The 115,343-nt window shown below is 33.5% G+C and carries 102 protein-coding genes, 1 other RNA gene and 1 pseudogene (2 of these 104 cut by a window edge); 51 read left to right on the top strand and 53 right to left on the bottom strand.

The annotated features are described in order from the left end of the window. From Y10_RS13065 to Y10_RS13045, 5 genes are all read right to left on the bottom strand, one after another. Position 1 carries a 1-nt sliver of an acyl-CoA dehydrogenase family protein gene (locus Y10_RS13065; protein WP_281765853.1) on the bottom strand. Its footprint begins 1,808 nt before the window's first position, so only 1 of the gene's 1,809 nt is visible here; the start codon is cut by the window's left edge — 1 of its three bases falls inside, at position 1; its stop codon lies beyond the left edge, outside the window. Between the two features lie 33 nt (positions 2-34). After that, positions 35-1,216, bottom strand: a complete 1,182-nt coding sequence (locus Y10_RS13060) for an acetyl-CoA C-acyltransferase (RefSeq protein WP_281765852.1) — start codon at positions 1,214-1,216, stop codon at positions 35-37. 48 nt (positions 1,217-1,264) lie between these two features. After that, positions 1,265-3,670, bottom strand: a complete 2,406-nt coding sequence (locus Y10_RS13055; RefSeq protein ID WP_281765851.1) for a 3-hydroxyacyl-CoA dehydrogenase/enoyl-CoA hydratase family protein — start codon at positions 3,668-3,670, stop codon at positions 1,265-1,267. Between the two features lie 12 nt (positions 3,671-3,682). Further along, complete coding sequence (locus tag Y10_RS13050) at positions 3,683-4,153, bottom strand: MarR family winged helix-turn-helix transcriptional regulator (RefSeq protein WP_281765850.1); 471 nt, start codon at positions 4,151-4,153, stop codon at positions 3,683-3,685. A gap of 154 nt (positions 4,154-4,307) precedes the next feature. Beyond that, a complete protein-coding gene (locus tag Y10_RS13045; protein ID WP_281765849.1) occupies positions 4,308-6,083 on the bottom strand; it encodes an AMP-dependent synthetase/ligase in 1,776 nt (591 codons plus the stop codon). Positions 6,084-6,408: 325 nt separating this feature from the next. On the opposite strand from Y10_RS13045, the gene Y10_RS13040 reads away from it, so the two are divergent. Together Y10_RS13040 and Y10_RS13035 are read left to right on the top strand one after the other, a co-directional pair. After that, entirely contained in the window at positions 6,409-8,007 is a 1,599-nt protein-coding gene (locus Y10_RS13040; protein WP_281765848.1) for an aspartate:alanine exchanger family transporter, read from the top strand. A gap of 76 nt (positions 8,008-8,083) precedes the next feature. Further along, positions 8,084-8,821: a M15 family metallopeptidase gene (locus Y10_RS13035; protein ID WP_281766185.1), complete on the top strand. Its 738-nt coding sequence runs from the start codon at positions 8,084-8,086 to the stop codon at positions 8,819-8,821. Between the two features lie 37 nt (positions 8,822-8,858). On the opposite strand, the gene Y10_RS13030 is transcribed toward Y10_RS13035, so the two are convergent. The 8 genes from Y10_RS13030 to Y10_RS12995 form a co-directional block, all read right to left on the bottom strand. Then, a complete protein-coding gene (locus Y10_RS13030; RefSeq protein ID WP_281765847.1) occupies positions 8,859-11,777 on the bottom strand; it encodes a glycoside hydrolase family 3 N-terminal domain-containing protein in 2,919 nt (972 codons plus the stop codon). 148 nt (positions 11,778-11,925) lie between these two features. Then, positions 11,926-12,411: an ABC transporter ATPase gene (locus Y10_RS13025; protein ID WP_281765846.1), complete on the bottom strand. Its 486-nt coding sequence runs from the start codon at positions 12,409-12,411 to the stop codon at positions 11,926-11,928. A 6-nt stretch (positions 12,412-12,417) separates the two neighbouring features. Beyond that, positions 12,418-13,044: a hypothetical protein gene (locus Y10_RS13020; protein ID WP_281765845.1), complete on the bottom strand. Its 627-nt coding sequence runs from the start codon at positions 13,042-13,044 to the stop codon at positions 12,418-12,420. A gap of 4 nt (positions 13,045-13,048) precedes the next feature. Further along, on the bottom strand, positions 13,049-13,843 hold the full coding sequence (locus Y10_RS13015; protein WP_281765844.1) for a (Fe-S)-binding protein: 795 nt from the start codon (positions 13,841-13,843) through the stop codon (positions 13,049-13,051). Between the two features lie 48 nt (positions 13,844-13,891). Beyond that, complete coding sequence (locus Y10_RS13010; protein WP_281765843.1) at positions 13,892-14,341, bottom strand: LNS2 domain-containing protein; 450 nt, start codon at positions 14,339-14,341, stop codon at positions 13,892-13,894. A 35-nt stretch (positions 14,342-14,376) separates the two neighbouring features. After that, positions 14,377-15,720 (bottom strand): (Fe-S)-binding protein, encoded by a 1,344-nt coding sequence (locus tag Y10_RS13005; protein WP_281765842.1) that lies wholly within the window; start codon positions 15,718-15,720, stop codon positions 14,377-14,379. Between the two features lie 5 nt (positions 15,721-15,725). Beyond that, positions 15,726-16,673 carry an MlaD family protein gene (locus tag Y10_RS13000; RefSeq protein WP_281765841.1) on the bottom strand — a complete coding sequence of 316 codons (948 nt, stop codon included), beginning with the start codon at positions 16,671-16,673 and terminating at the stop codon, positions 15,726-15,728. Positions 16,674-16,726: 53 nt separating this feature from the next. Further along, on the bottom strand, positions 16,727-17,845 hold the full coding sequence (locus tag Y10_RS12995) for an N-acetylmuramoyl-L-alanine amidase family protein (RefSeq protein WP_281765840.1): 1,119 nt from the start codon (positions 17,843-17,845) through the stop codon (positions 16,727-16,729). 301 nt (positions 17,846-18,146) lie between these two features. On the opposite strand from Y10_RS12995, the gene Y10_RS12990 reads away from it, so the two are divergent. After that, entirely contained in the window at positions 18,147-20,849 is a 2,703-nt protein-coding gene (locus Y10_RS12990) for a putative LPS assembly protein LptD (RefSeq protein ID WP_281765839.1), read from the top strand. 10 nt (positions 20,850-20,859) lie between these two features. Beyond that, complete coding sequence (locus Y10_RS12985) at positions 20,860-21,246, top strand: RidA family protein (protein ID WP_281765838.1); 387 nt, start codon at positions 20,860-20,862, stop codon at positions 21,244-21,246. A gap of 129 nt (positions 21,247-21,375) precedes the next feature. On the opposite strand, the gene Y10_RS12980 is transcribed toward Y10_RS12985, so the two are convergent. From Y10_RS12980 to pfkA, 3 genes are all read right to left on the bottom strand, one after another. Then, on the bottom strand, positions 21,376-22,233 hold the full coding sequence (locus Y10_RS12980) for an N-acetylglucosamine kinase (protein WP_281765837.1): 858 nt from the start codon (positions 22,231-22,233) through the stop codon (positions 21,376-21,378). An 85-nt stretch (positions 22,234-22,318) separates the two neighbouring features. After that, a complete protein-coding gene (gene gap / locus Y10_RS12975) occupies positions 22,319-23,320 on the bottom strand; it encodes a type I glyceraldehyde-3-phosphate dehydrogenase (RefSeq protein WP_281765836.1) in 1,002 nt (333 codons plus the stop codon). Positions 23,321-23,358: 38 nt separating this feature from the next. Beyond that, the gene (gene pfkA / locus Y10_RS12970; RefSeq protein ID WP_281765835.1) at positions 23,359-24,345 is read right to left on the bottom strand and encodes a 6-phosphofructokinase; all 987 of its coding nucleotides are present in this window, start codon (positions 24,343-24,345) and stop codon (positions 23,359-23,361) included. A gap of 116 nt (positions 24,346-24,461) precedes the next feature. Between pfkA and Y10_RS12965 the strand changes: the two genes are divergently transcribed. After that, on the top strand, positions 24,462-26,198 hold the full coding sequence (locus tag Y10_RS12965; RefSeq protein WP_281765834.1) for a sodium:solute symporter family protein: 1,737 nt from the start codon (positions 24,462-24,464) through the stop codon (positions 26,196-26,198). 54 nt (positions 26,199-26,252) lie between these two features. Here the strand turns inward: Y10_RS12965 and Y10_RS12960 are convergent, their stop codons facing one another. After that, entirely contained in the window at positions 26,253-30,821 is a 4,569-nt protein-coding gene (locus tag Y10_RS12960; protein ID WP_281765833.1) for a translocation/assembly module TamB domain-containing protein, read from the bottom strand. 25 nt (positions 30,822-30,846) lie between these two features. On the opposite strand from Y10_RS12960, the gene tsaD reads away from it, so the two are divergent. The 7 genes from tsaD to Y10_RS12925 are packed head-to-tail and all read left to right on the top strand — an operon-like array spanning position 30,847 to position 36,965. Further along, positions 30,847-31,869 (top strand): tRNA (adenosine(37)-N6)-threonylcarbamoyltransferase complex transferase subunit TsaD, encoded by a 1,023-nt coding sequence (gene tsaD / locus Y10_RS12955; RefSeq protein WP_281765832.1) that lies wholly within the window; start codon positions 30,847-30,849, stop codon positions 31,867-31,869. 29 nt (positions 31,870-31,898) lie between these two features. Then, the gene (locus tag Y10_RS12950) at positions 31,899-32,606 is read left to right on the top strand and encodes a 16S rRNA (uracil(1498)-N(3))-methyltransferase (protein WP_281765831.1); all 708 of its coding nucleotides are present in this window, start codon (positions 31,899-31,901) and stop codon (positions 32,604-32,606) included. Further along, entirely contained in the window at positions 32,606-33,250 is a 645-nt protein-coding gene (locus tag Y10_RS12945) for a DUF4159 domain-containing protein (RefSeq protein ID WP_281765830.1), read from the top strand. Before Y10_RS12950 ends, Y10_RS12945 begins: the two co-directional genes overlap by 1 nt. Further along, positions 33,250-33,753, top strand: coding sequence for a TrmH family RNA methyltransferase (locus Y10_RS12940; RefSeq protein WP_281765829.1), 504 nt, complete (start codon positions 33,250-33,252; stop codon positions 33,751-33,753). Before Y10_RS12945 ends, Y10_RS12940 begins: the two co-directional genes overlap by 1 nt. 24 nt (positions 33,754-33,777) lie before the next feature. Beyond that, complete coding sequence (locus tag Y10_RS12935; RefSeq protein WP_281765828.1) at positions 33,778-34,866, top strand: AI-2E family transporter; 1,089 nt, start codon at positions 33,778-33,780, stop codon at positions 34,864-34,866. A 4-nt stretch (positions 34,867-34,870) separates the two neighbouring features. Then, positions 34,871-36,055: a THUMP-like domain-containing protein gene (locus Y10_RS12930; protein ID WP_281765827.1), complete on the top strand. Its 1,185-nt coding sequence runs from the start codon at positions 34,871-34,873 to the stop codon at positions 36,053-36,055. A 4-nt stretch (positions 36,056-36,059) separates the two neighbouring features. Further along, on the top strand, positions 36,060-36,965 hold the full coding sequence (locus tag Y10_RS12925; protein ID WP_281765826.1) for an alpha/beta hydrolase: 906 nt from the start codon (positions 36,060-36,062) through the stop codon (positions 36,963-36,965). 70 nt (positions 36,966-37,035) lie between these two features. Here Y10_RS12925 and Y10_RS12920 read toward each other — a convergent pair whose 3' ends face one another. The 4 genes from Y10_RS12920 to Y10_RS12905 all read right to left on the bottom strand — a co-directional run bounded on the left by Y10_RS12920 (position 37,036) and on the right by Y10_RS12905 (position 41,771). Beyond that, the gene (locus tag Y10_RS12920) at positions 37,036-37,821 is read right to left on the bottom strand and encodes a hypothetical protein (RefSeq protein ID WP_281765825.1); all 786 of its coding nucleotides are present in this window, start codon (positions 37,819-37,821) and stop codon (positions 37,036-37,038) included. An 18-nt stretch (positions 37,822-37,839) separates the two neighbouring features. After that, on the bottom strand, positions 37,840-38,574 hold the full coding sequence (locus Y10_RS12915) for an MIP/aquaporin family protein (protein ID WP_281765824.1): 735 nt from the start codon (positions 38,572-38,574) through the stop codon (positions 37,840-37,842). Between the two features lie 19 nt (positions 38,575-38,593). Further along, positions 38,594-40,093 carry a glycerol kinase GlpK gene (gene glpK, locus Y10_RS12910; RefSeq protein WP_281765823.1) on the bottom strand — a complete coding sequence of 500 codons (1,500 nt, stop codon included), beginning with the start codon at positions 40,091-40,093 and terminating at the stop codon, positions 38,594-38,596. A gap of 88 nt (positions 40,094-40,181) precedes the next feature. Continuing rightward, entirely contained in the window at positions 40,182-41,771 is a 1,590-nt protein-coding gene (locus Y10_RS12905; RefSeq protein WP_408733625.1) for a glycerol-3-phosphate dehydrogenase/oxidase, read from the bottom strand. A 240-nt stretch (positions 41,772-42,011) separates the two neighbouring features. Here Y10_RS12905 and Y10_RS12900 point away from each other — a divergent pair, with 240 nt between their 5' ends. From Y10_RS12900 to Y10_RS12870, 7 genes are all read left to right on the top strand, one after another. After that, on the top strand, positions 42,012-42,785 hold the full coding sequence (locus tag Y10_RS12900; protein WP_281765821.1) for a DeoR/GlpR family DNA-binding transcription regulator: 774 nt from the start codon (positions 42,012-42,014) through the stop codon (positions 42,783-42,785). Positions 42,786-42,966: 181 nt separating this feature from the next. Beyond that, positions 42,967-43,455 carry a GNAT family N-acetyltransferase gene (locus tag Y10_RS12895; protein WP_281765820.1) on the top strand — a complete coding sequence of 163 codons (489 nt, stop codon included), beginning with the start codon at positions 42,967-42,969 and terminating at the stop codon, positions 43,453-43,455. Between the two features lie 119 nt (positions 43,456-43,574). After that, positions 43,575-44,201, top strand: coding sequence for a carbonic anhydrase (locus Y10_RS12890; protein WP_281765819.1), 627 nt, complete (start codon positions 43,575-43,577; stop codon positions 44,199-44,201). Positions 44,202-44,286: 85 nt separating this feature from the next. Further along, a complete protein-coding gene (bshA, locus tag Y10_RS12885) occupies positions 44,287-45,414 on the top strand; it encodes an N-acetyl-alpha-D-glucosaminyl L-malate synthase BshA (RefSeq protein ID WP_281765818.1) in 1,128 nt (375 codons plus the stop codon). Then, positions 45,377-45,829, top strand: coding sequence for a protease complex subunit PrcB family protein (locus tag Y10_RS12880; RefSeq protein ID WP_281765817.1), 453 nt, complete (start codon positions 45,377-45,379; stop codon positions 45,827-45,829). The genes bshA and Y10_RS12880 overlap by 38 nt, the downstream gene beginning before the upstream one ends. A gap of 12 nt (positions 45,830-45,841) precedes the next feature. Next, positions 45,842-46,324 (top strand): hypothetical protein, encoded by a 483-nt coding sequence (locus Y10_RS12875; protein ID WP_281765816.1) that lies wholly within the window; start codon positions 45,842-45,844, stop codon positions 46,322-46,324. Continuing rightward, positions 46,321-46,959, top strand: coding sequence for a SanA/YdcF family protein (locus tag Y10_RS12870; RefSeq protein WP_281765815.1), 639 nt, complete (start codon positions 46,321-46,323; stop codon positions 46,957-46,959). Before Y10_RS12875 ends, Y10_RS12870 begins: the two co-directional genes overlap by 4 nt. Positions 46,960-47,010: 51 nt before the next feature. On the opposite strand, the gene Y10_RS12865 is transcribed toward Y10_RS12870, so the two are convergent. Further along, positions 47,011-48,765 (bottom strand): alkaline phosphatase D family protein, encoded by a 1,755-nt coding sequence (locus tag Y10_RS12865; protein ID WP_281765814.1) that lies wholly within the window; start codon positions 48,763-48,765, stop codon positions 47,011-47,013. Positions 48,766-49,002: 237 nt separating this feature from the next. Here Y10_RS12865 and Y10_RS12860 point away from each other — a divergent pair, with 237 nt between their 5' ends. The 5 genes from Y10_RS12860 (at position 49,003) to Y10_RS12840 (ending at position 52,508) form a co-directional block, all read left to right on the top strand. Further along, positions 49,003-49,800, top strand: a complete 798-nt coding sequence (locus tag Y10_RS12860; protein ID WP_281765813.1) for an HAD-IIA family hydrolase — start codon at positions 49,003-49,005, stop codon at positions 49,798-49,800. 66 nt (positions 49,801-49,866) lie between these two features. After that, positions 49,867-50,541: a carboxypeptidase-like regulatory domain-containing protein gene (locus Y10_RS12855; protein ID WP_281765812.1), complete on the top strand. Its 675-nt coding sequence runs from the start codon at positions 49,867-49,869 to the stop codon at positions 50,539-50,541. Further along, a complete protein-coding gene (locus tag Y10_RS12850; RefSeq protein ID WP_281765811.1) occupies positions 50,525-51,181 on the top strand; it encodes a hypothetical protein in 657 nt (218 codons plus the stop codon). The genes Y10_RS12855 and Y10_RS12850 overlap by 17 nt, the downstream gene beginning before the upstream one ends. A gap of 12 nt (positions 51,182-51,193) precedes the next feature. Next, positions 51,194-51,865 carry a hypothetical protein gene (locus Y10_RS12845; protein ID WP_281765810.1) on the top strand — a complete coding sequence of 224 codons (672 nt, stop codon included), beginning with the start codon at positions 51,194-51,196 and terminating at the stop codon, positions 51,863-51,865. Next, the gene (locus Y10_RS12840; protein WP_281765809.1) at positions 51,849-52,508 is read left to right on the top strand and encodes a hypothetical protein; all 660 of its coding nucleotides are present in this window, start codon (positions 51,849-51,851) and stop codon (positions 52,506-52,508) included. The genes Y10_RS12845 and Y10_RS12840 overlap by 17 nt, the downstream gene beginning before the upstream one ends. Here the strand turns inward: Y10_RS12840 and Y10_RS12835 are convergent. Beyond that, the gene (locus tag Y10_RS12835; RefSeq protein WP_281765808.1) at positions 52,494-53,360 is read right to left on the bottom strand and encodes an aldo/keto reductase; all 867 of its coding nucleotides are present in this window, start codon (positions 53,358-53,360) and stop codon (positions 52,494-52,496) included. The two genes, Y10_RS12840 and Y10_RS12835, sit on opposite strands and share 15 nt — an antisense overlap. Continuing rightward, positions 53,350-53,676 (bottom strand): hypothetical protein, encoded by a 327-nt coding sequence (locus Y10_RS12830; protein WP_281765807.1) that lies wholly within the window; start codon positions 53,674-53,676, stop codon positions 53,350-53,352. Before Y10_RS12830 ends, Y10_RS12835 begins: the two co-directional genes overlap by 11 nt. Before the next feature lie 221 nt (positions 53,677-53,897). Between Y10_RS12830 and Y10_RS12825 the strand changes: the two genes are divergently transcribed. Continuing rightward, entirely contained in the window at positions 53,898-54,995 is a 1,098-nt protein-coding gene (locus tag Y10_RS12825) for a tetratricopeptide repeat protein (protein WP_281765806.1), read from the top strand. A gap of 69 nt (positions 54,996-55,064) precedes the next feature. Here Y10_RS12825 and Y10_RS12820 read toward each other — a convergent pair whose 3' ends face one another. The 4 genes from Y10_RS12820 to Y10_RS12805 all read right to left on the bottom strand — a co-directional run bounded on the left by Y10_RS12820 (position 55,065) and on the right by Y10_RS12805 (position 57,680). Further along, positions 55,065-55,508: a hypothetical protein gene (locus Y10_RS12820; protein WP_281765805.1), complete on the bottom strand. Its 444-nt coding sequence runs from the start codon at positions 55,506-55,508 to the stop codon at positions 55,065-55,067. Further along, the gene (locus Y10_RS12815) at positions 55,508-56,065 is read right to left on the bottom strand and encodes a hypothetical protein (RefSeq protein ID WP_281765804.1); all 558 of its coding nucleotides are present in this window, start codon (positions 56,063-56,065) and stop codon (positions 55,508-55,510) included. Before Y10_RS12815 ends, Y10_RS12820 begins: the two co-directional genes overlap by 1 nt. Positions 56,066-56,137: 72 nt before the next feature. Further along, positions 56,138-57,100, bottom strand: a complete 963-nt coding sequence (locus Y10_RS12810; RefSeq protein ID WP_281765803.1) for a bestrophin family protein — start codon at positions 57,098-57,100, stop codon at positions 56,138-56,140. A gap of 202 nt (positions 57,101-57,302) precedes the next feature. Next, a complete protein-coding gene (locus Y10_RS12805; protein ID WP_281765802.1) occupies positions 57,303-57,680 on the bottom strand; it encodes a ribosomal maturation YjgA family protein in 378 nt (125 codons plus the stop codon). 134 nt (positions 57,681-57,814) lie between these two features. Between Y10_RS12805 and Y10_RS12800 the strand changes: the two genes are divergently transcribed. After that, on the top strand, positions 57,815-58,444 hold the full coding sequence (locus tag Y10_RS12800; protein WP_281765801.1) for a nitroreductase family protein: 630 nt from the start codon (positions 57,815-57,817) through the stop codon (positions 58,442-58,444). Positions 58,445-58,534: 90 nt separating this feature from the next. Here the strand turns inward: Y10_RS12800 and Y10_RS12795 are convergent, their stop codons facing one another. Then, a complete protein-coding gene (locus tag Y10_RS12795; protein WP_281766184.1) occupies positions 58,535-60,307 on the bottom strand; it encodes a hypothetical protein in 1,773 nt (590 codons plus the stop codon). A gap of 179 nt (positions 60,308-60,486) precedes the next feature. Here Y10_RS12795 and Y10_RS12790 point away from each other — a divergent pair, with 179 nt between their 5' ends. Beyond that, on the top strand, positions 60,487-62,361 hold the full coding sequence (locus Y10_RS12790; protein WP_281765800.1) for a M1 family metallopeptidase: 1,875 nt from the start codon (positions 60,487-60,489) through the stop codon (positions 62,359-62,361). Positions 62,362-62,418: 57 nt separating this feature from the next. Here Y10_RS12790 and Y10_RS12785 read toward each other — a convergent pair whose 3' ends face one another. After that, the gene (locus tag Y10_RS12785) at positions 62,419-63,003 is read right to left on the bottom strand and encodes an acyl carrier protein phosphodiesterase (protein ID WP_281765799.1); all 585 of its coding nucleotides are present in this window, start codon (positions 63,001-63,003) and stop codon (positions 62,419-62,421) included. 76 nt (positions 63,004-63,079) lie between these two features. Here Y10_RS12785 and glmM point away from each other — a divergent pair, with 76 nt between their 5' ends. Further along, positions 63,080-64,471 (top strand): phosphoglucosamine mutase, encoded by a 1,392-nt coding sequence (glmM, locus tag Y10_RS12780; RefSeq protein ID WP_281765798.1) that lies wholly within the window; start codon positions 63,080-63,082, stop codon positions 64,469-64,471. Positions 64,472-64,546: 75 nt separating this feature from the next. On the opposite strand, the gene Y10_RS12775 is transcribed toward glmM, so the two are convergent. Beyond that, entirely contained in the window at positions 64,547-65,233 is a 687-nt protein-coding gene (locus tag Y10_RS12775; RefSeq protein WP_281765797.1) for an SIMPL domain-containing protein, read from the bottom strand. Positions 65,234-65,277: 44 nt separating this feature from the next. Then, entirely contained in the window at positions 65,278-65,925 is a 648-nt protein-coding gene (locus tag Y10_RS12770) for a rhomboid family intramembrane serine protease (RefSeq protein WP_281765796.1), read from the bottom strand. Between the two features lie 60 nt (positions 65,926-65,985). Here Y10_RS12770 and Y10_RS12765 point away from each other — a divergent pair, with 60 nt between their 5' ends. Continuing rightward, entirely contained in the window at positions 65,986-66,912 is a 927-nt protein-coding gene (locus Y10_RS12765) for a lysophospholipid acyltransferase family protein (RefSeq protein WP_281765795.1), read from the top strand. 69 nt (positions 66,913-66,981) lie between these two features. Here Y10_RS12765 and Y10_RS12760 read toward each other — a convergent pair whose 3' ends face one another. Further along, positions 66,982-68,472, bottom strand: coding sequence for an aminotransferase class V-fold PLP-dependent enzyme (locus Y10_RS12760; protein ID WP_281765794.1), 1,491 nt, complete (start codon positions 68,470-68,472; stop codon positions 66,982-66,984). Between the two features lie 158 nt (positions 68,473-68,630). Here Y10_RS12760 and Y10_RS12755 point away from each other — a divergent pair, with 158 nt between their 5' ends. Then, positions 68,631-69,065 carry a VOC family protein gene (locus Y10_RS12755; protein ID WP_281765793.1) on the top strand — a complete coding sequence of 145 codons (435 nt, stop codon included), beginning with the start codon at positions 68,631-68,633 and terminating at the stop codon, positions 69,063-69,065. Between the two features lie 67 nt (positions 69,066-69,132). Here the strand turns inward: Y10_RS12755 and deoC are convergent, their stop codons facing one another. Beyond that, complete coding sequence (gene deoC / locus Y10_RS12750; RefSeq protein WP_281765792.1) at positions 69,133-69,795, bottom strand: deoxyribose-phosphate aldolase; 663 nt, start codon at positions 69,793-69,795, stop codon at positions 69,133-69,135. A gap of 115 nt (positions 69,796-69,910) precedes the next feature. Here deoC and Y10_RS12745 point away from each other — a divergent pair, with 115 nt between their 5' ends. Beyond that, on the top strand, positions 69,911-70,876 hold the full coding sequence (locus tag Y10_RS12745; protein ID WP_281765791.1) for a bile acid:sodium symporter family protein: 966 nt from the start codon (positions 69,911-69,913) through the stop codon (positions 70,874-70,876). Between the two features lie 56 nt (positions 70,877-70,932). Here Y10_RS12745 and Y10_RS12740 read toward each other — a convergent pair whose 3' ends face one another. Continuing rightward, the gene (locus Y10_RS12740; RefSeq protein WP_281765790.1) at positions 70,933-72,462 is read right to left on the bottom strand and encodes a SulP family inorganic anion transporter; all 1,530 of its coding nucleotides are present in this window, start codon (positions 72,460-72,462) and stop codon (positions 70,933-70,935) included. A 178-nt stretch (positions 72,463-72,640) separates the two neighbouring features. Here Y10_RS12740 and Y10_RS12735 point away from each other — a divergent pair, with 178 nt between their 5' ends. Continuing rightward, positions 72,641-73,090, top strand: a complete 450-nt coding sequence (locus tag Y10_RS12735) for a hypothetical protein (RefSeq protein WP_281765789.1) — start codon at positions 72,641-72,643, stop codon at positions 73,088-73,090. Between the two features lie 82 nt (positions 73,091-73,172). On the opposite strand, the gene Y10_RS12730 is transcribed toward Y10_RS12735, so the two are convergent. Then, positions 73,173-75,728 (bottom strand): ATP-dependent Clp protease ATP-binding subunit, encoded by a 2,556-nt coding sequence (locus Y10_RS12730; RefSeq protein WP_281765788.1) that lies wholly within the window; start codon positions 75,726-75,728, stop codon positions 73,173-73,175. Positions 75,729-75,986: 258 nt separating this feature from the next. Here Y10_RS12730 and gyrA point away from each other — a divergent pair, with 258 nt between their 5' ends. Together gyrA and Y10_RS12720 are read left to right on the top strand one after the other, a co-directional pair. Further along, positions 75,987-78,500: a DNA gyrase subunit A gene (gyrA, locus tag Y10_RS12725; protein WP_281765787.1), complete on the top strand. Its 2,514-nt coding sequence runs from the start codon at positions 75,987-75,989 to the stop codon at positions 78,498-78,500. A gap of 29 nt (positions 78,501-78,529) precedes the next feature. Next, positions 78,530-79,798 carry a tetratricopeptide repeat protein gene (locus tag Y10_RS12720; RefSeq protein WP_281765786.1) on the top strand — a complete coding sequence of 423 codons (1,269 nt, stop codon included), beginning with the start codon at positions 78,530-78,532 and terminating at the stop codon, positions 79,796-79,798. A 300-nt stretch (positions 79,799-80,098) separates the two neighbouring features. On the opposite strand, the gene rmuC is transcribed toward Y10_RS12720, so the two are convergent. From rmuC to Y10_RS12705, 3 genes are all read right to left on the bottom strand, one after another. Then, positions 80,099-81,460 carry a DNA recombination protein RmuC gene (rmuC, locus tag Y10_RS12715; RefSeq protein WP_281765785.1) on the bottom strand — a complete coding sequence of 454 codons (1,362 nt, stop codon included), beginning with the start codon at positions 81,458-81,460 and terminating at the stop codon, positions 80,099-80,101. A gap of 127 nt (positions 81,461-81,587) precedes the next feature. After that, entirely contained in the window at positions 81,588-81,938 is a 351-nt protein-coding gene (locus Y10_RS12710) for a hypothetical protein (protein WP_281765784.1), read from the bottom strand. 93 nt (positions 81,939-82,031) lie between these two features. Further along, entirely contained in the window at positions 82,032-82,424 is a 393-nt protein-coding gene (locus Y10_RS12705; RefSeq protein ID WP_281765783.1) for a hypothetical protein, read from the bottom strand. 122 nt (positions 82,425-82,546) lie between these two features. Between Y10_RS12705 and Y10_RS12700 the strand changes: the two genes are divergently transcribed. Then, positions 82,547-84,100, top strand: coding sequence for a pectinesterase family protein (locus Y10_RS12700; protein ID WP_281765782.1), 1,554 nt, complete (start codon positions 82,547-82,549; stop codon positions 84,098-84,100). 1 nt (position 84,101) lies between these two features. On the opposite strand, the gene Y10_RS12695 is transcribed toward Y10_RS12700, so the two are convergent. Continuing rightward, entirely contained in the window at positions 84,102-84,761 is a 660-nt protein-coding gene (locus Y10_RS12695) for a spermidine synthase (RefSeq protein WP_281765781.1), read from the bottom strand. Between the two features lie 86 nt (positions 84,762-84,847). Between Y10_RS12695 and pyrR the strand changes: the two genes are divergently transcribed. From pyrR to Y10_RS12655, 8 genes are all read left to right on the top strand, one after another. After that, positions 84,848-85,387, top strand: coding sequence for a bifunctional pyr operon transcriptional regulator/uracil phosphoribosyltransferase PyrR (pyrR, locus tag Y10_RS12690; RefSeq protein WP_281765780.1), 540 nt, complete (start codon positions 84,848-84,850; stop codon positions 85,385-85,387). A gap of 25 nt (positions 85,388-85,412) precedes the next feature. Next, complete coding sequence (locus tag Y10_RS12685) at positions 85,413-86,339, top strand: aspartate carbamoyltransferase catalytic subunit (RefSeq protein ID WP_281765779.1); 927 nt, start codon at positions 85,413-85,415, stop codon at positions 86,337-86,339. Between the two features lie 3 nt (positions 86,340-86,342). Further along, on the top strand, positions 86,343-86,681 hold the full coding sequence (locus Y10_RS12680) for a ribonuclease Z (protein ID WP_281765778.1): 339 nt from the start codon (positions 86,343-86,345) through the stop codon (positions 86,679-86,681). Between the two features lie 3 nt (positions 86,682-86,684). Then, on the top strand, positions 86,685-87,590 hold the full coding sequence (locus Y10_RS12675) for a ribonuclease Z (RefSeq protein ID WP_281765777.1): 906 nt from the start codon (positions 86,685-86,687) through the stop codon (positions 87,588-87,590). A 125-nt stretch (positions 87,591-87,715) separates the two neighbouring features. Continuing rightward, positions 87,716-88,363: a pyridoxamine 5'-phosphate oxidase gene (gene pdxH, locus Y10_RS12670; RefSeq protein WP_281765776.1), complete on the top strand. Its 648-nt coding sequence runs from the start codon at positions 87,716-87,718 to the stop codon at positions 88,361-88,363. Between the two features lie 9 nt (positions 88,364-88,372). Then, positions 88,373-88,858, top strand: coding sequence for a SixA phosphatase family protein (locus tag Y10_RS12665; RefSeq protein WP_281765775.1), 486 nt, complete (start codon positions 88,373-88,375; stop codon positions 88,856-88,858). 3 nt (positions 88,859-88,861) lie between these two features. Then, a complete protein-coding gene (gene ppk1, locus Y10_RS12660; RefSeq protein WP_281765774.1) occupies positions 88,862-90,973 on the top strand; it encodes a polyphosphate kinase 1 in 2,112 nt (703 codons plus the stop codon). 12 nt (positions 90,974-90,985) lie between these two features. Beyond that, complete coding sequence (locus Y10_RS12655; protein WP_281765773.1) at positions 90,986-91,897, top strand: Ppx/GppA phosphatase family protein; 912 nt, start codon at positions 90,986-90,988, stop codon at positions 91,895-91,897. Positions 91,898-91,930: 33 nt separating this feature from the next. On the opposite strand, the gene miaE is transcribed toward Y10_RS12655, so the two are convergent. The 3 genes and pseudogenes from miaE to dnaX all read right to left on the bottom strand — a co-directional run bounded on the left by miaE (position 91,931) and on the right by dnaX (position 94,922). After that, positions 91,931-92,512 (bottom strand): tRNA-(ms[2]io[6]A)-hydroxylase, encoded by a 582-nt coding sequence (gene miaE, locus Y10_RS12650; protein ID WP_281765772.1) that lies wholly within the window; start codon positions 92,510-92,512, stop codon positions 91,931-91,933. A gap of 154 nt (positions 92,513-92,666) precedes the next feature. Continuing rightward, positions 92,667-93,200 carry a DUF1697 domain-containing protein gene (locus tag Y10_RS12645; protein WP_281765771.1) on the bottom strand — a complete coding sequence of 178 codons (534 nt, stop codon included), beginning with the start codon at positions 93,198-93,200 and terminating at the stop codon, positions 92,667-92,669. Then, positions 93,200-94,922, bottom strand: a pseudogene (dnaX, locus tag Y10_RS12640) (DNA polymerase III subunit gamma/tau). Before dnaX ends, Y10_RS12645 begins: the two are co-directional and overlap by 1 nt. A 294-nt stretch (positions 94,923-95,216) precedes the next feature. Here dnaX and Y10_RS12635 point away from each other — a divergent pair. Both Y10_RS12635 and rnpB read left to right on the top strand, forming a co-directional pair. After that, complete coding sequence (locus Y10_RS12635) at positions 95,217-96,278, top strand: TlpA disulfide reductase family protein (protein WP_281765770.1); 1,062 nt, start codon at positions 95,217-95,219, stop codon at positions 96,276-96,278. Between the two features lie 41 nt (positions 96,279-96,319). Next, positions 96,320-96,612: RNase P RNA component class A (gene rnpB / locus Y10_RS12630), an RNA gene on the top strand. On the opposite strand, the gene Y10_RS12625 is transcribed toward rnpB, so the two are convergent. From Y10_RS12625 to Y10_RS12615, 3 genes are read right to left on the bottom strand one after another with little or no spacing between them, the layout of a single operon-like run. Further along, positions 96,608-97,177, bottom strand: a complete 570-nt coding sequence (locus tag Y10_RS12625; protein WP_281765769.1) for an RsmD family RNA methyltransferase — start codon at positions 97,175-97,177, stop codon at positions 96,608-96,610. The two genes, rnpB and Y10_RS12625, sit on opposite strands and share 5 nt — an antisense overlap. Beyond that, positions 97,174-98,019 (bottom strand): DUF3822 family protein, encoded by an 846-nt coding sequence (locus Y10_RS12620; RefSeq protein ID WP_281765768.1) that lies wholly within the window; start codon positions 98,017-98,019, stop codon positions 97,174-97,176. The genes Y10_RS12625 and Y10_RS12620 overlap by 4 nt, the downstream gene beginning before the upstream one ends. After that, entirely contained in the window at positions 97,994-98,647 is a 654-nt protein-coding gene (locus tag Y10_RS12615) for a hypothetical protein (protein WP_281765767.1), read from the bottom strand. Before Y10_RS12615 ends, Y10_RS12620 begins: the two co-directional genes overlap by 26 nt. 170 nt (positions 98,648-98,817) lie before the next feature. Between Y10_RS12615 and Y10_RS12610 the strand changes: the two genes are divergently transcribed. From Y10_RS12610 to Y10_RS12595, 4 genes are read left to right on the top strand one after another with little or no spacing between them, the layout of a single operon-like run. Further along, positions 98,818-100,242, top strand: a complete 1,425-nt coding sequence (locus tag Y10_RS12610; RefSeq protein WP_281765766.1) for an ATP-dependent DNA helicase — start codon at positions 98,818-98,820, stop codon at positions 100,240-100,242. A gap of 50 nt (positions 100,243-100,292) precedes the next feature. Beyond that, positions 100,293-101,030: a 3-deoxy-manno-octulosonate cytidylyltransferase gene (kdsB, locus tag Y10_RS12605; RefSeq protein ID WP_281765765.1), complete on the top strand. Its 738-nt coding sequence runs from the start codon at positions 100,293-100,295 to the stop codon at positions 101,028-101,030. Continuing rightward, entirely contained in the window at positions 101,023-101,721 is a 699-nt protein-coding gene (locus tag Y10_RS12600) for an HAD family hydrolase (protein ID WP_281765764.1), read from the top strand. The genes kdsB and Y10_RS12600 overlap by 8 nt, the downstream gene beginning before the upstream one ends. A gap of 12 nt (positions 101,722-101,733) precedes the next feature. Then, a complete protein-coding gene (locus tag Y10_RS12595; RefSeq protein WP_281765763.1) occupies positions 101,734-102,504 on the top strand; it encodes a class I SAM-dependent methyltransferase in 771 nt (256 codons plus the stop codon). Here the strand turns inward: Y10_RS12595 and Y10_RS12590 are convergent, their stop codons facing one another. The 7 genes from Y10_RS12590 to gcvT all read right to left on the bottom strand — a co-directional run bounded on the left by Y10_RS12590 (position 102,505) and on the right by gcvT (position 112,121). Then, positions 102,505-103,995, bottom strand: a complete 1,491-nt coding sequence (locus Y10_RS12590) for a carboxypeptidase-like regulatory domain-containing protein (RefSeq protein ID WP_281765762.1) — start codon at positions 103,993-103,995, stop codon at positions 102,505-102,507. A gap of 373 nt (positions 103,996-104,368) precedes the next feature. Further along, the gene (locus Y10_RS12585) at positions 104,369-105,778 is read right to left on the bottom strand and encodes a tetratricopeptide repeat protein (protein ID WP_281765761.1); all 1,410 of its coding nucleotides are present in this window, start codon (positions 105,776-105,778) and stop codon (positions 104,369-104,371) included. Between the two features lie 203 nt (positions 105,779-105,981). Continuing rightward, the gene (locus Y10_RS12580; RefSeq protein ID WP_281765760.1) at positions 105,982-106,695 is read right to left on the bottom strand and encodes a YebC/PmpR family DNA-binding transcriptional regulator; all 714 of its coding nucleotides are present in this window, start codon (positions 106,693-106,695) and stop codon (positions 105,982-105,984) included. A 53-nt stretch (positions 106,696-106,748) separates the two neighbouring features. Further along, positions 106,749-107,789 (bottom strand): LIC11966 family surface protein, encoded by a 1,041-nt coding sequence (locus Y10_RS12575; RefSeq protein ID WP_281765759.1) that lies wholly within the window; start codon positions 107,787-107,789, stop codon positions 106,749-106,751. 7 nt (positions 107,790-107,796) lie between these two features. Then, complete coding sequence (locus Y10_RS12570) at positions 107,797-109,833, bottom strand: carboxy terminal-processing peptidase (protein ID WP_281765758.1); 2,037 nt, start codon at positions 109,831-109,833, stop codon at positions 107,797-107,799. A 55-nt stretch (positions 109,834-109,888) separates the two neighbouring features. Continuing rightward, positions 109,889-110,704, bottom strand: a complete 816-nt coding sequence (locus Y10_RS12565) for a sugar nucleotide-binding protein (protein ID WP_281765757.1) — start codon at positions 110,702-110,704, stop codon at positions 109,889-109,891. Between the two features lie 331 nt (positions 110,705-111,035). Further along, entirely contained in the window at positions 111,036-112,121 is a 1,086-nt protein-coding gene (gcvT, locus tag Y10_RS12560) for a glycine cleavage system aminomethyltransferase GcvT (protein ID WP_281765756.1), read from the bottom strand. Between the two features lie 573 nt (positions 112,122-112,694). On the opposite strand from gcvT, the gene Y10_RS12555 reads away from it, so the two are divergent. Together Y10_RS12555 and Y10_RS12550 are read left to right on the top strand one after the other, a co-directional pair. Continuing rightward, positions 112,695-114,173 (top strand): LysM peptidoglycan-binding domain-containing protein, encoded by a 1,479-nt coding sequence (locus Y10_RS12555; protein WP_408733621.1) that lies wholly within the window; start codon positions 112,695-112,697, stop codon positions 114,171-114,173. A 59-nt stretch (positions 114,174-114,232) separates the two neighbouring features. Beyond that, positions 114,233-115,343 carry the 5' end (the start) of a gliding motility-associated C-terminal domain-containing protein gene (locus tag Y10_RS12550; protein WP_281765754.1) on the top strand. It continues 5,057 nt past the right edge of the window, so 1,111 of the gene's 6,168 nt are visible here — the first part of the coding sequence; its start codon is at positions 114,233-114,235; the stop codon falls past the right edge of the window.

Raw genomic sequence — 115,343 nt, 5'->3', positions numbered from 1 at the left:
TTACTTACTTTTTATTTTGTTCTAATTGATTATTCTATAGTAATTCATAAATACCTGCAGCACCTTGCCCGGTACCCACACACATGGTAACCATACCATATTTGTTTCCTCGTTTCTTCATTTCATCAAATAACTGAACTGAAAGTTTTGCTCCTGTACAACCTAACGGATGCCCAAGTGCTATAGCTCCACCATTTACATTTACAATATCAGGGTTAAGCCCTAGCTCTCTAATTACCGCTAATGATTGTGATGCAAATGCCTCATTTAATTCAATAAGGTCAATGTCATTTTGCGACATACCTGCTTGTTTTAATGCTTTAGGAATAGCCTTTACAGGTCCAATTCCCATAATTCTAGGTTCTACCCCGGCAGCGGCATAAGATACTAAACGGGCAATAGGTTCAACGTTTAATTCTTTTACCATTTCTTCACTCATAATCATTACAAAGGCGGCACCATCACTCATTTGTGAAGAGTTCCCTGCGGTTACACTACCATCGGCAGCAAATACTGGACGTAGTTTATTTAAAACAGCAATGGAAGTATCTGCTCTAGGGCCTTCATCGGTAGCTACTGTATACGTTTTGGTAGCCTTTTTTCCATTGGCATCTATGTAAACGTGTTCTACATCAATAGGTACTATTTGATCTTTAAATTTACCTTCTTTTAAAGCGTTTAATGCTTTTTGATGGGAGTTGAATGCAAACTCATCTTGGTCTGCTCTAGATACGTTAAATTGTTTAGCAACAGCTTCAGCTGTAAGTCCCATACCCCAATAGTAGTCTTCATTACCTTCTTTAGCAATTTGGTAATCGGGAGTAGGTTTGTATCCACCCATAGGTATGTAACTCATACTTTCTACACCACCAGCAATAATACAATCGGCCATACCGGTTTGTATTTTGGCAGTAGCTATACCAATGGTTTCTAATCCAGAGGCACAATACCTATTTACGGTAACCCCTGGTACATCTTCAATTTTTAATCCCATTAAAGAGATTAAACGTCCCATATTTAATCCTTGTTCAGCCTCTGGCATGGCATTTCCAACAATCACATCATCAATGCGGGTTTTGTCAAAATCCGGAAGTTCTTTCATCATGTACTGTATGGTTTCTGCAGCTAATTCATCTGGTCGTTTAAAACGAAACAAACCTTTAGGTGCTTTACCAACAGCGGTTCTATATGCTTTTACAATATATGCGGTTTTCATTTTTGTCTTTTAATTTTTTGATATTTATTAAATATGCTGATAAAGCGTTTAGTTTCTTAAAGGTTTTCCTGTTTTTAGCATGTGTTGAATACGCTCTAAAGTTTTGCGCTCTGTACACAATGATAAAAAGGCCTCTCTTTCAAGATCTAATAAATATTGTTCAGATACCATAGTAGGTTCAGATAAATCGCCACCAGCCATAACATAGGCTAATTTATTTGCAATTTTTTGGTCGTGCTCAGAAATGTAGTGTCCTGCTTTCATAGAGTCGGTACCTACTAAAAACATACCTAACGCTTGTTTACCTAATACCTTTACATCTTTTCGGTGTATTGGTTTAGTGTATCCTGCATCGGCTAATAGTTTTGCATGTTTTTTAGCTTCTGCTAATTGTCGGTCCTTATTAACTACCACCACATCTTTACCATGTTGCATAATACCTAAATCAAAAGCTTCATAAGCTGAGGTAGATACTTTTGCCATACCTATGGTTAAGAAGTACTCTTGTAACACGTTTAGCTCAACATCATTCTTTTTAAAAATATCAGATGCTCTAAGGGCCATTTCCTTAGAACCACCACCACCAGGAATTACACCAACACCAAACTCTACCAATCCTATGTAGGTTTCTGCAGCAGCCACTATTTTATCGGCGTGTAGTGATAGCTCACAACCACCACCCAACGTCATACCATGTGGTGCTGAAATTACCGGAATAGAAGAGTAACGCATACGCATCATTGTGTTTTGAAACATTTTGATAGCCATGTTCAACTCGTCATACTCTTGTTCAATAGCCATCATAAATATCATGGCAAGGTTGGCACCTACAGAAAAGTTGGCTCCTTGGTTACCTACTACAAGACCTTCAAATTGTGTTTCGGCTAAATCTACAGCCTTGTTTAGCCCTGCAATAACATCACCACCAAGGGTATTCATTTTAGATTGGAATTCACAGTTTAAAATTCCATCTCCTAAATCTTCAATAACCACTCCGCTGTTTTTCCAAACCTCTTTAGATTTTCTAATATTATCTAGGATAATAAAGGCATCTTGTCCTTGTTTCTTAACATGAGATTTTTCAGGTATGTCATAATAATATGTAGCACCGTCTTTTACTGTATAGAAATTGGTTATACCTTTTGCTACCATTTCTTCAACCCATGAAGCTATTGGTAAACCTTCAGCTTTCATCAGTGTTATTCCTTTTTCTACTCCAATGGCATTCCAAATTTCAAATGGACCATTCTCCCAACCAAAGCCGGCTTTCATAGCATCGTCAATTCGATATAACTCATCAGATATTTCAGGAATTCTGTTTTGTACATAGGCAAAAAGTGCGGCAAAGTTTTTACGGTAAAATTCTCCTGCTTTATCTTTACCAGATACCAACACTTTAAAACGATCTATAGGTTTATCAATCGTTTTAGTTAATTCTAATGTAGCAAATCCTGTTTTCTTTTTAGAGCGGTATTCCATGGTATCTAAATCCAATACCAATATTTCACTTTTTCCAGATTCGTCTTTTACTTTTTTGTAAAAGCCTTGTCCGGTTTTACTTCCTAGCCATTTATTTTCCATCATGGTGGCTATAAAATCGGGTAGTTTAAATAAATCGTGCGCCTCATCTTCAGGGCAGTTTTCATATAAACCATTTGCTACGTGTACTAGTGTATCTAACCCAACCACATCAACTGTACGAAATGTGGCCGATTTTGGTCTGCCAATTACTGGGCCAGTTAATTTATCTACTTCTTCTACAGTTAAGCCTAATTCTTTTACTTGGTGAAATAAACTTTGGATTCCAAAAATACCTATTCTGTTACCTATAAAGGCTGGTGTGTCTTTAGCTAAAACAGAGGTTTTGCCTAAAAACTGTTCTCCATAATTCATCAAGAAATCAACTACCTCTTGCTTACAATCCGGACCTGGAACTACCTCAAAAAGTTTAAGATAACGTGGCGGATTAAAAAAGTGTGTTACAGCAAAGTGTTGTCTAAAATCTTCAGATCTACCTTTATTCATAAAATGAATAGGAATACCCGAAGTATTAGAAGTAATTAAAGTACCTGGTTTACGGTATTGCTCAATTTTTTCAAATACACTTTGTTTAATATCTAAACGTTCAACAACAACTTCTATAATCCAGTCTACTTCTGCAATTTTTGCAATGTCATCCTCTAAATTACCAGTAGTAATTCTAGCAGCAAATTTTTGATTGTAAATAGGAGAAGGCTTAGATTTTAAGGCTGCCATAAGGTTTTCAGAAGCAATTCTGTTTCTAACAGCAGGGTGCTCCAGCGTTAGCCCTTTAGCTTTTTCTTTATCTGTAAGTTCTCTTGGTAAGATGTCCATAAGTAACACCTCTGCACCAATATTTGCAAAGTGGCATGCGATACCGCTTCCCATTACTCCGGAACCGATTACTGCAACTTTGTTGATTCTTCTTTTCATTATGAATTAATTTTATTTTGGATCTATTGTTTTTACGGATTCTGTTTCTGTATATATTTTCTTTTCAGAAATGAGATTGTTGATGGTTTGAATTACTTCAAAAAAATGATCTAGTTTTTCTTCTGAAATATGATTTTTCACTGCATCGTTAAACTTCATTACTACACTTTTAGAAAAGTCTCTATTTTCTTTTCCAAAATCGGTTAAGCAAATAAGTACACTTCTTCCATCATCCGGATTCCTTTTTCGTTCTATTAGCCCTTTTTCTTCCATACTTTTTAAAATACGTGAAAGGCTGGTTGCTTCCATACCCATTTTAGGGCCTAGTGCAGTAGAAGGCGTTCCTTTTTCCTTGTCTATACTTAATAAGGTAAAACCTGTAGCCATTGTAGAGTCTACTTTACCTGCTTCTTCATTATACATTCTTGCTACTGCTTGCCAAGTAGCTCTTAATGCATAATCTATGAGATCGTCCTTTTTCATCTATTTATGAATATACCCAAATATACATATTTTTATTATGCATGCATAATAAAATTGAAAAATTTTTTGTGAATTATATATTTAAAAAGGTATTTGGTAGCGATGTAAATAAAAAAACTCCTCTAAAATTGAGGAGTTTGTGGTATTGTTAAATTTAATGTCCGTATATTTTGTTATACAGTTCTTTGTATTTTTCTTTAATTATTCGCCTTTTCAATTTTAAAGTAGGGGTTAGGTGCCCTTCATCTATACTCCATACATCGGGTGTTAGTTCAAAGGCTTTTACTCTTTCCCATTTGCCAAAGCGTTCGTTAAAACAAATAATCTCTTCGTGAATTCTTTGTATTACATGCTCGTTTTTTGCAATTTCTTCATAGGTATTACCTATTTCGTAATGGTGTCTTTTTGCCCATTCTTTTACAAATTCAAAATTTGGTTGAACAAAGGCAGCTGGCATTTTCTCTCCTTCACCAATTACCATAATTTGCTCTATAAAACGAGATTGTTTCATCTCATTTTCTATAATTTGAGGAGCTACATATTTACCGCCAGAAGTTTTAAACATTTCCTTTTTTCTGTCGGTAATTTTTAGAAATCCTTTATGATCTATTTCTCCAATATCTCCAGTGTGAAAATACCCTTCTGTCATAACCTTACTAGTAAGTTCAGGGTCTTTAAAATAGCCCATCATAATATTAGGTCCTTTGCAAAGTATTTCACCATCTTCGGCTATTTTAACTTTTACGCCTGCTAGCATTTTACCTACAGTACCAATTTTCCATCCGTTGTTTCGTTGGTCATTTACGGCAATTACAGGAGATGTTTCGGTTAATCCATAACCTTCCATAACTGGTAAACCCGCAGCGCCAAAAACGCGTGCTAGCCTAGGTTGTAATGCAGCACTACCCGAAACCATTATTTTAATTTTTCCGCCCAGTGCTTCCTGCCATTTGCTAAAAATTAGTTTTCTGGCTAACTTAAGTTGTAAGTTGTAAAAAGCTCCGTTGGCATTGTTATATGGTTCAAATTTTTCTCCAAGTTCCAGTGCCCAAAAGAAAAGTGCTTTTTTAACACCTTTTAATTCACTTCCTTTTTCAAAAATTTTGTCATATACCTTTTCAAGAAGTCGTGGTACTACCGTCATTACTTCTGGTTGTACTTCTTTAATGTTCTCACTCATTTTATCAATGGACTCTGCAAAGTAAATAGAGATACCATAGTACTGATATAAGTACACAACCATACGTTCAAAAATATGGCAAATAGGTAAGAAACTTAATGCTTTAGAATTTCCTGCATTTAAAGGAACCCTATCATAACTAGCTAATACATTAGAAACAATATTATCATGACTTAGCATTACTCCCTTAGGTTTACCTGTGGTACCAGATGTATATATAATGGTAGCTAAGTCTGAACTCTTAACAGCTTTTTTTCTGCTCTCTACTTCTGGTTGATTACCATCATCAGTTCCTTCGTCTAATAAAACAGACCAATTGATTTCATTATCAATTTCATCTAGGGTAAAAACAGCCTCTAATTTTGTATTAGCAATAATGCTCTTTAATTTTTGAAGAACTTCTATGTCTGATACAAAACAATATTTAGCTTCAGAATGATTTAAAATGTATTCATATTCTTGTTCTGATATTGTAGGGTAGATAGGTACGTTTTGTGCACCTGTTTGTAATACACCTATATCAATAATATGCCATTCACTTCTGTTAGAAGAAGATATCACAGCTATTTTGTCGTTTTTCTGCACGCCACGCTTTACAAGTGCTCTACTTATTTTGTTAGCTTGGTCTATATATTCTTCCGTGCTTGTAGGAACCCAATCTCCATTTCGTTTTACCGTCAGGGCATCCTTTATGTTATAATGTGCTTTTTGATAATATGGGATATCAAAAATTCTGGATATCGTATTCATTTTACAGTTTAAAATAAAATTATTGCAAAGTATATAAATATATGGCTTTTACAAATTAAATTTATTAAAAATAACGTAAATAATAATTAAATTAATAAAAACAGGCTTTGAGTTACAGTTGATTAGTAACCAGAACAATAGTGCCTAAATGGTAGATTTTTATGTTTTACTTAATTTTTAAATTTTAAAAATGTGCGTAGTTTTCTAGAATAATTTACGTACTTTTTGTTGATAAATGTCAGTTTCATGTTTGGTACTTACCTGTACATTTGTTACTGATTAAAACTAACTAACTATTTTTTAAATATAATTAAAGAGTAATTATATGGACATTATCAACACTAGCTATTTGGCTCTCTTCTTAATTATTTGCCTCGGTTTTATAGTAGGAAATATTAAGGTTAAAGGTATCTCGTTAGACATTTCAGCAATTATTTTTGTGGCGCTATTTTTTGGGAATTATGGAGTATCATTACCCAATATTCTAGAAAAAATAGGATTAATTTTATTCATTTATACCATTGGTCTGCAAGCAGGTCCCGGTTTTTTTGAATCGTTCAGAAATCAAGGGAAAAATTTGGTAATCATGGCTTTTGTAGTAGTTATATCTGCTGCATTGCTTACCCTAGGGGCTATTTTGTTTTTAGGGGTAGATAAACCTATTGCTATTGGTTTATTGGCAGGTGCTTTAACTAGTACTCCTGGTTTAGCAGCAGCTATAGATGTTACCCATTCTAGTTTGGCTTCTATTGGTTACGGTATTGCTTACCCGTTTGGGGTTATTGGCGTTATTCTTTTTGTAAGGTTGTATCCTAAATTATTTAGAGTGGATATTAAAAAAGCAGAAAAAGAGTATAACGATAAAACCCAAGTAGGTTTTGAACCACTACACACCCGTAATTATATTGTAGAAAATGAGGGTGCTATAGATAGAACTATTGGTGAATTGCGCGTACGTTCTATGACTAAAGGAGTTATCTCTAGAGTTAAACATGGCGACAAAACATTTACGCCTAATACCAATACCAAACTGCATAAAGGAGATTACATTATGGCAGTAGGTACTGATGAGGCTTTAAGAAGAATTGAATTGCTTATTGGACCTAAAGAAGAAGTGGATATTACTTTAGGTGAAAATTATGTAGTGCAGTCTTTATTGGTTACCAAGACAGAGCTCGTTAATAAACCTTTAGGAGAACTTCACTTACGTTCTAAATACAACGCTACGGTTACCAGAATTAGACGTAGTGGTATTGAATTGGCGCCTAGCCCAAATGTAAAATTGCAAATGGGAGATAAGATTATGGTGCTTTGTGATAAAGAACAAATAGGGCAAGTAGGTGAATTATTAGGAGATAATAACTCTAAACTTTCAGATACTAACTTTTTCCCTATTGCTACAGGTATTGTATTAGGTATTGTATTAGGTAAAGTGTCACTTTCTTTCGGAACCTCTTTTGAATTTAGTTTAGGCCTTACCGGTGGTATTCTAATTGTTTCTATGATGTTAGGTAGATTGGGTAAAACAGGACCTATATTATGGACTATGAGTGGTAGTGCTAACCAGTTATTAAGACAGTTAGGTTTGATGTTGTTTTTAGCTTCTGTAGGTACTAAAGCAGGGGCAACTATTGTAGAAACCTTTGAACAATACGGAATTGAATTATTTCTTATAGGTGGAGTTATCACCTTAGTACCTATGATATTAGGGGCTTTGGTAGCTAAAATATTTTTAAAAGTAAATGTGCTTTCTATGTTAGGTACCTTGACGGGTGCTATGACTAGTACGCCTGGTTTAGCGGCTACGGATTCTATGACCGATAGCAATGCACCTTCTATTGCTTATGCCACAGTGTACCCTATAGCTATGGTTGTACTTATTATTTGTGCACAGCTATTAGGTTTGCTGGGAGTTATATATTAAATGCCATTCGTTTTTTTTTAATTACGTCCCTTAAGATTATTTACTTAATTTTAGGGACGTAATTCTTTTATATATGATGAAATATGCTTTTTTACTGTTGGCTGTAGGTTTGGTTGTTGCTTGTAAACAGGAAAATAAAATACAAGTATCTAAGAAAGAAAGTGTTGTTTTAAATGATAGTGCTATGGTAGAAAAAGTAGCTGTTATTGAAGAAGAACAAGATTCTGTACAACCTTTAAAACCATTAACTGAATTAGAATCTTTGGCAGATACTTCTTTTGTTAGGCTTGCAGATTATAGTAATGACTTTGCTTTTGATATGCGCTATGCAACCGATAATAATTTTCTGAAAACAGCTGTGTATGATTGCGCAGAGTGTTATACAAGAGCCAAAACAGCAAAGCAGTTATTAAAGGCTAATACAGACTTTTTAAGTCAAGGATATAGAATTAAGTTCTTTGATTGTTACCGTCCGTTAGATGTACAAAAAAAGATGTGGAAACTTGTTCCTAATCCAATGTATGTGGCAGATCCAGCTAAAGGGTCTATTCATAATAGAGGTGGTGCTGTAGATATTACTTTGGTAGATATGGAAGGTAATGAGCTGCCTATGGGAACCGGATTTGATTTTTTTGGACAAAAGGCACACCATACTTACAAAGACTTACCAGCGGAAGTTTTAGAACATAGAAACCTTTTAAAAACTACCATGGAAAAATATGGTTTTAATGCCATAGAAAGTGAATGGTGGCATTACAATCTAGGAGCTATGACAGGTAGTAAAGTAGCTAATTTTGTATGGGATTGTGAATAACTGTTTTTGTAGAAAGCCCGCAAGCATTTAATCTCTATTATTGCGGGTCTTGAATAGCTTCGTATATAATTTCTTGAATATCTGTTCTTATATCATTTTTGATAAGCTTGGTATTATTTTGTGTAGGGTATGTTCTGTTGCTTAAGAAAACATAAATAATCTCATTTTCTGGGTCTGCCCATGTATAGGTTCCTGTAAAACCACTATGTCCAAAGCTGCTTAAAGGTACGCAACCACATGTGTTACTTGCATGGCCATCTGGTTCTGGTTTATCAAAACCTGCACCTCGTCTGATATCTTTAGAACAATAATAACAAGTATTAAATAGTGCTATGGTTTCTGGAGTAAAATATCTATGACCTCCATAAAAACCATCTTGCAAATACGTTTGCATTATTTTAGCAATATCATTTGCGTTACTAAAAATACCTGCGTGACCACCAACACCACCTAGCATAGCGGCTCCCATGTCATGTACAAAGCCCTCTACTTTTGTATATCTAAAATAGTTGTCTTCTTCTGTGGGTACAATGGCTACCTTAGGAAATTCTTTTAAAGGATTGTATACTGTATGGTTGGCTCCTAATGATTTATAAAAGTGGTCTTGCACCAAGGTATCAAGACTGTGTTTGTAATGATCTTCTAAGTATTTTTTTAAAATAAAGTAGCCCAAGTCACTGTATTTGTACCCTTTTTGTGGTAATAAATCGCTTTTAAATACTTGTTGATACAGAGAGTCTTTGTAATCTGTTCTCATATATAAACTGTCACTTACTTGAATACTAAAACCAACTTCAGGTTTTGTTCGGTAATATAAAGTGTCTGGTTTATTGTTTTTATCAAGGGTACTTTTATAAAAAGGTATCCAAGGTTGTAAGCGGGCTGTATGTGTTAATAAAGCTTTTAAGGTAATATTAGCTTTATTGGTGTTCTTTAGTTCTGGTAGCATTTCTACCAATTTAGTGTCTAAAGACAACGTGCCTTCTTCTACTAATTTCATAATTTCTGGTACAGAAGCTAATATTTTAGTGAGCGATGCAACATCAAACACATCGGTATCTATTACGGGTATCTTTTTATCAAATGTGTGGTAACCAAAACTTTTATTATAAATAACGGTACCTTTTCTAGCTACTAGAATTTGCATGCCAGGTGCCATTTGTTGTTTTAGCACTTTATTGGCAATGACATCAATTTCTTTAAGTTTTTCAGAACTCATACCTACACTTTCCGGAAGACCGTATTTAAGTCTAGAAAGCGGATTTGTAGTTAAGCAGGTGTTTACCGGGAAATCTTCATTAGCAGTAACAGGTAGTTTACCTACAGCACCAATAGCTCCAAAAATAAGCTCGGCAGATTTTTCTTGTGCAATATCACTGTTTTGGTAACTAACTACTACAGCATTCATGTTGGTAGTAGAAGTAAGATCTAGCAGTGCGTATGGTTTTACAAAAATATCCAGTATTACATCTTTTTCTCTAGAAAGTTCATATAGCCAAACAAGTTCTTGTTCGGTAAACTGATAATCTTTCCAAGGAGAAGCATTAGATCTGTGAAGTCCAATAATAACCGTGTTGTAAGGTTTTAATTTTTCCTTCATTTTATCAAGGCGTTCTGTAGATATTGTATCTATTGGAGCATATAGCTGTAAGCTTTTTACAAAGGTTTCTCCTGAGTCATCGCCTAAACCAACATAAGCTATTTTTCTTTTATCTAAATTTCTTAATGGTAGTAAGTCTTTTTCATTTTTTACAATGGTAAGCGCTTCTTCCATTACTTTTTGATAAAGTAGGGTGTCATTAATAGTATTCAGGTCTTCAATAAGGTGGTTAGTTTCAACCGGATGATAATCATTTAACCCCACTTTATATTTAGCCATTAAAATTTTCTTTACAGAATGGGCTAAACGTTCTTCTGTAATAATATTATTGTCATAGGCCTCTTTCAGTTTAATACATGCCTTTGGGATGTCTTTAGATATAAGTAAAACATCGTTACCAGCAAGAAAAGCAGCAAGATCAATATCTCCTGGTTCAGAAAAATTAGAAGCTCCTTTCATGCTTAATGCATCTGTAAAAACCAAACCTTTAAAGCCTAATTTTTTTTGTAGTAAATCGGTAACTATTACCTCAGAAATAGAGGAGGGGTAGTTGCTTCTAGATTCAAGTGCAGGTACATTAAGGTGCGCTACCATAACACTAGCAAGTCCTTCACTAAACAGCTTTCTGTATGGGTATAATTCTACCGAATCTATTCTAGCTTCATCAAAACTTATGGTAGGTAAGGTTTTATGAGAATCTTGGTCGGTATCTCCATGCCCAGGAAAGTGCTTGGCATTCGCTAATACTCCTGCGCTTTGCATACCGGTCATAAAAGCTACTGCTTTATCGGTAACATTGTATTTGTCTTCTCCAAAAGACCTGTTACCAATAATAGGGTTTTTAGGGTTGGTGTTAATATCAGATACAGGAGCAAAGTTAATATGTACACCTAATCTTTTAGCATGTAAGCCAACTCGGTACCCAACTTCTTCTACTAGCTTGTTGTTTTCTAAAGCACCTAAAGTCATATTCCAAGGAAAAGCATAGGTGGAGTCTAAGCGCATCGCCAGTCCCCATTCGGCATCCATACTTACCATTAAGGGTACTTTAGAAGCTGCTTGTAAATTGTTGTTTATTTCTGCTTGTCTTAAAGGGCCACCTTTGGAAAAAATTAAACCTCCAATTTTATTTTCTTTTACCAGCTTCATAATGCGGTTTTCTTCTGCTTTTCCTTTGGAAGAAAAAACATCTACCACAAATAATTGACCTATTCTTTCTTCTACAGACAAACTGGTGTATACACTATCTACCCAGCGTTGTTGTGCTACGGCGTCTGGCGCTAACAGCGGATTGGTGTTTTGCCCATTTAGAAAAGAAACAATAAGTAAGCTTATAATAAAAAATGTTTTCTGCATTTGGAGTCTAGTTGTATGATTTTAGTATGAAAATACCTTGCCAAAGTGGCACTATATACCGTGTAATATACATAGTAGTAACTAAAATAAAAAGCCAAAATTGTAGTGATTATCTACAATTTTGGCTTTGAATGTATTTTTAACACTTTTAGTTCATAAAACGGGCGTGCCAGCTATCTTCAGCAGGAACTTCCCAAGAGTTTTCAAACTCAAATTTATTTGTAACTAAATTATTGAACACGATAGTTTTAGGAGATACGGACTTATTCTTAGCCATTTTTTTGAAATCTGCTAAAGGTTTGTAAGCAATAAATTCTCCTTGTTTGTAGCTTACATTCATTTTGTCCATAAGGTCTATATTATAAGCTTTTTCTAAAGATTGGATAAAAGCTACAGAGTCGTCTATAGAACAACCTGTTGCAGCCTGCGTATCTTGGTTGATAGCTATAATTAAAAAGCGCTTATATTTTAATAAAAACGAAGCCTCAAGAGGGGTTCCGTGTGCTGCCCAGTTTGATAAAAAAGTGCTTGTTTTTTCTTCTATCTCAGTTATCTCATCTTCTGTTAGACTTCGGTTGCATTGGTAAATCCAAACTCTAGAATGCTCCGGTAAATTTTCAAATGGTACTAACATATTTTCTTATTCAGATACGTTTGTTAAAACTTTAAAATTTCTGTATTCTTTTGTTGATGGGTCAAATAGCTCAACAAAAGTATACTCTATATAATAAGACTTTTTATCTACTTTTTTCTGGTCTAAAAGGTCTAAAATAATAGAATCTCCTTCAAAGTAATCTAACCAGTAAATTTTAAATCTTTTACCGTTTTCATCTTTAACTTCAATATAAACAAATTGGTCTGTATTAATGTTAAGAATAGTGCCTTTAAGGGCATAGGTTTCATAGGTTTCTTCCTCTTCAAATGCTTCATCTCCTGTGATGGCTATTAAAGCTTCTGGGCAAAAACCTGCCATTTCAATACCTACATCAACTGCAAAGTTCTCCATGGCAGCAGTATCTTTTAGTATATTACCATATTCACTTTCAATAGCTTCTTTATGGTCTTTGTAGTAAGAAAGTATACAGATACCTAATTCTACTTCAATGTTTTTGTCTGTGATGTTTTCAAAGTCGATGTCTTTACTAGTAAAACAGTCACAAGCATGCTGAGCTGCTCCCTTTAGTAATTCGTCTTTGGTTGTTTGGCTAAAACCAATTGATGTAATTAATAAAAATGTGAAAAGGGTGGTTAGGTGTTTTAAAATCATAAAGTTATAAATCTTGTGCGTTGGTTATTAATTCTGCAATGTCTAAAACTTTTACACTGCTTTCTTTTTCTTTAGCTTTAACACCATCGGTAATCATAGTATTGCAAAACGGGCATCCTGCTGCAATAATATCTGGTTTTGTTTCTAAAGCTTCTTCAGTTCTTTCAATGTTAATTTCTTTGTCTCCTTTTTCTGCCTCCTTAAACATTTGAGCACCACCAGCACCACAACACAAACCGTTTTGTTTGCATCGTTTCATTTCAATTAATTCGGCTTCTAGTTTTTTTATAAGCTCACGCGGAGCTTCATAAACGCCGTTAGCTCTACCTAAGTAGCAAGGATCGTGAAAAGTAATTTTTTTACCTTTAAAAGAACCTCCTTCAATTTTTAATTTTCCTTCTTCTAATAAGGTTTTTAAAAATTGTGTGTGGTGCATTACTTTATAGTTACCACCAAGAGAAGGGTATTCATTTTTTAACGTGTTAAAACAGTGCGGGCAGGTAGTTACAATTTTCTTGACCTCATAAGCATTTAATACTTCAATATTAGTCATTGCCTGCATTTGAAATAGAAACTCATTTCCGGCACGCTTGGCAGGGTCTCCGGTACAACTTTCTTCGGTACCTAAAACAGCAAAATCTACATTTGCTTTGTTTAGAAGTTTTACAAATGCTTTCGTTATTTTTTTAGCTCTATCATCAAAGCTACCTGCGCACCCTACCCAAAACAATACATCTGGAGTTTTTCCAGAAGCCATCATTTCAGCCATGGTAGGTACGTATAATGTTTCGTTACCCATAACTGTATTATTTATATAAAAACACAATAGGCTGTGTAAGCCTATGTGTTAATCATCATATTCTCCATCGTCAAATACTTCGATGGTAACCTCTTTTTCTATAAGGTCTGTAAACTTACCTCTATAACGGGTAGCTCTTACCAAATGGTTATCAACCCAATGGTAGTTACCACCTCTTGGTTTGTTCATTAATAAACCATGATATTTAAATTCGTGTTTATCTAACCATGCTTCAGTTACTTCTCTGTGTTCTTCTGTTCTAGAAGTAAAGAAAGTAATAATGTGTCCTTCTTCATACCACTTGTTAAGTGTGGCTAAAGCATCAGGGAAAGGTTCACAAGTAACCATTCTTTCCGGCTCTTCATTTGGCACATCCTCAGTCACAGTACCATCAATATCAATAAGGTAGTTTTTAATACCTTCTGGTAGTACTGGGCTAATGTGCTCTCCGTTAGCTAACTTCTCATGTAATAGCTTTGTTACGTCTTCCTTTTTCATGATTTAATAAAAATTGTGTAATAGTGGTTTAAGTTTTATGCTTCGTCTTTCCAATTAAGTCTGTCCATCTGGTTATATGGCCAAGGTGCTCCGTTATTTTCAATATTGGTCATCATATTATTTAACTCAACCGGTGCAGCCGACTCTTCCATAACCAAATATCTTCTCATTTCTGTAATTATTGATAACGGGTCAATATTTACAGGGCATGCTTCAACACACGCATTACAAGAAGTACAAGCCCATAACTCTTCTTTAGTTATATAATCGTTTAATAATTGTTTACCGTCTTCTTTAAAAGTACCTTTATTGGCATCTATATTTTTACCTACTTCTTCCAAACGGTCTCTGGTGTCCATCATAATTTTTCTGGGCGACAGTTTTTTACCGGTTTGGTTAGCAGGGCACTCACTTGTGCATCTACCACATTCGGTACAGGTATATGCATTTAATAATTGTACCCAATTAAGGTCTGTAACGTCACTAGCTCCAAATTTTTCTGGCATTTCATCACTTTCAGTCTCCTCGGGTGCTGCAAATGGGTCGGCATTAGGGTCCATCATTAACTTAACCTCATTTGTAACCGATTCTACATTGGTAAATTGACCTTTCGGATTTAAGTTGGCAAAATACGTATTTGGAAATGCTAATAAAATATGAAGGTGTTTTGAGTAATATAAATAATTTAAAAACACCAAAATACCTGCAATGTGTAACCACCAACAAGTTCTTTCTATAATTACTAAGGTGCTGTACCCTAAATTAGAGAACAAAGCACTAATAGGGCCACTAACAGGATATGCACCCGCAGTTATGTAATGATGGTTTTCTGCAAAATTACCATGTTGAATAGCAAAGTCTGCTGCATTCATGGTTAAGAAAAGGGTCATTAAAACCATTTCAAAGTATAAAATGATGTTACCATCACTTTTAGGCCACCCTTTCATTTCAGGTTTCCAGAAGCGTTGAAGCCTTATAATGTTTCTTCTAATCCAAAAGATAACAACGGCAACAATTACAAGAAGTGCTAAAATTTCAAAGCTTCCTATAAGAAAATTGTAAAGCCCACCCAGAAAACTAAAAGCTCTATGGGTATTAAATAGTCCGTCAACTATAATTTCTAGAACTTCAATATTTATAATAATAAAGCCTGCGTAAACTAAAATATGTAAAAAACCGGCAATAGGTTTTTTTACCATTTTCTGTTGCCCTAAAGCAATAAGCGCCATGTTTTTCCATCGCGCACTGCTGTTGTCTGATCGGTCAACAGATTTTCCTAATTTAATATTACGTATAAGCTTTTTTACATTAACGCTAAAAAAACCTATCCCTGCAAATAAAATAATTGCAAATACTATGTTGTCTAGCAAATGGTCCATAGGTATTATTGATTTTCATCAGAGGGGGGCTGATATTCTTTATTTTTTTTACCAAATACAGAGAAGTGAACGTATCGTTTTGGATTTAATTTCATGTCTTGTAGCAATTCTTCCAATTGCTTGCTAGCACCTTTTAGATTGTCATACAGTTGCTCATCCTTTAGTAATTTACCAAGGTTTCCTTCGCCACCTTCTAAATTAGCCATTAAGCTATCTAAACGGGTCATAGCATTATTAAATTTAATTAAAGAAGCTTCTATATCTCCTTTTTCTATTTGCGAAGTAATGCTAGCAACATTGCCTGTAATAGACTGTACGCTGTCTAAAGATACGGTTAATTTTTCTTTGTTATTTTCTAAAATATCATTGAAGTTGTTAGAGGCATCTTTAAAATTGCCAACAACATCATTTAAGCCACTAATGCTACTTTTTAAGTTGTGTTTGGTCTGGTCGTCTAATACACTATTTAAGTTATTAATAAGTGTATCTGCACTGGTTAAGGCCTTTTCTAACTTTACACGTAGAGGGTCTAATTGATTGGTAATAGATTCTACCATACCCGTTTGTACACGACTTTTAATAGTGGTGCCTGCTTGTGCATAACCGGCATTGTCTTGGGCTGGTATAATTTGTAAACCAGCATTGCCTAATAAACTTTTATATAATTCTGCAGTACTGTTTTTAGAAAATTGATAATCGCTATCAACATTAAAAGTTACTACAATTTTAGAGTCAGATTGTCTTAATTCTACTTCTGAAACTGTACCTATTTTTTTCCCGTTAACGGTAACCGGAGTAGAAGGTTGTAAACCCCCGGAATGATCAAACTCAGCATAATAAGTTCGCGCATTGCTGAATATTGAATTAGACATTAAGAAATTCATCCCTAAGATAAAAAGGATAATACCACTTAATACAATAACAGCCGTTTTTGCTTCTTTAGAAATTTTCAATGCTATTTTTTTTATTTAAACAAATGTAGAAATTATTTTTCAAGATACCGTGTTTAATTTGAGGCTGATTTTATAGCCTCTGTAACACTAATTTTAGTACCATTTCGGAAAGCTACAATATAAGCATCATTGTAACTACTCTTTTTAGCTTCTTTTAACAGAACTTTGGCTCTGTCATAACTATTGGTGGCTCCGTAGAAGTATCTGTATATGGTACCTGCCTTTTCTTGAGAAATGGTTTTTAGCCCGTTGAAGTTTTCTGGCTTAAGAGGGAGATCTCTAGAGCTAGATGCAATTTGTACCTTAAATATAATAGCGTTGTTAGAGGTATTTAATGTTTCTTCTGGGGTAGCTACTACAGGTGTTACGGGTACATGAGGGCTTATAAGTACATTTCCTGTATTTTCATCTATAATAGTTTTATAGCCATAAATAGCTTCTACAATAGCGTGTGATATTTTAGATTGCCCTGAGGTAGACTTTAAGAAATTACGTTCTTCGGTATTGGTAATAAAACCAGTTTCTATTAATACACTTGGCATAATAGTTTGGTGCAATACAACAAAAGCGGCCTGTTTTACGCCACGGTTTTTGCGCTTTAAAGTATTGGTGAATTTATCTTGAATCATTTTTGCTATTTCAATACTCTGACTCAAATTTTCTTCTTGTCCTATGGTAATATTAATAGTAGCTTCAGGGGCATTAATATCAAACCCTGCATAATTGGTTTCGTAGTTATCCTCTAAGAAGATTACTTCGTTTTCCGCTTTTGCTACTTCAAAATTCTTTTTGTTACCATGTAATCCCAATACATAAGTTTCTGTACCAGAGGCGCTGCTGGTATGTGCATTGCAGTGTACAGATACAAATAAATTGGCGTTTGCTTTGTTGGCAATTCTACCACGCTCTACCAATTCTACAAAAACATCGGTCTTTCTAGTGTAAACTACTTTTATTTTTGGGTCTTTTTCTAACTCTTTTCCTATTGCCAAAACAATTTTTAAGGCAATATCTTTTTCGTTATAACCATGCGAAACTTTTCCAGGATCTTTTCCTCCATGCCCTGCATCTAAAACCACTACAAACTTATCGTCGTTTGGCGGGTTTCCGAAGGTTAATAACGAACTAAATAATAAACAAACTAATGTAATTACTTTAAAAAAATGATTCATTTGAATACTGTTTTTTCCTTTATAGAACATACAATATGCCAAAATGTTGCGCTGCATAAAGTTTTTGGTAAAATTTTTGATAAAAATAGTACTAATTCACAAAAAAATATGTTTAAAGTATGGTAAATTATTGTTTAAGTTGTGTTCTTGACCAAAAAAATATGCGTATGTTTGGCTCGTCAAAAAAGAACTATAAGCTATCGAGTGTTGGTTTGAAGTTACAGGCTTTAAAATCTTGTTGAGATTCTGAAAATTAGCTGTAATTGTAGCAAGTATTGTTTAAAGTTAAGTGTTATAAAAGTTGAAATATCCGGAAAAGTCAATTTATTTTATTTTTCTATTTCTGTTCTTAGGTTTTTTTGCAACGGCCCAAGAAACGGGAGACAAGAATAATGTAAATGTAGCACCCAGTGAAAAGTTTAAGTCACCAGATCCTTTGGTGGTTGAAACGCAACCTTTGACAGAGATAGAGGGAATAGAAGTTGTTGTAGATTCTTCAGAAACAGATACCCTGCCTAAAAAGAAACCTTTGCTAACTAGTAAGGTAATAGACAACGCAAAAGGGTACCGCAAATACAATGTAAAAGAAAATAAAATATACCTATACGATGATGCCTATCTTAAGTATGGAGATATGGAGCTTAATGCCGGGCAGATTATTGTAGATTTAAATAAAAATGAAGCATACGCGAAAGGTATAGTAGATAGTACAGGGACCTATACGCAATTGCCTGTATTTAATCAGGGTGGGCAAAGTGTTAACCCAGACTCTTTGTTGGTGAATATTGATACCCAAAAGGGATTGGTGTACGGTTCTAGAACAGTTCAGGGAGAAATGAATGTACGAACTGAAATTGTTAAAAAAGAAAACGATACTTTATATTATATCTACAATACCAAATTAACAACATCTTCTCACCCAGATGATGACCCAGAGTATTATATTAAAATAGATAAAGGGGTATTGGTACCAGGGGTTAAAGTGATTGCTGGGGTAAGCCAGATGTTTTTCTATGATGTGCCTACACCAATTGTTGCTCCGTTTGCATTTTTTCCTATGACTAGCGAGCGTAAGTCTGGTTTAATATTTCCAACTTTTGGAGAGGGGAGTAGAGGATACTTTATTCAAAACGGAGGGTATTACTTTGCTATTAGTGATTATGTAGATTTGGCATTACAAGGAGATTACTATACCAACGGTAGTTATGGTTTTAGTGCGCAATCTGCCTATTCACTTAGGTATAAGTTTAGTGGAAATTTTAATATTAATTATGAAAATCTAATTAGTGGACAAAAAGGATTTTCTAATTATGGTAGAACTAGTATCTATAATATAAGGTGGAGTCATTCACAAGATGCTAAGGCGAGTGCTAATTCTAGGTTTTCGGCTTCGGTAAACTTAGGTAGTAGTAGGTACTATCAACAATCTTTAGATCAAAGTACTACTTCTAACTTCTTAAATAATACCATGTCGTCATCGATATCTTATTCTAAAACATTTCCAGAGTATCCATCGGTAAACCTTTCATTAACGGCAACCCATTCACAAAATACTAATACGGAGGTTATTAATATGACCTTGCCTACTTTACAAGCTAGTGTAGAACGTATTTATCCGTTTGCACCTGCTAATGGTGCTAAAAAAGGAATTTTTCAAAATATTAATTTTCAATATAGTGTAAACGCTAAAAATGAGATACAAACGGTAGATTCTTTGTTTTTCAAAAAGGAAATGTTTGAAGATGCGGAGCTTGGTTTTAGGCATAGTATACCTGTTACCACCAACTTTAAGTTGTTTAAATATTTAAGCGCTAGTTTGAACTTTAACTATACCGATGTTTGGCAATTTCAAACGGTAAGGTATAACGATTACGATAATGCTTTGAATGAAGCTACTATTGATACTGTAAGTGGGTTTGATAGATTTGGAACCTATAATTTTGGTGCTAGTCTTGGTACTACATTGTACGGTACGTTTAATTTTGGCGAAGATAAAAAAATACAAGCTATTAGACATGTAGTTAGACCGTCTGTTAGTTATGCGTATACCCCTAGTTTTGATAATTATTACGATTATTATATTGCAGATGCTGAAGGTACTGTTGCAGATTATACTCGTTTTAATGGCGGTATGTATGGTAGCCCGGGTAGAAACCTTTCTAATACGGTAAGTTTTAGTTTGAACAATACACTGGAGGCTAAGGTTAGAGATAAGGATTCTACAGCTACTGAACCTAAAAAAATAAAGCTGTTGAATAACTTAAATTTTAGTACTGGATATAACATAGCGGCAGACTCCTTAGCGTGGAGCCCTTTGACTATGACAGGAAGTACTAACTTTTTTGACAATAAAATGACGGTTAATTTTGGTGCTACTTTTGATCCGTATGCTATTGATGCTTCTGGAACTAGAATTGAACAATTTAATATTGATAATGGAGGTAGTTTGTTTAGGTTAACAAAAGCTAATTTAACTACTAACTATTCTTTTTCTAGTAAAAGTTTTAAAAAGAAGAATAAGGATGATGATGAAGAGGAAAACCCAGAAAACCAGGTAACTGGTGGTAGGACGGATGATTTGTTTGGTCAAAACCAAGATTTCTCCAATGCCGATGCTATGGGCAGAAATAAGAAAGAAACCAAGGAAATAGAAAATGAGAATTATAGCAATGGTGTGCCCTGGGATTTAAAATTTGCGTACTCTCTTACCTATAGTAACCCTGCAAGACAACAGGAGTTGACTACCAATTCTTTAATGTTTTCTGGTAATATAGAACTTTCGCCCAGGTGGAAAGTAGGAGTGTCTTCTGGTTACGATTTTAAAGAACATGGCTTTACTTATACACAGTTTAGGTTTCAAAGAGATTTAGAAAGTTGGCAATTAAACTTTAATTGGGTACCTTTCAGTGCAAGAAGTTCTTGGTATTTCTTTATTGGTATCAACTCATCTGTATTGAGTGATCTTAAATGGGAGAAGAGAAGACCTTACGATCAAAATTTATAATAGTATACTTATGAATAAGAAAATAATAACCACTACCAATGCGCCTGCGCCTATTGGGCCTTATAATCAGGCGGTGTTAACAGGTAATATGCTTTATACTTCAGGACAAATTGCTATTGATCCTAAAACAGGTGAGTTAATAGAAGGTTCTATTGAGGAAGAAACAAAGCAAGTAATGGAAAACATTAAAGGAATTTTAGATGAAGTTGGTATTACGTTTGAAAATGTAATTAAAACCTCTATTTTCTTAAGTGATATGAATCAGTTTGCAAAAGTGAATGCAATTTATGGTACTTATTTTAACGAGGTTACTGCGCCTGCAAGAGAAACTGTAGAAGTAGCTAATTTACCAAAGTTTGTAAATGTAGAGATTAGTGTTATTGCTATTGTAGAATAGTGGTAAGCTAATTGTTTTAGAAATATTTTAAATATCAATTTACTTGTTTAAGTAGGTTGGTTGTTTAAAAGAAATAAAAAAGGGTTACAATTTTATTGTAACCCTTTTTTATGGTATATGTAGTACGTTCTATTCAAACATTAAGTTTTTGTGGTATTCCACAAGCCCATCAATAGGTTTTCTTAAAACGTTACCCATGCTTAAGTTGTTTTCTTTAAGGATAGCATTTAATTCATCTTTCAGATAAAAAGCAATACTACCAATAAAGTGAATTGGCACACGCTCAGCTTGTTCAAACTGTCTAATTGAGTTATCGATGAATAATTGCATTCCTTTTTTAATAAGTTTCTGCATGTATTCTTCTTTTTTGTTCTCAATTACAAATCTTGCAAAAGTTGCTAAGTATGTATTAGGGTTTGGCTGTCTGTATAAGTGGTTCTTAATAACATCGGCCTCCATATCATAATTCTGAGCAAATTTGCTAGCAAGGTGCTTTGGTATTTTATGATAATAATAATCACGTAATAATTGACGTCCGAAGTAGTTACCACTACAGTCGTCCATTAAAATATAACCTAAGGAATCAACTTTTTGGAAAAGTTCATGACCATCCCAGTAACTACAATTAGAACCGGTACCTAAAATTGCAACAATAGCTTGCTCATCAATAGTTACTGTAGCGTATACGGCTGCATAAGTATCTTCTTTCACAATAATTTTTCCGTTCGGAAAATATGCCTGAAAAATATCTCTTAAGAAATTTCTCATACGAAGAGTACCACAACCTGCTCCGTAGAAAAAAAGTTGAGTTACTTCTTTTCTGTGTTTAAACAGCTCAAAGTTGTTGGCTAGTCGCTCATCAATAATTTCTCTAGGTAAAACCTCTGGGCTTAAACCAAGGGTTTGTGTAAAGAATAATTGATTACCGTTATCGTCTAATGCTATCCAGTCTGCTTTGGTGGCGCCGCTATCTACAATTAATATCATTTTAAACTATTTAGGTTAAAACATTGCTCTCTGTTAAAAGAGCAATGTTGAATATAATTTGTTTGTTTGTGTTTGTTTCTTAAGCTTATAGAGAAGCTACGTGTAAAGCTAAATCTACAAGTTTGTTAGAGTATCCTGTTTCGTTATCGTACCAAGATACTACTTTGAAGAATGAAGAGCTTAATCCAATACCAGCTCCTGCATCAAATACACTAGTTTGTTTTTCTCCAACGAAATCTTGAGAAACAACAGCTTCAGTAGTATATCCAAGAACACCTTTCATTGGTCCTTCAGAAGCAGCTTTCATAGCTTCACAAATTTCTTCGTAAGAAGTTTCTTTTTCTAAACGAACTGTTAAGTCAACAACAGAAACGTCAGTAGTAGGTACTCTAAATGCCATACCAGTAAGTTTTCCGTTTAATTCAGGAATAACTTTACCTACCGCTTTAGCAGCTCCTGTAGAAGATGGGATAATGTTAGCAAGTGCACTTCTACCACCTCTCCAGTCTTTTCTAGAAGGACCATCAACAGTCATTTGAGTAGCTGTTGTAGCGTGTACAGTTGTCATTAAACCTTCAACAATTCCGAAAGAATCATTTAATACTTTAGCAATAGGAGCTAAACAGTTAGTAGTACAAGAAGCGTTAGAAACAATAGTATCTGCAGCTGTAGCTTCTGTGTGGTTAACACCCATTACATACATTGGAGCATCAGCAGAAGGAGCAGAAATAACTACTTTCTTAGCACCAGCGTTAATGTGGAATTGAGCTTTTTCTAAAGTAGTGAAGATACCAGTACATTCAGCAACAACATCAGCACCAACTTCGTCCCATTTTAAGTTGTTAGGATCTTTCTCAGCAGTAATTCTAACAGTTTTACCGTTAACTACTAAGTTACCACCTTCAACTTCAACAGTTCCGTTAAATCTTCCGTGAACAGAATCATACTTTAATAAGTAAGCTAAGTGATCAACATCTAATAAGTCGTTAATTGCAACAACTTCTACATTTTCTCTTTCTGCTACTGCTCTGAATACGATTCTACCGATTCTACCGAAACCGTTAATTCCTATTTTTAAACTTGACATAATTCTAAAATTTATATTAATTTTTGTTAGTTAGTATATTAAACAGACATGATGTCTGATACTCTTAATAATTCTCTATCTATTTCTGTGTGTCCTTTAATTGCTTGGTCTAGCGGTGTAAGGCACATTTTGTCTTGTAATAAACCTACCATGTAACCAGATTTACCATCTAGTAAGCTTTCTACTGCTTTTACTCCCATTCTAGAAGCAAGTACTCTATCAAAACATGTTGGAGAACCACCACGTTGCATGTGTCCTAATACAGATACACGTACGTCGTAGAAAGGTAAATGTTCATTAACGTAATCTTTTAATTCAAATACGTTTTTACCAATGTTATCACCTTCAGCTACAATTACAATACTTGAAGTTTTTCCAGAACGTCTACTTTTTTCTAAAGATTCTAATAATCTGTCTAAACCTAAGTTTTCTTCCGGAATTAAGATTTCCTCTGCTCCAGCGCCAATACCAGCGTTTAAAGCAATGTGTCCAACATCACGTCCCATAACTTCAATAAAGAATAATCTGTCATGAGAACTTGCGGTATCTCTAATTTTGTCAATTGCATCTACAACAGTATTTAAGGCAGTATCATAACCTAGTGTGTAGGTAGTACCTTTAATATCGTTGTCAATAGTACCGGGGATACCTACTATTGGAATATTGTATTCCTGGCTAAATATCATTGCTCCGGTAAACGTTCCATCACCACCTATGGCAACCAATGCTTCAATATTGGCTTCCTTAAGGTTATTATAAGCTTTTGCTCTCCCCTCTGGGGTTTTAAACTCTAAAGAGCGTGCAGACCTCAAGATGGTACCGCCACGGTTAATAATAGCTTTTACACTACGGGCATTCATGTCTTCAAAATCACCTTCAATCATTCCCTGATAACCTCTATGAATTGCTATACACTCTTTATTGTGGTAGGCACATGTCCTAACCACGGCTCTAATTGCAGCATTCATTCCAGGGGAATCACCTCCCGAGGTAAATACCCCAATTTTTGTTATGTTTGTTGACATAAAATTGTTATTTAGGTGTATAAATTTACTAACTTATTTTTATTTAGATGCCTCATTGAAATTTAATTTTAAGTAGTTAACATTTTCCAACGTTGTCGTTAATAAATAATTAGAATATGACCCTCTCAAATTTAGATTTTGCATTATTAGGCGCCTTTTTTTTACTTTCTCTCTTAATTGGAGTGTTTTTGTCTAAAAAATCGGGTAGCTCTTCACGTTCATTTTTTCTGTCGGATAGTAATATGCCTTGGTGGCTTTTAGGAGTTTCTATGGTGGCTACAACTTTTGCGGTAGATACCCCAAATTTAGTATCTGGAATTATTAGAAAAGATGGAGTGGCCGGAAACTGGGTGTGGTGGAGTTTTTTACTTACCGGAATGTTAACGGTTTTTTTCTATGCCAAATTATGGCGTAAAAGCGGTATTACTACCGATTTGGAATTTTATGAAATGCGGTATAGTGGTAAATCGGCGGCATTTTTAAGAGGTTTCAGAGCTATTTATTTAGGAGTGTTTTTTAATGTGGTTATTATGGCTAATGTTTGTGTAGCAGCTATTAAGATTGGTCATGTAATGTTTGGTTTTAGTAAATATGAAACCTTATTAATAGCATCTGTTATTACCGTTTTATATTCTATGTTGGGTGGTTTAAAAGGGGTTATAGTTACCGATTTTGTACAATTTATTATTGCTATGGTAGGTAGTATTTGGGCAAGTATTTATATAGTAAACTTGCCACAAATAGGTAGTTTAGATGTGTTGTTTAGTAATGATTTAGTGCAAAGTAAAACAGCTATGATGCCAGATTTTGGAAATCCGGCTGTATTTGTGCCTATCTTTTTAGTACCGTTGGCAGTGCAATGGTGGAGTGTGTGGTACCCAGGTTCTGAGCCGGGAGGTGGTGGATATATAGCACAACGTATGTTAGCAGCTAAAAATGAAAAGCATGCTACCTGGGCTGTACTGTTTTTCAATTTTGCGCATTATGCAATTCGTCCGTGGCCATGGATTGTAATTGGTTTAGCATCGCTTATTGTGTTTCCAGATTTAACGTCTTTACAAAGTGCTTTTTCAGATTTAGACCCTTCTTATATTAAAGATGATTTGTCATACCCTGCAATGTTAACCTTTTTACCTTCAGGATTGTTAGGGTTGGTGTTTACTTCTTTAGTTGCAGCTTTTATGAGTACTATCTCTACGCATTTAAATTGGGGGAGTTCGTATGTGGTAAATGACTTTTATGTGCGTTTTTTAGATAAAAATGCCTCTGAAAAAAGTAAGGTTGCAGTTGGTAGAGTAGCTACTTTTTTATTAATGATTTTTGCAGCTTTAATTGCTTTATATGTGTTAGAGGATGCTAAGGAGTCTTTTGATTTGTTATTGCAGATTGGGGCAGGTACTGGCTTATTATTTATTTTAAGATGGTTTTGGAGCCGTATAAATCCATATAGTGAGATTGCTGGTATGGTAATATCATTTGCCATTGCTTTGTTGTTTTTTGTGGATGGAAAAATGGAAACGCCATTTTTTGACTTTTTAGAGGATTATCAAAAATTAATAGTAGGTGTAGTGGTTACTACTTTGGGGTGGGTAATTACCAGTTTGGTTACCAAACCTAGCAAGCAAGAAACCTTAGATGCTTTTAACGAAAAGATATTTGGAGGTGAAGCTAAAAAACTAAGTAATTTTAAATATAAAATAACAGCCTTTTTTGTTGGTACTATTGCTATTTATTGTGCGTTGTTTGCCATAGGTAATTTCATCTACGGAAATTTGTTGTATGGCTGGTTGTTGCTATTGGTATTTGTAGTGTCGTTTATACTTATCTACCGAATGAAGAAATATCTTTTTTAAAGCGGCTACTAGATACTAAAGTTTAAATACTTTGCAGGCTTGATTTAAAAATAATTACTTGCCTTCTTCATTTTGTGAGGAAGGCTTATTTTTTAACTTTATAAGTCCGTCACCTTGTATTTCGGTACCTTCATTTTTTTGTGCTTCTTCTTGCTTTCTTTTCTCGGCAGCTTCTTTAGCTCGACGTTCTTCTTCAGGATCATTATCTAGGTAAACTTCGTCTTCTTTTTTACCTTTAAATATAATACGCCATAGTTCTCCAAAGGTATCAAAGTCAACTTGATAAGATAAACCAACACCTTGTGTATAGCCTTGTGTACTTGCTAAGAAATCTTGAATTTCTGTTTGTTTGTTAAATACTTTAGCGCTTAGCGTACCTTCATCATTTAAAAGTATTTGAACCTCTGCATCTCCAGCCACTACTGTTTCTGTTACACCACCTACCGGAACACCAACCTTACCGTTAAATAGTATGCGGTCGCTAATTTGTGTAGATATGGTTACCCCAAATTGGTCATCGGTTTTATAATCGTAAGTGGCATTGGTTTCACCAATTTCATATGATAGCGCTACATTAAGTTTGTTGTTAGCTCCACCTAATTGGTTGTTAATTTGACTGAACAAAGATTCTGATACCAATGTATTGGCAACGCCTTGTAGCGCTGTATTATTATCGTCTCCAACAAATGTACCACTAGATAGCAAGTAAATAGCTTGTCGTTGCCTTCTATCATCATCTTGTAAGCGGTAGTTTAACTCTGATGCCATTACTGGGTTGGTATCTGGAAACTCAATATCAAAACTAGTAGTAGGATTCATTAATTCTCCTTCCAAATTAATGAGTACGTTGGTTCTAATTTTTCTGTTAAACTGATTATTTTCTAATAATAATGACGGGTTGGCATTTAAGCTATATACAGCTTTTAAATCTCTTAAAACCGCTTGTGTAGGGTCACCTTCCCATGTAATACTACCTCCGGGTTGTAGGGTAAAGGTTTTATTAATAATACCGTAATTTTTAAAGTTATAGGTTCCTTCTGTGGTAATAAAATCACCCCACATATTAAACTTACCGTTGGTGTTTATCTCCATTAAAAGGGTTCCTTCTCCACGGCCCTTTAAAGTACTACCTGTTTTTCTATCGGTAACAATTTCTATTTCTGCTTTTGGAGTAATGGTTAAATCAAAACTTAATTCTAACCCAGAGTATTCTTTAGCAGTTCTTTTTTTAGCATCATCTTTGGTTTCATGCTTGCTGATAAATTCAATAAAGGAATCGTCTCCAATAGAAACAGCATCATTAATTGGTATTTTAAATGAGGTGCCTCTTTCCGTAACCCCTGTAACATCTATATTTAAAGCATCTATACCGCCATATATATCAGCAGATCCACGTAAAAAGGCGGTACCATAAAACAAGGTTTCTCCATCGTCTACCGTATTTAAAACTAAAAAACGCTCATTATTTGTTACTAAACCGAGACTAAGTGCCCAGTCATCAAACTTATTGTGCATAATACTACCGTCTAAAGAGGCAGAGGTTTTATATTTAGTGTCTACAATAGTTACGTTGTCAAAATCAAAAGAGTCACCTGTTAATACAACTTTGGAGGCTTCAGAAAAGTCGATGTCTAATCCTAAATAAGGTATTTTTAATCCTGCACCAAAAAGATTGAGCAATCCGTTAATTTTAGGATTGGTAAAGCTTCCGGTAATTTTTGCATCACCGGTTACATAACCCCGCATATCAGATATTACAATACCTCCTAACGGACTAAATGGCGCTAATTTTAGATTGCTTAAATATAAATTAAGGTCTAGTAAGTTATTTGGTTTATTAAGGTCTATACTACCAATAATATTTAGGTTCTTATTAACGTCGTTTACAATTTCAACATTTACATTGTATTTAGAGAGCGATTTGTCTCCAATAATATCCATTTCAAAATCACCTAACATATGATCATTCAAAACAAAATTTTGTATGGTTAGGTTAGAGGTAGGTAGATTAATGTTGTTTTTTTGAAACAGCTTAAATTTACCATTAATAATTCCCGCCATTGATAAACTATCTATATCAGGTGCTATGTGCTCTAGCAGCACATTGTCAAATTGTAAGTTTAAATCTTTATAGGTAGAGTCTTTTAATTGACCTTTAAATTTAATTATCTCATCGTTATAATTCATTACTATTTCGTCAATAGCAATGGAGTCAAAATCTCTATCAAAAACAACTCTGTTACGTGCATTGTTATCTTTATTTAAAAGCCATTTATTTCCTTTAAAGGTAAGATCAGAGGTTTTTAACCCTACAATAGAAAGTTGCTCTTTATTAAAAGTATGATAGAAATTAAGGTTGTATGTGTCTTGGTTGTTTTTACCTCCTGAAAATTCTGTTCTAAAATACAAGGTATCTTTAATGGTAGAGTTAATAAGGCTGAAGTTATTTATGTCATAATAACCTGTTTCTATTTTATTAACTTCAATAAAGGTATTGTACAATGGGTTTTTGTTGTCTACTTGTAAATTAATATCATCTAAAATGTAGCCAAATGCATTAATAGAAGGCGATTTAAAAGTAAGTTTAAACGCGTTGTCTTCACTATAAATAGAACCTCTAATATTGGTGTTTGGGGCAAATTCAAGTTCAGGGTAGAAAACGTCTACAATTTTGTCATAAATTTTAAAATTAAATTTTATGAATTGTGTAGAATCTATTTCATATGGTTTATAGTTAGGGTAAATACTACCAATAGAGTTTTCAACCATTTTAAAGATTTGATTGAATTTATATTTACCTACAACAGTACCTGAAATAATATCAGGAGAATTTATTTCTATAGTTCTAGTTCTTTCATTATCAAAGTTTGATAACACTGAAAAATCATCAAAGACATAGGTTTCATTTTGGTTTACATATTTTGTTTTTTCAAACTTGATAGAGCCTTCTAAATCGTCAATGGTATTTCCTTTTAAATTGATGATGATGTTTCCTTGAAAGTTAGAAATACTATCTCTTTCAATAAAATGTAGTGCATTTAAATTTGCTTGTGCAACAGCAGCATTAAATTCAAACGACTTAGTTTTAGACCCTAGGTCTGCTAAACCTTCAAAAGTAAATTGTAGGTTTTTGTCAAATGATTTTAAGTAGCCATTAAAAAGTTGATTTTTAACCGTACCTCTAACCACAACATCTTTATAAGTGTAATGATTATAGTATAGTCTACTAATTTTACCATGTAATTTGGTATTAACGTTTTTCTGGTTAAAGCCTTTACCGTCTACATCTACGGCAAGTGAAACTTTACCTAAATCTGTAGCTTTAATATATTTACCAATATTAAAGTCTTCAAGAATAATATGCCCTTTATAAGATGCGTTGTCAATATCTTCAATATTGGTAATAGATAAATTTGCATCTGCACTACCAATTTCTGTAATAAGGTGTGTGTTTGTAGTTAAGTAATTTTCAGCAACGGTTACTTTTCCTGTAACAGTGAAACGTCCAAATCTGTTAAAGTTACTTGGTAGTCTATTTCCAAGTAAATTAGGTAACAGGCCTGTTAACTCGTAATAGTCTGAAGTAATCTGTTCTATATCTCCCTCAATGCTGTACGGTTTATCACTTTCAAATAAGTTGGTGAATTTATAATTTCCCTTAATTACAGATTGGTTGTAGGTAACATCTAAATTTTCGGTTTGAAGTTCATTCAGCGTACCTGAAATGTCAGAAGAAAATACAACCGTTTTATTAAGTCCAAACTCATTATAGAACAAGTTAATATCATCAGAGTTAATAATAGAGTTTTTAAAATTACCAGAAACATTTACCTTGTTTAAAAAATCTGAGAAATCTTCTCGGTTATAATCAAAATAAATATTACCACTTAGATTAGACTTTTCTGTGGCAGTTTCAAAATCTGTCAGCTGCATACGCTTTTTAGAATAACTAAAATTACCAACCAAATTTTTTACTACCAATCCCGTTTCTGTTTCAAAAGCCATTTGCTTAATATCGGCATACACTCTAGGGCCTTCTAGCTTAAATTTATCTACAGAAAGGTTTAGTTTGTCAAAATTTAAAACTACTGGGCTTTCCAGATTTTCATTAACAAATTGAAATTGACTATCTTCTAAATTAATTTTAGAAAATTTCATGATAAAAGGAGAGCTACTGGTACTTGTAGAATCTCCGTCCAATTTAGCTACAAAAATATCTAAGTTACTATCGGTTTCTCCTTTGTAAGTTTTAATTCTGAAAAAGGCATCAGACAAATCTGCTTTACCAAATTCAAGTTTGTTATTAAATATATTACGTATACCTAATAACGATGTTTTTAGTTTGGCTACAGCTATTAAGGTGTCTTTTTGGTAGTCTTCTATATAAATGCCTTTTAGCTTTACATTACCGTTAAAAGTAATGTGTATTTTATCTATATTAATATTTGTACCATATTGCTCGTTTAAGGAGTTGGTAACTTTTTTAGCAATATAAGATTGTACTGGCGGTAAGGCCAATACTGTAAATAATAGTATTAGAAATAAAAGTATGCCAAGAAAAATACGAAGGAGTATTTTTCTAAATTTTTTGATACGACTATATGTTTTACCTTTGTCTTCCAAATTAAAAATTGTATTCCAAACTTTTATGAATACTACTAACTGTTACATATTAGCTATAGAGTCATCGTGTGATGATACATCAGCTGCTGTTTTGTACAACGGAAAAATACTTTCCAATGTTGTGGCTAACCAAAAAATTCATGAAGCTTATGGAGGGGTGGTACCCGAACTGGCGTCACGAGCTCACCAGCAAAATATTGTTCCGGTGGTTCATCAGGCTTTAGCCAAGGCAAATATCGATAAAAAACAGTTATCTGCCATAGCTTTTACGCGTGGACCCGGATTAATGGGGTCATTATTGGTAGGAACCTCATTTGCGAAGTCTTTAGCCTATGGTTTAAACATACCTTTAATAGAGGTAAACCATATGCAAGCACATATTTTAGCACATTTTATAGACGAGGAAGGTTATGATAAGCCAAGTTTTCCGTTTTTAGCGTTAACCATAAGTGGGGGGCATACCCAAATTGTGAAGGTGAATAGCTATTTTGATATGGAAGTAATTGGAGAAACCATTGATGATGCTGTTGGCGAAGCCTTTGATAAAAGTGCTAAAGTTTTAGGGTTGCCTTACCCTGGCGGACCATTAATAGATAAATATGCGCAGTTAGGAAATCCTAAGGCTTATCCGTTTACGAAACCTAAAGTGGCCGACCTTAATTTTAGTTTTAGTGGATTAAAAACGGCTATCATGTATTTTGTGCAAAATAATGTAAAAGAAGATGCTGATTTTGTTGCCAAGAACATGAATGATATTTGTGCTTCTATTCAATACACTATCATCAATATAATTGTTGATAAGCTTAAAAAAGCTGTGAAGCAAACCGGCATTAAACAAATAGCTATTGGTGGAGGTGTTTCGGCTAATTCGGGTATTAGAACTACTTTAAAACAAGCTGAAAACAGATTTGGGTGGAAAACATACATACCTAAATTTGAGTATACCACAGATAATGCTGCCATGATTGCTATAGTAGGGTATTTTAAATACCTTGAGCAAGATTTTGCAGATGAAAATGTAGCAGCCAAAGCAAGATATCAGCTATAAATTGTATCTTGCTTATAAAATTATATTGAATGCAACTTTTTTATACTCCTGATATAACTCCCGAAACCAAAAGTTTCTTTTTTAATAGTGAAGAAAGTAAACATATTGTTAGGGTGTTAAGAAAAAAAGAGGGTGATGAACTTTACATTACTAATGGTAAAGGGTATTTGTTTACGGCTGTTGTTACACTAGCCAATCAGAAAAGGTGTGAGGTAGAGGTTGTTAATGTAGAACTGAAAGCGCCACGACATTACTATTTGCATATGTTGGTGGCACCTACTAAAATGAACGATCGCTATGAGTGGTTTTTAGAAAAGGCAACTGAAATAGGAGTTGATGAAATAACACCTATCATATGCGACCATTCAGAGCGTAAAGTGGTGAAAGTAGATCGGTTTGAAAAAATTATACAATCTGCCATGAAACAATCACTTTCATGTTACAAGCCTATTCTTAATGAAGCTATTAGTTTTAAAGAGGCTATGGAAGGTTCTTTTAAAGGCTTACGTTTTATAGCGCATTGTGAAGAGAGCGAACGCCATAGTTTAAAAAGAAAAGTGGTTATAGATAATGATGTTGTCATGCTCATTGGTCCTGAAGGTGACTTTTCTTTAGAGGAAATAGAATTAGCAAAAGAAAAAGGTTTTGAGCCTGTAACGTTAGGAGATCAACGATTAAGAACAGAAACTGCAGCTATTGTGGCATGCCATACAGTAGCTTTAAATAATATGTTTTAATGAAGAAATGGATGCCTTTATGGGTACTTTTGCTATTTGCTTCTCAAGCATTTTCGCAAGAGATAGCCTTACTAAAATATAAGGGAGGAGGAGACTGGTACGGAAATCCAACTTCTTTACCTAATCTTATTCAGTTTTGTAATGAACATATAGATACCAAGATAGCTGAAAATCCGGCAACGGTAGAGGCAGGGAGTGTTGAAATTTTTCAATATCCGTTTATACACATGACGGGGCACGGGAATGTGTTTTTTTCAGAAGATGATGCAGAAAATTTGAGAAAATATATGCTTTCAGGAGGCTTTTTACATGTAGATGATAATTATGGTATTAAGCAATACTTAGAGCGTGAATTGAAGAAAGTTTTTCCAGATAAAGAGCTTGTAGAAATACCTGCTAGCCATGCTATTTTTCATCAGGTGTATGATTTTCCTAATGGGTTGCCTAAAATTCACGAACACGATAATAAGCGTCCCCAAGCATTTGGTATTTTTGATAAAGATCGGTTAATATTCTTATTTACGTATGAATGTGACTTGGGTGATGGTTGGGAAAATGAGGAAGTACATAACGATCCTTTAGAAGTTCGCTTAAAAGCATTACGCATGGGAGCGAATATTGTAAAATATGTTTTTGAGAATTAATGCAGTTAACACACGACCAAAACCAATTTAGTAAAAGGCAATTTCCTATTACTATAGTATGTGACACTATTACTTCCCCGGCTAATGTAGGTGCTATATTTAGAGCAGCGGATGCATTTGGTGTAGAGAAAGTAATGTTTTGTGGCGGTATTCCTGATTTTGGAAAACGTATGCGAAAAACATCTAGAAGCACGGAGCAATATGTGCCTTTTGAAGTTACACAGGAAGAAACCTTACAAGCAGTAGAAAAGTTAAAAGAAGAAGGTTATACTATTTGTGCTGTAGAGATAACAGCAAACAGTGTACCTTTGAATAAGGTAAATTTTAAAGATTTTGCAAAGGTTGCTTTGGTACTAGGAGCAGAGAATTTTGGTGTAAACAACGCTGTACTACAAATATCAGATGTGGTTACGCATATTACCATGTATGGTAATAATAGTAGTATGAATGTAGCTCAGGCACTTACTATTGCATTATATGAAAGTACTAATGCTTTAGGTTAATTTAATCTTATAATTAAAACGGTTATGAATTCTAAAATAATTGCTAATGGTATTTTAAGGGCCTTTTTTATAATAGCTGCTATTGTAATTGGTATTTATTTTATTGAGGTTATTTTTCCGGTTCTTATTTATCTTATTCTGGCAATGGTTGTTAGTATAACCGGTAGACCGTTTGTTTCGTTTTTAAAGCATAGATTGCGTTTTAATAATACGGTAGCCGTAGTGGTAACCATGATCTTATTGGTTTGCGTAATTTTTGGTTTTATAAGTTTGTTTATTCCTTTAATTTCTAGCCAAAGTGAGAATCTGTCGCTACTTAAAATAGAAGATTTAAAAAATAATTTTAACAGTCTGTACCTAGATATTAAGTATTATTTTTCTAACAAGCATATAGATATAGAGAAGGAGCTAGAGGGAGTAGATATTTTAAAAAGCTTCAATTTAGACTTTATACCTTCCTTTATCAATGGGTTTATTAGTTTCCTTGGGTCGTTTACCATGGGGTTATTCTCTACCTTGTTTATTACTTTCTTTTTATTGAAAGATGCCAAATTGGTAGAGCGTACCATTATGGCAGTTGCTCCTAAAAAACAAAAAAGACATTTTAAAAGAGCTATGGATACCTTGAAAGTATTACTGTCTAGATACTTTATAGGTTTAGGGATGCAAATTTTAATATTGTTTGTGGTGTATACCATAACACTTCTAATTTTTGGAGTAGAGAACGGAGTGGTGATTGCTTTTATTTGTGCGTTATTGAATTTAATACCTTATTTAGGGCCACTAATAAGTTTCTTTTTAATGATATTGCTTACCATGGTAAGTAATATAGGTCATGATTTTAGTACCGAAATTTTACCTACTACCATCTACGTAATGATAGGGTTTATAATTGGTCAGTTGATAGATAACTTTTTCAGTCAACCTTTTATTTTCTCAAGTAGCGTAAAGAGTCATCCTTTAGAAATTTTCTTAGTAATTATAATAGCAGGGTTATTATTTGGACCTTTAGGTATGGTATTTTGCATTCCTGCTTATACGGCCATAAAAGTGGTGTTGAAACAATTTTTACCCAATAATAAGGTGGTACAATTACTTACCAAAAATATGTAGTCTTTTGAATAAAGCTATCTTAGATAAAGAAATACAAGCGTTTATTTTAGCCAACATACATAGCAATACTAATGAGTTGCTGTTAAAGAAACCACTTTTTGCTTCAGTAACCAATGCTGAGGTTGTAGAGCAAATAGAGGCAGCTAAACGTACTATTAAAAAGTTGCCAGTATGGTTTGAAACTCCTTTAATTTATTACCCTAATAAATTAAATATAGAACAAACTTCATCAGAAGAAACAGCTATTTATAAGAGCCAATTAGTAAGTGGAAAGTCTCTTGTAGATATTACAGGTGGTTTTGGTGTAGATGCTTATTACTTTAGTAAAAGGGTTGCCGAGGTAATTCACTGTGAGATAAATGAAACGCTTAGCGATATTGTGGCGCATAATTTAACTGCCTTGCATACATTGAATATTCAATGTGTTAAAGGAGACGGATTGGGGTATGTAAGAAATTGTGAGAAACGTTTCGATTGGATTTATGTAGATCCTTCAAGGAGAAACGATGCTAAAGGAAAGGTTTTTATGTTAGCCGATTGTTTACCAGATGTACCTTCTAATTTAGATTTATTATTTGAGAAATCTGATAACATTCTTATTAAAACATCTCCTATACTGGATATTACTAACGGATTGCTAGAGTTAAACCATGTAGCAGAAATACATGTGATAGCAGTACAAAATGAAGTAAAGGAATTGTTATGGGTGCTTAAAAAAGGATATGAGGGGAGGGTGCAAATTATAACAGCTAATATACAAGCAGATGGTTTGCAAAAATTCACATACGATTTTGCTGAAGAACAAGATGTAGTAGCCAGTTATGCTGAACCTTTAACCTTTTTATATGAGCCTAATGCTGCCATTATGAAATCGGGTGCTTTTAAAACCATAGGGAAACAATATGGTGTGGCTAAATTACATGCGCATTCTCATCTGTATACTAGTACAGAACTATTAGATTTCCCAGGTAGAAGATTTGAAATTAAAGAGGTAATACCTTATCAAAAGAAAATAGTAAAACAAAAATTACAGAACGCTAAAGCAAATATTGCTACCAGAAACTTCCCGGATAAACCAGAAGTTTTTAAAAAGCAGTTTAAAATAAAAGATGGAGGAGAGGTGTACATTTTTTTAACTACCGATATACGTAACAAAAAGGTGGTGTTGGTTACCAACAAAGTAAATTAGTTTTATGAAAAAGTGGATTAAAAGAGTATTATGGTTTTTAGTTGGCCTAGTACTTATATTTACCAGTGTAGTTTATTTTTATTTACCTAGGTTAGTTATTGAAATTAAAAATCCGATTGTTTTTAAACACAGAGATATCCCAGTAACTTATGGGGAGGTTTTTCCTGATGGTAAAGAAGTAACCATAACCACTTTTGATAATTTAAAGCTTAAAGGGTTTTTAACCTATGCTACTACACAGAAAGCAAAGGGAACTGTGATTTTATTACATGGTATTAGAAGTGTAAAAGAAAGCTATATAGGATTAAGTAAAGATTTAAGTGTACAAGGGTATAATACCTTTGCTTTTGATTTAAGAGCGCATGGAGAGAGTGAAGGAAGGTATAATACCTTTGGAGCTAAAGAAAGAAAGGATGTAAGTGCTATTGTAGATTATTTAGACGGTAAAGGATATAGTAATGTAGGGGTATGGGGAAGATCGTTAGGTGGTGCTATTGCTTTACAGGCTTTAGGTACCGATGACAGACTTAAATTTGGAGTTATAGAAAGTACCTTTTCAGACTTTAATATTGTAGTACATGATTATACAGCGTTGTTTACTGGTATAGATAGTTATGCTTTTTCTAATTTTTTAGTAAAGCGTGCTGGTGAGATAGGGGAGTTTAATCCTGAGAGTGTAAAACCTGTGGAATTGTGTAAGCAAATAAAGCAACCTATTTATATGAGTCATGGTACGGCAGACCATAGAATAGCGTATAAATATGGTAAGATGAATTACGATGCTTTAGCAAGTGAGCAGAAAGTATTTGAAACCATACCTAATGCTACCCATATGAATGTTTGGTATATTGCAGGGGAAGCACACTTTAATAAGATTGTGAATTTTTTAAATGAAACTATAGCAGAGTAAGCAGTAGAGATAAAATATGAAAAAAGCCACCATAAGGTGGCTTTTTTTAGTAGTACATATCAAATTAAACTTAAAACAAGTTTACGGCAACTTGCATTGCGCCATACTTTTGTAGAGGATTCCACATAGCCGTGGCAGACACAGGAATAGTAACTTTATCTAAAATGTTTAAATCTCTGTTGTAAACCAGCCCAATATTATTCAGGCTACTTTTATCTCCATAGAAATTACTGTCATCTACATCATTAGCAAAGGCAAATACGCCTCCTACAAATGCACCTAAGTTCCAGTTTTCTTTTTGTGTTAATACATAAGAAACTTCTACATAGTTAGAAAATGCATTTTTCAATTCACCATCTTCTGTAGTATAGGTGTCTCTACCTAAAACAATAGTACTCCAAGATAGTTTTAAAGGCACTTGCTTAAATTGGTACGCTAATGTTACATCTACAAAATGTGATGTTTTTCCAATATCGTAATTAAAAATTTCAGCATCTGGATAATCACTATAGTTGTTAATATCCCAAACAGCTAAAGACCATCCTCCTGTTGCATATGAAACATAGTAATCAAATTCATGGTAATCTCCATTGAAACCAGATCCGCCCCATAAACCTGCTTTAAACTTACCGTTTTTTGAGGTGTAATTTACATCACCAGCTGTCATTGGTGCATCCGTAACTCGGTACCCTCTCCAAAGGTGCATGTTCTTAATTTGTAGGTTAAAATTAAAGGGTTTATACTTTTCAGCTGATGGTTCCGGGGTTAATGAATCCGAAATCGTTTGCGCCCTGTTTTGCGAAAAAGCAAGTTGTCCGCCTAATAAAACCAGTGCTATATATATTAGTTTTTTCATGATTAAGTTCAGTTTATCCTATTTTAAATACATTGCTAACAAAGCTGCTAAAACAGCGCCAATAATAGGGCCTACCACTGGAATCCAGCTATATCCCCATCCATTATCTGTTTTACCTTTAATAGGCAAAATAGCATGCATAATTCTTGGGCCAAGGTCACGTGCTGGGTTAATAGCATATCCGGTAGTACCACCAAGTGATAAACCTATAGCCCAAACAACAAATGCCACTGGTATAGCACCTATAGATCCTAAACCTACTGGTGTAGTAGTGCCTGCATCATCTATAGAAGCTCCTGTGAAGAAAAATACACAAGTAACTAATACAAATGTTCCAACAATCTCACTAAGTAAGTTTCTAAACGGATTACTAATAGCTGGGTCTGTACAGAAAACAGCTCTTTTTAAGCCTCCATTTTCAGTAGCATCAAAATGATCTTTATAAATCATATATACAAAAGTGGCTCCTATCATAGCACCAATAAATTCAGCTGCTAAGTAAGTTGGTACATCTGCCCAATCAAAGCTTCCTGCAACAGCTAAACCAATGGTTACTGCTGGGTTTAAGTGGGCACCACTGTAGGGGCCTGCAACTACAACCCCTACGAATACGGCTAATGCCCATGCGGTGGTGATGGTCATCCAACCACCACCGTTTCCTTTTGTTTTATTTAATATATCATTGGCTACTATTCCTCCTCCCAAAAGAATAAGTAGCGCAGTTCCTAATATCTCTGCAATAAATGGTGTCATTTTTTCCTAAAAGATTAAATTAATTTTCTTCGTTACTCCAGGCTTGTAGTGCATTAACAGCACGGTACCATCCTTTAATACCTTCTTCAATGTTTTCTCTCTCTTGAGTAGGTTGAAATTTCACATCTTCTTCCCAGATTTCTTGAATTTCTTCCATGCTATCCCAATATCCTACAGCTAAACCAGCTAAATAAGCTGCACCAAGTGCAGTGGTTTCAGTAACTTTAGGTCTAATAGTAGTGGTGTTTAATACATCCGATTGGAATTGCATCAACATATCGTTTACGGTAGCACCACCGTCAACACGAAGCTCTTTAATATCTATTTCAGAATCGGCATGCATAGCCTTTAAAATATCCATAGTTTGGTAGGCAATAGCTTCTAAAGAGGCTCTTGCAATGTGTGCATCGGTAGTACCTCTGGTAATACCAAAAATAGTACCTCTAGAATTTTGGTTCCAATAAGGAGCTCCTAAACCTGCAAAAGCTGGGATAAAGTATACACCATCTGTTGTTTCTACAGAACCTGCTAATTTTTCTACATCACCAGATTTTACAATAATTCCTAGTCCGTCTCTTAACCATTGTACAACAGCACCACCAATAAAAATACTACCCTCTAAGCAGTATTCTGTTTTACCGTTAATACGCCAAGCAACAGAAGTAAGTAAGTTGTTTTTAGAAATAATAGGTTTTTCTCCAATGTTCATTAACATGAAACATCCTGTACCATAGGTGTTTTTAACCATACCTTTTTTAGTACACATCTGACCGAATAAAGCAGCCATTTGGTCACCGGCAATACCAGCAATAGGAATTTTAGATGCGAATACGGTAGTTTTGGTATACCCATATACTTCACTAGAGTCTTTTACTTCTGGTAAAATACTTCTCGGGATATCAAAGAACTCTAATAATTCGTCATCCCAATCCATAGTATGGATGTTAAACAATAACGTTCTACAAGCATTGGTAACATCGGTAACATGTAATTCACCTTTGGTGAAATTCCAAATTAACCAAGTATCCATGGTACCCATCATAAGGTCTCCAGCTGCAGCTTTTTCTCTTGCGCCTTCTACGTTGTCAAGAATCCATTTTACTTTTGTTCCGGAAAAATAAGAATCGATTACTAAACCAGTTTTTTGTTGAATAAAATCTGCTTTACCTGCAGCTTTTAATTCATCACAATATTTAGCTGTTCTTTTATCTTGCCAAACTATTGCGTTGTAGATAGGTTTCCCAGTATTTTTGTCCCATACCACTACGGTTTCACGTTGGTTTGTAATACCTATAGCAGCAATGTTAGTACCATTTAAGCCTTTTTTGGTGGTAGCTTCGGCAGCTACACCTGCTTGAGTAGACCAGATCTCTAATGGATCATGCTCTACCCAGCCTGGTTTAGGGAAATATTGAGTGAACTCTTTTTGTGCAATGGAGAAAATCTCTCCTTTTTTGTTGAAAAGAATAGCTCGGGAACTCGTAGTTCCTTGGTCTAGAGCTAATATATACTCTTTCATAATAACATTAAATTGATTATAGGCGGCATCAGCTGATATAGCTTTAAATTAGGCCTATCTGGTTAAACAAATTATATAATTGGGTAATCTAGCTAGCGTGTTTTAAAGAATAGTTTTTAGCAATTTTGATAAAATCTGTTATTTGCTGTTGTTTCCATTCTTCTGTTTGTCCTAGTTCTGTTTTTAAAATTTCAGCAACTTCAGGGGTCATTTCTATAGCTGCATCAGCATTTAAGAATAAAGCTCTTACTCTTCTTGCTAATACATCTTCTACAGTTCTGGCAAGCTCATATCTTACAGCCCAAACCACTTCTGCTTTCAAGTAAGGTAATTGTGGGTGTAATTGAGTGCCTAATTCTGGGTTGCTGTCAATTAGTTTTTTAATTTCAGCTTGGTCTGTACCATAAATATATAGGTGGTTAGACCAATCGGAAGTTTGAGTTGAACCGTGAATAGGTAAGTCAGCTGTTTTACAAGCTTTCTTAGGTAATAGATTAAGTTCTATTACTTTATCTACCGTATCTTGAGCCATACGTCTAAAAGTAGTCCATTTACCACCAGTAATGGTTACTAATTTAGAGTCTGAAACAATTATTTTGTGACTTCTTGAAATTTCTTTTGTTTTCTCAGAATCATCTTTTGGTGCCGCTAATGGACGTAAACCTGCAAATATGCTTAATACGTCATTTCTAGAAACATCTTTCGTTAAGTAATGATTAGCAGTTCTTAAGATAAATTCAATTTCTTCTTCCAACGCTGTAGGCTCTAAGCTGTGCTCGTCTAGTAACGTATCGGTAGTACCTACAACTACTTTATCATGCCATGGCACTAAGAACAATACTCTACCATCATCTGTTTTTGGTATCATAATAGCATCATTTCCTGGTAAGAAAGATTTATCTAATACCAAGTGAACACCTTGACTAGGGCGTACTAAGTTCTTAGCCGTAGGATTATCCATTTTCAGAATATCATCTGTAAAGATACCTGTAGCATTTACAATAGCTTTAGCGTTAATAGCGTATTCTTTTCCAGTTTCATTATCTTTCGCTACAACACCATTTACATTTCCAGAGCCATCTTTGGTTACATTAACCACTTTAAAATGATTAAGTACGGTAGCGCCTTGTTCTATACAAGTTTGTGCTACGTTAACCGCTAATCTTGAATCGTCAAATTGACCATCATGATATACAACACCACCTTTAAGTTTCCCTGGTTTTACCGTACTAATACGGTTAAGAGTTTCTTTTTTTCCTATATGTACAGATTTCCCCAAGCTTAATTTACCAGCCAAGAAATCATATACTTTTAAACCAACAGTGTAGAAAAAACCATCCCACCAGCTGTAGTTAGGAATTATAAATGTTTGGTCTTTTGCCAAATGCGCCGCATTTTTAAGCAATAACCCTCTTTCGTACAATGCTTCTCTAACAAGGTCTACGTTACCTTGAGCTAAGTACCTAACACCTCCGTGAACCAATTTTGTACTTCTACTGGATGTGCCTTTTGCAAAGTCCTCCATTTCTAAAAGTAACGTTTTGTATCCTCTAGTTACACTATCAAGAGCAACGCCAAGCCCAGTTGCTCCACCTCCAATGATTACAACATCCCAGTTAGAATCGGTTTCTAATGCTTTTGTTAAGGATGCTCTATTATATGTTTCCACTTTTGAAATGTTTTTTTATGTTTCATTTGGTTTCAAATGTAGTTATAGAAATTAATATTTCAAAATATTTTTATAAATAAATAACATATTATGAAAAATTTTATGGTATTTTTGACATTATAATAATCATGTGAATTGTGTGAAAACCTTGTAAATGCTGAGTTTAACATGTTTTAAGTGATTTTTAACAACATTTTAGTTTCGTTATGTTTCGTTTAATAATTGTGATGCTAACTTTAATATATTTGTATGAATTTAGTAAGTATGAAAAGACATCAGTCTATTTTAAATAAGCTAGAAGAGCAAAAATATGTAGAGGTTGCAGAGCTTTGTAAAGAACTTAATGTTTCGGCTGTAACCATTCGTAAAGATTTAAAATTTCTAGAAGAGAAAGGATTACTTCATAGAACTCATGGAGGAGCTTCATTTGAAAATCCTTACATCAATGATAGATCAGTAAACGAAAAAGAAAAGATTCGTGTTGATGAAAAATCAAATATAGCTCTAGAGGCTGCAAGTAGAATTACCGAAAATGATTCTATTTTAATAGCTTCTGGTACTACTGTACAAGCTTTGGCTAGGGCAATTGATGTAACCGAAAAATTAACGGTTATTACAGCATCATTAAACGTAGCACTAGAGCTGATACGTTTTAAACATGTAGATGTTTTACAATTATGTGGTTATGTAAGGCATAGTTCTTCATCGGTGGTGGGTAACCAAGCAGCGTCTATTTTAGAGAATGTTTCATGTAGTAAACTTTATTTAGGGGTAGATGGTATAGACTTAGAGTATGGTTTAAGCACCACGCATTTAGAAGAAGCGCAGCTAAATAGAAAAATGATAGAGGCTGCTGAGCGTACCATTGTATTAGCTGATTCTTCTAAATTTGGTAAAAAGAGCTTTGGCCGTATTTGTAGTTTAGATGATATTGATGAGATTATTACCGATAGTGGAATTAATAAGGCTTTAATACCTCGATTAGAAGAAAGAGGGGTTGTAGTAACCATAGTTGCTAAGTAAATGAAGCCCTTTAAAGTTATAATAGTATTTATTGTTTTAGCAATTGCTACAGTTGTTGCGTTACGCGAATTTGGTTTGTATTTTGTTTTTTCAATACCAGTATTAATAATACTGTTTATAATTATTTCTCAAATTGTCAGAAAGAAGTCTTCATAAATTTTTTCCAGAATTAAAAAGTGAAATGTTTACGCTTAAAAAGATTGAGCGTAAAGATGTGTTATATGTATTTTCAGGATTATCTAATCCAGATATTATAAAATATTACGGTATTTCTTTTGATACACTTGAAGCTACACAAGAGCAAATGATTTGGTATGATGATTTGCTAATAAATGATACCGGTATTTGGTGGAAAATAGTTTCTAAAGATAACTGTTTTGTTGGGGCATGTGGGTTTAACGATATGACCAAAGAAAAAGCCGAAATTGGATTTTGGATTTTACCTGATTTTTGGAAACAGGGCTATGCTTTTGCTGCAGTATCTTTAATAGTTGCTTTTGCTTTTGAAACATTACGTTTAAATCAATTAGAGGCTTTTGTAGATAGCAGAAACCGTGCTTGTTTACAATTATTATCTAAATTGGGTTTTAAGCATATAAAAACCTATAAAAATTATGAGGATACCGATGGTAGTTTAATTGATTTAGAGCTTCATGTTAAAGTAGCATAACCTTTAATAAATTTCTGTTTTTAACTTACTTTTAATAGTTCTGTAGGAGTTATCGTAATGCCTATCCCGTAAATATTTTTTAGTTTTGGAATTAATTTTATTCTAAAAAACTAAAAACCGTGGATATTAAAAGCATTTTTGATAATAATAAGAAGTGGGTAGCTGAAAAATTAGAATTAGATCCTAACTTTTTTAATGAGCTTGCAAAAGGGCAAAGCCCTCAAATTTTGTATATAGGTTGTTCTGATAGTAGAGTTACAGCAGAAGAACTTATGGGAATTTCTTCTGGAGAAGCTTTTGTGCATAGAAATATTGCAAACATGGTACCAAATACCGATTTAAATGCGATGTCTGTTATTAATTATGCGGTATCTCACTTAAAAGTAAATCATGTAGTTGTTTGCGGGCATTACAATTGTGGAGGTGTTAAAGCGGCTATGCAATCGGAAGATTTAGGATTATTAAATCCATGGTTACGAAATATTAGAGATGTATACAGATTACATAAAGATGAGCTGAATGCTATTGAAGATGAAGATGCTAAATACAACCGTTTAGTAGAGTTAAATGTTCAGGAGCAATGTGTGAATGTATTAAAAACTGCAGATGTACAAAAGGCTGTTAAAGAGAGAGATATTACAGTTCATGGTTGGGTTTTTGATCTTCATACAGGTAAACTTATAGATCTTAAGATAGATTTTGAAAAAATACTTGAAGAGATTAGAGAAATTTATCGTTTAGACTAATACACAGAAAATAGCCTTAAAAGGGCTATTTTTACTTTATAACAATTATAAATCTTTTCTTTGTAAAAAGAGAAGTCATAAGTACATGAAAATAGGTATTGTTTGTTACCCTACTTTTGGTGGTAGTGGGGTGGTAGCTACAGAGCTAGGTATGGCGCTTTCTAAAAGAGGTCATGAGGTTCATTTTATAACATATAAGCAACCAGTGAGGTTGGCACTTTTAGGAAAAAACATTCATTTTCATGAGGTGCACGTACCAAAGTATCCACTGTTTCATTATCAACCTTATGAGCTGGCACTGTCTAGTAAATTGGTAGATATGGTGAAATTACATGAAATTGAAATATTGCATGTTCATTATGCAATACCACATGCTTATGCAGGGTATATGGCTAAGAAAATGTTGCAAGAAGAAGGTATAACGTTGCCAATGGTAACTACCCTTCATGGTACCGATATTACCTTGGTAGGAAATCATCCGTTTTACAAGCCAGCAGTTACTTTTAGTATTAACAAGTCGGATATAGTAACCTCTGTATCAGAAAGTTTGAAGGCAGATACCTTGCGTTTGTTTGATATTACTACTGATATTCAAGTAGTGCCTAACTTTATAGAAACCAAAGAAACAGCAACTACCTATACCGATTGCCAACGTAGTATGATGGCAGGTGAAGATGAGCGCATTGTAACACATGTTAGTAATTTTAGAAAAGTAAAGCGTATTACCGATGTTATTAAAATTTTCTATAAAATTCAGCAAAAGTTACCCGCTAAATTAATGATGGTTGGTGAAGGGCCAGAGAAAGAAAAGGCAGAGTATTTATGTGAAGAATTAGGAATACAGAATAAAGTAATGTTTTTAGGTAACAGTACTGAGATTGACCGTATTTTGTGTTTTTCAGATTTATTTTTATTGCCTTCTGAAACCGAAAGTTTTGGTTTAGCCGCGCTTGAAGCAATGGTAAATAGAACACCTGTTGTATCTAGTAATACTGGTGGTATACCCGAAGTTAACAAACAAGGGGTTTCTGGTTTTTTAAGTGATGTTGGTAATGTAGATGAGATGGCGGAAAATGCCCTTAAAATTTTGACAGATATTGAAACTTTAAATACCTTTAAAGAAGGAGCTAGAAAAGAAGCTGAAAAATTTGATATTAAACATATTGTACCTTTATATGAAGCCATTTACGAACAAGCTTTTAAGCTCGCTTAGTATTGTGTGCTTGTACTTTGTTTGTACAAGTTTTGTAAACACTGCTAGTGTTAATTTTGAAACCTTACTTCAGAGTTCTGTGGGCGGGCCACAAACTGCTGAAATTATTGTAGCAAAAGAGCCTGGTATTGTAAATGAATTTTTTAAGAAAGTAAATAGTACTTCTGGTTCTCATTTGGCTGCTCCTAAAATAGACTATAGTAAAGAGATGCTATTTGTTATTTGTATGGGGGAAAAGCAGTCGGGCGGATACCAAATAGATGTAAGTACTATAGAAGAAACGGCTAATACCATAACTGTGTTTGTTAAAGAAACTACACCAGAAGAAGGTGCTATTGTTACTACTATGATAACAAATCCTTTTACAGTAGTAAAGTTAAAAACCAGCAATAAGCGAATTATTTTTAGAAAGTAATATAAGTTTCTAGTGAGCTATCATAAAGGAAATTTTTTTAAGCATACCTATTGTGTTTTTAAGGAGGTAAATTTAGAAGATTTTCCTTTTAAAGATGAAGTACCTCATTTTACTAGTAAATCTGGTAGTTCTTATTATTACACTAAAGATGGCGTGTACAGGGTGGCTAACCATTGGGGTAGAGCTGCAAATTGTAGATGGCGCTTAGTGGCTTCCAACAATGATAATGATAGAAGTGATAGAATATATATAGGCTACGCAAATTGGACTATGTTTTACCGTGATAGTGAAGTAGAAAAGCTTTATTGTATTGCTAGAGAGGGGGAAATAATAGGGTTTAAGCATAAGGATGAACCAGGTGTTGAAGGAAGAATTTTTCGTAATGCTTCAGAAACTCAAAAGGTTATTAGAAAGATAAAAGCTATCATGGGGAGGGCTAAGTATTTAGATGAAACTGAGATGAATTTACAAATTGATAAGTTGATTTTTATATGACCTTTAAAAAGATAGTAACATTATTTGCAGTTGTAGTAGTAGTTTTAGTGGTAGCTATATTTATTGTTAATAGTATGGTGGTAAACAAAACAAAGCAATTTGTATATAGTACTACAGAAACAATACCATACAATAAAGTGGGACTATTGCTGGGTACGGGTAAATATCTTTCCAATGGTAATATCAACTTGTATTATCAATATAGAATTGATGCTGCTTTTGAACTTTATAAAAGTGGTAAAATTTCAAATATTTTAATTAGTGGAGATAACGGTACTGATGATTATAATGAGCCGTTGGAAATGAAGAATGATCTGATTGCGCTAGGTGTGCCCGAAGATCATATATTTTTAGACTATGCGGGTTTTAGAACTTTAGACTCTGTAGTAAGATGTAAAAATATTTTTGGACAAGAAAGTATCACCGTAATATCTCAGCAGTTTCATAATGAACGGGCTATTTACTTAGCTAATGCTAACCAAATAGAAGCGGTAGGGTATAATGCAAAAGATGTAGAGGTAAGCTACGGATTAAAAACACAAGTGAGAGAAAAACTTGCCCGATGCAAAATGATGCTCGATTTAATGTTTGGTAAAAAACCTAAATATGGTGGAGATACCATTGAAATACCATAAAATACAAAACCTCCTTGAATAGGAGGTTTTATATTTTTTAGCAGTTAAATTTTATCCGTTATAGGAAACGGTATGAGCTACAGAAGCTGTATATACTTCTGAATTTACATTGTCTACAAATGTATATTGTGCTGTAGCATCTCCAGCGGTAAATGTAATTTTTACAAATCCACGCCTAGAAGCATCTACATACGATAAATCATCTATCAATGTGGTAATGGCTTGTTCAAAACTTGAGATGGCACTACCACCTGCTAAACCTAAATAGCTTTCAAATCCTGGAGAACTAACAGAAGTGGTTGCAAATTCTTGAGCTACCTGCACATTTTCACCATTGGTGTTAGTTCTGGTTAGTGCACTTGCCCAAGAGTTGTGTGTGTCACCAGCAAGGCAAACTACATTCTTGTTTTCAAATGCGTTTAATAAAATTTCACGCTCATACGGGTATCCATCCCAAGCATCTAAGTTATAAGGTGCAACGGTTTCAATCCTTGCCGTTTCTTCAGCAGTTAAAGGTAAACCGTTTAGTTGCATATACTTTAAGGTTACCAATTCTGTCATAGTATTGGTAAATGTAGCAAAGGTAGCATCAGAAACACTTCCGGTTGTTTCTAGCTCTATTAGTAAGGTATTCATGGATAGTAATAATTCCATAGGAATTAACATTTTACCCATTAATACTTGCTGACCAATAACTTGCCATTGTGCGCTGTTACTTGCTACTTCACTAAGTAACCAATTTCTTTGCTCGGTGCCTAGCATAGTTCTGTTAGTATCATACAAAGCTGTTTGAAATGCTACTGCATCAATACTACCATCGGTATTTAAGTAGTCAAAATAGCTAAGTTGTTTATCTCTTCCTATTACGCGTGTATCTAGCATAATCAGGTTAATAAGATTGCCTATATTAAAGCTTCTATAAATTTTGGTAGCATCTTCTGTTCTTACAGGTACAAACTCACTATAAGCCTGGATAGCGGCAGCTTTTCTAGCCTCAAAACTACCTTCGTCAGATTGATGGTTTTCAGCTCCGTCTTTATAGGTATCGTTACTTACTTCATGGTCGTCCCATACACAAATAAAAGGTTTCTTTTGGTGAGCATGTTGCAAGTTGCTGTCAGATCGGTATTGTTTATAGCGGGTTCTATAATCTTCTAAATCTAGAATTTCAGTAGTTGGGTTATGTGTTCTTCCTAGTGCTGCGGTGTATTCATTTGTTCCATATTCATTTTCGCCATACTCATATATATAATCTCCTAAATGCACAATCACATCGGCATCAGAATTTGCCATTTCCTTGTATACATTAAATAATCCTGCTGGGTAATTAGAACACGAACAAATAGCAATGGTGACTTCAGATGCATTTTCAGGAAAGGTAAGTGTTTCTCCAACTGGCGATACAGTTTCCTCTTCTAATTGTATAAAACGATAATATAGTTTTTGGTTGGCGTCAAGGTCTTGAACTTCTACAGCAACTGTATAATCTCTTTCTGCAGTGGTAGTTACTTCACCAGAACGGATAACATTTTCAAAAGCTTCATCAGAAGCTACTTGCCATGTAATAACCACATTTGCTGCGTTAGAGGAATAGCGTGTCCAGATGATTACCTGAGATGCGGTAGGGTCAAAGCTAGCAACACCATAATCAAAATTAGTTAAAGCAAGGTTATCTGGTATGTTATCAGAGGGTACAGTATCATCATCATTTTTACAACTTATAAAATTAGATGCAAGTATAATACCACCAGTAGCAAGTAAAGATTGGTAGATGAAATTTCTTCTAGAGTTGTTTTTTTGGCTCATGTTGTATTTGGTTTTTGATAGGGGGTAAGATAAAATTCAAGTATTAGTTGAATATTTTTACTGGCTTAGGTTAGTGTTAAAAATTACTACCAATGTTAGAAAATAGTTACAATACAAGTAGTTTGTTTTAGTGAGAAGACGATGTTTATAAAAGAATATAGATTTTCTTAAACAAAGGAGGTAAGTTTGCCCAATAGTTAAAATTTATTAGTAATTTCGAATTTAAAATTAACTAGCATGAGAAAAGGGTTTTTAATAGATATGGACGGTGTTATTTATGGAAATAATACACTAATTCCGGGAGCAGACAAGTTTATTGCGCAACTTCAGGAAAAGGAAATTCCATTTTCATTTATGACCAATAATAGTCAGCGCACACCATTAGATGCTGTAAATAAGTGTGCAAGATTGGGAATTCATATAAAAGAAGAAAACGTGTATACCAGTGCTATGGCAACATCTTGGTTTTTATCTTTTATGAACCCTAATGGAACAGCCTATGTTTTAGGGGAAGGTGGCCTTATAACCAGTTTATTACAGCAGGGGTATGTGATGGTAAATCAAGATCCTGATTTTGTGGTAGTAGGTGAGGGACGTAACTTTACTTTAGAAATGGTGAATACCGCTGTAGGAATGATTTTAAATGGAGCTAAGTTGATTGCTACCAATTTAGATCCGTCTCCGAAAGTAAAAGGATGGGATAGTTTAGGAATTAAAGCTATTGTTAAAATGATAGAAGAAGCTTCTGGTAAGCATGCTTTTTCTGTAGGTAAACCAAGCCCTGTAATGATGCGTGCCGCTAGAAAGCATTTAGGCTTAGAAGCACGTGAAACTATTATTATTGGTGATACCATGGATACTGACATTCTTGGCGGGGTACAATTAGGGTATAAAACGATTTTAACATTATCAGGTGTTACCAGAAAGGAAGACCTGGATAACTATGCTTTTAAACCTAATAAAATTGTAAATTCTTTAGCAGAACTTGACTTAGACGAAGCGCTAGCTTTGTTAGATGTTCAAGATAAATATTAAAATAACAGTAAAGAGAAGCAACCTTTACGTCTAAAATGTATCTTGTAAAAAAGTTTACTCTTTATTATGAGATCAAAAAATTATCTGGTGGGATTGCTTCTCTTTGCATTCACTTTTCTTTCTTGCGAGTTTGAGCTCGAGAATAACAAACGTATTTATTTTACAGGAACGGTAGTTGATGGGCAGGGAAACCCTGTGCCAAATGTTGCAGTTGAATACAAAGAACGAGATTATGTACTTGGTTATGGTGTAACTGATGCTGCTGGCGACTACGCATTTTACGGAATGAATGGTAGTGACGCAGATTTTACGCTTCAAGTAAATGATATGAATGCTTTTTACAATGCTGATTATGTAGAGAGCGTTATGGATATTGAAAATCGTGATACTTCTAACGATGCTCATATTCAACAAGATTTTACCATCCGTAAACGTGTTTTTTTACGTGTTGATGTTGTGAAAACTTCTTCTACTACAGATACTATTCATTGGAGATTAGAATACCCACAGCCTATTTGTTTTACAGAGTTTGACGATACTATTTTAGTAACAGCTAATTGCTACAATGTAGTATTTTCTGAGTTTATTGCTTTGTCTCAAGAGTTTCCAGATGCATTTCAACGTGTAGAGACAGTCTTAGGAGAAACAGCTGTTCTTATATATGAGTTTGAGGATGGGGTAGAGCATCAAATACAAATAACACTTGACCAAGAAAATATAAATTATGAATTTGAATATTAAAAGTTTACTAGTAAGTTTTGTGCTTATTATTGGATTAGTTTATTTAGGTAATGCTCAGACAGACACCAATTCTAAGACAGGGGCAGGAACTGACACAAAAAAATATGGGGGTATATACGTAGGGTATGTGTACCCAGGTAAATTTGGTACTGATAATGGCTATAGTGCCGGTCTAGAATATAAAGGGGGATTTTCTTTAAAATATTATACCAATCTTTGGGGAATAGGTGGTAATTGGGATCGTTTTTTATTGGGGTTTGAATATAACTTGATAAAGGCAGAAGTAACTAATAAATCCCTAATGGGTAACTATAATAAAACAAATAGTACCAATCTTAGAATGCTTACAGGGTACGGACTTTCACTTGGTAATAGTATTGATTTTACTCCGCAGTTAGGCTTAGGGTATGTTGCTTATAGGTCTAATTATAAAGATGTAGATAATTTTGTTGACAGAGGAGCTAGCTTTTCAATAGCACCAGAAGTTACGGTTAAAGTTAGCAAGCTTATCGGTATTTATGCTTCTCCTGAATTACGTTATGAGTTAATGACGGTTAAAGCAGCAAAATCAGCTGATATAAACTATCATAAAAATATGTTGTTTAATGTAACTTTTGGAGTTGCTATAATGCTTAACTAATTTATAAATAGAATGAAATTTAATTGGCTATTGAGTATGTTACTTTCTATATTTCTAGTGTCTTGTTATGACTCAGAAATAAAAAGTGAAAAACGTATTTATATTACGGGCTTGGTAATGGATACTTCAGGAAACCCTGTACCAAATATTACTGTAGGCTATTTGGAAAACGATGCTTTATTAGGATATGGTATTACTAATGATGTTGGTAAATATGAGTTTTATTCATTTGATACTTTTGATACTATTTACACTTTAGAATGCAATAAAATACTTGCAGATTTTAATAGTGGTTATACTGAGCATGCTATGGAGGTAGCTACAGTAAATACTATAGTAGGCAACTATTTAGAACAAGATTTTTCTATAGAACGTGTTTCTGTTTTAGATGTTAGTATTATAAAAACATCAACAACAAATGAAACTGTATCTTGTTACGTAAGGTATCCTGAACCTTTGTGTAAATCTTTTTATGAGGATACTATTTTACAAAGTACTGATTGTTTTAATGAGATAGATTCAGAAGCGGTTGATTTAACGACCCAAGTGCCGGAAGGAAGCCTAAATGTAACCTCAGTTCTCGGAGAAACAGCTCAGTTAATTTATGAATTTAGCGATGGAGTAGAGCATGTAGTAACAATTTCACTTGACCAAGAAAACACTTCGTATGTACTGGAATATTAAATCACTTTTAGGCACACTTCTGTTTAGTGTTTTTTTAGCGTCAGTTATGAAAGCACAAGTAACCGAAACAATACCAAAAACTTCAAAAGAGAAAGAGCGTTTTGGCGGTTTATACTTAGGGTATGTTCAACCTAATAAATTTGGTATTACCAATGGGTATGGAACCGGTTTAGATTATAAGGGCGGTTTCTCTATAAAGTATTACAGAAACTTATATGGGTTATCTGGTGATTGGAAAAATTTGGTTTTAGGAGTAGAGTTTAACCTTATTAAAGCAACTGTAACAGACAAAGATATGTTTGGTAATTACGAGAAGGTAACCAATACCAATACTATAAAACTGATTGCAGGTTATGCGTTTTCCTTAAATAAACATATTGATTTTACACCACAATTTGGGTTTAGTACAGACTTGTCTTACAGAGGTAACGATAGTGGTAAAGACTCCTTTTATGATGGCGGATTAAGTTATTCTATAACCCCTGAATTTACTTATAGAATTTACAAATCAATAGGCGTTTATATAGGACCAGAATTGCGTTACGAGCATTTAAAAATGGGTGTAGCAAAATTGGGTCCTGTAAATTTTAACCATAATATGCTATTTAATATTAATGTAGGAGTGTCCTTATTTCTTAAGTGATGCTTCTTTTTTAGCAAAGTGCTCTATAAAATGATCGGGGTGTGCTCCGGTTCTTTCATTGGTGTGAAGACTATCAATAGTATTTATTTCTGCTACCGATAACTCAAAATCAAACACATCTGCATTTTGCTGTATTCTAGTAGCGTGTACACTTTTAGGAATGGTACAAATACCTTTTTGTAAATTCCATCTAATAATTACTTGTGCAGTACTTTTATTATATTTTTCGGCAATAGCTTTAAGTGTAATATCATCTAAAATACGTCCACGCATTAACGGAGACCATGCCTGAAATTGTATGTCTTGTTTTGTACAATATTCTAGTATATCTTGTTGTACTAGTCTTGGGTGAAATTCATTTTGTAGTACCATAGGTTTAATAGTATGAGTAGCTATAATACTATCTATATGGTGGGGCATACAATTACAAACTCCAATGGCTTTAACTAACCCAGATTTATATAAATGCTCTAATGCCCTCCAAGTTTCTAAATATAAGTTTGGCATAGGCCAGTGTATCATGTACATATCTACATAATCTAACTGTAATTTTTTTATGGATGTATCAAAAGCTTTTAAAGTATTCTCATACCCATGGTCTGAATTCCAGACTTTAGTAGTTACAAAAATATCTTCTCTAGTAATTCCAGCTGAATTTATAGCAGCACCCACACCTTCTTCATTGTTATAGTAGCTTGCAGTATCAATAAGTCTGTAACCTGTTTCTAAAGCTACATGTATAGCCTGTTCAACTTCGGCCCCATTATTTGTTTTATACACCCCAAGTCCTAAGCAGGGCATTTGTACGGTGTTGTTTAAAAGGGTAGTGCTAGCTATATTTTTAACGTTCATCTGTATTTTTATTAATTAAAGAAAGTGCATTGTATATTTCACTTTTCAATAAACCACTACCACCTCCGTAGTGTTGTATTATTGGTATATTGGCATTTTTACTTTTAAAAAATAGTCTCAAATCAGTTTCATTTTCTGTAGTAATTCCACTTCCTAACAAAACAATTGAAATAGCTTGTTTTTCAAAAGCTTCTTTTGCTGCATTATCTGTTTGTACTATGGTGCCTTTCCAATCTTCTTGTTTGCTAATAACGCGTTCCATAGTGGTGCAAATATCATGGTTTCTGTCAATATATAAGATGTGAATAGGATCCATTTACTAGTATTAAATGATTTTTTCCAAAGCTAACCAATTAACTTAGGTATTCAAAAATTAGCAACTTGTGTAAATTCTGTTTTATCTAATTTTTAACTTTTTCAAGTTTAAAAATACTATAACTAATAGTTAAATGTACTGGAATGGATTAGTTAAATAAAAAAAATACTAATACATTTATATACGCTGAAACACAATTTACCCCAAAAACTTTTATACTTATGAAAAGGCTTATTTTCATTTTTTTATTTCTAATCTTAGCAAGTGGTCAAGCCCAAAGTAATGGAAAAGCCGATGCTTTAATAAAGAAAGCGATACTACTAATGGATAATGGTAGTATAGATGAGTCTATTGAAGTTTTAGAGAAAGCGAAGAAAGCAGACCCTAGAAATCCCGTGGTTTTATATGAAATGGGGTATGCTTACTACTTAAGCGGTAATTATGAGATGGCTGTGAAAAAGGTACAAGATGCCATTACTTTTCATGAAGTATCAGATATTTATTATCAACTCTTAGGAAATAGTTACGATTTGTTAGGGCAGCCAGATTCTGCAATAACATCTTATGCAATGGGAATAGAAAAATTTCCTGATTCTGGAAGGCTTTATTACGAAAGTGGTGTTGTTAAGTACGGGCAAAAACTGTATAATGATGCTATTGATTTTTGGGAAAAAGGAATAAAAGCAGAACCACAATACCCAAGTAATTATTATATGTTAACCAAAACATTTACCGGGAGCAAAGAGAAGATTTGGGTGCTATTATATGGAGAAATGTTTATGAACTTAGAACCAGGTACGGAACGAACCTCTGAAATAAGTAGAATTTTGTATGATACCTATAAGAATATCTATGTGCAAAAAAATGATAGTGAAGGGGAGTTTAAATTGACCGAAAAAGGATTTACCATTAATGTAACCGATAAAGATTTAGATAAAATAAAAGAAGGAGGGAAGTTATTACCTTTTGAGGGGGAGTATGCGTTGGTTTTTGCAAGGGCAGGTACAGAATTGATGAATCAAATTAATTTAAGAACCATCGTACAAACTAGAAAGCAGTTTTTAAAAGAATGGTATGGCGAAGAAAAGCACGATTTAGATTTCCCTAATAGTTTATTGTGGTACCAAAAGCAATTGTTAGATAAAAGTTATTTTGAGTCTTATTCCTATTGGTTATTAGGTGAAGGAGATTATGAAGGTTTTGAAGCTTGGTTAGAAGCAAATAAGGTTAAATATGATAAGTTTATAGCGTTTTTTACAGATGATAAACTATTATTAAATACCGATGATAAATTTTCAAGACCTGATTATTTCAGGTAGGAACTACAATTATGCTTCTAGAAAGTAAATGTTTAATTTAACAATACTGCTAAACTAAGAGAAGAGCAATTAGGTGCTTTTTTTGTTAAAAATTGATTTAGCAAAAGAGGTGATAAAGTTGTTTTTCAGTTTTCTAGGGGTTAACAGCGATATACTCATAGCTGTGAGTAACGAAATACATGCTGAGGTTCCAAGCGCTCCTCCATAGCCTGCAAAAAAAGTACTGGTATTTAAAAATATAAGTGTAAATATGAAACCTGAAACGGCGATAACTAAATAATTACGCACCACTTTTTCTGATACCATACCAATAAATGAAGCACCAATAAAAACTATAGGAATCTTACTAGTTAAGGTTTCATTAAGTAGTGTAGGAAAGCAATAGAAAAATAAGGCAACTATAAAAGACAATAGGGCAGATGCTCTAACAGCACCTTGTTTTAAAGTTGTGTTTACGTAAAAGGTTGCAAGAGCACCTATAATTCCTGTTGCTATTAGTAGAGCTGTATTCATTAAAAAAATAGAAAAAATAAAAAAGATGTTAATGCTACGCCGCCAAAGGCTAGTGTACCTAGTTTACCACCTACACCAGAAAATAAACTTTTACTAATAATTAAAAATACTGCTGTAACAATGCCAGCGGTAATTATAAACCAAATAGAAGAGGCTACATTAGACCCACTCATACCAACAAAGGCTCCGCAGTATAGTGCGGTAGGTAAAGACTTTAAGTAATCAGATTTTTTATTGAGGTAGGGTGTAAAAGAAGCTAGTAGTCCAAAACCAGAAGCGGCTAAAACAGGACCTAAACCACCGTAAACGCTAAGCATAAAAGTTAGTACAGCACCTAAGGGTACCCAGATAGCTACTAGAATATCTTCGTAAACATGCTCGTGATGATGTAATGGTAATTTTGAGTAGCCTATGAGGGTTAGTATGGCAATTATACTAATAGGTACAAGCACCTTGGTGGAGGTATAGTTTTCATAAACAATTGTGTAGAGTAATGCTAACTGAAATAACAAGAACACTACAATGGTTGTTATTTTTATGAATTTGCTTCTTTTCATGCCGCAAAAATCATAAAAAAACCACTGACTTTTAAATTGTTCAGTGGTTTTTTGTAAACATGTAGTTGTATCTTATATAATAACACCTTCTTTAGGCTTTGGTTTTCTAGGAAAATTATCATAATCTCCAATCATTTCTTTTATGTTTTCTTCTATGGTTACACTTATAGAAGTAAGAGGAGTATCTTCTAATCTGTTTTCGAATGGATCTTCTGTACGTTCTCCTATAAAATCTAATGCTAAAAATACAAAGTTGATTAATACAGAAAGCGGAATATTTAGAACACCTAAATCTTCAATAAAGGCAAAAGGGAGTAAGGTACCATGTATAAATACAAACACTCTAGAGAAAAAACTATAGGGTCTTGGTAAAGGAGTGTTTTTAATACGCTCACTCATGCCTTGATGATTGTTGAACTGCGTTAATGTATCACTTAACTTAACATATCTATAGTCTGAAATATAGCCTTTCTTAAAAGCAAGTTTTAAGTCTTCACTTTGTTTTTTAATTAAGAAGTTAGGCGGATTCTTCTTTGTTAGGAATTCTTTGTATTCCTCTGCAGAAATAAAGTCTTTTATGTCTTCATATCTGTTGGGTTCATCAATAATTTCTTTGGTGGCGTTTTCGTTATAGGCATGTTTAACTCTTATAAAAACTCTTAAAGCATGTACAAATGCTATGTGTCTGTATAATAACCTTTGTTGTATATCTTTTACTTCTTCTATCTGGTTATCAGCACTCGGTAATATAAATGTAATTACCTCTCTTGCCCAAGCTCTACTATAATTAACAATTAAGCCCCAAATTTTTCGTGCTTCCCACCAACGGTCGTAGGCATTATTATTTTTAAAACCTAAATAAATGGCAAGCGCAGTACTCAGCGTTGCTACTGCATTAAAAGGAATACTTAAACGTTTAAACCCAAATTTAACATGTAAAATATAAACTATTATAGAGAGTATAAGGAAGTACGCCATACGTTGCCACGTATAGTGAAATATATGAGACCATTTTAAATTTTTAGTAACAATCATAAACAAGCTTTTTTTAAATGTACAATTTAAGTACCTGCTAAAGCATTACTTTAGATTATTCTTAATATAGAATTATCGGATTGCATTTTTTTATGCTATTTAATCAATAAATAAGAAAATGGCGTAATTATTTATTAGATAATTTGTAGTCCAAATGTTAAAGTAATTATTTGTATTCTTAGCCTTATGCTTGTGTAATTTTCTATTTGAATAGCTTTTTAATTACCCAATACTCTACATAAAATATTGTTAAGCCTCCCAAAGTATAGGCTAGCATATCTTCCCATGAAAAAGATGAACCTAAAAATAAGCGAGTGGCTAGATTATGTGTATAACCAAGTTTTTCTACAATATGCACATACTGCATTATTTCTACAAAATAGGCAAATAACATAGTTATTATTATAGCCGTGATAGGTTTTAGGTTTATTACCGACTTAATACCTGTGTAAACTAAAAATACAATAAGATAGTCGCCAAATACAGGTCTAATAAAATTGTCATGTACATAAAGTGCAATGATAATTTCAGTAATAAGCAGTATTACTGTAAGTAGTATATAATGGATTTTCTTTAACATGGTTATTGGTATAGGAATTCCGAAAGTAATTAAAATTTTGGTTGTGATACTAAATTTTAAACTGTTTAAATATGTTAGATGTAAAATGGAGCGTTTTCTTAAAGTATATTTTTCAAATTAATATTTAAAACCTTATGAATTTATTAGAGTTATCTAAGTGGCGTTATGCCGCAAAAGTAATGAACGGAGAAAAAGTTAGTCAAGATAAAATAGATTATATCTTAGAGGCTATTCAATTGGCGCCTACCTCAAGCGGTATGCAGCAATTTGAAGTTTTTATAATTAAAGGCGATGAACTAAAAGCGCAAATACTTCCTATTGCTAATAACCAAACTGTAGTAACAGAATGTTCTCATTTATTGGTATTTGCATCATGGGATAATTATACGGAAGAACGCATTAATGAAGCGTTTGAGAATATGTTTGAAAAAAGAGGGGGTAAAGATGAACGTTGGGATGCTTACAGACAACGTATTGTAGATTTGTATACTAATAAACCCGAAGATATAAATGCAGAGCATACAGCTAGACAAGCCTATATAGCCTTTACTTATGCCATTATAGCAGCTGCAGAACTTGGTTTAGATGCTACCCCAATGGAAGGTTTTGATGCAGATGCCTTAGATAAGCTTTTAGGCTTAGATAAAAAAGGGTTAAAGAGTGTAACTATGTTACCAATAGGTTACAGAGCAGAAGATGATTGGTATGGTACTTTTAAAAAAGTACGTAAAGATAAAGAGGTATTGTTTACAGAATTAGATTAATAATCTGCATACCTCTAAAAAAAATACTAACCGAAGAGAGTAGAACACAGGCTCTCTCCGGTTAGCTATGAACAGGTCAACTTAAGCCAATTACAAAGTAGCAGCAGTTTCCAGTACTGCTAATTTTTCAATTTCTCTGGTTAATTGTTCATTTATTGGACTGTTATGAAATAATTCTTTGTAGTAGTTAATTCCGTCTTCAAGATTTTTTCTAAAGCGAACTACCTTCTTGTTAGCCTGCGCACTTGCCTCTCTTTCAGCTTGTTTTATGGTGTTTTTAAAAGCATCTAAGTATAAACTTAGCTCTTTAATAAACATATGAGGGCGAAGGGCATTGTGCATAATATTTTTATCACCATAAATATGCTGAACCATATCTTGTAAGCTTACTTCTGTGTCAAAATAAGTAAGGTTAGGGCCAGGGCAAATAACCACGCCTTGTGCTTCCCCTTTAATAGGCATGTCGTTTTCAAGGTAAGCAGCATTTGCTAACCCAGTACATAAACAAGATTTATCTGTAATAGCTTTTTTTCGCTCTTGGTAAATTTCTTCAGTGAGTTCTAAAGCATCTAATTCTTTTAAGGCTTTCTTCTGAAATTTTCTAGAAGCAGTACAAACTTGTTCATCATTTAATTTGTGAAGTGCTAAAAACTTTTTAGGACAGCTACTTCCCGGGCGACCTGCATCTATACGTGCATCTCTAATTTGTTGGTTGGTAGTATTATTAACCGCATTAAACGATACGCCTAAAGGAGATATTTCGCTTAAATAGAAGTCATTTTCTTTAGCATTGGCTAATAGTTCTCGAGTATCATCATCTACACTAGTTGCTTCTTTAACCAACAAAAATGGCGATCCCCAACCTACGCTGTCTACCTGATAGTGGTCTAATAAAAATTGATGTTCTTCTGCAGTACCCACGCCACCTTGTACCGTAACTTTAAGGCTCGGCACATTGGTAGGTATTGTTTTTCCTTTTCCTTCTAGAGCCTTAGAAACCGTTGCAAACATCGTTTCTTTCAACTCTTCGCGCTTAGTTTTAAACTCATCAAGTATTGGGCCTAATAAATACCCATCGCTAGCAAAGGCATGTCCGCCACAGTTTAATCCAGATTCAATTCTAAATTCAGATACCCACAATCCTTTTTGAGCTAAAAATCTACTTTGTATTTGGGCAGATCTAAAGTCACTTACTTTCAGAATTATTTTCTTTTTAATAACTCCCGATTCGTTAGGATAGAAATCTTCAAAGTTTTCAATGTAGCTATATAAACGCGGATTCATGCCAGCTGATAATACCACAGAAGAAGATAAGTTACTTTTAGCAAAACCACGTAATGCTGCATGTGCATCATTAAACTCTTGAGGTAGCGCCTCTTTTTTATCAAAGTTCTCTTTATCTAACTTTGTCATTATGTTTACATCAATGGCACCTGGGTGTAATACTTCATCAATATAATCTACTAACTTATCTTTAAAAGCTAAACCATTATTAGCTACTTCCTGTAGTTTCTTTTTTAAATCGTGACCTTTTGGCAACAGATTGCTAAAGTTAAGTTGAAGTGATTTGTTTTCGGTAATTTCTTTTTTAAATTCAGTAAACTTTTCCTGTACAATGGTGTCTACTAAATTTAAGTAATTTGTAATGCGCTCTGCTCTGTAGTCAAAAGCTTTTTTAGTAACTTCATGATATGGAAAGTTAAACTTTTTGCTGTAAAAGGCATTCATTCGCTCTATAAGCTCATCATCTACAATGGATATTACTGAATCAATTCCGTATTGAGCTACTCTAATTGGCGAGTCTACAGTAAACGCCAAGCCCATAACAGGAATATGAAAAGTATGTATTGGTTTTGTGTTCATATTCATATATAATAGAAAATTAGCAACAAATTTTAAGTTATATTTTCAATCTATGAATGATAATTGTCATGTATTGAAGTCTTAGTGGTACAGGAGTCCGTTTCTTAAAATTTTCTTAATTCATAAAGTTAGCTTTCTAGGTATGGGTATCTTAGCCTTTCATTCAAAATTAAATTATCATGATGCAGAAAGCCTTACTAGCTTTGTTTATGGCTGCTGGTACTTTAGTGGTTAGTGCTCAAGAACTCTACACACCAAGAGATGTAAAAAAAGCCTACCAAAATAATACGAGAAGTAAAACAGGAAAGCCAGGAGATGCTTATTGGCAAAATAAAGGGGTGTATGATATTAAACTTACCTTAGACCCGCCTAACAGAACAGTACAAGGAACTGAAACTATAACATATACCAATCATAGCCCTGATACGCTTAAGGCATTAATGATTAAGTTATATTTAAACAACCATAGACCAGGAGCGGCACGACAAGGGATGGCTTACCCTGATTATTTAACTGATGGTATTACCATAGATAGTTATTCTGAGAATGGTAATGTTAGCGAAATGAAAGACACTCCTAGTACCAATACGGGTATTAAATTAAGAGAACCTTTACTACCTAACCAAAGTGTTACACTTACCTTTGATTGGCATTTTGATATGTCTGTACAAAGTGGAAGAGAGGGGGCTATTGATAGTACCACTTTTTTCTTAGCATATTTTTACCCAAGAGTGGCTGTGTATGACGATTATAATGGTTGGGACCAGCTAACGTTTACCGGAGCTCAAGAATTTTATAACGACTTTAATGATTATACCTTTAGCGTAACGGTACCTAAAGACTTTATTGTTTGGGCTACGGGAGATTTACAAAATACAGATGAAGTTTTACAACCTAAATATGCGGCTCTACTTAAAGAGTCTATGACGAGTGATGAGGTTATAAAAATTGCAGATCAGGAAGATTTAAAAGCTAAAAATATTACGGTACAGAATGAGGTAAATACATGGAAATGGAGTACTCAAAATATTACAGATATTGCTATAGCTGTTAGCGACCATTATAACTGGGATGCGGGTAGTGTAGTAGTAGATAAAAAAACAGGTAGAAGAGCCAGTGTGCAAGCTGCTTATGACGAGCCTTCTAAAGATTTTAAAGAAATGGTAGGGTATGGTAAACATTCCTTAGATTGGTTTTCTAACAATTACCCTGGTGTACCTTACCCATTTTCTAAGTCTACCATTGTTAGAGGTTTTGCAGATATGGAGTACCCAATGATGGTGAATGATAGTTCTTTCCCAACGGCTGAGTTTACACGTTTTGTAGTAGAGCATGAAATAGCACATACATACTTCCCATTTTATATGGGTATTAATGAAACCCGATTTGGATTTATGGATGAGGGTTGGGCAACTGCATTAGAATATCTTATTGGTATTGAAGATTTAGGAGTAGAAAAAGCAACTCAGAATTTTAAAAGATTTAGAACTGAAAGATGGGCCGGTGATGATAGTATGGAAGAAGATATTCCTATTATCATACCTTCTAGTAGTTTAACTGGTTTAGCTATGGGGGTTAACGAGTACGGAAAGGCAGCTATTGGTTATTTGGCAGTAAAAGATTTATTAGGCGATGAAATGTTTACCAAAGCACTACATGGCTATATGGATAGATGGAATGGTAAACACCCTATTCCTTGGGATTTCTTTTACTCTTTTAATGATATTTCTGGAGAAAATTTAAACTGGTTTTGGGATAGTTGGTTCTTTAGCCATGGGTATATTGATATTGCAATAACTAATGTAGAGGCTAAGCGTAAATCGGTAACTGTTACCTTAGAAAATTTAGGAGGGATGCCTGCTCCCGTAGATGTACTTTTAACGTTAAAAGATGGTACAGAAAAGGTGGTACATCAAACACCAAGAATATGGGAGGAAGATATTACTAAATCTGTAATTACTATTAATGATGTAAAAGATGTAGTAAAAGTATCATTAGATGGCGGTATTTGGATGGATGCTGACACAACTAACAATGTCTACACAGTAAAATAAGCAGTATACATATAAATAAAAAAGGGAATCAATAAGATTATTGATTCCCTTTTTTATTTATAACTCTTGTAGTTTTAGTTGAACAAACTCTTGAAGTTCTTCAAAAAATTGAAAGAATTCATGTTCTAAAGCTTCATAATGAGCTTCTAAAGTTTCTATAGCAATATCAAGATTTCCTCTAAATTTGGTTCTGTGTGCCATTTGCTTTAATATGGTGTCTATGCCATCTAAAGATTCATACATTACAAGCCAATTATACGTAATCATGGGTTTCATAAGTTTTAAAATACGTTCGGGGAGCATTGCTGTATGTTCTTGAAGCAATTTGTAAAAAACCGTAGCATATTCAGGCAATGGTGTAGAGTCAAACTTACTCCAGTTTTTTGCTAAAAAATGATCGTAATACATATCTACAATTACACCGCTATAGTGTCCGTGTGTAGCATGTAGCTTTTTAGTACTTTGTTTTACAATGGGGTGTGCATCGGTGTAAGAGTCAATAGCTCTATGCAATAAAATACCCTTCTGAATTTCATCGGGGTAGTTTACATATTGTTTTCCTTTAATTCCGTCGGCTATAAAATTTCCTATTTTCAGCAGGTCATTGTCACCTGATAGGTAGATGTGGGCTAAATAATTCATTTCCTTTAAAAATACAAAAACTAATATAAGAACGAAGGGTAATTATTATATTTGTTAAGTAACACAAAAAATAGATATGACGTTAATAAAATCGATCTCAGGGATCAGGGGTACTATAGGAGGAAAGGTAGGTGAAAATTTAACTCCTTTAGACGCTGTAAAATTTGCGGCAGCCTATGGTACTTGGTTGAAACAAGAATATGCACATAGACCAGATATAAAAGTTGTTATAGGTAGAGACGCCCGAATTTCTGGAAATATGATTCAGGAATTAGTGGTAAATACCCTTGTGGGTTTAGGCATAGAGGTTGTTTCTTTAGGCTTGTCTACAACCCCAACTGTTGAGGTGGCGGTTCCTCTTGAAAATGCTGAAGGAGGAATTATTTTAACCGCTAGTCACAATCCAAAACAATGGAATGCTTTAAAGCTTTTAAATCATAAAGGAGAATTTTTAAGTGCTGCTGATGGCGCTAAAATCTTAACCATAGCAGAAGCAGAAAGTTTTGATTTTGCTGAGGTAGATGATTTAGGAGAGGTACATATAAATGATGCTTATTTTGATATTCATATAGATGAGATATTGAATTTACCATTGGTTAATGAAGAGGCTATTGCTAAGGCTAAATTTACCGTTGTTTTAGATGCTGTTAATTCTACTGGTGGTATTGCAATACCTTTATTATTAGAACGATTAGGCGTAGATGTTATTAAACTCTACTGTGAACCAACAGGTGAATTTCCTCATAACCCTGAACCTCTAAAGGAACACTTAACAGATATTTGCAAAAAAGTAGTAGAAGACAAAGCTGATTTTGGAATTGTAGTAGACCCAGATGTAGACAGACTTGCATTTATTGCTGAAGATGGTGAAATGTTTGGTGAAGAATATACCTTGGTTGCCGTGGCAGATTATGTATTAGGTAAAAAACAAGGAAATACAGTTTCTAATATGTCGTCTTCAAGAGCCTTGAGAGATGTTACAGAAAAACACGGTGGTAGTTATAAAGCCAGCGCTGTGGGAGAAGTAAATGTAGTAGAAATGATGAAGGCTACAGAAGCGGTTATTGGAGGTGAAGGTAACGGAGGTATTATTTACCCAGAGTTACATTATGGGAGAGATGCTTTGGTGGGTATTGCTTTATTTTTATCTCATTTAGCTGAAAAGAAAATAAGTGTGAGTGAGTTACGTAAATCGTATCCTGCTTATTTTATGAGTAAAAAGAAGATTGCTTTAACCCCACAAATAGATGTAGATGGAATATTAGCTGAAATGACAAAACGTTATGACACAGAAGATATTACTACTATTGATGGTGTTAAAATTGACTTTCCAGAAAATTGGGTGCATTTGAGAAAATCTAATACAGAACCAATTATTAGAATTTATACAGAAGCTAAATCTCAAGCAGAAGCAGATGAATTGGCAGATAAGTTTATTACGGAAATATCTGAAATTGCAGGTATTTAAGTATTGATAAAACATACAAAAAAAGAGATGCTTTTGGCATCTCTTTTTTGTTGTATTTATGTTATAACGTTATATTTATTTCAATTCAAATACTACTGATATATTCACCGATATTTCCATTTCTCCTTCTGCAATAGTGTTTTCTGGGGCAGATCCATCAGCTAAAGCAACAGTTTTGTACATTACAGGAGTAGGTACATAGTTACTACCACTTTCTGAAATTTGAATAGCCTTACCAATGTTTTGGTCTAAAACAGATACATATTCTAATGCTTTTTGTTTTGCATTTGCAATGGCTTTTTTACGAGCTTCTGCTTGCAATTCTTTTATTTTAGTAGATGTAAAACTTATATTGTTAATACCGTTTACGCCGTTTTCAAATAAGCCCTGCATAATACTTTCGTATTTAGATAAATCTTTCAATTCAATTAAAAGTGTTTGTGTAGCAACGTATTTGTATTCTTTTGTTTGGTAATTATAGTTTTTACTAATTCTTACATATTCTGTTTTATAGTTGCTTTTATCAAGTTTAGACTTTTTTAAAAACTTAATGGTAGCATCTATACTTTGGTCGTTTTGTTTTTTTACCTCAATAGCAGAATTCCCTTCATTTTCTATCTTAACACTAATAGTAACACCATCTGGTACAATAGTTACGTTTCCGGTTCCGGTTACAGAAACGGTAGGTATCATGGTGTCTTTGGTTTGTGCGGTAGCTAAACCAACACTACATACAAGTAATACTAATAAAATCTTTTTCATAATTATTATTTTTTTAAATGAGTATTTCAATTATGATGCCAAAACTAAAGCTTGCCCATTTTCATTAAAACAAATAACAAAACAATAGGTAAGGCTAAAAGTAGTACCATTTTTAAATCGGTTTGTAACAATTCTGGTTTAAAGAGTAGTGTAAGTACATATCCTCCAACTGCTCCACCAAAGTGTGCGGTATGTCCAATATTATCTTTTCTAGCTTTCATTCCATAAATGGAATATAGTAGGTATACAATACCAAAAATATACCCCGGTATACCAATGGGAAGGAACATTAGATAAATGTCCATGGAAGGGTCTAAGAGAATAGCCGCATACAAAATACCCATAACAGCACCACTAGCACCTACTGCACTGTAATAATATTCATTTCTATGAAACCATAAAGCAAATAAGCTACCTGATAGTAAAGAGGCAAGGTATATTAATAGAAATTTACTAGAACCAACTCCAGAAATTACGTTGCCTGCAAAAAAATAAAGGGTAAGCATATTAAAAATAAGGTGAGGCTCATCTACATGTAAAAATCCAGAGGTAAACATGCGGTCTTTTTCTCCTCTTTGTATTCCACCTATTTGAAATTTATAACGTTCAAAGAATCCAAAGTCTTTAAATCCTTTAAAAGAAATTAAAACATTTGCTGCAATGATAACTATTGTAGTGATGTCTATATCCATAAAAATAATGATTTTTAAGAGAATAAATATAACTATATTTGCACAAAACAGAACCTTCAAATGCAACTAATAGTTTACTTACTATTCTATGCTTTATTATGGTGTATTTCAATTTTGCCATTTAGAGTATTGTATATTTTTTCTGATTTTTCTCGCTTTATTCTATACACTGTTGGTAGATATAGAGTTAAGGTGGTGCGAAAAAATTTAAGATTAGCGTTTCCGGACAAACCTGAGAAAGAACTGCGAGTATTAGAAAAAAAGTTTTATCATCACTTTTTTGATACCTTATTGGAAATGATGAAATCTATGACCATTTCTCAAGAAGAAATACATAAACGTTATGTGTTTACCAATTTAGAAGTATTGAAAAAATACGAGGATGAAAATCAAAGTATTATGTTGGTTTTAGGGCATTATGCTAATTGGGAATGGGTAATGTGCTTAGGAGATTTTGTGAAGCATGAAGGTTTTGGTATTTATACGCCGTTAGCTAACAAAAAAATTGATGGGTTAATAAGAAAAATACGAAAGCGTAATAACGCAGAACTGATATCAAGATATCATGCGGTAAGAGTAATGTTAAAACATAGATCTGAAAAGAAGTTAGCATTGTATGGTTTAATTAGTGATCAATCACCACAAATGCGCCATGCACATCACTGGGCTAAATTCTTAGGAGTTACTGTTCCTGTATATGCTGGTGCTGAGATTATGGCTAAAAAGTTTGATGCTGCGGTTGTTTTTATGGAAGTTGAAAAAGTAAAGAGAGGGTACTATAATGCAACCTTTAAGGTAATATCGGATGTTCCTAAGGAGGTGCCTAATTATCAAATAACAGATACTTTTAATCAGTTGCTAGAAGCAGAAATAAGAAAGCAACCTGAGTATTATTTATGGACACACAACCGCTTTAAACACAAAGATAAAGTGCCTGCTGAGTATCAATACTTAAATTCGGAAGATACAAAAGAGGTTACTAAGTAGTTGAGATAAAATGCGCTTTGTGAGCTTACTCTCTCAATACTGACTTAATGTTAAAAGTGGTTTCGTTTATTAAAAACGAAACCAATCTTCTACAGTTTCTTTTATATCATTACGAAAAGCCTTATGAATAAATTCATTTTTAGATTTATCATAATCGTAATCGGTAGCCCATTCTTTATGGTGTATAGCTAGTTGCTGTATGCAATCGCACATATATTTAATTTCATTGCATGAAAGTGTAGGGTGAATAGAAAGTCTAATCCATCCCGGTTTTTTAATAAGATCACCTAGTGCAATTTCTTGAACCAGCATATGAGAAGTTTCTTTGTCTACATGCAATAAATAGTGCCCATAGGTACCCGCACAACTACAGCCTCCACGTGTTTGAATACCAAATTTGTCGTTCAATAACTTTACACCAAGATTGTAATGTAAGTCATCTATATAGAATGAGATAACCCCCAGTCTGTCGGTATGTTCAGGTGCTAATACATGAACGTTAGGTAAGGTGTTTAAGAAAGAGAACATTTGCTCTAAAATTTCATGTTCTCTTTTAATAATGTTTTCAATACCCATTTCTTCTTTTAGCTGTATAGCTAAAGCAGTTCTTATGGTTTGTAGAAAACCAGGGGTTCCGCCGTCTTCTCTATCTTCAATATTAGAAATGTACTTATGTTCTCCCCATGGGTTAGTCCAGCTTACGGTACCACCACCTGGGCAGTCAGGTATCATATTTTTATATAGTTTTTTATTAAATACTAAAACGCCTGAAGTTCCAGGGCCTCCTAAAAATTTATGAGGAGAAAAGAAAACCGCATCTAAATATGCTTCTTCATCTTCAGGGTGCATATCTATAGCTACATACGGAGCAGAGCAAGCAAAATCTACAAAGCACACGCCACCATGTTGGTGCATTAGTTTGGCTACTTCATGGTAAGGAGTGTCTAAGCCTGTAACGTTACTACATGCAGTAATAGAAGCTATTTTAATAGTTTTATGTTCGTAAGTTGCTAAAAGTTGCTTTAAATTTTCTAAGCAAAACCTACCATCTGTTCCTGGTGGTACCACTTCTACTTTAGCAATAGTTTCTAACCAAGAGGTTTGGTTAGAGTGATGTTCCATGTGGCTCACAAAAACTACTGGTCGCATTTCTTCTGGTACTACAGTATGCTTGCTTAAGTTTTCAGGAAGTTTAATTCCTAAAATACGTTGAAATTTATTTACTACTCCTGTCATACCATTACCATCTAGTAGTAGTATGTCATTTTCATTACTATTAACGTGCTTTTTTATGATTTTTTTAGCTTCATGATAGGCTAACGTCATAGCGGTACCGGTAAAGGTAGTTTCGGTATGTGTATTGGCAACATACGGACCAAATACCTCTTGCATCTTTTTTTCAATAGGAGCATAGAGTCTACCACTTGCGGTCCAGTCTGCATAAACTACATGCTGTTTACCGTAAGGAGATTCAAAGGTTTGATTAATACCAATAATCTCTTGTCTAAATTTTTGAAAATATTTCTCTAAGGTAGTTCTTGGTTCTGTTGCCGTTATCATAAGCTCTTGGTTTTTGCAAAAGTACTTAAATTACTGAATACCTCTAAAATTACCCTGGTAGTTTTTTAATGCCGCCTATAATAGTCTGTTAATTAGTAAATAAGTTAGTATAAATTCATTAAATTTAAAGCAATATATACTTACTAAATACTTGAAATATGGCTACTACTAATGTTTACTTAACCTTTAATGGTAATTGTGAAGAAGCCTTTTTGTTTTACAAAGAGGTTTTTGAAAGAGAGTTTACCTATATAGGTAAATTTAAAGATATGCCAGCAAATGATGAGTGCGAAGTAGATCCGGAAATTGCTGAAAAGATTATGCATGTGTGTTTACCTATAAGTACAGAAACAATGCTTATGGGAAGTGATGCAACAGAACAATCTGGTGAGGTTGTTTTTGGAAACAACTTTGCTATTTCTATTAATGCTGAATCTAAAGAAGATGCAGATACTTATTTTTTAAAGCTATCTAAAAATGGTACTATTCAAATGCCTATGCAGCATACATTTTGGGGCGCCTACTTTGGTATGTTTACCGACAAGTTTGGAATTAATTGGATGGTAAATTTTGACGAGGAAGAAGGAGTATGATTTTGATAAAACAAAAGCGCTGTTGAATTTTCAATAGCGCTTTTGTTTTGTTGTTTGCTATTATAAATTAATATCCTTCTGAAGCAGTAAAGCCTTCGATAATGGCTATACCGTTTGAAGTACCTAAACGGTCTACACCTTTTTCAATATACATTTTAGCGGTTTCAAAATCTCTTACACCACCACTAGCTTTTAATTTAGCTTGTCCATCAACGCTATCTTTCATTATTTGAATGTCTTCTGGCGTTGCTCCGCCAGTACCAAAACCTGTAGAAGTCTTCACAAAATCAGCGTTTGCCTTGACAGCTAATTCAGAAGCAGTTTTCTTTTCTTCGTTAGTTAGGTAGCAGGTTTCAATAATTACCTTTAAAACATGGTCCCCAATAGCATCTTTCACAGCTTTTATGTCTTCCATTACAAAGTTAGTGTTTCCAGCTTTTAGCTGGCCAACATTAATAACCATATCAATTTCGGCAGCACCGTCTAAAATAGCTTGTTTTGCTTCAAAAGCCTTTGCTTGCGTACTCATAGCTCCTAAAGGGAAACCAATTACACTACATACTTTGGTACTGCTATCTTTTACATAGTTGTAAGCTTCTGTTACGTAGCAGCTGTTTACGCAAACAGAAAAGAATTTGTATTTAAGTGCTTCGTTGCAAAGTTTTTCTATATCGGCAGGAGTAGCTACAGCTTTTAAAAGTGTATGATCTATATATTTAGCAATATCCATAAAATTGTTTCTTTTAATTAATTGTATTACAAATATACTTCATTCAAATAGTATATGGTCAATTCTATTATTTAGGTTCTAATATTTAACCTATTTTTACAATATAAATTGCCATATGAAAATTAGAAATATAAAATTTAATGGGTTTATAGTATCCCTGTTATGTGCTATTATAATAGCCTATATTGTTCCAGAAGGTTCAGAATTACTTCATGTTCATGATATTACCAATATAGGTATTGGGTTAATCTTCTTTTTTTATGGATTAAAGCTTTCTTTTAAAGAGGTTAAGCAGGGGTTGTCTAATTATAAACTACATATTTTGGTACAATGTAGTACCTTTTTGTTGTTTCCTTTTCTTGTGCTTTTAGCAAAGCCTTTTTTGGTAGAAGGGGTAGGAAGTATGCTTTGGGTGGGTCTCTTTTTTTTAGCTGTTTTACCTTCTTCTGTATCGTCTTCGGTGGTAATGGTTTCTTTGGCAAAAGGAAATGTTCCTGGGGCTATTTTTAACGCTACTATATCTGGGTTAATCGGGGTGGTGGTAACGCCTTTATGGCTTGGGCTGGTAGTGCAAGAAGTAGGTAATGTATCGTTTATAGATGTTTTTGTGAAATTACTTATTCAAATAATTATTCCTATTACTTTAGGACTTTTATTAAACAAAAAATACGGACATATAGCGGAAAGAAGAAAAGGTTGGATTAGCAATTTTGATAAAACTATTATCGTATTAATAGTATACAGTAGTTTTAGTCATTCCTTTTTGATAAACCTTTTTGAGGAAATGAAATGGTCTCATTTTGTATGGTTGTATATAGCCGTACTAGTGCTATTTTTCTTGGTGATGTTTATCGTAAATGTGGTTAGTAAGAAGTTGCTAAAGTTTAACCGAGAAGACAATATTACGGCGCTATTTTGTGGTTCTAAAAAATCTTTGGTACACGGGTCTGTAATGGTAAATGTGATGTTTGGTGCTACTCCGCAGGGAAGTTTGTTTATTATACCTGTTATGCTTTATCATATTTCGCAAATACTTATTATAGCCGTTATGGCAGAACGAAAAGCTAAAGAGGTTCAATAAAAAAGCATCCTAATAAAGGATGCTCTTTCTATAATTTAACTAACAAGTAATATTGTTTATGACATTACTTTGTAATTAGGATCTTCTAAAATGTTTACATCAACAATTTTATCAGCATTTTTAAGCAACTGAATACAATCTGGACTTAAATGCTTTAAATGTATTGTTTTGCCAGCCTTTTGGTATTTTTCGGTAAGTGAATTTAAGGCTTCAATTGCCGACATATCGGTGACTCTACTATCTGTAAAATCAATAATTACTTCAGCAGGATCGTTCTGGATATCAAATTTAGAGTTGAAAGCAGAAATAGAACCAAAGAAAAGAGGACCATAGATTTCATAATGCTTTACACCATTGTCATCAACAAATTTTCTTGCACGTATTCTTTTAGCATTTTCCCAAGCAAAGGCTAGGGCCGAGATAATAATGCCTATTAAAACCGCTAATGCTAAGTTGTGCATAAATATGGTAATACCTGTTACTATTAGCATTACAATAACATCGGTAAGTGGCATTTTTCCAAATATTTTTAAACTAGTCCACTCAAAAGTACCAAAGGCTACCATAACCATTACCCCGGTTAGGGCTGCTATAGGTACTAATTCAATTATTGGTGCCCCTACTAAAATGATAGCTAAAATAGTAAGCGATGCAATAATACCAGAAAGTCTTGCTCTAGAACCAGCTGATAAGTTTACTAGGGTTTGAGCAATCATTGGGCAACCACCCATACCTGTGAAAAAACCATTAGCCATATTAGCTATTCCTTGGGCTACGCATTCCTTATTACTGCGCCCACGCGTACCTGTAATTTCATCCACTAAATTTAAGGTAAGTAAGCCTTCAGTTAAACCAACCGATGCCATTATTAATCCGTATGGTAATATAATTTTAAGTGTTTCAAAAGTAAAAGGAATGTTAGGTACATGAAAAGGAGGAAGGTCTCCACTAATTCCTGCAATATCTTTTACTTGTTTTGTATCTATACCAGTAAAATATACAATTGCAAAAATTACAATAATACCTACTAACGATGCAGGTATGGCTTTGGTTATTTTAGGGAATATTAAAATAATACCTATTGTTAAGGTAACTAGGCCTAGCATAGTATACAATGGAGTACCACTTAACCAAACAGTTTGGCCATTGACAACCGTTTTAAAAGCTTCTAGTTGCGACATGAAAATAATAACAGCTAAGCCGTTTACAAAACCAAACATTACCGATTGTGGTACCAACCTAATAAATTTACCTAATTTAAATACCCCTACCAGAATTTGAATAACACCTGCCATGGCAACAGCACCAAACACATATTCAATACCGTGAGATTGCATTAGCGCTATTAAAACGACAACGGTTGCACCAGCACCACCTGAAATAAGCGCAGGTCTACCTCCTAAAATAGAAGTGATGAATCCCATAATAAAAGCAGCGTATAACCCAGTTAAAGGTTCAAAGCCTGCAAGTAGGGCAAAAGACAATGATTCAGGAATCATGGTCATAGCTACTGTAAGTCCGGCCAGAATTTCTGATTTATAGTCTACTTTTTGTTTAAGGTCGAATAAATTTAATAGTTGTTTCATAACTGTATGAAAAATGGGGTTTTGCTATAAAGGTGGCAAAAATACTATCTTATATAGGAAATAATAGAGTAATGGTTTTTTTTTATTCATTTTTATGAAATATCTATTTTAGACGCAACTGTTTTAAAAAAAATTACATCTATTTAAAAATGAATGTTTTATAAAACCAAAAAAAGCAATGATGAAATTAATTAAAACTTTTAAACTTATTAGTGTCTTAGCAGTGCTGATTACTGCTATTTCTTGTTCAGAAGATGAACCCTCAGTTGTCAGATCTGCTCAATGTGGTGAATTTGTAGTTCTTAGTACTTCAGGGTATAATGGTACACCTTCTTCATCTTTTTCTATTCTTGAGGCTGAGCTTGTAGAAGATTGCTTAACGCTTACGGTTTCTGCATCAGGGTGTTCTGGTAATACTTGGCAGGGTACTATTTATGCTGCTGATTATGAAATAGTAAATGCCGAGGTAGTTTTTGATGCACGTTTAGATGTGGTTAACATAGAGGCTTGTACCGCTGTGCCTAGTACTGAGATGGTTTTTGATGTATCAAGCTTACAGGTTTCAGGAGAGAATAGTGTGATGATTTCTATTGATGGATGGAATGCCGATTTGGTGTATAGTTATTAATTATTGTTTTAATGCCATAAATCAAAAAGACCGAAGTAATCTAATACTCCGGTCTTTTTTCAATTATGTCAGTTTAAAAATCTTAGGAAGATTTTTCTGCTTTTGTAATGGTAATCGTTAGCTCGTCTTCGCCTTCTACAAGATCCATCAAAATTTTATCTCCTTCATCTAATTTTGCAGAAACTATTTCTTCTGCAAGTGCATCTTCTACATATTTCTGAATAGCTCTTTTTAGCGGACGCGCGCCATATTGCTTATCAAAACCTTTTTCTGCAATGTAATTTTTTGCAGGCTCGGTTAGTGTAAGCTCATAACCAAGATCTTTGATTCTTAATAACAACTTGTCTAATTCAATATCAATAATTTTAAAGATATCTTCTTTTTCAAGTGCATTAAATACAATCACATCATCTATTCTGTTTAAGAATTCTGGTGCAAATGCTTTCTTAAGCGCATTTTCAATAACGCTTTTCTGATGAGAATCTGCTTGTGATAATTTTGCTGTTGTACCAAAACCAACTCCCTGACCAAAATCCTTTAATTGTCTTGCCCCAATGTTAGAGGTCATGATGATAATGGTGTTTCTAAAGTCAATTTTTCTACCTAAACTATCCGTTAAAAATCCATCGTCTAATACTTGTAATAGGGTATTAAAAATATCAGGGTGCGCTTTTTCAACCTCGTCTAAAAGTACAACAGAATATGGTTTTCTTCTTACTTTTTCGGTAAGTTGTCCACCTTCTTCATATCCTACGTATCCCGGAGGTGCACCTACCAATCTAGAGATGGCAAATTTCTCCATGTATTCACTCATGTCAATTCTAACCAAAGCATCTTCAGAGTCAAATAACTCTTTTGCCAATACTTTTGCTAATTGCGTTTTACCAACCCCAGTTTGACCTAAGAATATGAAAGAACCAATAGGTTTGTTAGGGTCTTTTAACCCAGCTCTGTTACGTTGAATAGCTTTTGCTACTTTATGTACAGCCTCATCTTGGCCAATAACTTTTCCTTTAATTAATTCAGGAAGCTTGGCTAGTTTGTTAATTTCTTTCTGAGCAATTCTGTTTACAGGAATTCCACTCATCATAGAAACTACATCTGCCACATTGTCTTCGTTCACGGTTTCTTTGTGAAGTTTAGACTCTTCTTCCCATTTCTCTTGAGCAATTAAAAGTTCTTTTTCAATACGTTTTTCGTCGTCTCTTAACTTAGCCGCTTCTTCGTATTTTTGCTTTTTAACAACAGAGTTTTTAAGTTCTCTAACATCTTCAAGTTGCTTTTCAAGATCTATAATCTGTTTAGGCACATCCATGTTAGTAATGTGAACTCTAGAACCAGCTTCGTCTAAGGCATCAATAGCTTTGTCTGGTAAAAATCTATCGGTTAAGTATCTGTTTGTTAATTTTACACAAGCTTCAATAGCTTCGTCAGTATACTTTACATTATGGTGTTCTTCATATTTTTCTTTAATGTTATGTAAAATCTGTACAGTTTCGTCAACTGTAGTAGGCTCAACAATAACCTTTTGGAAACGTCTTTCTAAAGCACCATCTTTTTCAATATATTGTCTGTACTCATCCAGTGTAGTAGCACCAATACATTGAATTTCACCTCTTGCTAAAGCAGGTTTAAACATGTTAGAAGCATCTAAGCTACCAGTAGCACCACCTGCACCTACAATGGTATGAATTTCATCAATGAATAGAATTAGATCATCATTTTTCTCTAATTCGTTCATCACAGCTTTCATACGTTCTTCAAATTGCCCACGGTATTTTGTACCCGCAACCAAAGAGGCTAGGTCAAGTGTAACTACACGTTTGTTGTATAATATTCTAGATACTTTTTTCTTAATAATACGCAATGCCAAACCTTCGGCAATAGCACTTTTACCAACTCCAGGTTCACCAATAAGAAGTGGGTTGTTTTTCTTTCTTCTACTAAGAATTTGAGACACACGCTCAATTTCTTTTTCTCTACCTACTACCGGGTCAAGTTTACCTTCTTCTGCCAATTGCGTAAGGTCTCTACCAAAATTATCTAGAACCGGAGTTTTCGATTTTTTATTGGTTTTAGAAGCACCACTACCTGCAGAACCTCCTCCAAATGGCCCATCTTTAGATAGGTCATCTGAGCTTCCCGTATCATCTGAAAATGATTCAGCTGATGGAGAGTCTATATAATCGTCGTCGCTAGTAATCATAAGTTTAAATTGTTCTTTAACATTATCGTAATCCACACGGAGCTTATTAAGCAATTTTGTCGTAGGATCGTTTTCGTTTCTTAAAATGCACAATAATAAATGTGCCGTGTTAATAGAAGAACTCTGAAAAAGTTTAGCTTCTAAAAATGTGGTTTTCAAGGCGCGTTCAGCTTGTCTGGTTAAATGCAAATTCTGCTTATTTTGCGATTGTGCATAACTAGGATTAGCCGGACTCAATATTTCAACCTTTCGTCTCAACAATTCTAAATCTATATCTAAAGCATGTAATATACTTATCGCTTTTCCATTGCCATCTCTCAACAACCCTAGCATAAGATGCTCGGTGCCTATAAAGTCGTGCCCTAAACGTAAGGCCTCTTCTTTACTGTACGCTATTACATCTTTAACTCTAGGTGAAAAATTGTCATCCATATAATACTCCTTTCAATTTTAAAATTTCAAAAATTTTAATAAACCCATGGCAATAATTATACCCTAAATTATCTTCTACTTGCTAATTGACAAAAAATAATAGAAAAATGCAACATATGACCTACTGTTTTTTCAACCTTTATAATAGTTTTAACTGTTAATAAATTGCGAAAAAAAAGAAAATCAGACGCTTTTAAAGCCCTATAATTTCCTTATATTAGCGTGTTTATTAAAATAGCGTTTAATTAAATTTTTGATATGGCTGAAGGGGAAAAACTGATTCCTATTAATATTGAAGATGAAATGAAATCGGCTTACATTGATTACTCAATGTCCGTTATTGTTTCCAGAGCTTTGCCAGACGTAAGAGATGGTTTAAAGCCTGTTCATAGAAGGGTTTTATATGGAATGTATGAACTTGGAGTTCTTAGTAATAGAGCATATAAAAAGTCTGCTAGAATTGTAGGAGAAGTTTTAGGTAAATACCATCCACACGGAGATAGTTCTGTATATGATACCATGGTGCGTATGGCTCAGGAATGGAGTTTACGTTACATGTTAGTAGATGGACAGGGTAACTTCGGGTCTGTAGATGGTGATAGTCCGGCGGCAATGCGTTATACGGAAGCACGTATGCGTAAAATTGCAGAGGACTTGTTGGCAGATATTGACAAAGAGACAGTAGACCAACAATTAAATTTTGATGATACTTTAAATGAGCCGGTAGTACTACCTACCAGAATACCTAACTTATTAGTGAATGGTGCTTCTGGTATTGCTGTAGGTATGGCAACCAATATGCCTCCTCACAACCTTACCGAGGTAGTAGACGGTACTATTGCATATATAGATAACAACGATATTGAAATAGATGAGCTTATACAGTATGTAAAAGCTCCTGACTTTCCAACAGGTGGTACTATTTATGGGTATGACGGTGTTAGAGAGGCTTTCAAAACCGGTAGAGGTAGAGTTGTTATTAGAGCAAAGGCACACTTTGAAGAAGTTCAAGGGAAAGAATCTATCGTAGTTACTGAAATTCCTTATCAGGTGAATAAAGCAGATATGATTAAGAAGACTGCTGACCTTGTTAACGATAAGAAAATTGAAGGTATTTCTACTATTAGAGATGAGTCTGACCGTAAAGGGATGCGTATTGTATACGTGTTAAAGCGTGATGCTATACCTAATATTGTATTAAACTTACTTTATAAATATACCTCATTACAGTCTTCTTTTAGTGTAAACAATATTGCATTAGTAAAAGGAAGACCACAAATGTTAAACCTTAAAGATATGATTCACTATTTTGTGGAGCATAGACATGAGGTGGTTGTAAGAAGAACAGAGTACGAATTGCGTAAAGCAGAAGAGCGTGCTCATATCTTAGAAGGGTTAATTATTGCATCTGATAATATAGATGAAGTAATTGCTTTAATAAGAGGTTCTCAAAGTCCTGAAGAGGCTAGAAATAAGTTGATAGAACGCTTTAGTCTTACTGAAATTCAGGCACGTGCTATTGTTGAAATGAGGTTACGTCAGTTAACCGGACTTGAACAAGATAAGTTGCGTGCTGAGTACGAAGACTTAATGAAGTTTATTGACGATTGTAAAGATATCTTAGCGCGTAAAGAGCGTAGAATGGATATTATTAAAACTGAACTTCTAGAGGTTAGAGAAAAGTACGGAGACGAAAGAAGATCTAAAATAGAATATGCTGGTGGTGATTTAAGTATGGAAGATATGATTCCGGATGAGCAGGTGGTAATTACCATTTCTCATGCAGGTTATATTAAAAGAACACCACTTTCAGAATATAAAACTCAGAACAGAGGAGGGGTAGGACAAAAAGCATCTACTACCAGAAACGAAGATTTCTTAGAATATTTATTTGTGGGTACTAACCACCAATATATGTTATTCTTTACTCAAAAAGGAAAATGTTTCTGGATGCGTGTATTTGAAATACCAGAAGGTAGTAAAACCTCTAAAGGTAGAGCTATCCAAAACCTTATTAATATAGAAATGGACGATAAGGTGAAAGCCTTTATTTGTACACAAGACCTTAAAGACGAGGACTATATTAACAATCATTTCGTAATGATGGCTACCAAGAAAGGGGTGGTTAAGAAAACAGCTTTAGAAGCATACTCTAGACCAAGACAAAATGGTATTAATGCTATTACCATTAGAGAAGGAGATGAATTGTTAGAAGCTAAATTAACTACAGGAAATAGCCAGGTAATGTTGGCTGTTAAATCTGGTAAAGCTATTCGATTTGAAGAAAGTAAAACCCGCCCAATGGGAAGAAGTGCTTCTGGGGTTCGTGGTATTACGTTAGCAGATGATAATGATGAAGTAGTAGGAATGATTGCTGTTGAAAATCCGCAAGAAGAAACAGTGTTAGTGGTTTCTGAAAACGGATATGGTAAACGTACCTATATAGATGATCCTGAAGATGGTGAACCTGTATACAGAATTACAAACCGTGGAGGTAAAGGAGTTAAAACAATTTCTATTACTGAGAAAACCGGAGGTTTAGTTGCTATTAAGAGTGTAACAGATTCTGATGATTTAATGATTATTAATAAATCTGGTATTGCTATTCGTCTTGGATTAGAGAATTTACGTATCATGGGTAGAGCTACACAAGGGGTTAAATTGATCAATATTAAAGGAAATGATTCAATTGCCGCAGTAGCTAAGGTGATGAAAGAAGAAGAGGATGTAGCTGGTGAAGACGAGATTGGAACGGAAATTGAAGAGAATTAAAAACTAACGTAAATTAAATAGAAATAAAAATGAGAAATAAGCTAATAATGGGAGTGGTACTTATGACAGGTATGCTTTCATTTGGTCAAAAAGATGAAATAAAGAATGCAGAGAAGGCTCTTAAGAAAGAAGCATATACAGAGGCTTTAGATGCAGTATCTTCAGTGGATGGTGCTACCGCTGATGATAAGTATAAAGGAAAGTACTATTACATTGTTGCAAAATCTAATTTAGAGTTAGGAACTAAAGATGGTTTTGATGTGCCTACTATTAATAAAGGTTTAGAGGCTGTAGATAAACTAATAGCTTTTGAAGAGCAAGAAGGAAAGTCTAAGTATACTGACGAACTTAAGCAATTAAGAGCAGATAAAGCACAAACTGCTGCTACTGCTGCTTACGAAAAGTATAAAGCTGAAAACTATGCTAGTGCTTCTCAAGATTATGAGATGGTATTTAAACTTAGTCCTGTAGATACTACCATGATGTATTATGCAGCTGTAAGTGCAGGTTTAGCAAAAGAATACGACAGAACAACAGCTCTTTATGAAGGCCTTTTAGATATGGGTTATGAAGGTGTTGATGTTACTTATGTGGCTATAGAAAAAGAAACAGGAGAAGAGAAAAGTTGGGGAGATGCCGCTACACGTGACCTTATGGTTAAAAGTGGAGACTATATTAATCCTGAAGATAAAAAATCAGTATCTAAAAGATCTGAAATAGTTAAAAACTTAGGTGTTCTTTATATTCAATTAGGTGAAAATGATAAAGCTATTAAAGCTTTTGAAACGGCAAGAGAAGCAGATCCTAACGATATAAACTTGATTATTAATGAGGCTACTATTTACTATCAGATGGAAGATTATAGTAAATTTAAGGAGTTAATGGCAGAAGCTTCTGCAATGGCGCCTGATAATGCTGATATTCAGTATAATATTGGGGTAGCTAATGGGCAGATGAAAGACTATGAAGGTGCTAGAGCTGCTTACAAAAAAGCCTTAGAGATTAAGCCAGATTATAAAAATGCTGTGTTAAACTTATCAGGTTCTTATATTGACGAAGCAAATGGTTTAATTGAAGAGTTAAACAAGCTTGGTAATACTCAAGAGGAGATTAAAAAATATAATGCTTTAGTTGAAAAACGTGAGGGAATATATAAAAAATCTGCTGAGGTATTAGAAGAGTATTTAAAAGCTTCTGGTACTAACGATTCTGATATTTTAGAGCAATTAAAGCAAATTTACGGTGCTATTGGTGATTCTGAAAACTATGCTAGAGTAAAAGGTTTATTAGGAGAATAATTAATTCCTTTAGACAGATAATATAAAACGAGGGCATTGCCCTCGTTTTTTTGTTGGTTTAAGTGTCATAAAAAAATCCCTAAACCTTCTTCCTTATGTTTAGGGATTCATTTTTTTGACTAATACAATGTATAGAGATAGTTGGTTTACCATATGTTGGGTTGTTGTGTATACTACTAGTCAAAAAAGTATTTTCTATACAGTAAACAACTCTTAACTACTCTTCACGTGCTTTCAAATTATGAAATATTTTTTAAAATTCCTTGATAAATTGAAATAAGTAAGGAATATATGCAAGTTTTAAAGCAAAGTTTCTTCGTCTTCAGCTCTAGATAACCATTTTTGATCTATTTGTTTACTAGCTTTAGCACCAAGTTTTTTAAGTTTTTCAACTTTAGTTAGTAGGTTTCCTCTACCGGTTAATTTAGTCATAGTGCCAGAATAAGTGTTTTGCACTGTTTGTAGTTGTTTGCCTATCTTTTCAAAATCTTCTAATAAGCCTTTAAATTGGTCATACAATCTACCTGCTTGTATAGCTATATCTAAAGCATTTTTATGCTGTTTCTCGTTCTGCCACATACTGTCAATAGTACGTAACGTTGCAAGTAGGGTAGAAGGGGTAACAATTACAATATTTTTTTCAAATGCCCAGGTGTATAAATTGGTGTCTAATTGTGAAGCTGCAGCAAAAGCAGGTTCTAACGGAATAAATAAAAGCACAAAATCTGGACTCTCAATTTTGTAAAGCTCATGATAGTTTTTAGCACTTAATTGCTCTACGTGCTTTTTAACCGACAGTAAATGCTCTTTTAATAAGGATGGTTTTAATGCTTCATCTTCTTCGTTTACATAACGCTCGTATGCAATTAATGACACTTTAGAATCCACAATCATTTTTTTGTTTTCAGGTAAATGAATAATTACATCGGGTAATACTCGTTTTCCTTCTTCGGTGGTAAAGCTGTTTTGTACGGTATATTCACTATCCTTTTCTAAGCCAGATTTTTCTAATACACGCTCAAGTACTAGTTCTCCCCAATTTCCTTGCATTTTGGTGTCTCCTTTTAGGGCTTTGGTAAGGTTGCTTGCTTCCTTTGTAATTTGTTGGTTTAATTCTTTAAGACTTTTTAATTGCTCTGTCATAGAGGCATGTCTTATCACATTTTCCTTATTAGAGTCTTCTACCTTTCTCTCGAAAAGTTGAATTTTCTCTTGTAGCGGACTTAGTATATTTTTAATGTTCTCTTTGTTCTGTTCGGTAAACTTAGAGCTTTTTTCATCTAGTATTTTATTGGCTAGGTTTTCAAATTCCTTTGTGAATTTTTCCTGTAGTTTCTCTAATTCTCCTTTTTGTTCAGTAGAACGTTCATGTAGGTGTATATAATCTGCTTCTTTTTTAGAAAGCTGAATGGCTATAGCCTCTTTTTCCTGACGTATTTTTTCAGTTTCGGTATGGTATACATCTAACTGTTTTTGAAACTGATCTTTCTGTTGTAGCCACTGTTGTTCAATAGTTTGCTGTTGTGCTGTAAGGGCGTCTAATTTGGCTTGTAACCCTTGTGCTACAGCATTGTTTTTAGAGGTAGTAATGGTTTTACCAATGTAGAAGCCAACACCTGCTCCTAATACTAATGTAAGTATAGCAATAATAGTTTCTGACATGAAATATTGATTTTTTTTAGCGAGGTAAAGATAAAAATAAATGAGTGAACATACTTTACTACTATCTATGTTAATAAAAAACACCTGTGTACTGCACAGGTGTTTTTTAACTTGTATGTTAAGTAGCTTATTCTACAACAGAAAGCTCCCCGCTTTCTAATGCCTTGTTTAGATCTACTGTAACTGTTTTATAAAATCTGAAAAACTTTTTACCATCTTTTCTAGCAACAGATACTTTATTGTTTGCATGTACTTCAGTAATTACAACAGGAGTGTTGTATACGCTTTTGTAGCTGGCAATAGTACCTCTCTTTACTAGAGTGTTTAACTTTGGGAAATCTATGTGGTAAAACTGATTTCCTTCAGGGGTATTAATTATAAATACATCTCCTTGCTTCGGTTCGTTTACTAAACTACTAGGAGTAAATGCGGTTGTTATAGCAAAAATAAAAGCTATAAAACATAGTTTTTTTAACATTGTTATGCGACGTTTAATTAGTTGTCGCAAAAATAAAATCTACCCGTATTTTAAAGTAATACAATGGTGCTTTTAACAAACTGTTAACTACTGTTATTCTTCGTATATTAATACTGGTTCTCCGTCTTCACAAGTTACATCTATAGGAGCTTGAGGTACATCACAAGTGGAAGAAATACCCCATTTTTCATTGTAAATTTCTTCAAAGCTATTGTAGTCTTCAAGATATGCAAAAAAGGTAACAGTATCAATGGTTGTGTTGTAAGCTATATATCCTTTAGGTCCACCACATGCTTTTACACCTATAGGGGCAAAATCCCATTCGCTTTCATCGGTACAGGGTACGCTTTTAGCAAATTCTTCTACTCTCGTCTGTTTTTCTTGAAGTTTTACAGTGTCTTCATCTTGTGTTAGCTCATAATCGTCTACACAACTAAAAAAGGCTAAACTGAAGATTGCTAATAAAGTGTAAGATAAATATTTCATGTTATGTGTTTTTTAATAGATGTACCTTTAAGATAAAGGTTGCGTTATGGTGCAAATTTAAAATTAATTACTTAAGTGTTATGTGTAAAAATTCTTATCTTTTAAGTTAAAATTAAAAGGGGATGAAATTTAACATAACAAGTAGTGTTAGTACTTTTTTTAAAGTTCTAATGTTCTTTTTTACAGCAACCATTAGTTATGCGCAATCTGGGAATATTGTTTCTATGCAACCAGAACCAGGTAGAAATGGTGTGCCTATAGATACACAGCTAAAAATAAAATTTAAAAACACCCCTGAGTTAGGTGTTGCTGGTAAGATTAAGATATATGATGCCAAAACAGATAGTTTAGTAGATGTGTTAGATATGAGTATACCACCAGGCCCCACAGAACCGAATAAGGTGAAAGCACCGTACATTAAAAACCCATATAAATATGAAAGTACCAATTATACCAATATAAACACTAAAGCAGGTACACCTTCAGGTGGTGCAGAACCTACTTCAGACGCTTATCAGTTAACTATTATTGGAAGGTTTACAGATGGGTTTCACTTTTACCCAGTTATAGTAAATGGTAATGAGGCTACTATTTATTTACATAACAATATGCTTACTTATAATACGAGCTATTACATAACTATTGACAAGAGTGTATTTGTAGTAGAAGGGCAAGAATTTAAAGGAATTACAAAGCAAGATGATTGGGTGTTTTCTACTAAGAAGAAAGCTCCGTCTCATGTACATACAATTACTGTTGCTGCTGATGGTTCAGCTGACTTTAGCACGGTACAAGGGGCTATTGATTTTGTGCCTGACTATAAAAAAGAACCGACTGCCATTTATATTAAAAATGGGCGTTATGAGGAGATTGTATATTTTAAAAACAAAACCAATGTAACTTTTAAAGGAGAAAGTAGAGAAGGGGTAGTGGTGTGTTATAGAAACAACGAAGTATTTAATCCGCATCCTGTAAATGTAGCAACAAATGAATGGCCAGGTACATACCCATCTAGAAGAGCAGCCTTTATGGTAGATAACTCTACAGGTATATTATTACAAGATTTAACTATTGAGTCTATTAATCCGGAACCTGCACAAGCAGAAGGGCTCTTAATTAATGGCGCAGAAAATGTAGTTAAGAATGTAACTATCATTGGTTCGGGGGATGCTTTACAAGCTAATGGATCGGCTTATTTTTATAACGTTTCAGTTACTGGGATTGGGGATAATATACTGGGTAGAGGACCATGTTATTTTGAAGAAAGTACGTTTATTACAACAGGTGGCCCGCATATGTGGATACGTAATACGAAAGCAAATCATGGCAATGTATTTAAAAAATGTACTTTTAAAAGTATAGGAGATGCTGAGGCTGTGATTGCCAGAGCTCCTGTAAATAAAAAATTCACTTATCCGTATGCAGAGGCTGTATTGTTAAATTGTAGATTGCAAGGTGTAGTGCCCGAAGGTTTTGGGCCTGTAGGTGGAGAGACGTCCAACATACATTTTTGGGAATATAATAGCATTAGCTTAATTGATGGTAAACCTGTTGATACTTCTAAAAGACATCCTGTCACCAAACAATTAACTTTGCCTAATGATAAAGATGTGATAGAAAACTACCGTAATCCTGCGTATATTTTAGGAGATTGGGTGTTACCATTTATTGAGTAGTTTATTTTTTGTGTCCTATTAATAATGTATTGGTGCCACGTACTTTTTTGAAAAATTGAAGATGGAAATATTTTTTGAAATAGTCTTCTAAAGTGTGGGCATGTGTTTTGTTGGTATGTGATAGTGCTGCATTAAAAATAAACCAACCTTTATGAGCGGTGGTATTGTTAATAAGATTAGAGAAATTTTGGTTATAGGCTAAATCAGGTACTTCCGTATCTATAAATAAGTCAATAATAACAAGATCAAAACTGTTCTTGTTGTGTTCTAGAAATTTAAAGGCGTCATCGTTTAGAATGGTTGTATTTTGGTTGTTGGTAATACCAAATTCTTCTTTAGCAATAGTAATCATTAATGGGTCAATTTCTACAGCTGTAATTTCTTTTTGGTAGTTAAACTTTTTTCTAAGAGAATCTATTACACTGCCAGCCCCCATACCTAAAACCAAAATGGAGTTTATATTTTGAAGTGGAATCTTTTTTAAGCCAAAGTTTAGAATCTTTTGCAAAGAACCGTACGAGTAATTGGCGTTTTCTGTATCTACCATTTTTTTACCGTTGAACATGGTAATTTCTATGGTGCCGCTATAATCAGATTCGTAGGTGTTTGTGGTTACCGGCATTAGGTAACTAATAATTTTGGTAAATAGTTTTTTTTTCAAACTTATTTCGTATTTTAAATGAGCAAGTAAATTTATAAATAAAAAATCCGTAATTTTACAAACCAAATACTTTTGGAAATATAATTATGAGTCAAAAAGTTCTTCTTTCTTCAAAAGAGATAAATGTAATCCTTCATCGTTTGGCTTGTCAACTCATTGAAAATCATTTAGATTTTAACGATACAGTGCTTGTTGGTATACAGCAAGGGGGTGTATTTTTAGCAGATAGATTGGCTAAGATGTTGTCGGAGATGTACGATATACACAATTTAAAAGTAGGCTACTTAGATATCACTTTTTACAGAGATGATTTTAGAAGAAGTGGAAAGCCTTTAGAAGCGAACTCTACCAAAATAGATTTTTTAGTAGACGATAAAAATGTAGTTTTTATTGATGATGTATTGTATACAGGTAGAAGTATACGTGCAGCTTTAACGGCAATTCAATCTTTTGGTAGACCTAAAAATGTAGAGCTGTTAACGCTTATTGACAGAAGATTTAGCAGGCATTTGCCAATACAGCCTACTTATAGAGGCAGACAGGTAGATGTTATAAACCAGGAAAAGGTAATAGTACACTGGGAAGAAAATAACGGTGAAGATGCTATATACCTTGTAAATAGATAATAAACTTACTTCAAAATAAAAGAAAATGAGTGAATTAAGTGTACCACACTTATTAGGGATAAAGTATATTAACGAGGCAGATATTCAATTAATATTTGAAACGGCCGATCATTTTAAAGAGGTAATTAACAGACCTATTAAAAAAGTGCCTTCGTTAAGAGATATAACTATTGCCAACTTATTTTTTGAAAATAGTACAAGGACGCGTTTGTCTTTTGAGTTAGCAGAAAAACGTTTATCTGCAGATGTTGTAAACTTTTCTGCAGCGCAATCATCAGTTAAAAAGGGAGAAACTCTTATAGATACGGTAAACAATATACTGTCTATGAAAGTAGATATGGTGGTCATGCGTCACCCAAATCCTGGAGCTGGTGTGTTTCTATCTAAAAATGTAAAGGCTAGTATTGTAAATGCCGGAGACGGTGCACATGAACACCCAACACAAGCGCTGCTAGATTCATATTCTATACGTGAGAAACTTGGCGATGTAGCTGGTAAAAATGTGGTTATTGTGGGAGATATTTTGCACTCACGAGTTGCTTTATCAAATATCTATGCATTACAATTACAAGGAGCTAATGTAAAGGTTTGCGGACCCAAAACATTAATTCCTAAATATATAACCTCTTTAGGGGTAGAAGTAGAAACCAACTTGCAAAAGGCAATTGAATGGTGTGATGTGGCTAATATGTTACGTATTCAGAATGAGCGTTTGGATATTAGTTATTTTCCATCAACAAGAGAATATGTTCAGCAATACGGATTAACAAAAGCAATGCTGGATAGACTAGACAAGAAAATTGTAGTAATGCACCCAGGACCAATTAACCGAGGTGTTGAAATTACAAGTGACGTGGCCGACTCTGAACAAGCTATTATTTTAGATCAGGTAGAAAATGGGGTAGCTATTCGGATGGCGGTAATTTATTTATTAGCTTCTAAAATAAAATAGATTATGATTGTAACTAAAAGTGATAACACAAGTATTGTTACCAACGAGAAAATGGCGGTAACCGACTTTGTAGCGAAACTAAAAGATGCGTATAACGACATTAAGAATGATCATATTATTATTAATTTGTTCTCTATAAACAAAGTGGTAGATAGTGATATGCTAGAGTTTTTGCCAATGTCTAACGAGCATAGAGCTAAACGAAAATCTTTTGTTATAGTAGCTAGCGGTATTTCTTATGAAAAGTTACCAGATGAATTAGAAGTAGTACCTACTTTACAAGAAGCGCACGATCTTATTGAAATGGAAGAGATTGAGCGTGATTTAGATTTTGAAGAATAAAGAATGAAGGTTACTATTTTAGGTTGTTATAGCGCTACTCCACGTACTTTAAATAATCCAACATCGCAGGTGTTGGAAATTAATAATAGAATCTTTCTTATAGATTGTGGTGAGGGTACGCAGGTGCAACTTAGAAAACACAAGATTAAATTTTCTAGAATAAAACACGTATTTATTTCCCATCTGCATGGAGACCATTTTTTTGGGCTTCCGGGGTTGGTATCTACGTTTCAAATGCTTGGTAGAGATACCGAGCTACATATCTATGGCCCAAAGGGAATTAAAGAGGCTGTATTGCTATATTTAAAATTAGGAAACTCTTATACATCTTATCCGCTTATTTTTCATGAATTAACCAGTACAGAACAAGAAGTTGTTTTAGATGATGAAAAAGTGACGGTAAGTACTATACCTTTAAAGCATAGGGTCTATACCAATGGTTATTTATTTGAAGAAAAACCAAAGGAACGAAAACTAGATGTAAATGCCGTTTTAAATTTTGAGATTGATAAGTGTTATTATCAGAATATTAAAAACGGTAAAGATGTGGTGTTAGATGATGGTAGTGTAATTAGTAATGATAGGTTAACTTTTGACCCGCCACCTAGTAAAAGCTATGCTTTTTGCAGTGATACTATTTATAAGCCAGATATTGTACCTTTAATAAAAGGGGTTACGGCGGTATATCACGAGTCTACTTTTTTAAATAAACATCAACATTTATGCGATCATACCAAACATTCTACAGCCTACCAGGCGGGATTGATTGCAAAGGAAGCTAATGTTAAGAATCTTATTTTAGGACACTATTCCACTCGTTACGATAACATTACAGATTTTAAAAAAGAAGCACTAACCGTTTTTGATACCGTACATTTAGCAGAAGACGGAAAAGTGTTTGAATTTTAAGATTGCTATTTTCCAAACTTATACAGTAAGGTGTTTGTAAAATCTTTATAAAAATTAAGTAAACACCTGTCTAAGTACTTTTAAAAGATAAGTAGAACTCGTAAATTGCTTATCAAATTGAGAGTATGCAAAAAGATTTAAGCGATTATAGAAAAGTATATAAAAAGAGCGAGCTCTTAGAAGAGCAAGTTCCTGAGAACCCTATGCAATTGTTTCAAACTTGGTTTTATGAAGTAGATAGCCAAGACAGTGTAGACGAGGCGAATGCTATGAGCATTTCAACGGTGGGGTTAGATGGTTTTCCAAAAACCAGAGTAGTTTTACTTAAAAAATATACACACGAAGGTTTTATCTTTTATACCAATTACGATAGTGAAAAGGGAAAAGCTATTGCTGCCAACCCAAATGTATGTATTTCTTTCTTTTGGCCAGGATCAGAACGTCAGGTAATTGTAAAGGGTACAGCAGAAAAAGTACCTTATAACATGTCTGATGGGTATTTTGAATCTAGACCTCATGGCAGTCAGTTAGGGGCTTTAGTTTCTCAGCAGAGCTCGGTAATAGCTAACCGAAGTGTTTTAGAAAACGAGTTAGGAGTTTTAGAAGAGCAGTTTAAAGGAAAAGAAGTACCTAGACCACCACATTGGGGTGGCTACATTGTAAAGCCTATTTCTATTGAGTTTTGGCAAGGAAGACCTAATAGGTTGCACGATAGAATTAGATATACCTTAGAGGAAAGTTTGGATTGGAAAATAGAGCGACTAGCTCCTTAAAAATATATCATGAAACACGTGATTTTTATTAGACATGGAAAGTCTTCATGGGATTATGACTTTGCAGATGACCTTAGACCTTTGAAAAAAAGAGGGGTTGAAGATGGCAAATTAATAGGCGAAACATTGGCAACTTGGAATATTAAGCCCGATGCTATTTTTTCTAGTCCTGCTAAAAGAGCTTATAGTACCTGTGAGATTATTTGTGAAAAAATTGGTTTTGATATAGATAATGTTGAAATTTCAGATTTATTATATGATTTTGATGGGAAATTAGTGTTGAATTTTATTAAAAATATAGAAGAAGATATTGATACGGTGATACTTTTTGGGCATAATCATGCGTTTACCGCAATTGTAAATGATTATGGTAGTATGGCTATACCAAATGTACCTACTACTGGTGTGGTATGGCTTTCTTTAGACACAAATGATTGGCACCAAATAGAAAAAGGTGTCACTAAAAAAACACTATTCCCTAAGCAATTAAAATAATTCATGGATTCTGTAAAAAAGCAATACGTAAATAGAGAGTTAAGCTGGTTAAAATTTAATGCCAGGGTATTACAAGAGGCAGCTGACCCATCGGTACCTTTATTAGATAGATTACGCTTTATAGGTATATTTTCTAATAACCTAGATGAGTTTTTTAAAGTAAGGTATGCTACTGTTAAAAGAATTGCGCACTCTTCTGAGACAGGGGAGAATGTGTTAGGAGGTACAGCTGCAAAAGATTTATTAGAAGATATTACCGAGATTGTAATTAAGCAACAATCTGAAAGCTTAGAGATTCTTGATGAAATTCACGAAGAGCTGAAAGAAGAGAAGATATTTTTGATAACTGAAGATATGGTGCTTAACGAGCACAAAAGTTTTATTAAAGATTATTATTTAACAAAAGTTGCTCCGGCTTTAGTTACTATCATTCTTAACGAGCTTAATGAGTTTCCTGTTTTAAAAGACAGTGTAGCGTATTTAGCTGTTAAAATGGTTTCTCATCAAGATAAGTCTTCTTCGGGTATCAAACGTTTGCTTAAACCGGTTTCTGGGAAAAAAGAAAGTAGATATGCCTTAATAGAAGTACCAAGATCTATTGATAGGTTTGTGGTATTGCCTAAGGTAGGTGATAATAATTATATCATCATGCTAGATGATCTTATTAGATATTCATTAAATAACATTTTCGGGATTTTTGAATACGATGAGATTTCTGCACATATGATTAAAATTACCCGTGACGCTGAGCTTGATATAGATAATGACCTTTCTAAGAGTTTTATTGAAAAAATACACAGCAGTGTTAAGGGAAGAAGCAGTAGTGAGCCAGTACGTTTTGTATACGACGAGGAAATAGAGAAAGATACCCTTAAGTTTTTAATGCAAAAAATGGGTATTGACGATATGGATAGTGTTATACCTGGTGGTAGATATCACTTTAGAAGAGATTATATGGGCTTCCCTAATTTAGGTAGAAATGATTTACAGTATAATAATTATCCGCCATTACCTATAAAAGGGTTAGATATGGAGGGTAGATTATTGCCTGTAATAGCCCAGAAAGATTATTTGCAGTATACACCTTACCATACGTTTGCTTATATCATAAGGTTTTTACGTGAAGCAGCTTTAGACCCAAAAGTAAAGTCTATTAAAATAACCATTTACAGATTGGCTAAAATTTCTCAGGTAGCCAGTTCTTTAATTAATGCGGTTAAAAACGGAAAAAAAGTAACCGTGCAAATAGAGTTACAAGCTCGTTTTGACGAGGAAGCTAATATTAGATACGCTGAGCTTTTACAGGCAGAAGGTGTAAATTTAAAATTTGGGGTACCAGGTTTAAAGGTGCATAGTAAAATATGTGTTATAGAGCGTTTGGAGGAAGGTAAAACCAAATTATATGGTTTTATTAGTACTGGTAACTTTAATGAGTCTACAGCTAAAATATATACTGATTATACAATCTTTACTTCACATCAGCCAATATTGAAAGAAGTAAATAAGGTATTTGAATTTTTTGAGACTAATTACCGTATACACAAGTACAAGCACCTTATAGTTTCGCCGCATTACACCAAGAGTGCATTTTCAAAACTAATTAAAAATGAAATTCGTTTTGCGGCTGTTGGTAAGCCTGCCTTTATAAAATTAAAAATGAATAGTTTAACCAGTTACAAAATGGTAGATAAACTATATGAGGCAAGTAAAGCGGGAGTTAAGATTCAATTGATAGTTAGAGGGGTGTGTTGTTTAGTTCCGGGTATTCCTGGGCTTAGTGAAAATATAGAAGTAATAAGTGTGGTAGATAAGTTTTTAGAGCACCCACGTTTGTACATTTTTGGTAACGGAGGAGATCCGTTATACTATATTTCTTCTGCAGATTGGATGACACGTAATATAGAAAATAGGGTAGAGGTAAGTTGCCCAGTGTATGACGAGGATATTAAGAAAGAGTTGATGGATACCTTTGAAATTTGTTGGAGTGATAATGTAAAGGCGCGTGTGATTAATGAGCAACAAAATAATAAATACCGAGTTAACGATAAACCTAAAGTACGTTCTCAAATAGCTACTTACGAGTACTATTTACACAAGAATAAAGTGCTGAAATAAAATAATTAGAAGATGAAAGTAAGAAAGTTTGCCGCTATAGATATAGGTTCAAATGCCGTACGTTTATTAATTGCCAATGTAATGGAAATGGATGGGCTACCCCCAACGTTTTCAAAGAGTAGCTTGGTAAGGGTGCCTATTCGTTTGGGTACCGATGTATTTTTAAATGGAGGTGTTTCCGATGAAAATGCAGCCCGATTGTTAGAATCTATGCAAGCGTTTAAACTTCTTATGGGGGTTCATAAAGTTGAGGCTTACAGAGCCTGTGCTACTTCTGCTATGCGCGAAGCTTCTAATGGAGCTGAGTTAACCAAGCATATTAAGAAAAAAACGGGTGTAGATATTTCTATTATTGATGGTTCTGACGAAGCTGCTATTATTGCGAATACCGATTTGCAGGCCTTGATTGAAGGGGATAAAACGTATTTGTATGTAGATGTAGGTGGTGGTAGTACAGAGTTTACAGTGTATTCTAATGGGGAAACAGTGGCGTCAAGATCATTTAAAATAGGTACAGTTCGTATTTTAAATGAAATGGTAAAACATGATACCTGGGTAGAAGTAGAGCAATGGATTAAAAATGCTACGAAAGATTTTGATAAAATATCACTTATAGGTTCTGGGGGTAATATTAATAAGATATTTAAAATATCTGGTAAAAAAGATGGAACTCCCTTATCTTATAAATACTTAAGTAGCTATTATCAGTTTTTGATGTCGTTTTCTTATGAAGAACGTATTTCAATTTTAGGATTGAATCAAGATAGAGCTGATGTTATTATTCCTGCGGCGCGTATTTATTTAAACGCTATGAAATGGAGTAAAGCATTAAAAATTTATGTACCAAAAATTGGATTGTCTGATGGTATTGTAAAAGGCTTGTATTATAGTACTATAGAAGGAAAAAAGGTAGATGCTGAATAAGCATCTACCTTTTTTATATTGTGCAATGGGCTATTAACCGTGCATGGTTTCTTTTGTACCTAGCTCTTTCATTATTTCGGCCTCAAAATTAAGTAGGTCTTGCCATTTTTTATCTACTTCTTCTCGTTTTCCGTATTTACGGGCAAACCCTAAAAACATGGTATAATGGTTGGCCTCACTTGCCATTAAGTTACGGTAGAATTCTGCTAATTCTGCATCGTTAATTTCTTCAGATAACAATCTAAAACGTTCACAACTTCTTGCTTCAATAAGAGCAGCATACAGTAATTTATTTACCATAAAATCTACTCTAGAACCACCTTTTGGGAAAAAAGTCATTAGTTTATTAACATATTCATCTTTACGGTCTCTTCCCAGAGTCCATCCACGAGCAATAATTTTGTCGTGTACCATTTTAAAGTGGCTAATTTCTTCTTTAACCAAAGCCGTCATTTCCTGTACTAAATCTGTATATTCAGGAAATAAAACAATAAATGAAATAGCAGTACTAGTAGCTTTTTGTTCACAAAAAGCATGATCTGTTAAAATTTCATGGATGTTCTTTTCAACAATGTTAACCCATCTAGGGTCCGTCGGAAGTTTTAAGCCTAACATAATAAAATGATTTTAGACAAAAGTAAGAAAATAAAAAAAGCATTTCCCCCTAACTAACAGAAATGCTTTTTTGAAATCATATATAGTGTCGCAATTTTTTCTATATACATTATATAGATGCGAGCGGTTGCAAAAGGTTGCGTATAAAAAATAATTATTTTGCTAGTTCCAGCAATTTATTGGTCGTGTTCCAATTTCTAGCAGTAGCATATGCGTTTAAATGTTTTTCAATGACTTTATTGGTGAGTTTAGATTTTCCTGCGGAAACACCGTAATAGACATATAAAACATTGTTCCCAAAATGTGCTTTATCTTCACCTAGGTTTAGGGTGTCAAATGCTGCTATCTGGTCTTGTGTAGGGGTTGTTTGTAGGTAGCATACGTACATTTTCTTTTTGTCAAAATCAGTTTGTTTTGAGAAAGGATTTTCATTTATAATAGCAGTTAGTTCTTTTGGGGTAAGAAGTATTACGGCTGCATTTTTAGTTCCAAATTCTTTTTCAATTTGCGCTTCAATAAGGGCAGTGTCTGGTTTTGTGTTACTTTCAAAAATAACATTACCACTTTGTATGTAGGTGCGTACATTGGTAAACCCCATTTGCTCCCAAAATGGGCGCAATTCAGCCATTTTTATAATGTTGGTGCCAGATACATTAATACTTCTAATAAGTGCAATATAGGTGTTCATTATAAGTCTAAATCAAATTCTTGGCGCAGTAAATCTATGTAAGGGTTAGCTTCTCTCAGTTTTTCATATTTTTCCTGTGGGGTAAATATGAATTTCTTAGAGGTTTCTTCATTTACCGTAACGTGTAATGAAAGGTCGTAGTTCTGAAGGTTTTTCTTTAGAAAAGCTAATAAGGCATTTTGCTGCTGAATAATATCGTGCTTAATACCTTCGTTCGGAGATTCAATCCAAATGGTGGTTTCATCTTTTAATTTTGGTGTATCTACTGTTAAATTAGAAGCCATGATTTTTTTACCATCGTCTTCTAGTTTAGCAACATATTTATTCCAAAATTCTTGCATCTGCGCTTCCGTAAATTTTTCTTTCGGAAGTTTAGTTTCATCTATAATAATCTCTCTTTTACTTTGCTCAAACTCTTTCTTCTTTTTGATACTATTTAAAGATAAGCCTGAAACGCGTTTAGGAAGATTTTTAAGATCTATTTTAGGTATTTCCTTCTTAGGAGTAGGGGCAGCACTTTCTACTGGAGCAGGTTTAGCTAACTCTTGAGGAGCATTTGCTTTTGTTTCTACCGTTTGTGGTGCTACTTTTTTAACTTTTACTTCTTGAGCACTGATAAAAAAGGAAGAAGGAATTATAAAGTGGCTACCTTTTTTTTTTTTCTCCATCATAATTGATAGAGGCAAGTTGCATTAGGCATAATTCTATAAGCAGTCGTTGGTTTTTGCTTGTCTTATAGTTGAGGTCGCATTCATTGGCTAATCTTAGAGCTTCTAGTAAAAATGGCATCGATGCTTTTTTACTTTGTTCTGCATACCTAAGTTTCGCTTCTTCACCAACTTCTAACAAAGATAAAGTAGCCTCATTTTTACAAACCATTAAATCTCTAAAATGACTTGCCAAGCCGGCAATAAAATGATGTGCATCAAATCCTCGACTTAGTATTTCATTAAATTGAACTAATAGTTCAGGTATTTGATTTTCTAAAATAGACTCTGTAGCCGTAAAGTAAGTTTCAAAGTCTAAAACATTTAAGTTTTCTGTTACTGCTTGTCTTGTTAGGTGTTTTCCCGAAAACGATACCACTCTATCAAAAATAGATAAGGCATCACGCATAGCACCATCTGCCTTTTGAGCAATAATGTGTAAAGCATCATCTTCAGCTTCAATACCTTGTTCTTCTGCTATGTAGCTTAAATATTCTTTAGCATCGGTAACAGTGATTCTTTTAAAATCAAAAATTTGACAACGAGAAAGAATCGTAGGTATAATTTTATGCTTTTCTGTAGTTGCTAAAATAAAAATAGCATGTTTTGGAGGCTCTTCTAATGTTTTAAGAAACGCATTAAAAGCAGCCGATGAAAGCATGTGAACCTCGTCAATAATATACACCTTGTATTTACCTACTTGTGGTGGTATACGTACTTGGTCTATTAAATTACGTATGTCATCTACCGAGTTGTTAGAAGCAGCATCTAGTTCAAAAATGTTGAATGCAAAGTCTTCATCTTCTGTTTCGGTACCATCTGCATTTATCATTTTAGCAAGAATACGAGCGCAGGTAGTTTTACCAACTCCTCTTGGCCCACAAAACAGTAAAGCTTGTGCTAAATGATTGTTATCAATAGCATTTAATAAGGTGTTGGTAATGGCTTTTTGGCCTACCACATCTTTAAATGTTTGCGGACGATATTTTCTTGCAGATACTATAAAGTGCTCCATACGTAAAGGCAAATATAAAAAAATGACTCCTTAATATGGCTAACTTATTTGGTGTACTTATTAACATTCATTGACGGTGCTATGTTATAAAACTTTAGATAGCTGTTTTTATTGCTTATTTAATAAATGAATAATCTGTTTGTTAAATGGTTAATTCGGTTTGCTTTTCTGGGGATAGTATATCCAATAACGTTCTCTGGTTATTAGTTTTATAAAAGTTTGTTTCATCTATACTAAGTGTAAATTATTTACGTTTAGTAGGAAAAGTATTGTTATAGTAAAACTTATTTTATTTTGAAACACTTATATTCTTTTGGTTTAATCATTGTTTTAGTAGTCTTTTTATCTAACTGTTCGGAAAAGCAGAAAGCTATAGATAATACCTTTGAGGTTGCTGGTGAATTTGTAAATGATTATAATGATAGCATTTATATAGATTATGGGAACCATAGCGATAGTATGGTGGTACGTGATGGAAAGTTTTCATTTAAAGGAGTGTTGAATGCTGATAATAATAATGACAGAGAAGCATTTATTTCTTTAAAGAATAACGGTGGTTATGGCGTTGTTTTTTTAGATAAGGGTACTATAAATTTGAAATTAGAGCAGTTAAGTACTGAGTTTGAAGGGGATGTTTTCAATTGGGCAAAAGTCGTATCAGTTACAGGATCCAGAAACCATGCTATTTGGGATTCATTGGTTACGTTTAGAAATGCTCATTACAAGGAAGATAATTTTGGGGAAATATTGTTAAATAGACTTAAAACTGTTGCAGATACGGCTCCTAGTTCACCCATAATTGGAAGAATGTTTTACTTAAATGCAAACAATCATATCTTTCCTAAAGACAGTGTGGCTAATTTTAAGAGGTTATTAGATACTACAGCTATGTTTGCAGATGATGTAGCTAATTTGAATGCAATAGTAGATGCTGCTAGAAGATTAGAAAAAGGAGTGGCTTTAAAATTGTTTACTCTTGAAAATGTTGAAGGTAAAAGTGAAGGGTTTTATAAACCTAATACAGGTAAGTATACTTTAATAGATTTTTGGGCGTCTTGGTGTGCTCCCTGTTACGAAAGAAATAAAGACTTGAAAAAATTGTATACTACTTATGGTGATGTTTTTAATGTTATTGGTATTTCTTTAGATGATGAAAAGCAAGAGTGGTTAGAAGGAATAGCGGAGCAAGAACTTAAATGGAATAATTATATGGTAGCAAATGATTGGGATGCTGAAATATGTGCATACTATGGTATTATATCTATTCCGTTCAATATTTTAGTAGACAGCCAAGGCAAAATAATAGAGGTAAACATAACCAATGAAGCGTTAGAAAAAATAGTAAGTAGTTTATAATATTAGTTAATATCAAATTAAAAGAATTACTTTTGCGGCTAGAAGCAGGCTTCCTTATCGCTCGGTTTACCGAGAGGAAAGTCCGGACACCATAGAGTACGTATAGCGGCTAACGGCCGTCCGTTGCGAGACGAGGACAAGTGCAACAGAAAGAATGTACAGGTAATGCTGTAGTGAAATCAGGTAAACTCTATACGGTGCAACGCCATGTATACCAACGCTTGAGGGCTACTCGTTCAATGTTGGAGGGTAGGCGGTTAGAACTTGCGGGTAACTGCAAGTCTAGATAAATGATAAGGCTTAGACAGAATCCGGCTTATGGCCTGCTTTTAATTTTCTTCTTCTGTTTCAGATTCTTCTTCAGGTAGTTCAAAAAAACTAAACACACTACCACCATATCTTTTTAGAAAGCTAAAGTTTGGTAGCTCAGATAAGTTTGTATGCTTAGAGTGTTCTACAATTAAAAAACCTTCTTCACTTACTAAGTTTCTTTCAAAGGCAAGTGTTACAATTTTAGCAAATTGCGCATCGGTAAAGTCGTAAGGTGGGTCTGCAAAAACAATGTCTGCAGTCATAGCAGTTTTTTCCAGAAATTTAAATACATCACTCTTAATAGTGTTGATGTTAAAATCTAGCTCTCTGCTGGTTTTGCTTATAAACTGAATACAACCTGAGTTTTGGTCTACACTAGTAATCGTTTTACAACCACGACTAGCGAATTCATAACTAATGTTACCGGTACCAGAAAATAAATCTAACAGACTTATTTCATCAAAATAATAGTAGTTATTAAGTATATTAAAAAGCGATTCTTTTGCAAAATCTGTAGTAGGTCTTACAGGTAATTTGGCGGGAGCCATTAATCGTTTTCCTTTATGTGATCCTGAAATAATTCTCACTGTAATATGTTTATAAGGGCAAAGTTATTTAAAATTTCGTTTGCCGACATGTTTAAATATTTTTCGAACAAAGGCTTCTCTTTATAAATGGCTACATTTCTAATGTATGTATAGGCAATATTAAATAAAGGATGCTCTTTATCTACAGCGGCAATAAAGGTGGTAGGTATAAGCTCTGGGTTTAGTTCTAATTGTTCGTAAACAAACAGCAGATAATAAATAAAATCTTCTTTAGATTGATATTTAAAGTTGTTGTAGAAAATTAATTTCTTTTGTTTAATAACTATTATCTGAAACTCATCTTTACCTGTTAGGTGAATGTATACATTTTCCTTATCAGTGTTTTTAGATAGGTTTACTAGTTTAGATACAAGAATAGTAGCAAAATGTTCGTAGTCAAATTGCCCAAACCAATCTAAAAAGAAATTGTTTACATTAACAAATGGTATATATACATTAACAAGTTCGCTACTCTCAATTTTATCATAAGTAATAAAATCAGTAGTTAAAATTTTAATGTTGTATTTAAGATATTCTGCAAGGTGCTCTTCATCAAAAACAGCATTTGGTACAAAAGCTGAAAGATGATTTACGTAGATTACTTTAAGAGAATCAAAGTCTTGTTGAAGAATTTCAGTAGCTTCAATAATCTGTTTTACTTCGTTTAATAACAATTCGGGGTTATTGCTATTTTGTTTAGAGAAATCAAAAGAGCGTAACTCTTCAATGGTATTGGCTAAAGTGTTATGGATACAAAAAGAAAGTCCATTCAGGCTAATCTGAATGGACAATGCTTTATATGTTTTATGTAATATGTTACTTTTTGTTAGTCTTAGCGTCATAGATAGTAGGCCAGTTACCATTTGTACTAACTTCTTCTAAAGACCCAACCATAATTTCTGGTCCTTTAATGTCTTCAGTAATATTTTCAGCATTTTTCTCCATTTCAATCATTTCAGGAGATTGGTCAGCTAAAATATCTTCTTTTTTCGCTTTAGCAACAAAAACAGGTGCGTCATAGTTGTTTTTAGTAATAGTACCTGCTTCAAGTTCAAATTTCTTATCGTTAGTGTAAGGAATGAACATCATTTTCTTATAACGATCAGAATTTTTAAATAATGAATCTTTTACAGAAACAGTACCAATAGTATCAACAATCTTAGATTCTTTAAGAACATCAATTCTATAAGTAGGATCATATTCCATCCAAGATGTATCTCTTTGAGAAGTAAGAGTGTACTCTCCGTTTTCAATAAAAGTTACTAGGGTGTCAAAACTTCCTGTATACTTACCATTCACAGTTCTGTAAGCTTCTTCACTATTCCTAATATCCTTTAATTTTGAGATTACGCTAGCATAACGTTTCTCTTTTGTTTTCTTAAATTCTAAAGGACCCGATACAGATTGATAAATCTTGTAGCAGAAAAAACCGCTTAATATCCAAAGGACAACTTGTGCAACTATTTTCATTTTGTTAATTGTGAAATTATTTTATACTGGTTTACGCAAATCTACAATTTTTTTTAATTCAAAAAAGGATTTAACAATAAAATCATTTTAGGTATTTGTTAACAATAATAATGCCAAAATAATTTCTAAAGGATTCCTTTTTTTTAAATTTGAAGAATTAATCATTTTTTATGGAATCTGGCGACTTTTATAGGCTTTTACTTGAGAAATTTCCTTTTGAACCTACGACTGTGCAAAATATTGTTTTGCAAAAACTTTCGGAGTTTTTATTATCAAAGGAAAAAGATCAGGTGTTTTTACTCAAAGGTTTTGCCGGTACGGGTAAAACAACCATTATTGCTACTACGGTTATCAATTTGTGGCACGCACGTTTAAAGGCTGTTTTATTGGCACCAACAGGTAGAGCGGCTAAGGTAATTACTAGTTATTCTAATACTACGGCCTACACTATTCATAAAAAAATATATTTTCCTAAGAAACAACAAAACGGAGGGGTAGCTTTTACATTACAACCAAATAAGCACCGGAATACCGTGTTTATTGTAGATGAAGCTTCTATGATACCTGATATAAATACCGATAGTAAATTGTTTGAAAATGGATCTTTGTTAGACGATTTAATTCAATACGTTTATTCTGGTCATCAATGTAAATTGTTGTTAATTGGAGATACGGCACAGTTGCCACCAGTAAATTTAAGTGTAAGTCCTGCTTTAGAATCACATACCTTAAGCAATCATTATAATAAAGAAGTTACATCATTAGAAATGGATGAAGTAATGAGACAGGCTGAAGGTTCTGGTATTTTATATAACGCTACCAATATTAGAGAGCAAATAGCAGAAGATTTTACCATGGATTTTCAATTTCAGATTCAAGGTTTCTTTGATATTGTTAGACTAACCGATGGTTATGAAATACAAGAGGCTATAGATCAGGCATACAGTGAGGTTGGAAGAGAAGAAACCGTACTTATAGTAAGGTCTAATAAACGGGCCAATTTATACAATCAGCAGATACGTACTAAGATTCTATTTAATGAAAATGAATTATCTCCAGGCGATTTTGTAATGGTGGTTAAAAATAATTATTTCTGGATTAAAGCTACTTCTGATGCTGGGTTTATTGCAAATGGAGATATTTTAGAGGTGCTAGAGATTTTTGCTATCAAAGAATTGTATGGGTTTAGGTTTGCAGAAGTAAAAGTGCAAATGGTAGATTACCCTTCTATGAAACCTTTTGAAACGGTTTTGATGTTAGACACTATTATGGCAGAAACGCCATCTTTATCTTATGATGATAGTAATAAACTTTATCAAGAGGTAATGAAAGATTATGAAGAAGAAAGGTCTAATTATAAGAAGTTTTTAAAGGTTAAAAGCAATCCATTTTTTAACGCCCTACAAGTAAAATTCTCTTATGCCGTTACATGCCATAAATCGCAAGGGGGGCAATGGAGTACCGTTTTTATAGAGCAGCCTTATTTACCAGATGGTATAACCATAGATTATTTGCGTTGGTTGTATACAGCAGTTACTAGGGCAAAGGATAAGCTTTATTTAATTGGTTTTAAAGATGAATATTTTACCAATTAGTAAAGTAGTTTGTAAATTAAGATATAACTTAGCATATAATATAAAGTTTTATGAGAGTAATAGCAATGATACCTGCACGCTATGCAGCATCTAGATTTCCGGCTAAATTAATGCAGGAACTGGAAGGAAAAACGGTGATACTTAGAACCTATGAGGCAGCAGTGGCTACCGGGTTGTTTGATGATGTTTTTGTGGTTACCGATAGCGATATTATTTTTAATGAAATATCGAATAACGGCGGGAAGGCTATTATGAGTATTGAGGAGCATGAATGTGGAAGCGATAGAATAGCGGAAGCAGTTGCCGATATGGATGTAGATATAGTGGTAAATGTTCAGGGAGACGAGCCTTTTACAGAAAAGAAAAGTTTGGGGAAAGTTTTAGAGGTTTTTAAAGATGATGATGAAAAAGAGATTGACTTAGCATCTTTAATGACACCTTTAACAGATTGGGAAGATGTGGAGAACCCAAATAATGTAAAGGTAATTGTAGATAATAGAAGTTTTGCTTTGTATTTTTCAAGATCACCAATACCTTATCCTAGAAGTAAGGATGCGCATACAAAATACTTTAAGCACAAAGGTATTTATGCTTTTAGAAAAGAAGCGTTGATTGCATTTCCTAAAATGAAAATGCAGATGTTAGAGGCTACCGAAAAGATTGAAGCCATAAGATATTTGGAGTATGGTAAAAAGATAAAAATGGTGGAAACAGATGTTACCGGTATTGAAATAGATACTCCAGAAGATTTAGAAAAAGCTAAAAAAATACTTTCATCTAATGTTTAACAATATTAAAGTTATAGGGTTTGATGCTGATGATACGCTGTGGGTAAACGAAACCTATTTTAGAGATACCGAAAAGGTGTTTGCAGAGTTATTGTCTGGCTACGAAACGTTGAACAAAATAGATCAGGAGCTTTTTAAAAAAGAGATAGATAATCTTGAAATATACGGTTACGGTATTAAGGGGTTTGTATTGTCTATGGTAGAATCTGCCATAGAGTTGTCTAACGGAAATGTATCTGCTCAGGTTATTGAAAAGATATTGAACCTTGGTAAAGAGATGCTTTCTAAGCCGGTAGAATTATTAGATGGAGTAGAAGATGTGCTAAAGGCACTGCATGGTAAGTATAAATTAATAGTGCTAACCAAAGGAGATTTGTTAGACCAAAAGAGAAAGCTAGAGAAATCTAATCTGAGTGATTATTTTCATCATATTGAGGTGATGACTGAAAAATCTGAGAAAGACTATCAAGAGGTGTTAAAACACCTTGATATAAAGGCTGACGAGTTTTTAATGGTAGGAAATTCATTAAAGTCAGATGTATTGCCTTTGCTAAAATTAGGTAGTAATGCGGTGCATGTGCCTTTTCATATTACCTGGGCACATGAAACGGTTTCAGAAAACACTGTAGCCAAGACCAATATAGTTACGTTAACTTCTTTAAAAGAGCTTTTAAATCATATAAAAATCTAATGTATTTTTTGCATGGATGCTAATAATCAAAAATGGAATGCTTCTTTGTATGTAGATAAACATGCTTTTGTGTATGAGTATGGAGAAGATTTAATTAGATTATTAGATGTGAAAGAAGGTGAAGAGATTTTAGATATAGGTTGTGGAACCGGACAATTAACGGCAGTTATAAAACAACAGGGAGCCTTTGTAACGGGCTTAGATGCTTCACAAGATATGATAGAGAAAGCTTGTGATTTATACCCTGATATAGCTTTTAAGGTAGCAAATGTGGCCGATTTTACTTTACAAACGCCTGTAGATGCTATTTTTTCTAATGCTACGCTGCATTGGGTGTTAGATTATCAAGAGGCAGCTAAATGTATGTATAATGCACTAAAACCTAATGGTAGACTGGTGGTTGAGTTTGGAGGTAAAGGGAATGTAGATATGGTAATTAGTACCTTGAAAAAGGTGTTGAAAGATTATGGGTATTTTACTAATGCTAAGATTCAACCTTGGTTTTTTCCATCTATTAGTGCGTATACAGCTGTATTAGAAAATATTGGTTTTACGGTAACTCTTGCACAGTTATACGATAGACCAACATTACTTGCAGATAGTAAAAAAGGCATAGAAGATTGGTTACAAATGTTTGCCACATCTTTTTTTGAGGGTATACCAGAGGCTCAGGTTGTAGCTATATGTAAAGAGGTACAAAATGAATTGTACCCCTTTCTTTATAAAAATGATAATTGGTATGCAGATTATAAGCGTTTACGAGTAATAGCTGTAAAACTCTAATTAATCGTCTTGCCCATAATTTTTAATGTCTTCTATTGGTGCAATTACATTGTACCCTTCCCAAATAGTAGGGTTGTATTTTTCAATTTCAACAGGTGTGAATTTTTCTTGAGCTTCTATTTCTGAAAATTGTTGCTCGTTTATAGTTGTTTGATTTAGTACATAATACTCTCTTACACTATACACATTGGTTTCAAAAGTAAAATCAAATTTTAAAATTTGTTTGTCTTCAGATCGGTCTGCTCTGTTTTTTATAAACTTTATAGGTCTGCTCATGTACGCGTACATACCATCTTCTTTTTTAACAAATTTAATCTCATATTTTCCTTCGTCATTCTTTTGAAAAACATAAGTCATACCAACTCTGTCTTGTCTAAATTTAACTCCTAGTAAAAACTTTAAGTTAAGGTTGTGGAGATTTTTATCTGGTTGCATTTTACATTCTAGTCTAACCAATGCATAGTCAAATGCATTTATATACATTTTACCTGAGTAATCTGCGCTTCCTTTTCTTGGTGTAAATGTAATGATGTAAACCGTTTCATCATCAATGGTGGTATATCCGTCAAGCGTATAATCGTATCTGTTTTGTTTTTCAAAGAAATCTACATCCTCGTTGTCATAAAACTTTAAAAACTCAATGTTTTTAGCTACTAAATTTTTCTTCAGATAAGAGGTGTTACCTTTTAATGAGTCATTGTCCTCCTCAAAAATATCGGCTGTTGTTAGGGAGTCTTCTACTTTAAATAAGCCTGTTTTAACTTTATACGATGCATCAGGGTCTAAATAGTTTTTGATTAGGTTTATCACCTTCTCGCTCATTTTATCTTCTGATATTTCTTGATCTTTATTTTTAAGGTATATTCCTTTTTGAATAAAAAGTTTAGAAGAATCTTTATGAAAAGCTAAATCGCCTAAATACTCTACAAAGTATTTAAAATTTTGTCCTTTTACATCTTTAGTGAATTTTTCAATATCGGCGTTTAATCCTTTTCTTGCCTTTCTGTCAAGGTCGGTAGCTCTGTCTATTTCAAATTCAAAATCTTCTAGTGTGGTAGCGGTAGAAGTCCTTAAAAAGAAAGTTTGACTGAAATTATTTAGTGTATAATTATCAGGAGCTTTTTCAAGCATGGTATTAATAATTTCTAAGGGAGTTAATTCCTTATTACTTACCATAACGGCGCCTAATTCATTTACCTTTTCTATTAAAACATAGGTGTCGTCAGGTTTTATATTACTAATAGGAATCTCTAAAGTTTCGTATCCCATATAGGAGATTTCTAATCTTGAATTCTCATTGGTTACAGGTATAATAATGCTAAACTCTCCTTCTTGATTAGAGAGTACTCCGTAATTTTTACCAATTTGTACAGTGGCATACGAAATAGGTGTGTTGTTTGTGTCAGTTATTTTTCCTTTAAGAGATTGGGAAAAGGCAGTAATATAAATGAAGCAAGAAAGGAATAGTAGTAAACTGTTTTTAGATCTCATATACAAAATGGTTTTGCTTATAAGACTAATATATAAATATAACGTTACAAAAATGCATAAAAAAACCTGCAAAGCAGGTTTTTTTTAATAGTTGGATGGATGATTAATGAAGCGTACTTCATTACAATATTGTTAAAGTAAGTTTAATGTTGGATGGAAAACTTAATTTTTATTGATATTCTAAAAGTATATAAAACGTGCTAGATGATGAGAAAATAAGGTACACAATTGCTTACTTATATGCATAAATGCACATACTCATTAGCTACTCTCTGATGATTTTTCGATTTTAATCAGATTTATTAAGGAAATGATAAATAAAAGCTTGTGTTTTGAATATTTATCACTTGGTATAAGAGGTGGTAATTTTAGTCTAAATGCTACTAAACCAATTGTACGTATCTATTTCTTTAGGAATGTTGAGTTTTTTTCTAATTCTGTGTTTTTTGTTTTGAACAGTTCTTGTTTCTATAAAAGTGTATTGAGCAATTTTTTTAGTGGACAAGTTTAGTTTTAGCAAAGCACAAAAAGTAATTTCAGAAATATTTAATTCAGGATTAATGTTTAATAGGTTTTTTCTGAAATTTGGAAAAATTTCTTCAAAAGTAGTCAAAAATGCAGGATCGTCTTTTTTGATGAGCTCTATCAGTAAATCAAAATTTTTGTTGAGTTTTTCTTGTGATGTTTCCGGATTGGTAATAGTGCCTGTTTTTCTTTTCTTAAAATAATAAAACATTCCTATACTTACTATAGCAATTATGGTAATTGCGCTAATTAGGATTATAGTAAAAGAAGTTTGGTTATTTTCTTCTTCAGAGGATTCTTCTTTTATTATTTTTTTTAACGAGTTGTATTTGTTTTCAAGCGCATCGTGCTCATACTCCTTTAGTTTTTGGTTAAAATACGCCGCAGAATCCTGTTTGCCTATTTCAGCATATACTTTAGAAAGACCTTTATAGAGTTCTCCTTTATTAAGGGCATCTCTATACTTACTAATTATTTTGTACGCTTTTAAATAATTAGTTAATGCAAGATGCGTGTTGTTTTGGTGTTCATATACTTTTCCTAAAATAAAGAAATTTGCACCGTTAATATTTATCTGTGGGTATTCTGTGTCTTCTAGTGCTATTGATTTTTGCACATAATATTCGGCAGAGTCTATATTGAATTTTATATAAAGATTAGCTAAATTAGAGTAGTTTACATATTGGAACTGATTATACATGGTGGAATCTTTGAGAAATTCACCAGAATTTATAACTCTTTTAATCTTGGCTATAGCCTTGTTGTATTCTTTATTGTCATAATAAATATTAGCTTGACTTAGTAATATGTTGGATTGAATGTAGAAGGTTCTATTGCTTTGAAGCGCTGTTTCTTTGATAAAACTTTCAGCTTTGTTTAGGGTTTCTAAAGCCTTTTCTGGCATATCATTCATAGAATAGCTTTCTGATATGTACAGATTTGCTGCTGATTGGTATTCTGTATTTTGATATTCTGTGGCTTTCTGTTCTAAAATTTTAGCAGATGTAATAAGTTTTTCTAGGTCTGCTATGTTGTAGAAGTAGTGACATTGCCTGTCTAACAAAAGTAATTCGGTAGCTGTTTTTTTTTCTTGATTGGCTTGCTCTATAAGCAGTGGAAGCTCATAATAAGCACTATCCATATTTTTTTGAAAAAGTATTCCATTATCTCTTACCTTTTCTTCCAATGATTGTGAATAGGATAGGAAAGGAAATAGAAGGCTTAATGCTATTATGAATATAAATTTATGCTTTTCCATAAAGGGAAATGTTCCACTCAATTTTTCATTAAATGTACTTAGAAATATGAAAACAATTGATTTGGAATATAATTTTTTATTGTTATAAAAATTACATTTTGTTTACATAATGCTTATATAATTAACAGTTTGTAAGTATGTGTAATAAAAAAGGCAGAATTCTATTAAAGAAATCTGCCTTTTTGTATTTTTTTTCTGGAGAATTATTCTTCTGCCATGGTATGGAAAACGTTTTGTACGTCTTCATCTTCCTCTATTTTTTCAAGTAGTTTTTCAACGTCTGCAACTTCTTCTTCGGTAAGTTTTTTTGTTACCTGCGGAATTCTGTCAAAACCAGAAGAAAGTATTTCAATATTTCTTTCTTCTAATTCCTTTTGGATACCACCAAAGCTTTCAAAAGGAGCGTAGATGTGAATACCATCTTCATCTGCAAAAACTTCTTCTGCACCAAAGTCAATCATTTCTAACTCTAGCTCTTCCGGATCTAAACCTTCTGCATTAATTCTAAAATTACAAGTATGATCAAACATAAATTCTACAGATCCACTAGTACCTAAGTTACCGTTACATTTGTTAAAATAACTTCTAATGTTAGCAACTGTTCTATTATTATTATCGGTAGCTGTTTCAATAAGAATGGCAATACCATGTGGTGCATATCCTTCAAATAAAACTTCTTTGTAATCACCTTGGCTTTTATCAGAAGCTCTTTTAATGGCACGCTCAATGTTATCTTTAGGCATATTAGCCGCTTTGGCATTTTGTATAACCGCTCTCAAACGAGAGTTAGCGTCAGGGTCTGGTCCCCCTTCTTTAACAGCCATTACAATATCCTTACCTATTCTAGTAAATGTTTTGGCCATTGCAGACCATCTTTTCATTTTTCTAGCTTTTCTAAACTCAAAAGCTCTTCCCATAGTACTGGTTTTTTAACTGTTGTTACAATTTGTATGCAAATATAAAGGTTGTTTTAATTTTTTGGAATATGCTGGCTTAAAAAGTTGTTACTTGTGCTTTCCCATTGTTGCAATAACCTAGATCTTTCTTTATTTAATACGTCGTTTGTTTTGTTATAAGCGGCAACTTGCTTATTAACATCTTTAATTAAGTTGTTGTATTCTTCTATTTCTTCTTTAGTTCTGTCTTTTGGTTTTTTATTTTCAATAGCTTTTCCCATTTTTTCAATTTTATCATTTAACAGGAGAAAGTCTATCATTATCGGTATTTGTACTTCGGCTTCATCTTTGTAAAAAAGTAGTACATCTTTAGTCGCCTTAAGTAAAGAAGTGTCGTTTTGGTAAGGTTTTATTTGTGCTAAAGTATCTAACCCTTCGTTTGCAAATAATAATAGGGTAGAGGCTTTCTGTTGTATTTCGCCTACATTGTTAGAGCTTAAAGAAACTACCAATTCACTTTCTTGAAAATTAGCTTTAAAAAAAGGAAGATAGGTACTGTTTTTATGTTTAAAAACGTCATTAGATATTTTCATTTTTTTGGCAAGTTTAGTCTCTTTGCCTTCTAATAGTGTTACATCATATTTCTTAGCAAAAACACCTTGACTTTTATTTATGCTATCTAAGGCTGTTTCTAATTTTTTATCTACTTGCTCTTGCATTAAAATGTATGCTTCCATGTAATCGTAAGATTGTTCTGCAATTTCCTTCATGTCAACAATCTTGGCGTAATCGTTATTAATTACATTTTCATAGATATTTAAAAATTCTATGAATTGATTTTTATAGGTATCATCATTATTATAGGATGCTGCTTTTTTAATTTTTTCTCTTGAATTTTGAATCTGTACAACTAATAGCTTTCTAGTTTTTTCAATTTTTTTAGGTCGTTTGTCATGTGCTACGGCTTTGGTATATTGCCAAACTTGGTTGTTAAGCTTGTCGTTTTCTGAGGTAATAAACTGCAAGTATTCTACAGGTGTTTTAAAATCTTGTGCGTTTGCAGTAGCTGTTGATGCTATGATCGTAATTATACACAAGTAAAAAAGTTTTTTCATTGGTTTATTATTTATTGGTTAGTAGGTCGGTTATTATTTTATAGGTTTCGCTTAATTCATAATCTTTTAAAAGGTCTTCTCTTTTTTTAGTATTGATTTCATTGACTTCATCATTTTTAGATATAATTTCTTTATTAGCTAAGGTGTTGTCAATTTTAAAACTGTTGTCAGTAGTGTATACACTGTCCATTTGTGTCCAGATGGCATCAAACTTTTCTTTACGAGATATAACACCTTTTAGGCTAAGAGGTATGGTGGTGGTATCATCAAAATAGGTGTGAAGATCTGTGTCAATCTTTTTTATTAACTGAATGTTTTTTGAGATTTCTAAACGTTCTTTACTTTGTTCAATTAGGCGTTGTAGATTTCTTTTTACAGGTATTTTAAAGTATGTGTTTTTTACAATAGTATCGTTTGCTAAAACATTTTCATAGTGAGATTCTCTGTAGCTAAATGATTCTAGTAGAGATGGTATGCTAAAGTCTGGTACAACACCATCTTTTTGCCAAGATTCTCCAGTAATTCTGTACAGTCTTTCAAAAGTTACTTTTACATAACCTGCATTTGGGTTATTTGGGTTAGCCGTAAAAATTGTTTGTCCACTAGCTTTGCCAAAGGTGGTGGTGCCTACTACAATTGCTCTTTGATGATCTTGTAGAGATGCTGTTACGTATTCAGAGGCGGAAGCTGAGTTTTCATTCACTAAAATAATTAAGGGTTTACTAAATACAGTTCCTCTATTATAATCTTTTACAATTTCTTTGTTGTTTTCTCTTGTGTTTACTATTGCAACTGGACCTCTGTCTATAAACAAACCTACTAGGTCAGTAGCTTCTTTTAAAGATCCGCCGCCATTGTTTCGTAAGTCTAAAATTAGCGCTTCAACTTTTTCTTTGTTAAGTCGTAATAGTTCTTTGGCAATATCATTTGCGCAACCCATCCCAAAATCTTCACTGGTGTAAAATCCTGGTAATTTTATATAACCTACTTTGTTAGTACCTTTTAAAATAAAACTATCTACGGTGTTGTCTGCAATATGTATAGCTTCTTTTTTAAGGTTGATGGTAGTGGTGGTGTTTGATGATTTCTTTTTAATTCTAAAATGAAGTATTTTATTTTCTGGGTTGTAGATAAAGTTGTAAAGCGTTTCTAAACTAATACAATTCATCTCTAAAGGTATGTTGTTAGCCGTTATGGTGAGTATTTCATCTCCAATTTCAACGAGATTTTCTTTCCAAGCTGTGCAGCCTGCCTGAATTTCACTTACTACAATGTTTCCGTTATCGGTTTTAGAGAATTTCAAGCCAATAGAGTTGTAGTCATCATGTAAGCTTTCGTCAAAGTAGCTTTTATCGCTTGGGTTGAAATAGTTAGTGTGTGGATCAAAATAGCTACAAAATGTATCTAAAAATGCATCTTGCATTGTTTTTTTTAGGTTATGATCGGTTTTTAACTTGTCTTCAATAATACAAATTTCATTATCTATTACCTGTTTTGTTACAGTGTTTATTTTGGTATTGAACGTTTCTGTACTATCTGTTAAATCTAAAAATTTATAAATGGCATCTCTTCGTATTTTTCTAGACCAGTAGGTAGCTTTTTTTTCTTTGGTTTTGGCAAATCTATAGCCAGTGCCACGTTTCGTAAAGTATAAAGAATCGGTTCCGGAAAAGTCCAATTGTTGAATATCTATTTCTTCCAATACTTTTTTAGTTTCATCTAGTCTTATTTTGTAAATAGTGTAGAAGGTATCTATAAAGCTACAATTGTTGTTTAGAATGGCATCGTCTAAATTATACTCAAAATAAGAGTTTAATTTTTCAAAATCCTCTTTTAAAAAATACATTTCATCTTCATCTAATTTTTCTAAAAAATTATGAAAAACATAAGCAGATAAAGAGTCATCTACAGCTTTTGGAGCGTAATGGTATTTTTGTATGATAGAATTTACAGATGATAAGGTTTCGCAAAAATCATCAGTTTGCGAAAACCCTTTCAACGAGCATAGTATTATTAAAGTGATTAGGTAGGGTCTGAACTTCATCTTTTAAGAATAGTTTTATGTAAAAATAAAAAATCATCTTAAAGATAGAAGATAATCATAGTAATTTTATACTATTCTCTATCACATTTTCATTATTGATTTGAAGGTGTTTGGGAAGTTTTTTGTCTTTAGGTATAACAGCTAAAAATCTGTCGAAGTTTGTAGTGTATACATTTTTAAATACCATATTACGTATATCAAGACCATTGCAAATTTCTTTTATAAATTCATCGTGGTGTATTAAATCACTACTTCCTAAGTGAAATATCCCTTTTTTATTTCGGTTAATAAGGTAGTGAATTTGCTGAGCTACTTTATCTGCATACGTTGTGTTCATTACCAAATCTGGGAATACCTCAAAAGGTACACCTACTTTAGCATATTCTGTTAATTCTTTTACTCTAGGAGATTTGTACCCAAAAACCATAGGTAGACGGGCAATAACGTAGTTGTGCTCGGGAAGTCTTAATAGCTTACTTTCAATTCTTATTTTTAGTTTTCCCCAAATACTTTGCGACAATGTTTTGTCAAACTCGTAGGAAGGATAATTGCTAAAAGCATCAAAAACATTGGCTGAAGAAAGAAAAATAAGTTTTCTATTAGATCCTTTAATATAATCAATAAGAGTATCGTGAACTTCTATTTGATTTTCAAAATCTCCTCTTAAAGCAGAAATAATGATGGTTGGTTTTAATTTTTTTAATATTAAATCTATACCCTCAAGTTCCATGTCAAAATGATAGAAATGTTGGTTTTGTCTATATGATTTTTGAGAGTAGTAGGTTCCGTATACATCAAAATATGAGCATAAATCTTTATAGATAGCGTTACCTATAAAACCACTGGCTCCTATGATTAATATTCGGTTCAAATTCTATTAATTTATTTTGTAACATTTATGCTGTGAGGTAATTGAGAAAATGTTTTTGTTAACCTTATGTCCTTCTCCGTTAAGCTTTTAGCATTATGTTTGGTTAAACGTAATTCAATACTAATATAAGTGTAAGTATAAATAAGGTAAAAGATTTAACATTTTAAATATATTCTAAGGATATACGCTGGGGGTTCATCTCTTAATAATATTTAATACTTAGTTAAAACTTCTACTCAAAAAATAAAGATTGAATTGTCAAGGATTTTTTAATTAGAATAAGGAAGACTACCTCGTAGCGAGAAGCCTTAAGGTAGTCTTCTTATGTTTTTTATTTGTTTGAGTAAAAAGGAAGTTTTACTACTGTAGCTGGTATTTGTTTTTTTCTAATTTGAATTTGAATTTGTGTGTCTATGTTGCTATTAGCAATGGTAACGTAGCCTAAACCAATTCCTATTCCTAATGATGGAGACATAGTTCCGCTGGTAACTTCACCAATTGTTTTACCTTCTGTGTCTAATATTTCATATCCATGTCTTGGAATAGCCTTTTCATTCATTTTAAATCCTACAAGTTTTTTAGTAACACCATTTTCCTTTTGTGCTTTAAGGTTTTCTGAGTTAATAAAATCTTTTGTGAACTTAGTAATCCATCCTAAACCAGCCTCAATAGGGGAGGTCTCATCATTAATATCATTGCCGTATAAGCAAAATCCCATTTCTAAACGTAAAGTATCTCTTGCTGCTAAACCAATAGGTTTAATACCAAAAGAGGCGCCGGCTTCCATAACCTTGTCCCAAACTTGTTTTACTTCGGTATTTTTACAATAAATCTCAAAACCTCCGCTTCCTGTATATCCGGTAGCAGAAATAATTACATGCTCAATCCCTGCAAAATCGTTTACTTCAAAATGGTAGTATTTTATAGCAGATAAATCAGTAGAAGTTAAGCTTTGCATAGCTTCTACAGCTTTTGGTCCTTGAATAGCTAATAAAGAATACTCTTCCGAAATATTTCTCATATCTGCATTCATGGTATTGTGGGCAGAAATCCAATTCCAGTCTTTTTCTATATTAGATGCATTTACAACTAACAGGTATTGTTCTTCTTTTATTTGGTAAATAATTAAATCGTCAACAATACCACCATTTTCATTCGGCATGCATGCATATTGCGCTTTGCCTATGGTTAGTTTAGTAGCGTCGTTCGAAGAAATTTTTTGAATAAGTTCTAAGGCATTAGGGCCTGAAACCAAAAACTCACCCATGTGAGAAACATCAAAAACTCCAACACCTTCTCTAACCGTTTGGTGTTCTATAGTTACTCCTTCATATTGTACTGGCATATTATATCCAGCAAAAGGAACCATTTTAGCATTTAATTCAACATGTGTATCGTAAAGTGCTGTGTTTTTCATAATTCTAAATCAAGTGTGTTTATAATGTAGTTGTAATACGAATCGTATTTTGCGCAAAGGTATTGAAATTTGTTCTTATGAAAATCTATTTTTCAACCTTAACTAGGGTAAAATGAAATTATAGGTTATTTTTTGTTGTAAGTGTAAGGTAGCGAGGTGTTTATATGTGTGTTTTTGTTTAAAAAATGCTATAGTTTTAACAATATGATAAAAATACTTACAATTGTGGGTTTAAGAATAATAAATCATTTCTATATTAGCTATCTGAAATAAGTATGCCATTTTTTAATATTATAGTTACTAAAATTGTTAATAGTTTTTTTGTTCTAACATTTTTTTAGCCGTATAATTATGTTTTTTATATTTATTTTTGTTTATAACAAAAAGATTTTGAGTAAAAATAAGATTTATAAAATTTCACTAAAAGGAAATAGATGTAAATTAATAGAATAAAATATGCACCACCGACCAATAAAATATTTAATTAGTACTTTCTTGTTACTTCTTAGTTCTGGAGCTTTTGCTCAACAAATAATTAAGCACACTGTAAAATACGGGGAAACTAAATATAGATTGTCAAAAATCTATGAAATTTCTATTGCAGAACTTGAAAGACAAAATCCTGAATTAGCCAATGGGTTATATGCAGGGCAGGTTTTAACTATTGATACTTCGTATTCGCATTCAAAGGAAAAACCTGATGGGAATTATACGAAGTATTTTGTTCAGCAAGGAGAAACAAAAGCTTCAATAGCTAAAAAGTTTGATATTACTGTTGCGCAGTTAGTGCAAGCTAACCCAAGTATTGCTGATAAATTGCTTGCATTTGAATATGTATATGTGCCAACTGATGGTGCACCTATGAGTAATAACCCTGTTGTAACAACCAAAGTAAACGATACGAAAGTTGATAATACGGTTGTAAAAGAAACAACTACAGCTACACCACAAGTTGTTGCCGATAAGGAAGAAAAAACTACTTGGGAGGTAAATACCAAAATTGAAGTTGATGATAATAGAAATAAGTACGCAGATTTAAAAGCGTCTGCAGAGTTTGGGAATGGACTAAATCTTACTTTTTTATATCCTGAAGATATTTCGAGTAAGAAGGAATATGAAGATTTTGATAGAGGAGCTCAATTGGCTATTGACTCTATTAACAGTTTAGGAGGAGGAGTACAGTCTGAAAATGTTAATTTAACCTATGTTGCAGGTACTAACTTAAGTAGGCTTAAAGATATTACCAATATTATTACGTTGTGTAATGTAAAAGCAACAGAGAGTGTAGTAGATAAGAGTAAGAGTAAGAGTAAGGTGAATACTGCTTTTGCAATTACTACTGACGGACAGGTTAAAAAATCTGATAACCTTACCTTGTTTTCTAAGTCTACAGATTTTTACAAGCAAAAGGCCTTGCTAGATTACATTAATCAACAAAATGGAAATATTATTATTATAAGCGATGCAGATAAGAAATTGTCTAATGATATAAAAAATTCTTATGTAGGATTGAAAGTTATTAAAGTGGCAAAAAATGAAGTGCTTGATAATGATGAGCTGTATAGTGCTTTGTCAGATGTTAAAACCAATTTTGTTATTTTAAATACTACAGATGTTAATACCATTTTAAGTGTTACAAATAGTTTATTGCCAAAATATAAAAGCTATGCTATTCATTTAGCTTCATTTAATTCATACAAGAATATTGTTACTAGTAAAATTTCTGTGAAGAGATATGTTATCTTAAATTTTATTTTCCCAGAATACGAAGGATACAATGTGAAAAGTACTTATATGAACCAATTTGTAGCTAAGTATAACGCATTTTATAACGAACAACCATCTGAGGAAGCAATTTCTGGGTTTGATATAACATTCGATTTTCTTTTAAGATTATCTCAAAAGGAAAATATGGATGCTGTTTTAGAGAAGTCAACAAAACAAGTAGTAATGCCTTTTGAGTATTCAGAGACTTCTTCAAATGTGTTTGTGAATAGAGCATTTAAAATTTACCAGTTAACAGATCAGGAAACTGTTAAACAACTGAATTAATAAATTACCAATAGTTTATGTTGGTCTAAATATTGGTTAGATTAATATTTATTTTTAACATGGGAAAAAATACCTTTAGAGGATTTTATATGTTGCTTTTACTATCAGTTTTTGGTGTTGAGATAGGGTTTTCTCAATGTCCAACTGTAGTTGAAAGTACGCAAAGTTTTTGTGACACTCAAGATGCTACCATTTCAGATTTGTCTGCCGTTGATAACGGAGGAGGAGTTCAATGGTATGCGAGTCCTACAAGTTCAGCGCCTTTAATAGGGGCTAACTCTTTGCAAGACGGAGTAACATATTATGTAGATGATACTACAGGTTCTTGTGGAACAAGAGGAGCTGTTACTGTAGAAATTTATGGTCCTCCTGAAGTGGTAAACTTTCAGGGTTTTTGTATTACTTCATCGGTTGATCCTATACCAACATTGGCAGATGTTTATGTAGACGGAGTTAATGTCCAATGGTATGATGCTGCTGTAGGAGGTACAGCTTTGCCTATGTCTACAACATTGGTTAATAATACGGTTTATTATGCAACTCAAAGTCCAGATGGTAGCTGTGAATCAACATCAGTGGGGGTTTTAGTATATTTTGTTGATGTTGCTTTGGTGCCTGTTGGAAATACAGAACAATATTTTTGTGAAGATTCGTCAAACCCACCAACAATTGGTGATTTAGTTGTGTCTGGCGATAGCAATTGGTACGAGACTGAAACATCTACAACGCCATTAGCTGAAACTACTGTATTGGTAGATGGAGAAACTTATTATTCTACGAATGTAGCACCTCCTTGTGAAAGTGATGAGCGTTTACCTGTTACGGTAACTATTTATCCGCAAAATGAAGCAGGAGAAGGAGCAGATGTTATTATTTGTGAAGCTGATATAGCAGGAACAGGAACCGTAGATTTATTTGCAGAATTAACAGGTACACCTGAATCGGGTGGTACTTGGTCGGGTCCTTTACCAGTGACGGGCGGAGTTGTTGATATTACTAGTATGACTGCTGGAGATACTTTTGATTTCACCTATTCGGTTAGTAATTCGGTAAATTGTCCAACAGATACTTCTGTTGTATCTATAATTATACCAGGTAATCCAAATTCAGGAATAGATAATAGTGTTTCCTTATGTTCGTACGATACTCCAATTAATTTGTGGGATCTAC

The organism is Neptunitalea lumnitzerae (genome assembly GCF_027924185.1).
GTDB lineage: Bacteria > Bacteroidota > Bacteroidia > Flavobacteriales > Flavobacteriaceae > Neptunitalea > Neptunitalea lumnitzerae.
This window is presented reverse-complemented; position numbering and strand designations above follow the sequence as displayed.

Excerpts from the sequence above, each read along its gene's own strand:
- Y10_RS12820 (WP_281765805.1), bottom strand. The coding sequence starts at position 55,508 with ATGAATACAGCTCTACTAATAGCAACAGGAATTATAGGTGCTCTTGCA.
- glmM (WP_281765798.1), top strand. The coding sequence starts at position 63,080 with ATGACGTTAATAAAATCGATCTCAGGGATCAGGGGTACTATAGGAGGA.
- gcvT (WP_281765756.1), bottom strand. The coding sequence starts at position 112,121 with ATGAAAAACACAGCACTTTACGATACACATGTTGAATTAAATGCTAAA.
- Y10_RS12705 (WP_281765783.1), bottom strand. The coding sequence starts at position 82,424 with ATGAAATATTTATCTTACACTTTATTAGCAATCTTCAGTTTAGCCTTT.
- Y10_RS12710 (WP_281765784.1), bottom strand. The coding sequence starts at position 81,938 with ATGTTAAAAAAACTATGTTTTATAGCTTTTATTTTTGCTATAACAACC.
- Y10_RS12775 (WP_281765797.1), bottom strand. The coding sequence starts at position 65,233 with ATGAAAAAGATTTTATTAGTATTACTTGTATGTAGTGTTGGTTTAGCT.
- Y10_RS12835 (WP_281765808.1), bottom strand. The coding sequence starts at position 53,360 with ATGAACGTTAAAAATATAGCTAGCACTACCCTTTTAAACAACACCGTA.
- Y10_RS12980 (WP_281765837.1), bottom strand. The coding sequence starts at position 22,233 with ATGATATTAATTGTAGATAGCGGCGCCACCAAAGCAGACTGGATAGCA.
- Y10_RS12865 (WP_281765814.1), bottom strand. The coding sequence starts at position 48,765 with ATGAGCCAAAAAAACAACTCTAGAAGAAATTTCATCTACCAATCTTTA.
- Y10_RS12985 (WP_281765838.1), top strand. The coding sequence starts at position 20,860 with ATGAATAAGAAAATAATAACCACTACCAATGCGCCTGCGCCTATTGGG.
- Y10_RS12925 (WP_281765826.1), top strand. The coding sequence starts at position 36,060 with ATGAAAAAGTGGATTAAAAGAGTATTATGGTTTTTAGTTGGCCTAGTA.
- Y10_RS12610 (WP_281765766.1), top strand. The coding sequence starts at position 98,818 with ATGGAATCTGGCGACTTTTATAGGCTTTTACTTGAGAAATTTCCTTTT.
- Y10_RS12600 (WP_281765764.1), top strand. The coding sequence starts at position 101,023 with ATGTTTAACAATATTAAAGTTATAGGGTTTGATGCTGATGATACGCTG.
- Y10_RS12680 (WP_281765778.1), top strand. The coding sequence starts at position 86,343 with ATGATTGTAACTAAAAGTGATAACACAAGTATTGTTACCAACGAGAAA.
- Y10_RS12915 (WP_281765824.1), bottom strand. The coding sequence starts at position 38,574 with ATGACACCATTTATTGCAGAGATATTAGGAACTGCGCTACTTATTCTT.
- pyrR (WP_281765780.1), top strand. The coding sequence starts at position 84,848 with ATGAGTCAAAAAGTTCTTCTTTCTTCAAAAGAGATAAATGTAATCCTT.
- Y10_RS12810 (WP_281765803.1), bottom strand. The coding sequence starts at position 57,100 with ATGATTGTTACTAAAAATTTAAAATGGTCTCATATATTTCACTATACG.
- Y10_RS12585 (WP_281765761.1), bottom strand. The coding sequence starts at position 105,778 with ATGGAAAAGCATAAATTTATATTCATAATAGCATTAAGCCTTCTATTT.
- Y10_RS12790 (WP_281765800.1), top strand. The coding sequence starts at position 60,487 with ATGATGCAGAAAGCCTTACTAGCTTTGTTTATGGCTGCTGGTACTTTA.
- pfkA (WP_281765835.1), bottom strand. The coding sequence starts at position 24,345 with ATGTCAACAAACATAACAAAAATTGGGGTATTTACCTCGGGAGGTGAT.
- Y10_RS12815 (WP_281765804.1), bottom strand. The coding sequence starts at position 56,065 with ATGAAAAGAAGCAAATTCATAAAAATAACAACCATTGTAGTGTTCTTG.
- Y10_RS13040 (WP_281765848.1), top strand. The coding sequence starts at position 6,409 with ATGGACATTATCAACACTAGCTATTTGGCTCTCTTCTTAATTATTTGC.
- Y10_RS12950 (WP_281765831.1), top strand. The coding sequence starts at position 31,899 with ATGCAACTTTTTTATACTCCTGATATAACTCCCGAAACCAAAAGTTTC.
- Y10_RS12830 (WP_281765807.1), bottom strand. The coding sequence starts at position 53,676 with ATGGATCCTATTCACATCTTATATATTGACAGAAACCATGATATTTGC.
- Y10_RS12935 (WP_281765828.1), top strand. The coding sequence starts at position 33,778 with ATGAATTCTAAAATAATTGCTAATGGTATTTTAAGGGCCTTTTTTATA.
- kdsB (WP_281765765.1), top strand. The coding sequence starts at position 100,293 with ATGAGAGTAATAGCAATGATACCTGCACGCTATGCAGCATCTAGATTT.
- Y10_RS12745 (WP_281765791.1), top strand. The coding sequence starts at position 69,911 with ATGAAAATTAGAAATATAAAATTTAATGGGTTTATAGTATCCCTGTTA.
- Y10_RS13050 (WP_281765850.1), bottom strand. The coding sequence starts at position 4,153 with ATGAAAAAGGACGATCTCATAGATTATGCATTAAGAGCTACTTGGCAA.
- Y10_RS12760 (WP_281765794.1), bottom strand. The coding sequence starts at position 68,472 with ATGATAACGGCAACAGAACCAAGAACTACCTTAGAGAAATATTTTCAA.
- bshA (WP_281765818.1), top strand. The coding sequence starts at position 44,287 with ATGAAAATAGGTATTGTTTGTTACCCTACTTTTGGTGGTAGTGGGGTG.
- Y10_RS12900 (WP_281765821.1), top strand. The coding sequence starts at position 42,012 with ATGAATTTAGTAAGTATGAAAAGACATCAGTCTATTTTAAATAAGCTA.
- Y10_RS12645 (WP_281765771.1), bottom strand. The coding sequence starts at position 93,200 with ATGAACACCTATATTGCACTTATTAGAAGTATTAATGTATCTGGCACC.
- pdxH (WP_281765776.1), top strand. The coding sequence starts at position 87,716 with ATGCAAAAAGATTTAAGCGATTATAGAAAAGTATATAAAAAGAGCGAG.
- Y10_RS13035 (WP_281766185.1), top strand. The coding sequence starts at position 8,084 with ATGAAATATGCTTTTTTACTGTTGGCTGTAGGTTTGGTTGTTGCTTGT.
- Y10_RS12665 (WP_281765775.1), top strand. The coding sequence starts at position 88,373 with ATGAAACACGTGATTTTTATTAGACATGGAAAGTCTTCATGGGATTAT.
- rmuC (WP_281765785.1), bottom strand. The coding sequence starts at position 81,460 with ATGTCAGAAACTATTATTGCTATACTTACATTAGTATTAGGAGCAGGT.
- Y10_RS12580 (WP_281765760.1), bottom strand. The coding sequence starts at position 106,695 with ATGGGAAGAGCTTTTGAGTTTAGAAAAGCTAGAAAAATGAAAAGATGG.
- Y10_RS12940 (WP_281765829.1), top strand. The coding sequence starts at position 33,250 with ATGCAGTTAACACACGACCAAAACCAATTTAGTAAAAGGCAATTTCCT.
- Y10_RS12870 (WP_281765815.1), top strand. The coding sequence starts at position 46,321 with ATGACCTTTAAAAAGATAGTAACATTATTTGCAGTTGTAGTAGTAGTT.
- Y10_RS12920 (WP_281765825.1), bottom strand. The coding sequence starts at position 37,821 with ATGAAAAAACTAATATATATAGCACTGGTTTTATTAGGCGGACAACTT.
- Y10_RS13055 (WP_281765851.1), bottom strand. The coding sequence starts at position 3,670 with ATGAAAAGAAGAATCAACAAAGTTGCAGTAATCGGTTCCGGAGTAATG.
- glpK (WP_281765823.1), bottom strand. The coding sequence starts at position 40,093 with ATGAAAGAGTATATATTAGCTCTAGACCAAGGAACTACGAGTTCCCGA.
- Y10_RS12615 (WP_281765767.1), bottom strand. The coding sequence starts at position 98,647 with ATGAAAATAGTTGCACAAGTTGTCCTTTGGATATTAAGCGGTTTTTTC.
- miaE (WP_281765772.1), bottom strand. The coding sequence starts at position 92,512 with ATGTTAGGCTTAAAACTTCCGACGGACCCTAGATGGGTTAACATTGTT.
- deoC (WP_281765792.1), bottom strand. The coding sequence starts at position 69,795 with ATGGATATTGCTAAATATATAGATCATACACTTTTAAAAGCTGTAGCT.
- Y10_RS12735 (WP_281765789.1), top strand. The coding sequence starts at position 72,641 with ATGATGAAATTAATTAAAACTTTTAAACTTATTAGTGTCTTAGCAGTG.
- Y10_RS12895 (WP_281765820.1), top strand. The coding sequence starts at position 42,967 with ATGTTTACGCTTAAAAAGATTGAGCGTAAAGATGTGTTATATGTATTT.
- Y10_RS12755 (WP_281765793.1), top strand. The coding sequence starts at position 68,631 with ATGGCTACTACTAATGTTTACTTAACCTTTAATGGTAATTGTGAAGAA.
- Y10_RS12655 (WP_281765773.1), top strand. The coding sequence starts at position 90,986 with ATGAAAGTAAGAAAGTTTGCCGCTATAGATATAGGTTCAAATGCCGTA.
- Y10_RS13045 (WP_281765849.1), bottom strand. The coding sequence starts at position 6,083 with ATGAATACGATATCCAGAATTTTTGATATCCCATATTATCAAAAAGCA.
- Y10_RS12620 (WP_281765768.1), bottom strand. The coding sequence starts at position 98,019 with ATGACGCTAAGACTAACAAAAAGTAACATATTACATAAAACATATAAA.
- Y10_RS13015 (WP_281765844.1), bottom strand. The coding sequence starts at position 13,843 with ATGGGTAACGAAACATTATACGTACCTACCATGGCTGAAATGATGGCT.
- Y10_RS12945 (WP_281765830.1), top strand. The coding sequence starts at position 32,606 with ATGAAGAAATGGATGCCTTTATGGGTACTTTTGCTATTTGCTTCTCAA.
- Y10_RS13060 (WP_281765852.1), bottom strand. The coding sequence starts at position 1,216 with ATGAAAACCGCATATATTGTAAAAGCATATAGAACCGCTGTTGGTAAA.
- Y10_RS12850 (WP_281765811.1), top strand. The coding sequence starts at position 50,525 with ATGAATTTGAATATTAAAAGTTTACTAGTAAGTTTTGTGCTTATTATT.
- Y10_RS12860 (WP_281765813.1), top strand. The coding sequence starts at position 49,003 with ATGAGAAAAGGGTTTTTAATAGATATGGACGGTGTTATTTATGGAAAT.
- Y10_RS12595 (WP_281765763.1), top strand. The coding sequence starts at position 101,734 with ATGGATGCTAATAATCAAAAATGGAATGCTTCTTTGTATGTAGATAAA.
- Y10_RS12795 (WP_281766184.1), bottom strand. The coding sequence starts at position 60,307 with ATGAACACAAAACCAATACATACTTTTCATATTCCTGTTATGGGCTTG.
- ppk1 (WP_281765774.1), top strand. The coding sequence starts at position 88,862 with ATGGATTCTGTAAAAAAGCAATACGTAAATAGAGAGTTAAGCTGGTTA.
- Y10_RS13030 (WP_281765847.1), bottom strand. The coding sequence starts at position 11,777 with ATGCAGAAAACATTTTTTATTATAAGCTTACTTATTGTTTCTTTTCTA.
- gap (WP_281765836.1), bottom strand. The coding sequence starts at position 23,320 with ATGTCAAGTTTAAAAATAGGAATTAACGGTTTCGGTAGAATCGGTAGA.
- Y10_RS12730 (WP_281765788.1), bottom strand. The coding sequence starts at position 75,728 with ATGGATGACAATTTTTCACCTAGAGTTAAAGATGTAATAGCGTACAGT.
- Y10_RS12805 (WP_281765802.1), bottom strand. The coding sequence starts at position 57,680 with ATGTTAAAGAAAATCCATTATATACTACTTACAGTAATACTGCTTATT.
- Y10_RS12570 (WP_281765758.1), bottom strand. The coding sequence starts at position 109,833 with ATGAAGTTCAGACCCTACCTAATCACTTTAATAATACTATGCTCGTTG.
- Y10_RS12740 (WP_281765790.1), bottom strand. The coding sequence starts at position 72,462 with ATGAAACAACTATTAAATTTATTCGACCTTAAACAAAAAGTAGACTAT.
- Y10_RS12765 (WP_281765795.1), top strand. The coding sequence starts at position 65,986 with ATGCAACTAATAGTTTACTTACTATTCTATGCTTTATTATGGTGTATT.
- Y10_RS12995 (WP_281765840.1), bottom strand. The coding sequence starts at position 17,845 with ATGAATCATTTTTTTAAAGTAATTACATTAGTTTGTTTATTATTTAGT.
- Y10_RS12685 (WP_281765779.1), top strand. The coding sequence starts at position 85,413 with ATGAGTGAATTAAGTGTACCACACTTATTAGGGATAAAGTATATTAAC.
- tsaD (WP_281765832.1), top strand. The coding sequence starts at position 30,847 with ATGAATACTACTAACTGTTACATATTAGCTATAGAGTCATCGTGTGAT.
- Y10_RS12965 (WP_281765834.1), top strand. The coding sequence starts at position 24,462 with ATGACCCTCTCAAATTTAGATTTTGCATTATTAGGCGCCTTTTTTTTA.
- Y10_RS12675 (WP_281765777.1), top strand. The coding sequence starts at position 86,685 with ATGAAGGTTACTATTTTAGGTTGTTATAGCGCTACTCCACGTACTTTA.
- Y10_RS13020 (WP_281765845.1), bottom strand. The coding sequence starts at position 13,044 with ATGATTTTAAAACACCTAACCACCCTTTTCACATTTTTATTAATTACA.
- gyrA (WP_281765787.1), top strand. The coding sequence starts at position 75,987 with ATGGCTGAAGGGGAAAAACTGATTCCTATTAATATTGAAGATGAAATG.
- Y10_RS12720 (WP_281765786.1), top strand. The coding sequence starts at position 78,530 with ATGAGAAATAAGCTAATAATGGGAGTGGTACTTATGACAGGTATGCTT.
- Y10_RS12590 (WP_281765762.1), bottom strand. The coding sequence starts at position 103,995 with ATGAGATCTAAAAACAGTTTACTACTATTCCTTTCTTGCTTCATTTAT.
- Y10_RS12700 (WP_281765782.1), top strand. The coding sequence starts at position 82,547 with ATGAAATTTAACATAACAAGTAGTGTTAGTACTTTTTTTAAAGTTCTA.
- Y10_RS12880 (WP_281765817.1), top strand. The coding sequence starts at position 45,377 with ATGAAGCCATTTACGAACAAGCTTTTAAGCTCGCTTAGTATTGTGTGC.
- Y10_RS12855 (WP_281765812.1), top strand. The coding sequence starts at position 49,867 with ATGAGATCAAAAAATTATCTGGTGGGATTGCTTCTCTTTGCATTCACT.
- Y10_RS12575 (WP_281765759.1), bottom strand. The coding sequence starts at position 107,789 with ATGAAAAAACTTTTTTACTTGTGTATAATTACGATCATAGCATCAACA.
- Y10_RS12770 (WP_281765796.1), bottom strand. The coding sequence starts at position 65,925 with ATGGATATAGACATCACTACAATAGTTATCATTGCAGCAAATGTTTTA.
- Y10_RS12785 (WP_281765799.1), bottom strand. The coding sequence starts at position 63,003 with ATGAATTATTTAGCCCACATCTACCTATCAGGTGACAATGACCTGCTG.
- Y10_RS12825 (WP_281765806.1), top strand. The coding sequence starts at position 53,898 with ATGAAAAGGCTTATTTTCATTTTTTTATTTCTAATCTTAGCAAGTGGT.
- Y10_RS13025 (WP_281765846.1), bottom strand. The coding sequence starts at position 12,411 with ATGTTAGTACCATTTGAAAATTTACCGGAGCATTCTAGAGTTTGGATT.
- Y10_RS13010 (WP_281765843.1), bottom strand. The coding sequence starts at position 14,341 with ATGAAAAAGGAAGACGTAACAAAGCTATTACATGAGAAGTTAGCTAAC.
- Y10_RS13005 (WP_281765842.1), bottom strand. The coding sequence starts at position 15,720 with ATGGACCATTTGCTAGACAACATAGTATTTGCAATTATTTTATTTGCA.
- Y10_RS12840 (WP_281765809.1), top strand. The coding sequence starts at position 51,849 with ATGTACTGGAATATTAAATCACTTTTAGGCACACTTCTGTTTAGTGTT.
- Y10_RS12800 (WP_281765801.1), top strand. The coding sequence starts at position 57,815 with ATGAATTTATTAGAGTTATCTAAGTGGCGTTATGCCGCAAAAGTAATG.
- Y10_RS12845 (WP_281765810.1), top strand. The coding sequence starts at position 51,194 with ATGAAATTTAATTGGCTATTGAGTATGTTACTTTCTATATTTCTAGTG.